This window comes from Metabacillus flavus, assembly GCF_018283675.1.
GTDB classification, from domain to species: Bacteria; Bacillota; Bacilli; order Bacillales; family Bacillaceae; genus Metabacillus_B; species Metabacillus_B flavus.
On sequence record NZ_JAGVRK010000001.1, the window covers coordinates 1545586 to 1660928 of the forward strand.

The 115343-nt window shown below is 43.0% G+C and carries 117 protein-coding genes, 1 pseudogene and 2 riboswitches (2 of these 120 only partly in view); of the genes and pseudogenes, 89 read left to right on the forward strand and 29 right to left on the reverse strand.

Annotation, left to right across the window (positions count from 1 at the left end; genetic code table 11):
- A protein-coding gene (gene gntK / locus J9317_RS07980) for a gluconokinase (protein ID WP_211557690.1) crosses the window boundary here: on the forward strand, window positions 1-192 show its end. Its footprint begins 1371 nt before the window's first position; only the last 192 of its 1563 coding nucleotides appear in the window; the start codon falls outside the window, past its left edge; its stop codon occupies window positions 190-192.
- 105 nt (window positions 193-297) lie between these two features.
- Here gntK and J9317_RS07985 read toward each other — a convergent pair whose 3' ends face one another.
- Window positions 298-840: a GNAT family N-acetyltransferase gene (locus J9317_RS07985; RefSeq protein WP_211557691.1), complete on the reverse strand. Its 543-nt coding sequence runs from the start codon at window positions 838-840 to the stop codon at window positions 298-300.
- Between the two features lie 114 nt (window positions 841-954).
- On the opposite strand from J9317_RS07985, the gene J9317_RS07990 reads away from it, so the two are divergent.
- Window positions 955-1824 carry a GNAT family N-acetyltransferase gene (locus J9317_RS07990; RefSeq protein ID WP_211557692.1) on the forward strand — a complete coding sequence of 290 codons (870 nt, stop codon included), beginning with the start codon at window positions 955-957 and terminating at the stop codon, window positions 1822-1824.
- 34 nt (window positions 1825-1858) lie between these two features.
- Here the strand turns inward: J9317_RS07990 and J9317_RS07995 are convergent, their stop codons facing one another.
- A complete protein-coding gene (locus J9317_RS07995) occupies window positions 1859-2410 on the reverse strand; it encodes a hypothetical protein (RefSeq protein WP_211557696.1) in 552 nt (183 codons plus the stop codon).
- An 85-nt stretch (window positions 2411-2495) separates the two neighbouring features.
- Between J9317_RS07995 and J9317_RS08000 the strand changes: the two genes are divergently transcribed.
- From J9317_RS08000 to J9317_RS08010, 3 genes are all read left to right on the forward strand, one after another.
- On the forward strand, window positions 2496-3089 hold the full coding sequence (locus J9317_RS08000) for a TetR/AcrR family transcriptional regulator (RefSeq protein WP_211557697.1): 594 nt from the start codon (window positions 2496-2498) through the stop codon (window positions 3087-3089).
- Window positions 3090-3354: 265 nt separating this feature from the next.
- Window positions 3355-5061, forward strand: a complete 1707-nt coding sequence (gene abc-f, locus J9317_RS08005; protein WP_211557698.1) for a ribosomal protection-like ABC-F family protein — start codon at window positions 3355-3357, stop codon at window positions 5059-5061.
- A gap of 71 nt (window positions 5062-5132) precedes the next feature.
- Entirely contained in the window at window positions 5133-6215 is a 1083-nt protein-coding gene (locus tag J9317_RS08010; RefSeq protein ID WP_211557701.1) for a DUF1349 domain-containing protein, read from the forward strand.
- A gap of 57 nt (window positions 6216-6272) precedes the next feature.
- On the opposite strand, the gene J9317_RS20585 is transcribed toward J9317_RS08010, so the two are convergent.
- Entirely contained in the window at window positions 6273-6404 is a 132-nt protein-coding gene (locus tag J9317_RS20585) for a protein YkpC (RefSeq protein WP_249292065.1), read from the reverse strand.
- A gap of 345 nt (window positions 6405-6749) precedes the next feature.
- On the opposite strand from J9317_RS20585, the gene J9317_RS08015 reads away from it, so the two are divergent.
- The 12 genes from J9317_RS08015 to J9317_RS08070 all read left to right on the forward strand — a co-directional run bounded on the left by J9317_RS08015 (window position 6750) and on the right by J9317_RS08070 (window position 16533).
- Complete coding sequence (locus J9317_RS08015) at window positions 6750-7367, forward strand: NUDIX hydrolase (protein WP_211557703.1); 618 nt, start codon at window positions 6750-6752, stop codon at window positions 7365-7367.
- A gap of 104 nt (window positions 7368-7471) precedes the next feature.
- Window positions 7472-7659, forward strand: a riboswitch (cobalamin riboswitch).
- 183 nt (window positions 7660-7842) lie between these two features.
- On the forward strand, window positions 7843-8814 hold the full coding sequence (locus J9317_RS08020) for an ABC transporter substrate-binding protein (RefSeq protein ID WP_211557705.1): 972 nt from the start codon (window positions 7843-7845) through the stop codon (window positions 8812-8814).
- The gene (locus J9317_RS08025) at window positions 8777-9805 is read left to right on the forward strand and encodes a FecCD family ABC transporter permease (RefSeq protein WP_211557707.1); all 1029 of its coding nucleotides are present in this window, start codon (window positions 8777-8779) and stop codon (window positions 9803-9805) included. The genes J9317_RS08020 and J9317_RS08025 overlap by 38 nt, the downstream gene beginning before the upstream one ends.
- 16 nt (window positions 9806-9821) lie before the next feature.
- Entirely contained in the window at window positions 9822-11285 is a 1464-nt protein-coding gene (locus J9317_RS08030) for an adenosylcobinamide amidohydrolase (protein ID WP_211557709.1), read from the forward strand.
- On the forward strand, window positions 11278-12225 hold the full coding sequence (gene cbiB, locus J9317_RS08035) for an adenosylcobinamide-phosphate synthase CbiB (RefSeq protein ID WP_211557710.1): 948 nt from the start codon (window positions 11278-11280) through the stop codon (window positions 12223-12225). Before J9317_RS08030 ends, cbiB begins: the two co-directional genes overlap by 8 nt.
- Entirely contained in the window at window positions 12200-13264 is a 1065-nt protein-coding gene (cobD, locus tag J9317_RS08040; RefSeq protein ID WP_211557711.1) for a threonine-phosphate decarboxylase CobD, read from the forward strand. Before cbiB ends, cobD begins: the two co-directional genes overlap by 26 nt.
- The gene (locus tag J9317_RS08045; protein ID WP_211557712.1) at window positions 13258-13797 is read left to right on the forward strand and encodes a bifunctional adenosylcobinamide kinase/adenosylcobinamide-phosphate guanylyltransferase; all 540 of its coding nucleotides are present in this window, start codon (window positions 13258-13260) and stop codon (window positions 13795-13797) included. Before cobD ends, J9317_RS08045 begins: the two co-directional genes overlap by 7 nt.
- Entirely contained in the window at window positions 13794-14060 is a 267-nt protein-coding gene (locus J9317_RS08050) for a hypothetical protein (RefSeq protein ID WP_211557713.1), read from the forward strand. Before J9317_RS08045 ends, J9317_RS08050 begins: the two co-directional genes overlap by 4 nt.
- Window positions 14057-14854, forward strand: a complete 798-nt coding sequence (gene cobS, locus J9317_RS08055; RefSeq protein WP_347880513.1) for an adenosylcobinamide-GDP ribazoletransferase — start codon at window positions 14057-14059, stop codon at window positions 14852-14854. Before J9317_RS08050 ends, cobS begins: the two co-directional genes overlap by 4 nt.
- A complete protein-coding gene (locus J9317_RS08060) occupies window positions 14806-15432 on the forward strand; it encodes a histidine phosphatase family protein (protein ID WP_211557714.1) in 627 nt (208 codons plus the stop codon). The genes cobS and J9317_RS08060 overlap by 49 nt, the downstream gene beginning before the upstream one ends.
- Complete coding sequence (locus J9317_RS08065; protein WP_211557718.1) at window positions 15384-15806, forward strand: bifunctional adenosylcobinamide kinase/adenosylcobinamide-phosphate guanylyltransferase; 423 nt, start codon at window positions 15384-15386, stop codon at window positions 15804-15806. Before J9317_RS08060 ends, J9317_RS08065 begins: the two co-directional genes overlap by 49 nt.
- Window positions 15807-15831: 25 nt before the next feature.
- A complete protein-coding gene (locus J9317_RS08070) occupies window positions 15832-16533 on the forward strand; it encodes a hypothetical protein (RefSeq protein ID WP_211557719.1) in 702 nt (233 codons plus the stop codon).
- Here J9317_RS08070 and J9317_RS20815 read toward each other — a convergent pair whose 3' ends face one another.
- A complete protein-coding gene (locus J9317_RS20815) occupies window positions 16534-16662 on the reverse strand; it encodes a hypothetical protein (RefSeq protein ID WP_284143266.1) in 129 nt (42 codons plus the stop codon).
- Window positions 16663-16883: 221 nt separating this feature from the next.
- Between J9317_RS20815 and J9317_RS08075 the strand changes: the two genes are divergently transcribed.
- From J9317_RS08075 to J9317_RS08095, 5 genes are all read left to right on the forward strand, one after another.
- Window positions 16884-17915, forward strand: a complete 1032-nt coding sequence (locus tag J9317_RS08075; RefSeq protein ID WP_211557721.1) for a LacI family DNA-binding transcriptional regulator — start codon at window positions 16884-16886, stop codon at window positions 17913-17915.
- A gap of 54 nt (window positions 17916-17969) precedes the next feature.
- Window positions 17970-18689, forward strand: coding sequence for a ThuA domain-containing protein (locus tag J9317_RS08080; protein ID WP_211557722.1), 720 nt, complete (start codon window positions 17970-17972; stop codon window positions 18687-18689).
- A 102-nt stretch (window positions 18690-18791) separates the two neighbouring features.
- Window positions 18792-19835 carry a Gfo/Idh/MocA family protein gene (locus J9317_RS08085; RefSeq protein ID WP_211557723.1) on the forward strand — a complete coding sequence of 348 codons (1044 nt, stop codon included), beginning with the start codon at window positions 18792-18794 and terminating at the stop codon, window positions 19833-19835.
- Entirely contained in the window at window positions 19832-20863 is a 1032-nt protein-coding gene (locus J9317_RS08090) for a Gfo/Idh/MocA family protein (protein WP_211557724.1), read from the forward strand. Before J9317_RS08085 ends, J9317_RS08090 begins: the two co-directional genes overlap by 4 nt.
- A gap of 21 nt (window positions 20864-20884) precedes the next feature.
- On the forward strand, window positions 20885-21853 hold the full coding sequence (locus tag J9317_RS08095; RefSeq protein ID WP_211557726.1) for a sugar phosphate isomerase/epimerase family protein: 969 nt from the start codon (window positions 20885-20887) through the stop codon (window positions 21851-21853).
- A gap of 132 nt (window positions 21854-21985) precedes the next feature.
- On the opposite strand, the gene J9317_RS08100 is transcribed toward J9317_RS08095, so the two are convergent.
- Complete coding sequence (locus J9317_RS08100) at window positions 21986-22798, reverse strand: type II toxin-antitoxin system SpoIISA family toxin (RefSeq protein WP_211557728.1); 813 nt, start codon at window positions 22796-22798, stop codon at window positions 21986-21988.
- Between the two features lie 71 nt (window positions 22799-22869).
- On the opposite strand from J9317_RS08100, the gene J9317_RS08105 reads away from it, so the two are divergent.
- The 5 genes from J9317_RS08105 (at window position 22870) to J9317_RS08125 (ending at window position 30599) form a co-directional block, all read left to right on the forward strand.
- On the forward strand, window positions 22870-23631 hold the full coding sequence (locus J9317_RS08105; protein WP_211557734.1) for a DeoR/GlpR family DNA-binding transcription regulator: 762 nt from the start codon (window positions 22870-22872) through the stop codon (window positions 23629-23631).
- A gap of 250 nt (window positions 23632-23881) precedes the next feature.
- Complete coding sequence (kduD, locus tag J9317_RS08110; RefSeq protein ID WP_284143267.1) at window positions 23882-24634, forward strand: 2-dehydro-3-deoxy-D-gluconate 5-dehydrogenase KduD; 753 nt, start codon at window positions 23882-23884, stop codon at window positions 24632-24634.
- Window positions 24635-24653: 19 nt separating this feature from the next.
- Window positions 24654-25481, forward strand: coding sequence for a 5-dehydro-4-deoxy-D-glucuronate isomerase (kduI, locus tag J9317_RS08115; protein ID WP_211557737.1), 828 nt, complete (start codon window positions 24654-24656; stop codon window positions 25479-25481).
- Between the two features lie 14 nt (window positions 25482-25495).
- The gene (locus tag J9317_RS08120) at window positions 25496-26704 is read left to right on the forward strand and encodes a glycoside hydrolase family 88 protein (RefSeq protein ID WP_211557739.1); all 1209 of its coding nucleotides are present in this window, start codon (window positions 25496-25498) and stop codon (window positions 26702-26704) included.
- A 355-nt stretch (window positions 26705-27059) separates the two neighbouring features.
- Window positions 27060-30599, forward strand: coding sequence for a heparinase II/III domain-containing protein (locus J9317_RS08125; protein WP_211557747.1), 3540 nt, complete (start codon window positions 27060-27062; stop codon window positions 30597-30599).
- A 37-nt stretch (window positions 30600-30636) separates the two neighbouring features.
- Here the strand turns inward: J9317_RS08125 and ytvA (J9317_RS08130) are convergent, their stop codons facing one another.
- Both ytvA (J9317_RS08130) and mreBH read right to left on the reverse strand, forming a co-directional pair.
- Window positions 30637-31380, reverse strand: a complete 744-nt coding sequence (gene ytvA / locus J9317_RS08130) for a YtvA family blue-light photoreceptor (protein ID WP_211562217.1) — start codon at window positions 31378-31380, stop codon at window positions 30637-30639.
- A 367-nt stretch (window positions 31381-31747) separates the two neighbouring features.
- Window positions 31748-32755, reverse strand: a complete 1008-nt coding sequence (mreBH, locus tag J9317_RS08135; RefSeq protein WP_211557749.1) for a rod-share determining protein MreBH — start codon at window positions 32753-32755, stop codon at window positions 31748-31750.
- Window positions 32756-33002: 247 nt separating this feature from the next.
- On the opposite strand from mreBH, the gene J9317_RS08140 reads away from it, so the two are divergent.
- Window positions 33003-33503, forward strand: coding sequence for a VanZ family protein (locus J9317_RS08140; RefSeq protein ID WP_211557751.1), 501 nt, complete (start codon window positions 33003-33005; stop codon window positions 33501-33503).
- Between the two features lie 14 nt (window positions 33504-33517).
- On the opposite strand, the gene J9317_RS08145 is transcribed toward J9317_RS08140, so the two are convergent.
- Window positions 33518-34651: a zinc-dependent alcohol dehydrogenase gene (locus J9317_RS08145; RefSeq protein ID WP_211557753.1), complete on the reverse strand. Its 1134-nt coding sequence runs from the start codon at window positions 34649-34651 to the stop codon at window positions 33518-33520.
- Window positions 34652-34827: 176 nt separating this feature from the next.
- Between J9317_RS08145 and J9317_RS20820 the strand changes: the two genes are divergently transcribed.
- From J9317_RS20820 to egtD, 4 genes are all read left to right on the forward strand, one after another.
- Complete coding sequence (locus J9317_RS20820) at window positions 34828-35271, forward strand: aldose epimerase family protein (protein ID WP_347880514.1); 444 nt, start codon at window positions 34828-34830, stop codon at window positions 35269-35271.
- Window positions 35187-35870, forward strand: coding sequence for an aldose epimerase family protein (locus J9317_RS08150; RefSeq protein ID WP_347880552.1), 684 nt, complete (start codon window positions 35187-35189; stop codon window positions 35868-35870). Before J9317_RS20820 ends, J9317_RS08150 begins: the two co-directional genes overlap by 85 nt.
- 222 nt (window positions 35871-36092) lie before the next feature.
- Window positions 36093-37358, forward strand: coding sequence for an ergothioneine biosynthesis protein EgtB (egtB, locus tag J9317_RS08155; protein ID WP_211557757.1), 1266 nt, complete (start codon window positions 36093-36095; stop codon window positions 37356-37358).
- Window positions 37355-38320 carry an L-histidine N(alpha)-methyltransferase gene (gene egtD, locus J9317_RS08160; RefSeq protein WP_211557758.1) on the forward strand — a complete coding sequence of 322 codons (966 nt, stop codon included), beginning with the start codon at window positions 37355-37357 and terminating at the stop codon, window positions 38318-38320. Before egtB ends, egtD begins: the two co-directional genes overlap by 4 nt.
- 36 nt (window positions 38321-38356) lie before the next feature.
- On the opposite strand, the gene J9317_RS08165 is transcribed toward egtD, so the two are convergent.
- Entirely contained in the window at window positions 38357-38578 is a 222-nt protein-coding gene (locus J9317_RS08165; protein ID WP_211557759.1) for a hypothetical protein, read from the reverse strand.
- 161 nt (window positions 38579-38739) lie between these two features.
- Here J9317_RS08165 and J9317_RS08170 point away from each other — a divergent pair, with 161 nt between their 5' ends.
- Window positions 38740-39513 carry a DeoR/GlpR family DNA-binding transcription regulator gene (locus tag J9317_RS08170; RefSeq protein ID WP_211557762.1) on the forward strand — a complete coding sequence of 258 codons (774 nt, stop codon included), beginning with the start codon at window positions 38740-38742 and terminating at the stop codon, window positions 39511-39513.
- Window positions 39513-40357 (forward strand): annotated as a pseudogene (locus J9317_RS08175) (Cof-type HAD-IIB family hydrolase). Before J9317_RS08170 ends, J9317_RS08175 begins: the two are co-directional and overlap by 1 nt.
- Window positions 40358-40432: 75 nt before the next feature.
- Here J9317_RS08175 and J9317_RS08180 read toward each other — a convergent pair.
- Window positions 40433-40948, reverse strand: coding sequence for a hypothetical protein (locus tag J9317_RS08180; protein WP_211557764.1), 516 nt, complete (start codon window positions 40946-40948; stop codon window positions 40433-40435).
- A gap of 123 nt (window positions 40949-41071) precedes the next feature.
- Here J9317_RS08180 and J9317_RS08185 point away from each other — a divergent pair, with 123 nt between their 5' ends.
- On the forward strand, window positions 41072-43162 hold the full coding sequence (locus tag J9317_RS08185) for a HelD family protein (protein ID WP_211557766.1): 2091 nt from the start codon (window positions 41072-41074) through the stop codon (window positions 43160-43162).
- A 30-nt stretch (window positions 43163-43192) separates the two neighbouring features.
- Here J9317_RS08185 and J9317_RS08190 read toward each other — a convergent pair whose 3' ends face one another.
- Window positions 43193-44011, reverse strand: a complete 819-nt coding sequence (locus tag J9317_RS08190) for a lipid II flippase Amj family protein (protein ID WP_211557769.1) — start codon at window positions 44009-44011, stop codon at window positions 43193-43195.
- A gap of 162 nt (window positions 44012-44173) precedes the next feature.
- Here J9317_RS08190 and J9317_RS08195 point away from each other — a divergent pair, with 162 nt between their 5' ends.
- From J9317_RS08195 to ytvA (J9317_RS08260), 14 genes are all read left to right on the forward strand, one after another.
- Window positions 44174-44557: a DoxX family protein gene (locus tag J9317_RS08195; RefSeq protein ID WP_211562218.1), complete on the forward strand. Its 384-nt coding sequence runs from the start codon at window positions 44174-44176 to the stop codon at window positions 44555-44557.
- Between the two features lie 416 nt (window positions 44558-44973).
- Window positions 44974-45579: a hypothetical protein gene (locus J9317_RS08200; RefSeq protein ID WP_211557771.1), complete on the forward strand. Its 606-nt coding sequence runs from the start codon at window positions 44974-44976 to the stop codon at window positions 45577-45579.
- Window positions 45576-46154: a membrane lipoprotein lipid attachment site-containing protein gene (locus tag J9317_RS08205; protein WP_211557772.1), complete on the forward strand. Its 579-nt coding sequence runs from the start codon at window positions 45576-45578 to the stop codon at window positions 46152-46154. Before J9317_RS08200 ends, J9317_RS08205 begins: the two co-directional genes overlap by 4 nt.
- A 493-nt stretch (window positions 46155-46647) precedes the next feature.
- Complete coding sequence (locus J9317_RS08210; protein ID WP_211557778.1) at window positions 46648-47856, forward strand: MFS transporter; 1209 nt, start codon at window positions 46648-46650, stop codon at window positions 47854-47856.
- 15 nt (window positions 47857-47871) lie between these two features.
- Window positions 47872-48840, forward strand: a complete 969-nt coding sequence (locus tag J9317_RS08215) for an LLM class oxidoreductase (protein WP_211557779.1) — start codon at window positions 47872-47874, stop codon at window positions 48838-48840.
- 185 nt (window positions 48841-49025) lie between these two features.
- Window positions 49026-49796, forward strand: coding sequence for an SDR family NAD(P)-dependent oxidoreductase (locus tag J9317_RS08220; RefSeq protein ID WP_211557781.1), 771 nt, complete (start codon window positions 49026-49028; stop codon window positions 49794-49796).
- Between the two features lie 67 nt (window positions 49797-49863).
- Entirely contained in the window at window positions 49864-50091 is a 228-nt protein-coding gene (locus J9317_RS08225; RefSeq protein WP_211557785.1) for a hypothetical protein, read from the forward strand.
- A 147-nt stretch (window positions 50092-50238) separates the two neighbouring features.
- Complete coding sequence (locus J9317_RS08230) at window positions 50239-51450, forward strand: DUF2628 domain-containing protein (RefSeq protein ID WP_211557787.1); 1212 nt, start codon at window positions 50239-50241, stop codon at window positions 51448-51450.
- A gap of 224 nt (window positions 51451-51674) precedes the next feature.
- Window positions 51675-52259, forward strand: a complete 585-nt coding sequence (locus tag J9317_RS08235; protein WP_211557789.1) for a YdcF family protein — start codon at window positions 51675-51677, stop codon at window positions 52257-52259.
- A 197-nt stretch (window positions 52260-52456) separates the two neighbouring features.
- Window positions 52457-54019, forward strand: coding sequence for a zinc ribbon domain-containing protein (locus tag J9317_RS08240; RefSeq protein WP_211557791.1), 1563 nt, complete (start codon window positions 52457-52459; stop codon window positions 54017-54019).
- 8 nt (window positions 54020-54027) lie between these two features.
- Window positions 54028-54777: a S1C family serine protease gene (locus tag J9317_RS08245; RefSeq protein ID WP_347880515.1), complete on the forward strand. Its 750-nt coding sequence runs from the start codon at window positions 54028-54030 to the stop codon at window positions 54775-54777.
- A gap of 329 nt (window positions 54778-55106) precedes the next feature.
- Entirely contained in the window at window positions 55107-55268 is a 162-nt protein-coding gene (locus J9317_RS08250; protein ID WP_211557793.1) for a hypothetical protein, read from the forward strand.
- Window positions 55269-55412: 144 nt separating this feature from the next.
- On the forward strand, window positions 55413-56204 hold the full coding sequence (locus J9317_RS08255; RefSeq protein ID WP_211557795.1) for a DUF4240 domain-containing protein: 792 nt from the start codon (window positions 55413-55415) through the stop codon (window positions 56202-56204).
- Window positions 56205-56642: 438 nt separating this feature from the next.
- Window positions 56643-57470 (forward strand): YtvA family blue-light photoreceptor, encoded by an 828-nt coding sequence (gene ytvA / locus J9317_RS08260; protein WP_211557796.1) that lies wholly within the window; start codon window positions 56643-56645, stop codon window positions 57468-57470.
- 76 nt (window positions 57471-57546) lie between these two features.
- On the opposite strand, the gene J9317_RS08265 is transcribed toward ytvA (J9317_RS08260), so the two are convergent.
- Genes J9317_RS08265 through J9317_RS08275 form a run of 3 tightly spaced genes read right to left on the reverse strand, consistent with a single transcriptional unit; the run spans window position 57547 to window position 60391 of the window.
- On the reverse strand, window positions 57547-59025 hold the full coding sequence (locus J9317_RS08265) for a sodium:solute symporter family protein (protein ID WP_211557797.1): 1479 nt from the start codon (window positions 59023-59025) through the stop codon (window positions 57547-57549).
- A complete protein-coding gene (locus J9317_RS08270; RefSeq protein WP_211557800.1) occupies window positions 59025-59219 on the reverse strand; it encodes a DUF3311 domain-containing protein in 195 nt (64 codons plus the stop codon). Before J9317_RS08270 ends, J9317_RS08265 begins: the two co-directional genes overlap by 1 nt.
- Window positions 59219-60391 carry a M20 family metallopeptidase gene (locus tag J9317_RS08275; RefSeq protein ID WP_249292071.1) on the reverse strand — a complete coding sequence of 391 codons (1173 nt, stop codon included), beginning with the start codon at window positions 60389-60391 and terminating at the stop codon, window positions 59219-59221. Before J9317_RS08275 ends, J9317_RS08270 begins: the two co-directional genes overlap by 1 nt.
- 340 nt (window positions 60392-60731) lie before the next feature.
- Here J9317_RS08275 and J9317_RS20915 point away from each other — a divergent pair, with 340 nt between their 5' ends.
- Both J9317_RS20915 and J9317_RS08285 read left to right on the forward strand, forming a co-directional pair.
- Window positions 60732-61529, forward strand: a complete 798-nt coding sequence (locus J9317_RS20915) for an STAS domain-containing protein (RefSeq protein ID WP_211557803.1) — start codon at window positions 60732-60734, stop codon at window positions 61527-61529.
- 217 nt (window positions 61530-61746) lie between these two features.
- Entirely contained in the window at window positions 61747-61956 is a 210-nt protein-coding gene (locus J9317_RS08285; RefSeq protein WP_211557804.1) for a hypothetical protein, read from the forward strand.
- A 393-nt stretch (window positions 61957-62349) separates the two neighbouring features.
- On the opposite strand, the gene J9317_RS08290 is transcribed toward J9317_RS08285, so the two are convergent.
- Together J9317_RS08290 and J9317_RS08295 are read right to left on the reverse strand one after the other, a co-directional pair.
- The gene (locus J9317_RS08290) at window positions 62350-62517 is read right to left on the reverse strand and encodes a hypothetical protein (protein WP_211557805.1); all 168 of its coding nucleotides are present in this window, start codon (window positions 62515-62517) and stop codon (window positions 62350-62352) included.
- 26 nt (window positions 62518-62543) lie between these two features.
- Window positions 62544-63266, reverse strand: a complete 723-nt coding sequence (locus J9317_RS08295) for a type II toxin-antitoxin system SpoIISA family toxin (protein ID WP_284143268.1) — start codon at window positions 63264-63266, stop codon at window positions 62544-62546.
- A gap of 470 nt (window positions 63267-63736) precedes the next feature.
- On the opposite strand from J9317_RS08295, the gene J9317_RS08300 reads away from it, so the two are divergent.
- The 4 genes from J9317_RS08300 to J9317_RS08315 are packed head-to-tail and all read left to right on the forward strand — an operon-like array spanning window position 63737 to window position 67394.
- Complete coding sequence (locus J9317_RS08300; protein WP_211557812.1) at window positions 63737-65182, forward strand: GntP family permease; 1446 nt, start codon at window positions 63737-63739, stop codon at window positions 65180-65182.
- A gap of 28 nt (window positions 65183-65210) precedes the next feature.
- Window positions 65211-65915: a CoA transferase subunit A gene (locus tag J9317_RS08305; RefSeq protein ID WP_211557814.1), complete on the forward strand. Its 705-nt coding sequence runs from the start codon at window positions 65211-65213 to the stop codon at window positions 65913-65915.
- Window positions 65916-65930: 15 nt separating this feature from the next.
- Entirely contained in the window at window positions 65931-66584 is a 654-nt protein-coding gene (locus tag J9317_RS08310) for a 3-oxoacid CoA-transferase subunit B (RefSeq protein WP_211557816.1), read from the forward strand.
- A 24-nt stretch (window positions 66585-66608) separates the two neighbouring features.
- The gene (locus tag J9317_RS08315; protein ID WP_211557818.1) at window positions 66609-67394 is read left to right on the forward strand and encodes a 3-hydroxybutyrate dehydrogenase; all 786 of its coding nucleotides are present in this window, start codon (window positions 66609-66611) and stop codon (window positions 67392-67394) included.
- A 55-nt stretch (window positions 67395-67449) separates the two neighbouring features.
- Here the strand turns inward: J9317_RS08315 and J9317_RS08320 are convergent, their stop codons facing one another.
- The gene (locus J9317_RS08320; protein ID WP_211557820.1) at window positions 67450-69354 is read right to left on the reverse strand and encodes a hypothetical protein; all 1905 of its coding nucleotides are present in this window, start codon (window positions 69352-69354) and stop codon (window positions 67450-67452) included.
- 208 nt (window positions 69355-69562) lie between these two features.
- Between J9317_RS08320 and J9317_RS08325 the strand changes: the two genes are divergently transcribed.
- From J9317_RS08325 to J9317_RS08365, 10 genes are all read left to right on the forward strand, one after another.
- Window positions 69563-70972, forward strand: coding sequence for a sigma-54 interaction domain-containing protein (locus J9317_RS08325; RefSeq protein ID WP_211557822.1), 1410 nt, complete (start codon window positions 69563-69565; stop codon window positions 70970-70972).
- Window positions 70973-71327: 355 nt separating this feature from the next.
- Window positions 71328-73649, forward strand: coding sequence for a DUF8508 domain-containing protein (locus J9317_RS08330; RefSeq protein ID WP_249292074.1), 2322 nt, complete (start codon window positions 71328-71330; stop codon window positions 73647-73649).
- 116 nt (window positions 73650-73765) lie between these two features.
- Window positions 73766-74350 carry an endonuclease/exonuclease/phosphatase family protein gene (locus J9317_RS20595; RefSeq protein ID WP_249292076.1) on the forward strand — a complete coding sequence of 195 codons (585 nt, stop codon included), beginning with the start codon at window positions 73766-73768 and terminating at the stop codon, window positions 74348-74350.
- Window positions 74351-75040: 690 nt separating this feature from the next.
- Window positions 75041-75310 (forward strand): hypothetical protein, encoded by a 270-nt coding sequence (locus J9317_RS08335; RefSeq protein WP_211557824.1) that lies wholly within the window; start codon window positions 75041-75043, stop codon window positions 75308-75310.
- Window positions 75307-75555: a hypothetical protein gene (locus J9317_RS08340; protein ID WP_211557825.1), complete on the forward strand. Its 249-nt coding sequence runs from the start codon at window positions 75307-75309 to the stop codon at window positions 75553-75555. Before J9317_RS08335 ends, J9317_RS08340 begins: the two co-directional genes overlap by 4 nt.
- Window positions 75556-75701: 146 nt before the next feature.
- Window positions 75702-76718 carry an NAD-dependent epimerase/dehydratase family protein gene (locus J9317_RS08345; RefSeq protein ID WP_211557826.1) on the forward strand — a complete coding sequence of 339 codons (1017 nt, stop codon included), beginning with the start codon at window positions 75702-75704 and terminating at the stop codon, window positions 76716-76718.
- Window positions 76719-77768: a dihydrodipicolinate synthase family protein gene (locus J9317_RS08350; protein WP_211557827.1), complete on the forward strand. Its 1050-nt coding sequence runs from the start codon at window positions 76719-76721 to the stop codon at window positions 77766-77768. It abuts the gene before it with no gap.
- A 12-nt stretch (window positions 77769-77780) separates the two neighbouring features.
- Window positions 77781-79076 carry a hypothetical protein gene (locus J9317_RS08355; RefSeq protein WP_211557828.1) on the forward strand — a complete coding sequence of 432 codons (1296 nt, stop codon included), beginning with the start codon at window positions 77781-77783 and terminating at the stop codon, window positions 79074-79076.
- A gap of 543 nt (window positions 79077-79619) precedes the next feature.
- Entirely contained in the window at window positions 79620-80015 is a 396-nt protein-coding gene (locus J9317_RS08360) for a (deoxy)nucleoside triphosphate pyrophosphohydrolase (RefSeq protein ID WP_211557830.1), read from the forward strand.
- A 175-nt stretch (window positions 80016-80190) separates the two neighbouring features.
- Window positions 80191-80970, forward strand: coding sequence for a SurA N-terminal domain-containing protein (locus tag J9317_RS08365; protein WP_211557832.1), 780 nt, complete (start codon window positions 80191-80193; stop codon window positions 80968-80970).
- A gap of 379 nt (window positions 80971-81349) precedes the next feature.
- On the opposite strand, the gene J9317_RS08370 is transcribed toward J9317_RS08365, so the two are convergent.
- Window positions 81350-81973, reverse strand: a complete 624-nt coding sequence (locus J9317_RS08370) for a DUF6944 family repetitive protein (protein ID WP_211557837.1) — start codon at window positions 81971-81973, stop codon at window positions 81350-81352.
- A 710-nt stretch (window positions 81974-82683) separates the two neighbouring features.
- Between J9317_RS08370 and J9317_RS08375 the strand changes: the two genes are divergently transcribed.
- The 3 genes from J9317_RS08375 to J9317_RS08385 all read left to right on the forward strand — a co-directional run bounded on the left by J9317_RS08375 (window position 82684) and on the right by J9317_RS08385 (window position 83943).
- Window positions 82684-83004 (forward strand): hypothetical protein, encoded by a 321-nt coding sequence (locus J9317_RS08375; protein WP_211557838.1) that lies wholly within the window; start codon window positions 82684-82686, stop codon window positions 83002-83004.
- A gap of 292 nt (window positions 83005-83296) precedes the next feature.
- Entirely contained in the window at window positions 83297-83635 is a 339-nt protein-coding gene (locus tag J9317_RS08380; RefSeq protein WP_211557839.1) for a WXG100 family type VII secretion target, read from the forward strand.
- Entirely contained in the window at window positions 83632-83943 is a 312-nt protein-coding gene (locus J9317_RS08385; protein ID WP_211557840.1) for a hypothetical protein, read from the forward strand. Before J9317_RS08380 ends, J9317_RS08385 begins: the two co-directional genes overlap by 4 nt.
- A gap of 36 nt (window positions 83944-83979) precedes the next feature.
- Here the strand turns inward: J9317_RS08385 and J9317_RS08390 are convergent, their stop codons facing one another.
- Window positions 83980-84150, reverse strand: coding sequence for a hypothetical protein (locus J9317_RS08390; protein ID WP_211557842.1), 171 nt, complete (start codon window positions 84148-84150; stop codon window positions 83980-83982).
- 118 nt (window positions 84151-84268) lie between these two features.
- Between J9317_RS08390 and J9317_RS08395 the strand changes: the two genes are divergently transcribed.
- From J9317_RS08395 to tatC, 5 genes are all read left to right on the forward strand, one after another.
- Complete coding sequence (locus J9317_RS08395) at window positions 84269-85681, forward strand: NAD-dependent succinate-semialdehyde dehydrogenase (protein ID WP_211562220.1); 1413 nt, start codon at window positions 84269-84271, stop codon at window positions 85679-85681.
- Window positions 85682-85811: 130 nt separating this feature from the next.
- Window positions 85812-86348 carry a YtxH domain-containing protein gene (locus J9317_RS08400; protein WP_211557844.1) on the forward strand — a complete coding sequence of 179 codons (537 nt, stop codon included), beginning with the start codon at window positions 85812-85814 and terminating at the stop codon, window positions 86346-86348.
- A 186-nt stretch (window positions 86349-86534) separates the two neighbouring features.
- Window positions 86535-88421, forward strand: coding sequence for an alkaline phosphatase D family protein (locus J9317_RS08405; RefSeq protein WP_211557846.1), 1887 nt, complete (start codon window positions 86535-86537; stop codon window positions 88419-88421).
- A gap of 15 nt (window positions 88422-88436) precedes the next feature.
- Window positions 88437-88619 (forward strand): twin-arginine translocase TatA/TatE family subunit, encoded by a 183-nt coding sequence (gene tatA / locus J9317_RS08410; protein WP_211557848.1) that lies wholly within the window; start codon window positions 88437-88439, stop codon window positions 88617-88619.
- A gap of 59 nt (window positions 88620-88678) precedes the next feature.
- A complete protein-coding gene (gene tatC / locus J9317_RS08415) occupies window positions 88679-89416 on the forward strand; it encodes a twin-arginine translocase subunit TatC (protein ID WP_211557850.1) in 738 nt (245 codons plus the stop codon).
- A gap of 58 nt (window positions 89417-89474) precedes the next feature.
- On the opposite strand, the gene J9317_RS08420 is transcribed toward tatC, so the two are convergent.
- Entirely contained in the window at window positions 89475-91373 is a 1899-nt protein-coding gene (locus J9317_RS08420) for a PAS domain-containing protein (RefSeq protein ID WP_211557852.1), read from the reverse strand.
- A complete protein-coding gene (locus J9317_RS08425; RefSeq protein WP_211557855.1) occupies window positions 91370-92053 on the reverse strand; it encodes a PAS domain-containing protein in 684 nt (227 codons plus the stop codon). The genes J9317_RS08420 and J9317_RS08425 overlap by 4 nt, the downstream gene beginning before the upstream one ends.
- 128 nt (window positions 92054-92181) lie before the next feature.
- Between J9317_RS08425 and J9317_RS08430 the strand changes: the two genes are divergently transcribed.
- From J9317_RS08430 to J9317_RS08450, 5 genes are all read left to right on the forward strand, one after another.
- Window positions 92182-94065, forward strand: coding sequence for a terpene cyclase/mutase family protein (locus J9317_RS08430; RefSeq protein WP_211557857.1), 1884 nt, complete (start codon window positions 92182-92184; stop codon window positions 94063-94065).
- A 39-nt stretch (window positions 94066-94104) separates the two neighbouring features.
- Window positions 94105-94518 carry an Hsp20/alpha crystallin family protein gene (locus J9317_RS08435; RefSeq protein WP_211557858.1) on the forward strand — a complete coding sequence of 138 codons (414 nt, stop codon included), beginning with the start codon at window positions 94105-94107 and terminating at the stop codon, window positions 94516-94518.
- Between the two features lie 531 nt (window positions 94519-95049).
- Complete coding sequence (locus tag J9317_RS08440) at window positions 95050-95589, forward strand: hypothetical protein (protein ID WP_211557859.1); 540 nt, start codon at window positions 95050-95052, stop codon at window positions 95587-95589.
- Between the two features lie 78 nt (window positions 95590-95667).
- A complete protein-coding gene (locus tag J9317_RS08445) occupies window positions 95668-96183 on the forward strand; it encodes an acyl-CoA thioesterase (protein WP_035413126.1) in 516 nt (171 codons plus the stop codon).
- A gap of 119 nt (window positions 96184-96302) precedes the next feature.
- Window positions 96303-96728 (forward strand): hypothetical protein, encoded by a 426-nt coding sequence (locus J9317_RS08450; RefSeq protein ID WP_211557860.1) that lies wholly within the window; start codon window positions 96303-96305, stop codon window positions 96726-96728.
- A 242-nt stretch (window positions 96729-96970) separates the two neighbouring features.
- Here J9317_RS08450 and J9317_RS08455 read toward each other — a convergent pair whose 3' ends face one another.
- Entirely contained in the window at window positions 96971-97498 is a 528-nt protein-coding gene (locus J9317_RS08455) for an AbrB family transcriptional regulator (RefSeq protein WP_211557861.1), read from the reverse strand.
- Window positions 97474-97875, reverse strand: coding sequence for an AbrB family transcriptional regulator (locus J9317_RS08460; protein ID WP_211557863.1), 402 nt, complete (start codon window positions 97873-97875; stop codon window positions 97474-97476). The genes J9317_RS08455 and J9317_RS08460 overlap by 25 nt, the downstream gene beginning before the upstream one ends.
- A gap of 54 nt (window positions 97876-97929) precedes the next feature.
- Here J9317_RS08460 and J9317_RS08465 point away from each other — a divergent pair, with 54 nt between their 5' ends.
- The 4 genes from J9317_RS08465 (at window position 97930) to ade (ending at window position 102730) form a co-directional block, all read left to right on the forward strand.
- On the forward strand, window positions 97930-99381 hold the full coding sequence (locus tag J9317_RS08465; protein ID WP_211557864.1) for an NAD(P)H-hydrate dehydratase: 1452 nt from the start codon (window positions 97930-97932) through the stop codon (window positions 99379-99381).
- A 5-nt stretch (window positions 99382-99386) separates the two neighbouring features.
- The gene (locus tag J9317_RS08470) at window positions 99387-99836 is read left to right on the forward strand and encodes a DUF6884 domain-containing protein (protein WP_211557865.1); all 450 of its coding nucleotides are present in this window, start codon (window positions 99387-99389) and stop codon (window positions 99834-99836) included.
- Between the two features lie 260 nt (window positions 99837-100096).
- Window positions 100097-100759: a potassium channel family protein gene (locus J9317_RS08475; protein WP_211557866.1), complete on the forward strand. Its 663-nt coding sequence runs from the start codon at window positions 100097-100099 to the stop codon at window positions 100757-100759.
- 90 nt (window positions 100760-100849) lie between these two features.
- A riboswitch (purine riboswitch) is annotated at window positions 100850-100951 on the forward strand.
- Window positions 100952-100996: 45 nt separating this feature from the next.
- A complete protein-coding gene (gene ade / locus J9317_RS08480; protein WP_249292080.1) occupies window positions 100997-102730 on the forward strand; it encodes an adenine deaminase in 1734 nt (577 codons plus the stop codon).
- A gap of 22 nt (window positions 102731-102752) precedes the next feature.
- On the opposite strand, the gene J9317_RS08485 is transcribed toward ade, so the two are convergent.
- Together J9317_RS08485 and J9317_RS08490 are read right to left on the reverse strand one after the other, a co-directional pair.
- Window positions 102753-103634 (reverse strand): TetR/AcrR family transcriptional regulator, encoded by an 882-nt coding sequence (locus J9317_RS08485; RefSeq protein WP_211557867.1) that lies wholly within the window; start codon window positions 103632-103634, stop codon window positions 102753-102755.
- On the reverse strand, window positions 103621-103851 hold the full coding sequence (locus tag J9317_RS08490) for a hypothetical protein (protein ID WP_211557868.1): 231 nt from the start codon (window positions 103849-103851) through the stop codon (window positions 103621-103623). Before J9317_RS08490 ends, J9317_RS08485 begins: the two co-directional genes overlap by 14 nt.
- Before the next feature lie 189 nt (window positions 103852-104040).
- Between J9317_RS08490 and J9317_RS08495 the strand changes: the two genes are divergently transcribed.
- Both J9317_RS08495 and J9317_RS08500 read left to right on the forward strand, forming a co-directional pair.
- A complete protein-coding gene (locus J9317_RS08495; RefSeq protein WP_211557870.1) occupies window positions 104041-104682 on the forward strand; it encodes a GTP pyrophosphokinase in 642 nt (213 codons plus the stop codon).
- 11 nt (window positions 104683-104693) lie between these two features.
- Window positions 104694-106241 (forward strand): MDR family MFS transporter, encoded by a 1548-nt coding sequence (locus tag J9317_RS08500; RefSeq protein ID WP_211557872.1) that lies wholly within the window; start codon window positions 104694-104696, stop codon window positions 106239-106241.
- 39 nt (window positions 106242-106280) lie between these two features.
- Here J9317_RS08500 and rnjA read toward each other — a convergent pair whose 3' ends face one another.
- Together rnjA and J9317_RS08510 are read right to left on the reverse strand one after the other, a co-directional pair.
- Window positions 106281-107948, reverse strand: a complete 1668-nt coding sequence (rnjA, locus tag J9317_RS08505) for a ribonuclease J1 (RefSeq protein ID WP_211557874.1) — start codon at window positions 107946-107948, stop codon at window positions 106281-106283.
- 3 nt (window positions 107949-107951) lie between these two features.
- Entirely contained in the window at window positions 107952-108161 is a 210-nt protein-coding gene (locus J9317_RS08510) for a DNA-dependent RNA polymerase subunit epsilon (RefSeq protein ID WP_211557877.1), read from the reverse strand.
- Between the two features lie 405 nt (window positions 108162-108566).
- On the opposite strand from J9317_RS08510, the gene J9317_RS08515 reads away from it, so the two are divergent.
- Window positions 108567-109358, forward strand: a complete 792-nt coding sequence (locus J9317_RS08515; RefSeq protein WP_211562222.1) for a Cof-type HAD-IIB family hydrolase — start codon at window positions 108567-108569, stop codon at window positions 109356-109358.
- 34 nt (window positions 109359-109392) lie between these two features.
- On the opposite strand, the gene def is transcribed toward J9317_RS08515, so the two are convergent.
- Complete coding sequence (gene def, locus J9317_RS08520) at window positions 109393-109944, reverse strand: peptide deformylase (RefSeq protein WP_211557879.1); 552 nt, start codon at window positions 109942-109944, stop codon at window positions 109393-109395.
- An 818-nt stretch (window positions 109945-110762) separates the two neighbouring features.
- Window positions 110763-110894, reverse strand: a complete 132-nt coding sequence (locus J9317_RS08525; RefSeq protein ID WP_211557881.1) for a YjcZ family sporulation protein — start codon at window positions 110892-110894, stop codon at window positions 110763-110765.
- Window positions 110895-111140: 246 nt separating this feature from the next.
- Here J9317_RS08525 and J9317_RS08530 point away from each other — a divergent pair, with 246 nt between their 5' ends.
- The 4 genes from J9317_RS08530 to J9317_RS08545 all read left to right on the forward strand — a co-directional run.
- Window positions 111141-111803, forward strand: a complete 663-nt coding sequence (locus J9317_RS08530; RefSeq protein ID WP_347880516.1) for a YkyA family protein — start codon at window positions 111141-111143, stop codon at window positions 111801-111803.
- 565 nt (window positions 111804-112368) lie between these two features.
- The gene (gene pdhA, locus J9317_RS08535; RefSeq protein WP_211557883.1) at window positions 112369-113484 is read left to right on the forward strand and encodes a pyruvate dehydrogenase (acetyl-transferring) E1 component subunit alpha; all 1116 of its coding nucleotides are present in this window, start codon (window positions 112369-112371) and stop codon (window positions 113482-113484) included.
- A gap of 3 nt (window positions 113485-113487) precedes the next feature.
- Window positions 113488-114465 carry an alpha-ketoacid dehydrogenase subunit beta gene (locus J9317_RS08540; RefSeq protein WP_211557885.1) on the forward strand — a complete coding sequence of 326 codons (978 nt, stop codon included), beginning with the start codon at window positions 113488-113490 and terminating at the stop codon, window positions 114463-114465.
- Between the two features lie 94 nt (window positions 114466-114559).
- On the forward strand, window positions 114560-115343 hold the 5' portion of the coding sequence (locus J9317_RS08545; RefSeq protein WP_211557887.1) for a dihydrolipoamide acetyltransferase family protein. Its footprint extends 584 nt past the window's final position; the window shows 784 of its 1368 coding nt (coding positions 1-784); its start codon is at window positions 114560-114562; the stop codon falls past the right edge of the window.

Genomic DNA, 115343 nt, shown 5'->3' on the forward strand with positions numbered 1-115343 from the left:
AGTTTAACGGATGCAAAACGGTTCGTCAGCTCCAACATCCGACTGCTTCCAAATAAGGAAACATCGGAAGTGTACCAGGAAATCATCCCGATCTACATTCGTTTAGCCCGCTTGTACGAAACAGAATTTGAAGAAATTTCGGCCTTCCAAACGAAATATGGAAAGAAGGAATTGCCGGAAAGCGCGAAGTAAGGAAAGCCGGTCTGCAGGTGAAAATGCAGGCCGGCTTTTTCATTTGTTGAATTTTATCTATATAACGCCAATGCATGAATAGCGAGTTGATTTTAAAAGCCGCCGTTATTTAATTAATCTGCTTTCACCGCTGATGGAACGAACTTCTTCCCACTCGTGCCTTAATATCGCCATTTCATATATACTCCAGAATGTATCTTTCATTTTGCGGGAGTCTTTGAAATGGCCTTCAATTGAAAAACCTGCTTTTTTATAGCAAGCAATTGCTTCATTGTTAAAATCAAATACGCCAAGAGTAACCCGGTGAACATTCAACTCAAGAAAAGCAAAATTCAGCGCTTGCTGAACAAGAGCAAAACCATAGCCTTTTCCTCTCAAGTCCGGATTAATCAGGACGCGGCTGATGCGGCAGGATTCATTTTTCAAATCGATCTTTGATAGACAGATATGACCAGCTGCAGCACCTGACTTTTCCTCTACGGCTTTAAACACCCTCTGATCAGTTCCATGCACATATCCTTCAATCTGTTCAAACGTGAGGGGAAATAAAAATTCCGGCCCGCCCCACTGCATCAGGAATTCTGCAGATGGAATCCATTCAATCAGTTCAGCGGCATCCCCCATAGTAAACGGTTCTAAACGAATCATATAGAATCCTCCTTTCACAATAAGGAAGTTATTCGTCTTTTTAAGCAGATTTCCTTTATTTTTGAAGGAAATCCAATATTCGTATAGAATCAATAAGGAATCGAGGTGACCATGATGATTGATATTCAAGCATACTATGATATTGATTTTTTCAAAAAAGCAGCATTACCCTTCCTGGAAACACAGGAGATTGAAAACAACGTTGCTCTGGGCATCCTGCTGGACAAACAATCCTCCAGCCTGCAGCCAATTCATATGAGCATGATCCGCAAAGACGGGGAACCAATTGTGGTCCTTCTTCAAACTCATCCAAAACAAGTGCTCGTCGCGGCAAAATCGAATTTAGAGGAAGAAGACATTTTGCTTGCCGGGAAGAGAATTGCCCAGGTATACCGATCTGTTCCAGGGCTCCTTGGAGAAAAACGGATAACCGAAATTCTGGCTAAAAGAATTGCCGGCCTAACCGGAAAATCAGCCCGGCTTTTCATGAATCAGCGTTTACATAAGCTTGACCGTGTTGAAAAACCGGCCGCGGCAAGCACCGGTAGGATGATGCTTCTGACCGCCGAACACCGCCCGTTAATCAGCCAGTGGGTTTTTGACTTTTGTGAAGAAGTAGGGGAGCATGCTTCCATGTTTGAAGCCGATGAAAAAGCAGACGAATTGATCCGAAAGAAAAGTTTATACGGCTGGGTTACGGAAGGCAGCATTGTATCGATGGCTAATTGGTCCCGCCCGACGAAAACAAATGTAAACATTAACTATGTATACACACCTCCCGTCCATCGGAAGAAGGGGTATGCAACAGACTGTGTGACGGTCCTTACCGAACAAATGCTCAATAGCGGATATGAGACAACCAGTCTTTTTACGGATTTAACGAATTCAACATCCAACAAGATCTACAGGGAAATTGGCTATAAGCCGGTTCAGGATGTAGTGAAAATCTTATTTGAGCAAAGACCGAAAAAACCAGCAGAGTGAGCTCTGCTGGTTTTTTGCAAATTCATATATTGTGCTAGCTGGAATACTCTGATTCCTTTCCTTTTCTTGGCCGCAGCGTATAACTGAAGCTGTAAACAAAATCTGCTGCTAAAATTAGAGACCAGTAGCGAATGGCGTTTAAAAGTTCAGCCGTTCTGGAACCATCCCCAATCATTTCAATCATTCCAATCAGCAGACAGCAGCCAATCGTCCATGCTAACAGGTGACGGTACCACCCTTTGCGTTCATTTTTAGCATGCTCTTTGCCAAGCTTCGCAGGTTTCACCGGTGTCGGACCGCCGGCATAACGGTGAGCGAAGCGGACGTCCGCCCATTGAATCATTTTATGTCCGAAAGCAATTGTAGAGCCAATATAAATGGCTGCAATTGCGTGTACAAATTCAGCTTCTTTGCCAGAGCTTAAATCAATAACAGCCGCAGCAATTAAAATCAGATCGATGATAGGTGTACATAGGAGCAATACTGCGCCTGTTTTTTTCATTCGAAGCACGTACCGTGCACCCAATCCCGCAAGTACAAAAACCCAAAATCCAATTTCACAGCCTACAATCAGCCAGCCAATCATGAACCATTCTCCTTTTTAGTACAACTGTGTTAAAAACAAATTAACACAATTGTATTAAAAAAGCAATATGTGATAGACTTGAACTATGCCTAAATTTGTAGATCATGAAAAACAAAAAGAAAAAATAGCCGAAGCAGTATGGAGAATTGTTGCAAGAGATGGAATGGAGCAGGTTTCAGTCCGGAATGTGGCAGAAGAAGCCGGTTTTTCACCAGGGTCGATGCGGCATTATTTTTCCACTCAATCAGAATTGATCGTGTTTACGATGAAATTTATATCGGATAAAATCCGGAAAAGAGCAGAAGGAGCTGTATTCACAGGTGACCATATGGAAGATATGGCGATGCTGCTGGAAGAAGCCCTTCCGCTGAACGATGAAAGAAGAATGGAAACGGAGGTGTGGTTTGCGTTTATCGCAAAAGCTTTTACTGACCGGGAGCTGGCTCCGCTTAGCGCTGAATTATATGATGAATTAAAAAGAGGAGTTACAATGATCATTACAGGGCTAATTAATTTAGGAATGGCAAAAGAAAACCTGGATCCAGAAATAGAAATTGAGCGTCTATTTGCTTTAATTGACGGATTAGCCATTCATGGTGTTATCAGACCGTATGAGAGCAGTCCTGAAAAAATGAGCAGAGTCGTGCGCCATCATCTGCAATCTCTCTGTAAATGTTGATTGACAGTTAACGCAAGATTTGAATATACTAAATGTACTATTTGCAGAAGGGAATGAATTTGGGCCAATGAAGCTGTAATCTTATTTTCTGACGTTTCTTTAATAAAAAGGAACCAAAAGAGAGTAGGATTCGTGCGCCCATTTTTCATTCTAAAGCCGTCAAAAGCAATTTTGGCATAGGCTTTTTTTGAATACGGCATTCGTCATCCTCTTCAGGTTCCTGAGAGGTTTTTTTGTATTCAAAAAAGAGTGGGATGTGAAGCGTATGCTATTGATGAAAATAAGAAATGTGAAAAAAAGCTTTGGTGACCGGGATATATTAACAGGGATAAATTTAGATATTGCTTTGGGCGACAGAATTGGTCTTGCCGGATACAACGGTACGGGAAAAACAACTTTTGCAAAACTTCTTGCGGGTATCCTCTCTATGGATGAAGGCTATATAGATGTGTTCGGGAAAAAAGTGAAAATCGGTTATCTGCAGCAATCTGTCGATTATACGGATGATAGCTTAAAAGTTCAGCATCATTCTAAGGAATGGCTGAAATCCGCTAAAATGCTGGGGATTGGCTCACTGGAAGATCATCGTGAAAGAAGGCATTTAAGCGGCGGTGAAAAATTAAAGGTCGCATTGACCAATGTGCTTCAAGGGAATCCGGATTTGCTTATCCTGGATGAACCGACGAATCATATGGATCTGCGTGGAATCAAATGGCTCACGTCAGAACTGCAGCGATTTAGCGGGACGGTACTGATCATTTCTCATGATCGTTATTTTCTTGATCAAACTGTAACGAGAATTGAAGAGCTCCACGATGGAAAACTCATTTCCTATGAAGGAAACTACTCTGATTACAGGAAAGAGAAGCAGCGCAGGTTCGAGATCCAGGAAAGGGATTATGAAAAGCAGCAGCGGTATAAGAAACGGATTGAAGGCCAGATGGAGAACTTAAAGAGCTGGTCCGAGAAAGCTCACAGGGATTCCACCAAGAGCAAGACGAATGAGAAGCTTCCTATGGGCTATAAAGAAACTCAAAGAGTGAAAGCAAAGAAAATGGACATCCAAATTCGTTCTAAAATGAAACGGCTGAATGCCGAAATGGAAAAAAATAAAGTGGAAAAGCCTAAAGAAGATACGAGCGTTTATTTTGACTTTAACGCCTCTCAAAAAAGGGGAAAACGGATTCTTGAAGCCACCAATGCGGCCAAAGCATTTGGCTCGAGAACGTTGTTTCACCAAAGTCACTTTTATATGAAACATGGAGAAAAAGCAGCACTGCTTGGACCGAATGGAAGCGGGAAAACGACTTTTTTAAACATTTTATTAGGAAAAGAGGAGCTCTCCGAAGGCGAAATATGGTTCAGCCATTCTCTTAAAATCGGCTATCTGAGCCAGGAGGTAGAGGACTTAAATGTAAATTTGACTCCAATCCAAGCGCTCGGTTTAACTGATCGGGATACAAAAAGCAGAGCGATGGACATTAGTGCCCATCTGGGATTATCAGAAATGATGGACCGCAAAATTGAAGAGCTTAGCCTTGGACAAAGAACAAGGGTGAAATTAATCGGGCTGCTTTTGCAGGAGCTCGATATGCTCATTTTAGACGAACCTACTAATCACCTGGATCTTCCATCAAGAGAGCAGCTGGAGGAAACCCTTAGTCTGTTTTCAGGGACATTGCTCATTGTCTCCCACGATTACTACTTTTTGGAGAAGCTGGCTGATAGTATGCTGGTCATAGAAGAAGATCAGGTAATTCGCAAATATGGAATGACTTTAAAAGAATGGGAGAAAAAAGATTCTGTAACCGAACCTAAGGATGATAAGGAAAAGCTTCTTATTCTTGAGACCGAACTTTCTGCCGTACTGGGGAAGTTAAGCCTGCTGCAGCCCGGAGATCCGGAGTATACAGAGCTCGATAATAGCTTTAAGCAGCTTATGAGCAGAAAAAAAGAACTAAACAATGGGTAAAGTAAGACATTGATTGAGCCTAATGGTACAATCGATTCAATAAGCATGTCCGAAAATAGTGGGGGCTGAATATGGAAACAATTGTCGAACGGGTGATGGGAATTTTGCCGAATCAAAAACCGGTGATCATAGGGGTCAGCGGAACGAACGGATCAGGATTTGAGACACAAGCCCGGGCACTTCAAGGGGAACTGGTTAAACAGGGGATTCTCGTCCATTTAGAGGAATTAATGGAGGAGCCAGTGGATATTGATCCTGAAAATCCGGCCAAAAGCTGGTACGAACAATCCATGCCGGATCATAAAGCAAATATGGCTATTGAGAACGCAAAGCTTCACCGGGAGCTGGATATCGTCATTGTAAGCGGTGCATTTTTGCTAAAAAATACACTTGATCATTTATATGATACGTCTATCTGGATTGACTGCACAAAGCAAACAGCGAGGGAACGGGAGTACGCAGACGGACAGGTGAACATCGAATGGAAATTCGGTGCCCAGCGAATTCACGAAATCATTGATGAGCCAAAACAAAAAGCCAATCTTATCATCCAGAATGATCCTCGGCTTGAACAGGGTCCCAGAGTTATTCAAGAGGGATTCCATGGAGGGAAATGGCTGAATGAGCCTTCTTCCTGGATGGAAAGGAGCGGATCGCTGACAGTGGAGACGGACCGCCTGACAGACTTTTGGCAAAGAACACATTACGGTTTCAGCAATGATAATGGACATTTTTATTATTTTCAAACCGATCTCGATTTCATGATGACGGTTACTGTAAAAGGAGAACCAATCCATCAATTTGATCAAGCGGGCTTAATGATTCGTGTGGATGAAGACAATTGGCTGAAAACGTCTCTTGAACATGAAGTGAATCAGCATCCAAAGCTTGGAGCAGTGGCAACAAATTTCGGATACAGCGACTGGTCCACTCAGGAAACGGATGAAGCTATTCAAGAACTCACCTACAGAGTAACCAGGACTGGGAATGATTATAAAATCGATGTGCTGCTTAAAGGAAATTGGCAGCAGCTTAGAGTAACAAGACTGCATCATGATGAAAAAAAAGTAATGTGCGGGATCTATTGCTGCAGTCCGATTGAAAAAGGCTTTCATGCAGAATTCAGCAGCTTCAGGCTTGTTGAGTTATTTTAAAGGAAAAGGGCAGTTCGGGAACAGCTTCCCGGCTGCTCTTTTTATTTGAGAACCGATCTACGGGCGGACGATTAAATTTTCTTCCCGCTGATCTCCGTCCGGCAAATTGGCAAACGATACACTCATTCCGCCCAGGATAATCCCTGCCAGCACCAGACTAATCACAATTCTTCTGCCCATATCTCTCATCTCTGCAACCCTCCGCTCATTAAATAAAAAATCCTTCCCCACTATAAAGCGGGGACAAGCTGTTTGGAAAGGGATAAATCTCTTCTTTTTGAAAAATGGGGAAATATACCTGTACCGAGCTGAAATTATGTCCCATAAGAAGGCGGTAAATCGATCTTCTAAAAATTACCTATCGAGAGAAATGGTTAGAGGGGAACGGTTTTTTGGTTCATATAACCGTCGTGGCCATTGGTAATGCATTCTTTTAAAGGTATTCCGCTAAGCCCTTCATCAAAAGCCGTGTCTATGCATGTCATCCTTTCATAGGATACAATGCAAATAGAGCATAGGGATAGGAGGAGAATCATGGAGCCTAAGTGGGTAACGTGGGCGAAGGAGATTCAGTCTCTGTCACAGGCAGGTCTTGCTTATTCAAAGGATCAATTTGATATTGAGCGGTTTGAGCGTCTGCGGGAGCTGAGTCAGGAAATAATGGCTGAATATACAGAAGTGCCGATGGAAAAGCTTCCAGAATTGTTCGCAAACGAAACAGGGTATCAGACGCCTAAAGTGGATGTTAGAGCGGTTGTTTTCAGAGACAACAAGATACTGCTCGTTCGGGAGATGATGGATGGACGCTGGTCGCTGCCTGGAGGATGGGCGGATATCGGGGTAAGTCCGTCGGAAAATGCAGTTAAGGAGGCATTTGAGGAGTCTGGGTTAGAAGTTAAGCCAGTAAGGCTGATTGCGGTGATGGACAAGAAGTGCCATCCTCATCCGCCTGGAGCCTATCATATCTATAAGCTTTTCTTTTTGTGTGAAGAAATAGGGGGCAAGCTCGCAACTGGTTTTGAGACACTGGATGCAGGTTTTTTCGGACTGGATGAACTTCCTGAGCTTTCTGTTGGCAGAATTACAGAAAGCCAGATTAGGATTTTGTTTGAATATGGCTGGGATGCAGGAAAACAGGTGTACTTTGATTAACGACTGTGAAAAGCAGCTGCCTGCTGCTTTTTCTCATTTACAAGCAAAAGAAAGCGACTGACATTAGGCTGAAGGTTGTGTATAATACTTCGTGTACGAAACATTCATATCGATAAGGTGTAGGTGCTGATTTCTTTTTCGTCAGCTTAAAAGGGAAGCCGGTTAAACTCCGGCGCGGTCCCGCCACTGTAAATGGGAGTGACCTGCTTAATCCACTGTGCGGCTTTGCATGGGAAGGAGCGGGGAGCGATGATCATGAGCCAGGAGACCTGCCTCACACCTCGTCACCGCATACCTACGAGGATAGGATGGTGTTACCGTTGACAGGAAAGTCTCTTATTGGCTTATGCAGTCTACATAACATGAACCGTCATCTCCTTTTGCCAGGGAGGTGTTTTTTGTTTTTCGGGAAATTCAGCCAGGCTTGAGCTGGTGATGGCAATGAAATTGAAGAATGATTACGGGGGATAAAAAAATGAATAAGTTCTTATCAGCTTTAACAGCCCTGCTTTTGACAGCGGGTGTCTTAGGGGGCTGTGCATCTGATTCTGCAGCGCCTGAGAAAACAAAGGGACAGCAGGCATCACAGGAAGAAAAGGCAGAGTTTCCAGTTAAAATAAAAGATGCTTCCAATTCAGAAGTGACAATTGAAGAGAAGCCAAAAGAAATTGTTTCTCTAATTCCAAGCAACACGGAAATCGTTTTTTCTATGGGTTTAGGAGATAAAGTTGTTGGCGTAACCGATAACGATAATTACCCGGAAGAAGCTCTTAAGAAAGAAAAAGTTGGAGGAATGGATATTAATGTTGAGAAAATTATTGGCCTCCAGCCTGATTTGGTGCTGGCGCATGAATCAGGGGCGCATAATTCCGCTGATGGACTGAAACAGCTGAAGGATGCAGGAATTGATGTAGTGGTGGTCAATGAGGCACAAAGTTTCGAAGAGGTCTATGAGTCTATGGAAATGATTGGGAAGGCAACTGGAGAAGTTGAGAAGTCTGAGAAAATGATTGATGGAATGAAAAAGGATCTTGCCAATATCGAAGAAAAAGCAGCGAGCATCCCGGATGATCGAAGAAAAAGTGTATTCGTAGAGGTTTCTCCTTCACCGGAGATTTATACAGCAGGCAAAGACACATTCCTTAATGACATATTAACCACGGTCGGAGCTAAAAATGCGGCGGCAGCACTAAGCGGATGGCCAAAAATGACGGAAGAAGCAATTGTTAAATTGAATCCAGATGCCATTGTGACGACCTATGGCTATTATAGTCCGGATCCCATTAAACAGGTGATGAGCCGGAAAGGCTGGGAGAGTGTTGCCGCTATTAAAAATAAAGCAGTTTTTGACGTGCATTCGGATAAAGTTACAAGACCGGGTCCGCGTTTAATTGAAGGAGTAGAGGAACTTGCACACTCAATCTATCCGGACGTTTTTACAAAATAACCGTACCTTTCAATATGCTTTGGCGATCCTTTTTTTAGCGGTCGCCTTTTTAGCTGCCGTTTCTATTGGAACGGCAGCTATTTCTCCAGCTGAAATTGTTTCTGTTCTATTAGGCGGAAATGCGGTTTCTGAGGCAAATGAAAATATATTAATGTCGATTCGTATTCCGCGTGTTCTCCTCGCAGGCCTTGTAGGCGCGGCACTTGCTTTATCCGGCGCCGCCTTCCAGGGGCTGCTGAGAAATCCGTTAGCAGACCCATATACACTAGGCGTTTCTTCAGGTGCATCTCTCGGAGCTGTTAGTGTGATTTATTTTGGATTCCAGGCGTTCGGCAGCTTTTCACTCCCTATCGTCAGCATTGCTTCCGGATTCCTGACAATGTTTGGGGTTCTGGGATTTGCTTATCTTGCTCAGAGAAGAACGTCGATGGAGACGATGATCTTAGCAGGAATTATTTTCAACTCCTTTTTAGGTTCTTTTATCTCCCTGATCATCGCTTTAAGCGGAGAGGAGCTCAGGCAGGTAATGAACTGGCTTCTTGGAAGTGTGTCTATGAGAGGCTGGCCTTACATTTATATGATTCTGCCGTTTACAGCCGCAGGTGCATTCCTGCTCTTTATGCACAGCAGAGAATTAAATGCATTTGCCTTCGGAGAGGAACGGGCACGCCATATTGGAGTAAATGTGAGACGCAAACAGCTTATTATCATCATTTCAGCTTCGATGCTGACTGGCTCTGCGGTTGCGGTATCCGGAACAATCGGTTTTGTCGGACTAGTTATTCCTCATATGACGAGGCTCCTGTGCGGAAGTGATCATCGCCATCTGCTTCCTTTATCGATGATATTCGGAGCTGGATTTCTGATTTTGGCTGATTTGCTGGCAAGGACGGTGATTTCACCGGTAGAGCTACCTATTGGCATCATTACCGCTATTATCGGAGCCCCTGTTTTTGCCGTTATTCTGGCAGCCAAGAAAAGAAGGACATAGGAAAGGAGGCTGGATTATGATTGCAGTTCAGGATCTTGCTGGCGGATATCATCAAGAAAACGTATTGAATAACCTCTCTTTCACTGTAAAGGAAGGGGAGTTCTTCGGTATTCTCGGACCTAATGGCAGCGGGAAAACGACATTGATGAAGATGCTCTCTGGCATTCTGCCGGTGACCAAAGGTTCAATCAAGATAAAAAATAAAAACGTGAAGGCATACTCCAGTAAAGAACTGGCGAAGGTGATGGCTGTTTTGCCCCAGCTTACCCAGACAGCATTTGACATGACGGTAAAGGAAGCGGTCAGTATCGGACGGTACCCGCATCAGGCAAGAATTCTTCCAAGATGGACGGTTGAGGATGAAGAACTCGTGGAGCTCGCGATGAAGGATACAGGAGTCGCCGGGTTTGCCGGGCGTTCAATCCAGAGCTTAAGCGGTGGAGAACAGCAGCGCGTCTTTTTGGCTCAGGCACTTGCACAGGATCCGGATATTTTGCTTTTGGATGAACCGACGAATCATTTAGATCTTGCTTTCCAGCAGAGTCTTCTTTCACGTCTGAAAAGCTGGACAAAGAAAAGGAACTTGACGATCATTTCTATTTTTCATGATTTGAATATGGCCAGCCTGTATTGCGACAGAGTGATGCTTTTGAGCGATGGAGTCATTTCGGACATCGGAACACCGTATGAAGCGCTGCAGGAGCCAACATTAAAAAAGGTGTACAGCGCAGATATTAAACGGCATTATCATCCTTCTCATCAAAGCCCGCAGGTTATTCTGGATTCCCCGGGAGGCCCGGAAAGGCCAGTCAAAATTACAGCGGATTGGCTGTCCATTCACCCTGAGTACATCGCTTTAAAATCACCGGTTCCATTAAAGACACTGTCTTCCGCTGTAGTTCATGCGGGTATAGGCTGGTATACGACCTTTTTAAACAGACATGTCGATGTAAACTACAGCACCGATGATGTAAAGGTGGATTTAATCCGTTTCATCCAGTCAAAAGGCTTTGATCCGAATGAAACGGCCGGGATGATGACGGCGGTTCAGCTAGAGGATGTCAGTGTGAAAATGACGGAGCTTGCTGACTTCTCCATCCTGACAGTTGTGACAGCGGGAACGGGAAATGCAGCAGATGCTTCACTCGGAAAGGATAGACTGAGTGCTTCACAAGGGACGATCAACACTTGGGTATTTGTTAATGGCATCTGCTCTGAGGAAGCATTTATTCAAGCGCTGATTACAGCAACTGAGTCGAAAACGAAGGCTTTGGCAGACCGGTTTATTCAAGATCCTGTAACGAAAACCCTGGCTACTGGAACTACAACGGACAGTGTTCTGATAGCCGCGACACAGCAGGGACAGGAATTGCCTTACGGCGGTCCTGCAACAGAGCTTGGAATGGCTATTGGAAAAAGCGTGTATCATTGCACCATTGATTCAATCGACCGATATTTGGAGAAAAAAAGGCATGCTTGATCATCTGGTGGCTTTAAGTATTGCCGTTATTCTTGACCGGCTAATTGGAGATCCGCCCAAAATGCCTCATCCTGTCAGGTGGTTCGGTAAAATGATTACCATAATGGAAAAGAGGCTGAACAAGGGAAAATACAGGAAGATAAAAGGGATCGTGATGGTGCTGGTTCTCTCCGCAGCAGTCGTCACTGCGGTGGTTGTATTACAGGATTTGTGCTACGCTCTCCATCCTGCAGCCGGAGTACTTTTCCAAGCAGCGGTTATATTTACTGCGATCGCCGGGCGAAGTCTGAAGGAAGCCGCGATGGAAGTGGAAAAACCTTTAAGGTCCGGCTTACTGGAAGAAGCCCGGCTGAAACTTTCCTATATTGTAGGCAGAGATACAGAAGAGCTTCACGAAAGCGAAATTGTGAGAGGAACGGTCGAAACGGTCGCGGAAAATACAAGTGATGGAGTGACGGCACCGTTATTCTGGGCGGCAGCAGGCGGCGCTCCCCTTGCTGTTTTCTACCGTCTTATTAATACCTTGGATTCAATGGTTGGATACAAAAATGAAAGGTATGAAGAATTTGGCTGGGCTTCAGCAAAGCTTGATGATGGACTGAATTGGATACCCGCCAGAATAACGGCTTTTCTGATGCTGCTGGTTCACGGGAAGCTTGGGTTATGGAATCAAGTCTCCATGGATGCAAAGAAACATCCGAGCCCAAACAGCGGCTGGGGGGAAGCTGCTGTTGCATTTATGCTTCATATCGAGCTTGGGGGAGTCAACTTTTATCAGGGTATACGATCAGACAGAGCAAAAATGGGAAAGCCGGAACGGAAGCTGAAAAGGGTCCACATCATTCAATCTGTTGAAATGATGGAAAGAACGGTATTTGCGTTTATTGTTTTCTTATGGATTGGAGGAATGCTTGTTGAATTTGCCCCATCATGGTTCTAACCCGCAGCACGTTTATCATCGCGCTCATATGATTCCCCCTGATAAAATCATAGATTTCAGCGTAAACACGAATCCACTTGGTCCTCCGTCATTTATAAAAGAAAACTGGCTGGATTATTTGCAGTATATTAACGATTATCCTGATCCTGAAGCAGCTGCTCTTGTACAGGCCCTTTCTGAAAAAGAGCAGCTGCCGGCAGAGTGCATTCTGCCAGGGAACGGTGCTGCAGAACTTATTTTTATTCTGGCTCAGCTGTTAAAGGATGAACAGGTGCTGATTGCAGAACCAGCTTTTTCGGAATACCGCCAGGCATTGGAGGTACAAGGTGCAGTCATCGACTCACTTGTTTTGAAAGAGGAGAATGGCTGGGACCTTGATGAACGGATTTTTCAGAAGATGCAAGGGAAAAAGGCTGTGTTTATCTGCAATCCAAGTAACCCGACTGGGAGAGTTTACAGCCGGGCTCTGCTCCTTGACGTAATCGAACAGGCAAAAAAAACAGGAACCCTTATTATCTGTGATGAGGCATTTTACGATTTCACAGCGGAGAGTCATTCACTCTCAGGGGACCTTAGCCGTTATCCGAATTTGGTTATTTTACGATCCGTTACCAAAATGTATGCTCTCGCTGGAATCAGGCTCGGATATGTGATGGCATCCGCTTATATGATTGAGAAGCTAAAGAGAAGACAGCCGCATTGGAGTGTGAATGCACTGGCGCAGAGGATGGGGATTGCCTGTGCAAAGGATACAGATCATGCTGAGAAGACGAGAGGATGGATCGCATCTGAACGGGAAAGAGTGAAGCACGAGCTCGCTTCCATAGGAATGACGGTTTACCCGAGCTCCACCAACTATTATTTGATTGCAGCGCCCAAGGAAAAAGAACTTTTCCCCTATTTGCTGAAAAAAGGCATCGTCACGAGGCATACAGAAAATTTTGCCGGATTGGACGGAAACTTTCTCCGGATTGCCGTGAAGCTTCCTGATGAAAATCATGCACTTATTGAGGCACTTCGGGAGTGGAAGGGATGCTGATTTTTATATCAGGAGGGGTAAGGAGCGGCAAGTCATCATTTGCTGAACGCTTTGCAGAGGAAGCTGCAGCAGGCACTGGGAAATTAAATTATATTGCGGCTGGACGGGCTTCAGACAAGGAGATGGAACATCGGATTGCCATGCATCAATTGAAGCGCAATGACTCTCAGAAATCATGGCAGACGTTTGAGAAGCAGCGGAATCTTCATGAGCTTGCTCCTCACTTCAGCCGTAATGATATCCTTGTCCTGGATTGCCTCACTACTTGGCTGAATAATGAAATGTTTGCCCCCGATCCGCCTGAAGATCCTGTAATTCATATGATGATGGGCATTCGAATGCTCCGTCAATCGTGCGGTATGCTGATTACCGTTTCAAATGAGCTGTCATATGATGCACATCTATATGAAGAGTCTGTTTTGGATTACATAAAAGGCTTGGGAAGACTTCATCAGGCTGCTGTAAAGGAAGCTGATGCGGCATACTTGGTGGAGAATGGATTGGCCATTCTGAAAAAGGGGGGTCAACAGTGAAAGGACTAATGCTCCAAGATACCTCCTCCAGTAAAAGAAAAAGCCCTTTTTTATCCGCCATTTGCAATAAGCGTCCCCTGTTTTACAATGGCAGCACCGGATGGCTTTACAAGCTAAGCATAGCAAAAGGGCTGAATCCAGCTCCAGAATTAAATTTGGAAGCAGTCAAGCATATTCGCTGCAAACTGCCTGCAGATCAAGTTAAAAAGCACTTGGACGTGAAAAAATTGATGCGCACAGCTGAAGGCGGGTGTAAGGAGTGATAAAGAGAATAGAAGGCATACTGATAGCCATTCAATTTTTTACGGCTGTTCCAGTAAAAAAATCCTTTGAGCTGGATGAAAAAAGAGTGCTTTTTGCTGTTCAATGGCTTCCGTTCGTAGGTCTGTTAATCGGTGCTGTCCTGTCTGGAATGCTTTGGCTTGTCCTGATGTTCACTCCATTTTCAATGCCCGCTGCCGCATTCATCATTTGGCTGGCAGCCATTTTACTGACCGGAGGATTGCATCTTGACGGCTGGATGGACTCAAGTGATGCTTATTTTTCATACAGAGACAGGGAGAAGCGGCTTGAAATTATGAAGGACCCGCGGACAGGAGCCTTCGGAGTTTTATCTGTTATCATTTTACTGGCAGCACGATTTCTTTTCATTTATGAGGTGATTGAAGGACTGCAGTGGAGAGACTATTTCCTGATATTAGCTATCCCAATGCTATCCCGAACAGGAATGGGTGCACTCCTCGCGGCCGTTCCCTCCGTAAAGTCAGAGGGGTTAGCCTATTTCTTTCAAAAGGATTTGAAAAGAAATAAGGTATTGCGGTCGTACTTCACGGTTTTTCTGGCGGCGGCCGCAGTTTTTTATATGGTCGAGCCTTTATTATCTCTGTACCTTGCTATACTTGCCGCCCTGCTTGTAGGATTCACCTTTGCAGCAAAAGCCTTTATTAAAAAAGAATTCGGCGGTGTGACCGGAGATTTGCTCGGGGCAGCAGCTGAAGGAGGAGAAACATGTTTATGGATGGGTTTGTGGCTGTTACATTACTACGTCATGGCCTGACTGAAAAAAATAGCCGGCATGCCTACATCGGCTGGACAGACGATTCTTTATCCGAGGAAGGAAAATCCTCCTTGGCTGCAGTTAGCCTGCCTAAACCTGACGCATTGTTTACAAGTGGAATGCTGCGGACCAATGAGACGGCGCACCTGCTTTTTCCAGGACTAAAGAAAACGGAGATTCTGGATTTAAAGGAATATCACTTCGGCAGCTGGGAAGGTCGAACATATGCTGAATTAAAGGATGATCGTGAGTATCAGCATTGGCTTGAAAACATGGAAAATCATGCTCCTCCGGGAGGTGAAAGCTTGCAGGTATTTAAGAAAAGGGTGATGAATGGGTGGGGAAAAGTCCGTAATTCCCTGCTCAATGACGAAGCAGATACAGCGGCAATCGTCAGTCATGGCGGCCCGCTTAGACAGCTGTTAACTCTACTGTCCGGAGATGGACGGGCTTTCTGGGAATGGACTGTAAGCCCAGGAACAGGATATGAATTGATTTGGACAAAGGATTCATTCAGGAGGGGAGAACCATGCGCTTCGTTACGGGCGGTGCCTTCAACGGCAAGGCTCAATGGGTAAGAGAGCAAACCTGGTGGAGGGAAGAAGAAGGTTTATGGCTCAGTGCTTATAAAAAAGACCCTTTAATTCAAGACTTCAGACAGGTTACGGTCATTGAAGGACTTGAACAATATATTCGGGAAGACGTCCTTCAAAAGGGAGAAGAGGCTTCCAGTCAATGGCGGGCTGCAATCAGCAGGTGGCTGGAATGGGAAGGAAATGCTCACGGCAGAAGGCTTGTCCTGATTGGTTCGGATATTTCAAAGGGAATTGTCCCGATTGAAGCGGAAAACAGGATTTGGAGAGATGTAACGGGGTGGATCTACCAGGAAATCATGAGGAAGTCGGTTCAGGCGGATCTGATCTGGTACGGTATTCGAACAACTTTGAAATAAAAGTAATGGCGGAAGGATGTAGAGTATGCGGGATATCGAAACATTCCAGCTCTCTAAAGGTGAGTGGCTGGTTGCAGCATCAGATAATGCGGGGGCTATCGGCGAAAAGGCTGAGGATCAGGTCAATGCCCCGCTGGAAATAGTGGCAAAGCATACATTGAGAGTAGCACTGATGGAATGCATGTCCGCAGGGGCGTATCCTTTTTCCATAATGCTGCACAACTTTAACGGGGAGGAAGCATGGGAACGAATTGAAGGGTCATGCAGAGAATTGCTGGATGAAGCCGGAATAGGCAAAGTGTCCATCTCAGGCAGTACGGAAAGCAATATGAAGATGATTCAGTCAGCGCTTGGAATAACGGTCCTTGGAAAAGCATCCATAGTAAGAACTGGCCACACTCCAAACGGGGCAGGATTTGCAGTGATTGGACAGCCGCTTGTAGGTTCTGAAGTGCTTGATAAAAAAGATCGAATGATTCCCATGTCCCTTTTTCTCAAGCTGCTGGCTCATCCAGCAGTATATGAATTGATACCAGCTGGATCAAAAGGGATTGCACATGAGATAAAAAGCCTGTGTCCTCATGCAAGGTTCATAGAATGCGAGCTTGATATGCATAAATCGGCCGGGCCCGCATCCTGTGTCATTATGTCTTACGACAAAGCGTTTAATATAGAATTAATAAAACTTTCCGGAGGTCTGTTTCATTCTGTTTCCCTGACAGGATGATCAGGCTTTTTTTAAGTTTTTCAGCATCTTCAAAAGCTTTTGATTTTCCTCTGATACCTTATATCCCAGGTCAGCTGTAGTGAATTTTTTCGCTTTTTTAAAGCTGTTTTTTTTATTTTTATGCTCCATAGCCGAACCTCTCCCTTGCAGTTCATCATGATATATTTATATGTCATTCACCGTGAAAAATATCCGGTTTTCTGCCTATTTAAGAATAGATAAATAAGGGTAAGTGTTTAATAGAATGGAAGCGGTCTCTAAAACTTAAATATTTAGAAAAATAAAGATTGTTTTTCGAAAAAAAATCGTTTAGTATGTAAGTGGAGTTAACCGGTTAACTAGGAGGAATTATGAAAAAGAAGGTCACGATTAAGGATGTTGCCAAGCATGCCGGCGTTTCCAGCGCAGCTGTTTCTTATGTCCTGAACGGGAAAAATAAGGTCTCGGGAGAAACGAAGGAAAAGATCCGCAGATCTATTGAGGAACTTCACTATCTTCCCGATTTAACAGCCATTAGCCTTTCTAAAAAGCAATCCAAGCTGATCGGCTTGCTTAAAATTTTAAATCAGGACTCCTTATTGCCGGTATTCCAGACAAATCTTTATTATAATGAATTTATCAGCGGAGTCGAAAGTGTAGCCCGGGGTTACGGGTATGATATTCTCCTGGCAGGAATCGGTGTGGCAGATGAATGCAGCCAATGGGTTCAGAGAAGGAATCTGGATGGACTGATTGTCATGAATGCATCAGGCTCCATCGCAGAGGAGCTGGCCCGCCATATAGCTATTCCGATCGTTCTGGTAGATACATATGATGTACCGGAAGGCAGCTATCACACGATGAATATCGATGACGAGGAAGGCGGCTATCAGGCTACCGCACATTTGCTTTCACTGGGTCACACATCCATTGCCATGGTTGTTGCAGAAGCAAAAAACAGTCCGGTTGATGAACAGCGGCTAAAAGGCTACAAGAGGGCACTGAAGGAATTTGGCATTCCGTTTAAACAAGAACTGATTTTTGAGAGCGGTAACAGTACGCTTGAAGCTTCACTGGATGCCGGACAAAGCATCCTGGACAGTTCAGAGCCTATTACGGCGGTATTCGCTACTTCTGATATTGTATGTTTAGGAATTATGAGAAGATTTGCTTCAATGGGAAAAAAAATTCCTCAGGACTTTTCAATAGTCGGATTTGATGATTTAAATGTTAGTCAGTATCTATCTCCAAGTCTGACCACAGTAAGGCAGGATATTTTAGCAAAAGGAATTCAGTCATCTGAAATGATTTTCTCGGCTCTTTTTCAAAAGGAGCAGGGGCTCACTAAAAAGGTCCTTCCGGTTGAGCTCGCAGTCAGAGAATCAACTATGCAGATTACGTAAACGATTAACCCAACCGGTTAATTTATAGAAAAATACATAAGGATGGTGCAGAAAATGAATGTAACAGTATGGAATGAGAATCGTCATGAACAGAAAAATCCGGAAGTACGCTCCATTTATCCAGACGGAATTCACGGAACCATAGCGGGATTTCTTGAAGAAATGGGCCACCGCGTTCAAACCGCTACTTTGGATGAGCCTGAACACGGCTTGACTGATGATGTTCTTCGCAATACAGAAGTGATGATCTGGTGGGGCCATCTTGCGCATGAAGAAGTAGACAGTGTAATTGTAGAAAAAGTGAAAAATAGGGTATTAGACGGAATGGGACTGATTGTTCTTCACTCCGGCCATTTTTCTAAAATCTTTAAGTCCCTAATGGGGACAGGCTGTGACCTGAAATGGAGAGAGGCTGACGAAAAAGAACGGCTATGGGTAGTAGAGCCAAGCCACCCAATCGTAGATGGAATCGCCGAGTACATCGAACTTGAAAAAGAGGAAATGTACGGCGAACACTTTGACATTCCAGCACCTGACGAGCTTGTTTTCATGAGCTGGTTTGAAGGCGGAGAAGTATTCAGAAGCGGCTGTACGTACAAACGCGGCAGCGGCAAAGTGTTTTATTTCCGCCCTGGCCATGAAACGTATCCTACCTATCACAATAAAGACATTCAAAAAGTAATAGGAAATGCAGTACTATGGGCAGCACCTGCCGATCGTGAAAAACCGGTATACGGAAATGCACAGCCGCTTGAAAAGATCACAGTAAAATAAGAGATCAAAAGACGGCTGTTTAGAATCATGAAGCAGAAATATTTTTCAAGCCGGCGAATAAAGCCAGAATGAACATTATCCATTTTGAGGAGGAACCATCACATGACAAAAATTAGAATTGGTGTGGTTGGATGCGGAAGCATTGCCATCCACCGCCACCTGCCTGAATATGCAGTACTTGATACTGCAGAAATCACAGCCGTATGCGACATCGTTGAGGAACGCGCAAATGAAATGGCATCTATTTACGGAGCAGCTGCCTATACAGATTATCAGGACTTAATTGCCAGCGGCAAGGTAGATGCAATCAGTGTCTGCACACCGAACTACCTTCATGCCCCAGTATCAATAGCAGCGCTTAAAGCGGGATTGCACGTTCTATGCGAAAAGCCGATGGCCACATCAAAAGAAGACGCTGAAGCAATGATTGCTGCCGAAAAGGAATCAGGCAAAAAGCTTATGATCGCACACAATCAGCGTTTTACTGCTGCACATCAAAAGGCGCGCAAGCTGATTGAATCAGGCGAAATGGGAAGAATCTACAGCTTCCGTACGGCATTTGGCCATCCCGGACCTGAAGCATGGAGCATCGATGGAAAAGACAGCTGGTTCTTCAAAAAAGAAGAAGCATTTATTGGGGCAATGGGAGACTTGGGAGTTCATAAAACAGACTTAATGCGCTACCTGCTTGGAGAAGAGTTTACGGAAGTTGGCGCATTCGTTCAAACGAGTGCAAAAACATTCGGAGATGTTGACGATAATGCGGTGTGTGTTTTGAAAACAGGATCAGGGATACTTGGTACATTAACCGCGAGCTGGTCTTATACAGGAAAGGAAGACAATTCCACCATTATTTATTGTGAAAATGGAATTATCCGCCTGGAGGATGATCCTGTTCACAGCCTGGTAATTCAATATTCAAATGGTGAAATTGCAAAATTTGAGCTTGGAAAAATTCAGTCAAATGAAGAAGGCGGTCAAGTCATTTCGAAAGTTGTGAATCACTTCGTCGAATGCATCTTGGAGGATAAGCAGCCGCTGGTTACAGGGGAAGAAGGAAAAAAATCGCTTGAAGTGATTTTAGCTGCTATGGAATCCAGTGAAACAAAGCAAATTGTGTCAATCAGCCAGGGCGTTATTGCATGAAAAAACTAAGGATTGGCATCATTGGAGCAGGAGGCATTGCTACCGGACGCCACATTCCATCCTTTCAGCACTTTTCAGACCAGGCAGAAATTACAGCTGTGAGCGATATTAATGTGCATCGTGCAGAAGATGTAGCGAAAGAATTCGGGATTCCCCGGTTTTTTGGGGACTATACCGAGATGCTTCCTGAAGTAGATGCGGTTGTCGTATGTACACCAAATAAATTTCATGCAGAAATCTCCATTGCCGCGCTTCAGGCAGGCGTTCATGTTTTATGCGAGAAGCCGATGGCATTGTCCGCAGCAGAATGCAAAGTAATGATTGAAACGGCTAAAGAATGCCAGAGAAAGCTTGCTATCGCCTATCATTACCGCTATATGAAGGAAGCGCAGGCAGCCAAAAAAGTGATGATTACAGAGGAAATCGGCACACCTTTAGTCGTCCGCATAAAAGCCTTGCGGCGCAGAAAAGTTCCAGGCTGGGGGGTCTTTACAAACAAGGAGCTGCAAGGAGGAGGCAGCTTAATTGATTACGGCTGTCACCTGCTTGATCTGGCCCTTTGGCTGATTGGCAACCCGAAAATTATCGACGTAACAGGCAGCACCTACAATGCGTTAAGCAAAGTACCGAATCAGGTAAACCTGTGGGGCCATTATGATCATCAAAGATTTAATGTTGATGATCATGTGACGGCATATATTCGATTTGAAAATGGAACGTCAATGCTTTTTGAAACGTCATGGGCAACAAACATACGTGATGATGAGGAACATCTCAGCATCTCTGGCGTAAATGGCGGGATCAGTGTTTTTCCAATGGAATTGTACACAACTAAATACAACATGCTGTTCAATAGCCAGCCTGCCTGGATTCCTGGAGAAGAGGATCCAGGAATTCTTCAGGCGAAGAATTTTATTGCTGCCTGCTTCAACGAAGAAGAGCTCATTGTTCAGCCTGAGGAAGCGATGCAGGTTTCTGAAGTAATCGATGCGATTTACGAAAGCGGAAAGATTACCATTAAAGAATAGAGAATAAAAGGAGTGGGAGACATGAAACTAGGCGTATTCACTGTTTTATTTTCCGATATGGAATTCGAGCAAATGCTTGATACCGTTCAAGCAGCTGGTCTGCATGCGGTCGAAATCGGTACTGGCTGCTATCCGGGAAATGCTCACTGCAATTTGGATGAGCTTTTGTCCAGCGAAGAAGCAAGAAAGCAGTATAAAGAAAAAGTAGATAGCCGCGGACTGAGCATCAGTGCTTTCAGCTGCCACGGCAATCCGATTTCTCCTGACCGTGCTTTCGCAGCAGAATCGGATGAAACCCTTCGAAAAACAATCAAGCTTGCTTCTCTTCTCGAGGTCCCGGTTGTGAACTGCTTTTCCGGAACTGCAGGTGAATCCGAAGACGCAAAATACCCGAACTGGCCCGTTACTCCATGGCCAAATGAATATGGAGATGTTTTGACTTGGCAGTGGGAAAATAAGCTTGTTCCTTATTGGAAAGAGGTTGGGGAACTGGCTAAAGAGCATAATGTGAAAATTGGTCTTGAGCTTCATGGCGGCTTCCTGGTTCATACACCTTACACACTGCTCAAGCTTCGTGAAAAAACATGTGATGCGATTGGCGCAAACCTGGATCCAAGCCATCTGTGGTGGCAGGGAATTGATCCTGTAGCAGCGATTAAAATTCTTGCTAAAGAGAACGCCATTCACCATTTCCATGCAAAAGACACTCATATTGACCCGGAAAATGTCAACATGTACGGCTTAACTGACATGCAGCCTTACGGTGAAGTCCGTTCAAGAGCCTGGTCATTCCGTTCTGTCGGGTGCGGCCATAGCAATGATGAATGGGGCCGCATGATCAGCACACTGGTCACATACGGATATGATTACGTTGTCAGCATCGAACACGAAGACCCGATCATGAGTATCCAAGAAGGCTTCAAACGTGCCGTAACCAATCTCCAATCTGTACTAATTGAAGAAAAACCTGCTGATATGTGGTGGGTATAATAACAGAAAGGACAGCCCTGCCAATGGGAGCTGTCCTTTTTTACAGGCGGAAATGTCATCTGGGTGTTCAAAATTAAAAATTTAAGCTGGATGTTTCTCAGCATAACCTGAAATACCTTATCAAAATAAAGCTTACTCCGCCATTTGACTTCCAGGTTCACTCTTCTTCGATTGCGTCCGCCACTCCAGTATCTTCACTAAATTGATGACATGCAGGGTGTCTATTTCCATGATTGAATTTTCTCTGGCTGAGAGGATAAGCAGATACGAGTAGTGTCCGTATATGGGGATGACGGCCACCGTTTCTTCATTAAATGAATGGACCCGGGCCTGTTTCAGCTGATCTGAAACGTGCTGTTTATCGTTGATGGAAATATTAAAAATGGTTTCCAGACGTCCCAGCACCTGGTGAATGCTTTGGGTAAAATGATAATCATCATCCCCGCCCAGATAATAAAGTTTTACATGAAAATCAAACTGATCCGTGTAAATTTCCACGTATGCGGTTACGGATTTCTCATATTCTTCAAAGCTTTGCAGTGAAGATTCCTTTGGCATCAAGTCCTCTTCCTCCTGTATAATGAGCGAAAACGCAGTTGATTTTTTCCTCATATATTCCAGAGTCCGCTCGTTATGCTGGATGGTCTGTTCAATCCATTCACTATGCTTGAACTCAGCCGAACCGATCTTTTGGATATTGGGAGTTTGAAAAATGCTAAGATCAATAAAGACAGCAGCGGCTGCCAGCTGAAGAATAAGAGGCCAATCCTGAAATGAAAGAACATTATAAAAAAAACACCCTGAAAGAAACACCAAAAATAATGCGTACAGCCATTTTCTTAAAGCCTGCAGCAGGGAAGAGTAGACAGTTTTGTTTATCATATAAAGTACGATGGCGGCGGCAGAATAGATGACCATAATTAGAAACAGCCACTGTACGTACATACACATACCCCCTTCTAACCATATTTATTGGACGAAGGGCAGAAAGATGATAGAGAAAGGGCGAAAAGGCCATGCATTTTGTAGAACGTCATGAAAAAATCATTCAAACCCTTGAAAAAGAGAAAATAGTGAAGGTAACAGAACTGAGCATCAGCCTGAACGTAACGGAAAAAACCGTCCGGCAGGATCTCATTGTGCTTGAGAATAAAGGATTGCTCAAACGTATTTACGGGGGAGCTATTTTACCTGAAAGTACAGGGATGCTGCCTGTCGAGAAAAGGCAGGCTAGCTTCCTGCATGAAAAAAAGCAGGCAGCTAAAGCAGCAGCTGAAAGGATAGAAGAAGAGGATACTGTTTTTTTGGATGGGGGGAGCACGATGCTTGAGCTTGCCAAGCTCCTTATTCACCGCAAAATAACGGTCATAACAAACGATATTAAAATTGCGCACACTCTATTAGGAGCAGAAAAAGTTCAGCTGATCATGCCGGGGGGAGGAAGAATTCCGGCTTCATCCGGCTTATACGGTCCCATTGCTCAGGAAGCACTTCAAAAAATGAAAGTGAAAAAACTCTTTCTTGGAACGACAGCGGCAGATTTTGTGAACGGTCTCACTGTGTTCAGCCACTTTCAGGCTGAATATAAAAAAACCATCATCTCCATGGCAGATCACGTGACGCTCGTAACGGATCATACAAAATTTGGACAAACGGCTCTTATTCAATATGCCGGTTTTCAGGACATTGATGAAGTGGTAACGAATGCAGATTTAACAGAGCGCTGGAAAAAGGAATTGGAAAAACGGGGAATATCGGTCACTTATGCTGTTGGCTAAGCTAGAGGAATCCCGGGAAATCAGGGATTCAATTAAAAGCAGGATTAATACAATCAACAGCACCCTTAATGGAACCGAAATCTCCGGTAATTCAATAATTCTCTCAAATTCGCTTGCTCGATTTATAATTTTATCTAAAATCTCAAAAACTTCCAAAACCTACTATCCCTATTTTTCCCAGTGTGCTAAACTAATGAAAACGAACATAAAGATACAAATATGAACACGAATGGGAAGTGGAGGGATTTTTTTGTCACAATTTTCGCTTCATGGAAAGGTGGCTCTTGTGACAGGGGCAAGCCGCGGTCTTGGCAGGGGAATGGCTCTTGGATTGGCGGAAGCAGGTGCCGATATAATCGGCGCAGGGATCAGCGATATGTCCAATGTGCAAGAAGAGATTGAGAGTTTGGGAAGATCATTTTTGGGAATTAAAGCGGATTTTTCAGAAGAAAATCAGCGAACCAATTTGATTAAGGATGCTATTCGGGAAAACGGGAGAATTGACATTCTTGTCAATAATTCCGGCATAATCCGGCGTGCCCCTGCAGTTGATTACTCAATGGAGGACTGGAGAGCGGTCATCAATTTGAACATGGATGCGGTGTTTCAGCTGTGCTCAGAAGCAGGGCGGCATATGCTGGAGCGGGGTTCAGGGAAAATCATTAATATTGCCTCTATGCTTTCCTTTCAGGGCGGGATCCGTGTACCTGCTTATACAGCAAGCAAGCATGCGGTAGCAGGGTTGACCAAAGCACTCTCAAACGAGTGGGCAGGAAAGGGAATCTGCGTAAATGCGATTGCCCCGGGTTATATGGAAACAGACAATACAGAAGCACTTAGGCAGGATGAGGAGCGCAGCGCTTTTATCCAATCAAGAATTCCGGCAGGAAGATGGGGTTTGCCTGAAGATTTAAAGGGGCCGGCTGTTTTTCTGGCATCGGATGCATCCAATTATGTAAGCGGTCACATACTTGCGGTTGACGGTGGATGGCTTAACTTTTAAAAAGCAGGGAGAGGAAAAAATGGAAACGAGACATTGTGCAAGCAAGGAAGAAACGATAAGGTATACGACGGAAGAGCTAAGAAATGCTTTTTTAATTGAGTCGCTGTTTGAAAACGATCAGCTGAAGCTCACATATACCCATGAAGACAGGATGCTGATTGGCGGAGCTGTGCCTGTGAGGGAGCCTTTGACTCTGATTGAGCCTGATATTAAGACAAAGGCATTTTTTGAAAGAAGAGAGGCCGGAATCATTAACATCGGCGGACCGGGTTCCATTAAAGTGGATGGAGAAGAATATCATCTAGATCAAAAAGACTGTCTTTATGTGGGGCTCGGAAAAAATGAAGTGGTGCTCTCAAGTGAAGATCAGAAGAATCCTGCCCGTTTTTATATTTTATCTGCCCTGGCGCATCAAGAATATCCGACGGTTAAAATTGGGATCAATGAAGCAGCTCCTGTCCATTTGGGTGATGAAAAAAACTCCAATAAACGGACGATCTACAAGTATATTCATGCGGAAGGCGTGCAAAGCTCGCAGCTGATGATGGGAATGACGCTCCTTGCACCGAATTGCATGTGGAATACAATGCCTGCACATATCCACGATCGCCGCTCCGAAGTATATTTATATTTTGATATGGAACCGGACACCCGCGTTTTTCACTTTATGGGCGAGCCATCTGAAACAAGACATTTAGTAGTGAAAAATGAGCAGTCTGTTATTTCTCCAAGCTGGTCAATTCATTCAGGAATCGGCACGAGCAATTACACATTTATTTGGGCAATGGCTGGTGAAAATTATACATTTGATGACATGGAACAGGTCAAGATGAGTGATTTGCGATAGGGGGGAACTAATTCGTGAGTGTGGTCAATGAAGGAATAAAAATAAACCGGTACAAAGCTTTAGATGTTTCACCTGATTTCGTTGATAAGGCTTTGGAACATGCTTTAGAAAAAATCAGTGCTAACCTTGAGCCGTTTACTTATATTTTCCCTGATGACACGACAATCGAGGGCCTGTATTACGCACGCAAGCCTGAAAAAACCGGCCAGACTAGAGGAGGGAACCATGGCTGGACTACGAGCTTCTGGACAGGGATGATCTGGCTTGCCTATGAAATAACCGGGGATAAGAAGTACCGGAAAGCAGCTGAAGTTCATGTTGAAAGTTTTTATGACCGAATCGTTAATAAATCTGACTGCGGCCATCATGACCTGGGGTTTCTGTATACTCTTTCCTGTGTAAGCGGGTATAAGCTAACTGGAAATGAAACGGCGAAGAAGGCCGCTCTATTGGCCGCCGACCACTTAATGACGCGTTATTTTGAAAATGCAGGTATTATCCAGGCATGGGGAGACTTGAATGATCCAAAACAAAGGGGCCGGATTATTATTGATTGTCTCATGAATCTGCCCTTGCTTTATTGGGCGGCAGAGGTTACGGGAGAGGCTCGTTACAAAGCGGCTGCGGAAAAGCATGCACAGAATGCTTATAAGTGGATTGTAAGGGAAGATGCATCTACGTACCACACCTATTTCTTTGATCCTGAGACAGGAGAAGCGAAATACGGAAAAACACATCAGGGGTACCGGGATGATTCCTGCTGGGCCCGGGGGCAGGCTTGGGGAATTTATGGGTTTCCGTTAAGCTTTATCTATACAAAAAATCCTGAATTCCTGGAAATGACCGAAAAGCTTGCCCACTATTTTTTGAACCGGACACCGGCTGACGGTATTGTATATTGGGACCTTGCCTTTACAGATGGAAGCGGTGAGGAAAAGGACAGCTCATCAACGGCCATCGCTGCCTGCGGACTGGATGAACTTGCGAAGCATACAGGGAATCAGGAACTGAGAAGCTATTATAGTCAGGCTGCTTCCGTGATGCTGAGAGATTTATATGCAGGCTATTCAACGAAGAACCATCCGGAGTCAAATGCACTCTTATTGCATGGAGTATATGCAAAACCTGAGCATCTTGGAGTGGATGAAGGCAACTTGTGGGGCGACTATTATTATATGGAAGGCCTCGTCCGCCTGAAAAAAAACTGGAACTTGTATTGGTAAGAGCAGCTGCCTGACAGCTGCTTCTTTTAAAATAGGCTGTGTTAAAGCATTATGTTGATTTATTAACACCTGTTGATTGGAGCGGAAGGCGTGAGACTGCGGGAGCAGCGGGACAGGTGAGACCCCGCAGTGGCGAAGCCAGGAGGAGGCTCACCGCCCGCCCAAGGATAAGCGAATGCCTGCATCGGAAATCAACAGCTAAGTTTAACAGAGCATTAAAAAAAGAGAAATGGAAGCGCTTAAAAATACGGTTTGGCTCATTTTCATGGAAATGGTTTCACTTGCTTCCTGCCAGTATAAGAGCATGTGAGCGGGCTTTAACCGGGGGAAATGGATGGTAATCAAGAGGGGAATAATGATTTTACTGTCTTTGATGCTATTGATGCTGAGTTGTCCTTACTATGCAAAAGCTGATGATCCGCCTGCTGAAGAAAATAGAGAAGAAGAGCAGCTTGTCATTCAGGACTTTGAGGCTATAACCGAATGGAAGGGGCTGGTGGAGGAAACGGAAACCATTCATGAAGGCAGTTATGCCGGAAAATGGATGATCACGGATAGAAACAGCGGAAATATGACAAAAGCCATTGAGACAAATTCCATTCCTAATGACTGGTCCTCCTATAATTCTTTAAATCTTTGGATCCACTCCGAAAAAGCAACAAACGATCGAATCTACGTAGTACTCTACTCAGATAATTCTGCTACCGCACAGCTTGACTACTATATCACCTCTATTCAAATTACATGGCAGGGATGGCAGAAAGTCAGGCTGCCCTACTATTCCTTCCGGGCAGGATATACGCCAGCCGGTTTTAATAAAATTGATCAGCTTAGACTCCATGCTTCCTGGTACGGGGAAACCCCTAATCCAGACACCCGTTTAATCCTGGATCAAATGACACTGGACTATACAAAAGAATCTGATATTCTGCCAATAGACGGTTTTGAAGATTCGAAGAAATGGACATCGATTACTGAGAACAGCAAATACGTGAAAGAGGGACTTTTCAGCGGTAAATGGGATCAGATGCCCTCAAAAAAAGCGGTTCAGTCTACAGCCATCCCAAAGGACTGGTCGCGCTATGACAAGCTTGATTTTTGGATGTATTCTGAAAAAGCAACCGGCACCATGATTTATCCAATATTGGACTCGGATGATCCGGCTACAGAAGGATTTGATTATTTTCTTACAGGCCTGAAAATTGACTGGACAGGATGGAAGCTGGTTTCCATCAATTTAAAAGACTTTACTCCATCCAGACAGCCGCTTGGGCTTCATACAGTGAAAAAACTGACATTTCACTCCTACTGGTACAGCGATCAGACGCCGGATCCGGAGACAGTTGTATATTTTGATGATATGAAGCTTGTAAGAGAATCGTTTCAGGTTTCTCCTAAAATCATCGCAAAAGAAGGGGTTCCCGGAACAGAACAAACGTATTTCGTGACACTATTAAATAAAGCTGATGAGACGGACCATTTTGATGTCAGTATACCTGAAGAGTTTTCTAATGATGTTACTGTAAGTGAGAAATCCGGGGAGCTGCAGCCGGGAAAATCCAAAATTCTGGCCGTTCAATGGAAATGGCCTAAGGAAACACAGGCAGGAGAGGAACAGACCATGACAATATCGATATTGTCCCGGTTAAAGCTTGGGGCAAGCTTTCAAGTAAAGCTGAAATGGAAGCCGGTTCAGTGGAAGGCAGTCAGCCATTCAAGGCCGAAATCTTTTATAAATGCTAATGAGCTATCAGAAGCGAAGAGAAGGACGGCCGAAGAACCGTGGGCCGCAGATTACTATAAAAAATTGATCAAGTCCGCCGATCAGCTTCTCCTATCGAACCTGGATGTTCTGGACCAGGCAGGAGGCCATGGAATGTGGTTCCTGTGTGATGACAGCTCGCCCCTTCAATATGACCCGGCGAGTCCCAATAAACACTACTGTCCTTCAGAAGATAAATATTATACAGGGGATTCTTATGATGCAGGCTGGCGTTATTACCGCCACAATGAAGTCATCAAAGCAGCCCGCACGCTGGCGTCAGCGTACAAACTGAGCAGTGATATGAGGTATGGCAGAAAAGCCGCAGATCTGCTAATCAATTACGCAAACTATTATCCGAATTATGCAAAGCAGGCAAGGGGAGGAAGGCTTTTTTGGCAAACTCTTGATGAATCGGTAAGCATGGTCGACCTCGCTTACACGTATGATCTGCTTTATGACAGCGGATTATTTTCAGATCGGGATAAAGCGAATATCGAGTTGAATATGCTCCGTCCATCAGCTGTTGCCATCAGTGAATATGATATGGGACGATCCAACTGGCAGGCGTGGCATAATGCTGCTGTAGGCATGGTCGGATTTGTTCTTGGAGACCGGGAGTACATGGAATTTGCCATCAACGGGGAACATGGATTTCATTATTTGATGAAGGAGAGTGTTCTTTCGGACGGATTTTGGTGGGAAGGGTCCATGGCCTATCATTTGTATGCATTGAGGGCCCTGCAGCATCTGGCAGATGGGGCTAAAAACTGGGGATATGATTTATATAGCAGTCCTGAACTTAAAAAAATGTATGAAGTTCCTTTAGATTATGCGTACCCGAATTTTGGCCTCCCTTTTAATAATGATGGCGGAATATATGGAAGCTCGCTGATGGATCCGGTCACAAAAAAAGGGAATTTTGATTATGAACCGGCATATTCAGCATACAAGACTCCTAGTTTTGCCTGGCTGCTGGATACGAAATACAAGCAAATCCCTCGTGAAGGAGAATATGCGCTTTTTAAAGGCCTCCCAGTCATTCCGGACAATGGTTCTTATGAATGGAAGAGCAGGAATTTCGAAGGGGCAGGCCAAAGCTTACTGCGGACCGGCAGCGTGTATGCCCTCATGGACTATGGTCCTTATGGAGGGTCACACGGGCACCCTGATAAGCTCCATATTGATTTGTTTGCAGAAGGAGAAGCATTTGCGCCTGATTTTGGAACCCCAAGCTATGGCCATGTCCTTTATACAGGCTGGTATAAGCAAACAGTCAGCCATAATACACTGACTGTGGATGGAACCTCACAGAGAGCAGCAGAGGGGAAGCTTGAACATTTTGCATTAGGCAAGAGTTTGCAGGTGATGAAGGCTGAAGGCGGTGAAGCATACCCTGGTGTGGAAGTGAAAAGAACGGTATTGATGTGGGACCGCTATGCAGTGGACTGGATGGAAGCGTCAAGTCCTGGTGCAATCAGGCAATATGATTGGGTGTTCCACGGTCTTGGTGATTTCTCATCCAATCTGAATCTCTCGGAACGTCATTCCCCTCTCGGAGCACAGAATGGATATCAATTTCTTAAGAATCCAAAAAGCGCTTTCGTGCAGGATTCCTTTCAAACAAAATGGAAGCTTGGCAATAAAACGCTGGGAATGATTTCGCTTGGAACAGGATTGAAGGAAGTCGCATCGGCAATGGGTCCAGGACCTTCTTCAGAGCCTGAAAAAACCTATCCCGTTCTCTTTCAGCGCCAAAAAGGCGAGAAAGCACACTTTGTTAATGTTTTTGGTGCAGGAGAGATGGAATTCAGCGCAAAATGGGCTGACGATCATGTTATACAAATAGCGGATGAGGGCGGTGCAGCCTGTTTGTTTGCTAACCCGGAGACAGATGAGGGCGGTCTTTTCGCAGGAAGGATTGCACTAGATAAAGGTAAGGTGAAAAGCTGCCAGGAGCTGCCTGTAAAGGTACTGGCTGCAGGAGAAAAACTGACGATCGTCCTTCCATCTAAAACAATCATGCGAAGTGCGACCTTAATGATTAAGGGAACCGGCTATAAAGTAATTACCGTAAATGGAAAGGAAACTTCCGGCAACGAGATGAACGGATTGACTGTTATTGAACAATAGGAAGAACAGCCCCCGCTTGATTCAGCAGGGGGCTGTTTTAATTAAGGGCATTAATTGCCTGTTTCACATTCATATACGTTCGAATACTGGATAGCTGCCCGATTAAATCAGTGCTAGTCTCCATAATGAGCAAAGGAGTTACACCTGTCAAAATCAATTCCGTTCCCATCATATTTAGTACATTATAAAGCTTGAGCAGGCTTGCAACCTCATCTTTCTCTACTTTTACCAGTCCTGACAGATCCACAATGATTGCATGATCCTCAGCCTCGGAGGCATAAGAAGAAACGGCGTTCAATACTTCTTCGGATCTTTTGTTGCTAAGCTCTCCGATCAATGGAAGGACGGAGAGCTTATCACTAATGGGAACAATTGGAGTAGAAAGCTCAGTAATTCTTTCAAGGTATTCCTTTTGCTTTGTTACGTTCTTTTGAATACCAATAAAATATGTTTTTTGCTCACTTTCTACAAAGGCAGGCTCGATATGTAATTCATTCCAAAAGGCGGATCCGTCTTTCCTATAATTAACGATTTCAATAAGGATGGGCTTATGGTCTTTCAGTGCTTTTTTAATCATACCAACTGTTTCAAAGCTTGTATTCTTCCCTTGAAGAAAGCGGCAGTTTTTTCCCAGGACATCCTGATGGGAATACCCTGTCATTTCTACAAATCCCTGATTTACATAAACGAGGGGATTATCCGGAAGGGAAGGATCGGTTACGGATATTCCAACATGGGTAGAATCCAGCGTTTTTTTAAATAGCTCATCACTCATCATCATTTTTGCCAAAAATAGTTCCTCCAGGTCGTTTTCTTATTTGATTTAATCCCTTTTTCGAAACCTCTAAACAACCTCTCTCAAACTTGGAATCCTAAAGAAAATCAAGAAATTAATAATTTTTGAAAAAGCCGGTTTGGGAAACTTTCCTTTCATATGATAGTTTCGGCGGCATTTCCACTAAAGGGATTGTAAAGCTTTACTTAGGTATATGGTTAGTCTCCTGAGCGCTGAGCGTCTGGTGTTCTCAACTGTCCAGCTGCTCCAGCAGTCGCTTCAATTAATGATCAGAACCTATTTGTAAATAACTGTTTTTTAAAATGAGCCTAAAAAAAGCCTGGAGCTCCAGGCTTTTTCAGAAACAAGTTTGTTATTTAGCTGCTTTTTGAAGCTTGTGAATGACACCGAGAGAGCGTCCGGTCCCGATTGCGACTGATTCAAGCGGATTTGGTGCCAGATGGACAGGCACAACAATCTCTTGGCTCAGCCAGTCCTGCATGCCGTTCAGCAGCGCTCCTCCGCCTGTAAGAATCACTCCGCGGTCTACAATATCCCCGCTGAGTTCCGGCGGGCAATCTTCTAATGTCGCACGGATGGCTTCTAGAATATGAGACAGGGACTCTTTCATCGCCTGCTGAATTTCATTGGAACGAAGCTGGATGGTTTTAGGCAGTCCGGTTACTAAATCCCGTCCGCGCACATCCATTGTTAATTCTTCGTGATCAACAAGTGCGTATCCAATTTCTATTTTAATTTGTTCAGCTGTCCGTTCCCCAACAAGAAGGTTATATTTTTTCCGGACATATGTAACAATATCCTCGTCAAGCTGGTCTCCGCCGATACGAATGGAGTGGCAGGAAACAACGCCTCCAAAGGAAATGATGGCAACTTCCGTCGTCCCGCCGCCGATGTCCACCACTACGTTCGCTACCGGTTCTGCTACAGGCAGGTCGGCTCCGATGGCTGCGGCTACAGGTTCCTCAATCAAATGCACATGCTTCGCACCGCAGTTTTTAACAGCATCATGGATAGCGCGGCGTTCAACTGATGTAGATCCTGAAGGTGTACATACGACGACACTCGGTTTTCTGATGGAAAACCCAAGCTGCTTACTGGCTTTTTTCATAATTTGTTTTAGCATCTCAGTGGTTACATCATAGTCAGCAATAACCCCATCTTTAAGCGGGCGGATCGCAACAATTTTACCTGGTGTTTTTCCAATCATGCTTTTCGCTTCAGCACCGACAGCGAGCACGGTTTTTGTTTCCGTATCAATTGCTACTACGGACGGTTCGTTTAATATAATCCCTTTGTTTTTTGTGTAAACCAATATATTGGCAGTTCCAAGATCAATCCCGATTTCAGTGTTAGAAAACATGTTTTCACCCATTCTTTATAGAATTCTAGACTTATATATGGCTTCTATTAATTATGTCGATTTATGGGGGTGGTTTTCAATGGAATGTTGTGGAAGCTGATTTTTCTCTGTTCCAAATAGGTTGTTCCGCCCGGTAACGGGTATCATTTTACATAAGAATTTGATACAGTTAGTCTGGAAATCAAAAATAGGGTTATTAGAAGAAGGAATAAGGGAAGTAATGTAGTCATGAAGAAAAGTTTTGTCAATGAAAGATGGAATGATGATAATGGTGAAAAAACAGCTAAAAACAGTTGCAGCAGGAACATTGATTATATATCTCGCATTTTTGCTCAAACTGGTATTATTCAAACACGTCACACTGTATGAGTCTCCGGAACATTTTGCAGCTTTGAGCGGAGATTTGATAAAACAGAATTTTGCTTACAGTAATATGATGCCTTTTGCGACCGTAAAGAGGTATATGTTGGTGGCGCATAGCAGACCTGGATTAAGCATTCCCAATCTTTTAGGTAATCTGGCCGGATTCATTCCGTTTGGTTTGCTCATGCCGGTTATGGTGAAAAAATTAAGAAATATTTGGTTTATGCTTTTGCTTTCTTTTTTATTCAGTCTCGCTTTGGAAATCATTCAGCTATCATTAGCCCTCGGTGTATTTGATGTGGATGACCTGCTTCTTAATACAGCAGGTGGAGTTTTTGGCTATCTGCTTTTCAGTCTTCTAATAAAAACAGGGCGATCCAGATGAGGATCGCCCTGTTTTTATGGTTTTAATACAACCTTTACACACTCATCCTCATGATCATTGAAAATATTATATGCATGAGAAGCCTCGTCCAGCGAGATCTTGTGGGAGACAATTTCGGAAGGAACAATCTGATTGGACTGAATCATGTCAAACAGCCTTGGCATATAGTGAATAACTGGTGCCTGTCCTGTTTTAACTGTAATATTTCTGGAGAAAATATCTCCAAGCGGAAAATCGTTATAGGATGAACCGTATACCCCAGTCAGCTGAATGGTACCGAACTTACGGACTGCTTCTGAAGCAATCCGGATCGGACCAAGGCTCCCGCCATGCAGCTTCAGTTTCTGTCCGACTTTTTCCATAGCTGTCATTCTTCCGTCCATTCCTACACAGTCGATTACAACATCCGCTCCGCCTTTGGTAAACTCGTGCAGATAGGAACCGGCATCTTCCGTGCTCGTAAAATCAAATGTTTCAACTGAATTCATCTTCTTCGCTTTATTTAAACGGTAATCAAGCTGATCAACCGCAATTACCCGCTCCGCTCCAGCCATCGCTGCAAATTTTTGTGCCATAAGTCCGACGGGACCGCAGCCGAGAACAATTACTGTGTCTCCGGCTTTAACGCCTGCATTTTCTACACTCCAGTATGCTGTGGGAAGAACATCAGACATAAAAAGAAGATCTTCATCTTCACGTTCGCAAGACTCCGGCACTACAAAGGATGTGAAATCTGCATAAGGTACACGCAGATATTCGGCCTGTCCTCCAGGATGACCTCCAAACATTTCAGTGAATCCGAATAGTCCTCCCTGATCACCAAGAGGATTGGAGTTGTCGCATTGGCTTTCCATCTGGTTGCTGCAGTAGAAGCAAGTTCCGCAGCCGATATTAAAGGGGATCACTACCCGGTCGCCTTTTTTGACCTTCGTAACCTCGGAACCTACCTCTTCAACGATTCCCATCGGTTCATGGCCAATAACGTAATCCTTATTTATGGGCATATTTCCTTGATAGAGGTGAAGATCTGATCCGCAAATTGCCGTAGAAGTAATCTTAACAATCATATCGCTGTTTTCTTGAATCCTTGGATCCTCCACCTGTTTTACTTCTATCTTCTCACTGCCTTGATAAGTAACTGCTCTCATTCTTCACACTCCTGTTTATATGTTATTTGACTCTTGTCCTTTTCCCTTTTATTCATCTTGTAATCCTGATCAGCTGAAAAAATATGCCAAAAGCTTCCTGCAGTGAAGCTTTACAACTTTCAGCAATAGGATTATGCTCAATTTGAAGAGTAGAGAAAGGCTGAAAGGAGTAGAGTATGAAGGTAGAAAAAAAGGTATTTGGACAATTGGCCGGACAGGATGTTTATGGCTACATAATGAGAAACAATAATGGAGTCGAGGTTGAATGCATAGAATATGGCTGCGCGATAACGAGAATTGTAACTCCTGACAGGGATGGAACACTTGATAATATCGTACTCGGATGCCGCAGGCTTGAAGATTACATAAATAGAGTTCCTTACTTTGGAGCGGTCGTTGGCCGTGTCGGAGGAAGAATCGGAAAAGGGCATTTGCCTTTAAATAAAAACACTTATCAGGTAACTGCGAACCAGGAAGGCAATCACCTTCATGGGGGGAAAAAGGATTCAGTCACAGGATTTGGTCTTCAAATGCAATTGAATATGAGCAAGATGCTGCAGTTGCATTTACTTACTTCAGTCCGGATGGTGAGGAAGGGTTTCCAGGGAATCTGGAGGTGAAAGTAACATACAGGCTAACAGATAAGAACGAATTAATCTTGAAGTACGAGGGAAAAGCGGATCGGGATACTGTACTGAACATGACGAATCACACCTATTTCAATTTGAGCGGTTCCGTCAAAGATTCGATAGCAGAACATTTGCTGACACTTCCAAGCAGCCGCTACCTGGAGCTCGATGACGAATCATTGCCTACAGGGAGAGAGCTTGAAGCAGGAGGAACGGTCTTTGATTTCCGGCAAGGCAGGAAACTGAAAGATGGTATATTCTCCGATCACGAACAAATAAAAATTGCTGGCGGAGGCTATGATCATCCGTTCTTGCTTGATGAAGGGAAGCAGATGGTCCTTTATGAAGAAAAGAGCGGCCGACTTCTAAAAGCGGAAACGGATCAGCCGGCTGTCATCATATATACAAGCAATTCCATGGGAGATGACATTGTCCTTCAAGAAGGGAAAACTGCACAAAAGCATATGGCTGTCTGTCTTGAAACGCAAGTTCCGCCGGATGCCGTACACCACGATTCATTTCCGCCCATTATTCTTAAAAAAGGCGATAAATACCATGCTGAAACGAAATGGACATTCTCAGTTAAATAGAAAGACAGCGTGCGCGCTGTCTTTTTTTGTTAACTTTCCATTGTTAAGAATTAACAAAATATTTACTTTTCTTCATTCAGGCTTAGTCTATACTAAAAATAATACCTGAAAAGCATCACGTGGTTTTGTCTTCTTTATTCCGGGTAAAAGTCAGATTATGAGTATAGCTATTGATTTTATATTTGAACGGAATTGGTCCGTCCATATTCGGGGAGGAAAATCATGCTTCTTCAAAATGATCAAAAACAATTGCTAAAGCGTTTTAAGGAAGTGCGGTACTTATCGGAACAATTAACAGAGCCGCTTGAAATCGAAGACTTTGTTGTTCAGGGTATGGCGGATGCGAGCCCTCCGAAATGGCATCTTGCCCATACTACCTGGTTCTTTGAGCGCTTTATTCTTAAAGATCATTTGGCAGGGTATGAGGAGCTGAATCCTCAGTTTGATTATTTGTTTAATTCCTATTATGAGACGATCGGACCGTTCCACCCCCGTAACCAGAGGGGTTTACTGACAAGGCCCACAGCGAAAGAGGTCTTTTCTTACCGGAATTACGTGAACGCACATATAGAGAAGCTTTTTAACGATCTGCCTGAAAGCAAAGCAGAGCTTGTTCTGGATTTGCTGGAAATCGGTCTGCAGCACGAACAGCAGCATCAGGAGCTGCTGCTGACGGATATTAAATACAATTTTGCCCAAAACCCGCTGCTCCCTGTCTACTCCGAGGCTTCTGAACCTTCCGGCATAAATAGCCGTGAATTTGCAATGATTCCAATAGATGGCGGGCTGGCTGAAATCGGGCACAGCGGAAGAGATTTTTGTTTTGATAATGAATCTCCAAGACATAAGGTCTATCTAGAACCATTTTCCCTTGCCTCCCATCCGGTTACCAATGGCGAGTATGTGAAATTCATAGAGGGGGGTGGCTATGAAAAGCCTGAATATTGGCTCTCCGACGGCTGGACTCACATAAAAAAAGAGGGCTGGAACGCTCCAATGTATTGGTTTAAGGCAGAGGACGGATGGAATACATTCACACTTAGCGGACAGAAAAAAATCGGACTCGACGAGCCGGTATGCCATGTGAGTTTCTATGAGGCGGATGCTTATGCCAGGTGGGCAGGAAAGCGCCTTCCAACAGAAGCGGAATGGGAACATGCTTTGGAAAGCACTGTGTGTGAAGGGAATTTTGTTGAAAGCCGCAACTTTCATCCGCGTCCTGCTAATAGCAGGAACGGCAAATTCTATCAGGCGTATGGAGATGTATGGGAGTGGACAGCAAGTGCCTATACGCCTTATCCGGGAAGCAAACCGCTCGAGGGGGCACTGGGGGAATACAACGCCAAATTCATGTGCAACCAGATGGTCCTGCGCGGAGGCTCTTGCGCAACCTCTTCCTCGCATATCCGTTCATCTTACCGGAATTTCTTTCAGCCTGAGAAACGATGGCAGTTCAGCGGTTTCCGTCTTGCAGAGGATGCGGAATGACAACAGTGAGACATGCTATTCAATTTACGGACCATGGAGCTGTACAATCCAGTTTTTTAACAGAGGTATTAAAGGGGTTAAAGCGAGAGCCGAAAACCTTGCCGGCGAAATTTCTTTACGATGAAAGAGGCTCTGAGTTATTTGAGGAGATTACGAATCTGACTGAATACTACCCTACCAGAACGGAAATTGCCATTTTGGAAAGAGTGAAGCATGAATTAGCTTTACTGATTGGGCCGGAAGCTGCACTCATAGAGTTCGGTAGCGGCAGCAGCCGTAAAATTCAAATTCTGCTGCAGGCACTTAAAGATTTAACTGTCTATGTGCCGATAGATATCTCAAAGGAATTCCTTTATGCATCGAGTTTGAAGCTGGGACACGATTATCCGTCCCTTCACATTCATGCAGTCGCAGGGGATTATACGGCTCCCATGACTTTGCCTGAACTGAATTGCCGGAAAAAAGCCGCCTTTTTCCCTGGATCGACAATCGGAAATTTTGAACCGCACGAGGCAGGCGCTTTTTTCGATACGGTGGCAGCCATGCTTGAAAAAGGGGACGGCTTTCTAATAGGGGTAGATTTGAAAAAAGACATACGTATATTAAATGCGGCCTATAATGATGCCAGAGGTATTACAGCGGAGTTTAATCTGAATATACTGAAAAGAATGAACCGTGAGCTTAGTGCTGATTTCGATTTGGAAGCATACCGCCATCACGCTTTTTACAATGAAGCAAAAGGCAGAATGGAAATGCATATTATTAGCCAGAAAGATCAGAAAGTGACCATTCAATCTGAAGAAATTGCAATTCAAAAAGGAGAAACGATCCATACTGAAAACTCATATAAGTATGAAGTGGAGGATTTTCATAACCTTGCATCAAAGAGCGGTTTTACGGCGCAGAAATTCTGGACAGATGAAAAACGGCTGTTCAGTCTCCACTATCTTGAATTGAGGTAACAAAAAAGCTCGGCCGGGTTCGAACCGGCCGAGCTTTTACGCGTTTTGGATTTCTTCTGATTGCATACCGTGCTCACTCAAAGCCTTCATAATCAATTCTGGAGCTATTTGCATTTCATTGTACGAAATCCAAATGCTTCCCGAGACAATATCCACTAATGCCCTCTCAATCCCTTCGGTTTGAGCCAAACGTGATTCAATCATTTGAATTCTCTCTTCATTCAGCGGCTCTTTAACCTGGATCGTTGTCTCTCTCATTTGTCAGCTCTCCTCGCAATATTTTCCTTCTTGCAAATCAATACCCTTAAATGAGAAAAAATATGTAAAGCGAAAAAGTTTTTTGTATGGTTGCATCAAATAAGTTTATTGCTTATAATAACTTATGTATTACTTATTATTACTTACAAAGGCGGATATTGATGTATCAAGAAGAGCGCCTTGAGGCGATCATAAATTATTTGAAAATAGAAAAAAGGATTTCTGTTGAGCAAATCTGTTCTATATTTCATGTATCAAGGGATACCGCCAGAAGAGACTTAGTTAAGCTCGAAGAAATTAAGGCGGTAATTCGGACTCGCGGTGGAGCTATTCTGCCATCAGCTCACCACAAAATTAAAGACTACACCAATCGTTTAAATCATGTATCGGCTGAAAAAAAGCGGATCGGTGAAAAAGCAGCTTCACTCATTTTGCCTGGAGACCGGGTCATACTTGATTCTTCAACTACTGTTCAGGCCTGTGCGGAATCTCTGTCTGAGGAGGATTGCACCGTCATTACAAACTCGATTCACCAGGCAGGAATCCTTGCTGGAAAAAGAGGAATTCAAATCCATCTTCTTGGAGGAGAACTGCAAAAGGAACACGGGTTTTTATACGGATCTGCTGTGCTGGATAAATTGGCGAACTATCACGTGGAAAAGGCATTTATAGGTCTTGTAGGAATCTCCGCACATGGCTTGACTATCGCACATGAAGAGGATGGAATGGTTAAAAGAAGAATGCTGAAGCAGGCAGAACAGGTAATCATTTTAGCGGACCACTCTAAAATGGAAATCACAGACTTTTTTAAGTTCGCCGATCTGTCAGAAATTGATATTGTTATCACGGATAGAGAACTTTCTGAGAACATGATGGCCGTTTTAGAAAAAAACCATGTAGAATTATTAATAGCAGATACGGAGGAAACAGGATGATTAAGCTCGCAGCCATTGATTTGGATGGAACCCTCTTGAACAGCAGAAACCGAATCAGTGAGGAAAACTTATCTGCTATTAAAAAGGCGGAAGAGAGAGGCATTCAGGTCGTAATTGCTACTGGGAGGGCGCATTTTGATGTGCAAAAATTTTTAACGGAACCGGTCTTAATCCTTGGATAATAGCAGCTAACGGTGCTACCATTCACGATCCTGATGGAACCCTGTTTCATTCTGTTCCAATAGATAGGGAAGAGGCCGATGGAATACTGGCTTGGCTTGAGGAAAATGATTTTTATTTTGAAGTTTTCAGCAGCCATTTCATCTATACACCTCAAAGAGGGCGTGAGCTGCTTCAAATCGAAATGGACCGGATCAGCAGTTCAAATCCCGAAGTATCCATTCAGGATTTGCAGCAAGCTGCATCCAAGCAATACAGCCAATCCGGATTCTCATTTATTGAATCCTTTAAGGACATTCCTGGAGGGGCGGAAATCTATAACATACTTGCCTTTTCTTTTGATGAAGAAAAAAGAAAAACAGGCTGGAACGAATTCAAAGATAGAGAAGCATTGACGATTGTAACGTCAGCCAATCATAATTTCGAGCTTGAACATGAAAAAGCATCAAAAGGAATTGCTATGGCAAAGCTTGCTGAAAGAATGGCAATCCCGCTCGCCGAAACAGCAGCAATAGGAGACAGCATGAACGATGAATCAATGATAAGAGCGGCTGGAATAGGCTTTGCAATGGGTAATGCAAGAATCGAAATTAAGAACATATGTGACACCATTTGCGGTACAAATGATGAACACGGTGTAGCGCAAATGTTAGATAGCCTCTAACAAACCTGCTGCCGGCGTAACCTGATTTTTCGGGGCGTGACGGAGCAGGTTATATTTTTTTCTAAAGAAAACGTATCACTCCCCAATTCCATGCAAAGAATCCCCGGGCATGAGCAGCTGGGGAATTTGTTTTAATTTCCCTGTGTGGCCATCTATCTCCCATAGCACATCATAACGGTCTTCGGGCCATTTTTCAGGAACGAGTTTTGCATTCAATTCTCTGGCCAATTCGGGCAATTTTTTATGCGACCAGCAAACTATCACAACCTTTTTATGGTAAAGGCCGTTTGTAAGAATTTTATTCGCCGTGGGCTTCGTTTCAAAAGATAAGCGGACCGTATTAATAGCTGTTCCGCCATTGCCTTCATTGAGCTGATACTTGATAAGAGGAATGATGGTTTGGATTTTTCTTTTGCTTTGATCATCAGGTCCTATTCCGGCAGCATATACGCCCGCTATATGCTGATACAGGAATATAAGTAATGGGCAAAGCAGTTTGGCCCGAATCCAACCCTCAGGGGACAGGTTATGATGATTGGGCTCATTCGGTTCTTCCGCATGACGCAGCAGAACAATTTTTGAGGGGTGCATAGTCATCAGCCTCTCTTGAATATTAGTTCATTATATGACTGGTATTGCCTGGTTCATTATGGTAAAATCATTCTCTATCTGAATATTCAGGCGTGCAATCTCATAGGAGGAGGTAACTGACTCATGGAAAAAAATGTTCAAAGTGCCTTTCAGTTCGAGTCGCAGCAGCTCAAAAAATTTGCTGCCGAGATCGATCGCCAGCTTATCCGTTTACATTCTGTTCCGAGGTACAGAGGTGATGATTTAACGGAGCAGGCACTGGAGGATTCGAGGGAACGGAATCGTGAAAATTTAGCCATCGCAGAAAAAGAACCTTATTTTGGCCGGCTGGATTTTAAAGAAGCGGGACAGGAAGAAGCAGCTCCGCTTTACATCGGCAAGGCCGGTGTTTCAGAAGGGGAGAGCGGAGAGGCGATGATTATTGACTGGCGGGCCCCTGTCGCGAGTCTATTTTATTCATTTACCGGCGGGGAAGATGAGGTCTGGTATATGGCCCCTGAAGGAATGATTGAAGGAGATATCTTCCTAAAGAGAAACCTCGTCATACGTGATAGGAATCTTCAACGGGTCGTCGATACATATGAACAGGGGAAAGAAAATGCTGGTGCTGCTGATGAATTTCTCCTTTACAGACTGGGGGATCGAAAGGATAACAGGTTGAGGGACATCGTTTCAACCATTCAGGCTGAGCAGAATGATATGATCCGGGCATCACGAGATACCGCCCTTATTATTCAAGGAGTCGCCGGGAGCGGGAAAACGACGGTGGCCCTTCATCGCCTCGCCTTTCTTTTATATGAGTACAGGGAAAAGATGCTGGCAGAGCAAATGATTATTTTCGCTCCCAACGCAATGTTTTTGGATTATATATCAAACGTTCTGCCAGAACTGGGAGTCGGAGATATTCAGCAAACCACCTTTTCAAAATGGGCTCTTCTTAAACTAGGGGGACGTTTAAAGGAGAAACCGGCTGATTGGCAGCAGTGGTTTGAACCGGGATTAAAAAGAACGGAGAGCGGAAGCGCAGAGCCTGGAAGGGTGAAGGGGTCACTGGATTATATGAATGCCATTGATGAAGCCCTTCAGCTTTTTATAAGAAACGGCATGCCCCAAAAGGACTTTGAGCCTTGGAATGGCATGGTCCTGAAACAGAAAGTGATTCAAAAATGGTATATAGAAGATTTCCGGGAATATCCTGCCGTAAAAATAAGGGAACTGATCTCCGCTAAAATCAAACAGTGGATAAGCAAAGAACTGGATAAAATTTGGGAGAAAAAAGTTCAGAAAGAAATGAAGACGAAGGCAGGGCAGAGATTTCGCGCTTACATGAAAACCTGGCCCGAGCTCGATGTTCTTGCAGTTTATAGGCAGCTTCTATCTGCCGAGTCTGTACGTGAACGGTTATCAGATGAGATCGTGCAGCAAACCTTCAAGAATCTAAAGAAAAAAGAAGCTGCCCATGAGGACTTAGCTCCGCTTATGCATATTCATTTGACGCTGAATGGCCTTGAAAAAGGAGAGCGCTATCACCACATCGTCATTGACGAAGCGCAGGATTTTTCTCCTTACCAGATTGCCGTGCTTCAAAAGCTATCACTAAAAAATTCTTTTACGATTCTCGGTGACCTTTCACAGGGCATTCACAGCAACGTTGGTATCAATGCATGGGAGGAAATCATGCCGGTATTTTCAAATGGAAAGCTCGCATGCAGAGAATTGGAAAGAAGCTACAGAACCACAATGGAAATCATAGAGTTTGCCAATCGAGTACTCTCAGCTGCCTATAAGCCTGCTGTACTGGCAAAACCGGTCTTTAGGACCGGTGAAGGGGTGACTGTGACACAGGAAGATGACCCAATCGCTTTTATAAAGAATTGGATTGCTGAGCGAAAAGCAGCTAGTGCAAGCAGTCTTGCCATTGTTTGCCGAACGGCTAGAGATGGAGAAGAATTCTTTACTAAATTGCACGAGAATGGAGTGGATGTTCATCTTGTCCGTGAAGGCCAGGAAGGATATCAAGGCGGAATTTCCATCATTCCAGTCTATTTAACGAAAGGACTGGAGTTTGATGCTGTGCTGATTGTGGATGCAGATGCTGAAAATTATCAGCAGACCGCTTCCGATGCGAAGCTTTTATATGTAGGCTGCACACGGGCGCTCCATTCTTTGACCCTCATTTATTCCAAACACGCCTCCCCGCTGATCACTGCATAAAGAACCCGCCAACTTTGGCGGGTTCTTTGCTTAAATCCACTTAGCAAACCATGCGACATACCATGCTGCAGGCAAAAGAAATGCCTGTGCAGCAACCGTACCGATTAGCTTTGAACTGACCATGGTTAGGGAATAACTTTTTAAATAAATATAGCCTTCCTGTTTCTTCGAGACACGATCTGCAAGGACTGAAGCCTTAGGGTCAATAAAAAGAGTGAGAAGGATGGTTGCCACACCGTTGATAATTCCTGATGACATAAGGGCTGCCTGTGAATATTTTTCAGGAACCAGCTCGGAAGCATAAATGGAAGATAAAACTCCGACTGTGAATACCGCTGAAATAAGTACGTTCATTACAAAAATACGTTTTGGTATGGTCTTTAATGTAATGCCTTTTAAATAAGACCATCTCGGAAAATGAAAGCAGCTAATCATTTTTCTGAATACGTTTCGATTAAAGTTCTTCGCCAATAGAGAAACGATAGAACCGCGTTCCTTGGATAACTGGATAATCGCTCTTGAAAAGAGAGCAATAAAGGTAGGAAACAAAAAGATTCCCAGAAGAACTCCAACCGTTGTTACGGCAATTAAAATTCTGTACTGTTCTTCAATAATCTGCATGTTGTTCTCAAAGCGTGCAGCATCTGTAATCAGCTTTGCTGTCATAGGCTGCTGGATCATGACAGAAAACCGTGAGACGAGGACCATCGTGCTAAATAATGAAAGTGCTGTCGCAATCAATTTCACTCGGGCGCCTGAAATCCTTGCAGAATATGCAAGTGTTTCAACCATAGTTATAATCAGCAGGAAAACAGAAATGATCAGAACTCTCTCTGTAATGAGGTGCATGGAATATCTCCTTACTATGTGGACTAACTGCATTATATATGAGAAAAGAATATATTGGAAAATATAAAAATATCTCGAATTAAAAATAAATGATTGACTCACTGTTGAGAATGTATTATCTTTAATTCAAGATACTTTATTTCAAACTAATTAGGAGGAATCATTATGGATTATGCACTGCTTATTTTACGTCTTGTAATCGGAGTTACCTTTATGGCTTATGGAAGCCAAAAGCTTTTTGGATGGTTCGGAGGGTATGGACTAAATGGAACGGCTCAATGGATGGAGTCGTTAGGCATGAAGCCGGGAAAACTTACGGCATTTGGAGCGGGGGCATCTGAACTGCTTGGAGGATTGCTGCTCGTACTTGGATTATGGACCGGAATTGGGGCAGCATTGATTATTTTAACGATGATCGTCGCGATTGCAACGGTCCACGGAAAAAACGGGTATTGGAATGGAAAAGGCGGATTTGAATACAATCTGCTGATTATTGCGGCTGCATTGGTTCTTGCATTCGCTGGACCTGGATCCATCTCTTTATAATCAACCGTGGAAAAAACAGGACTTCATCACATTGGCAATTCCCGAAGCTAAACAGAAAAGAAGCAGAAGGAAAAATCCAGCAGCTAAAATTACTGCAGGGGGAGTGCTCTCATCATAAGAGCACTCCTTTTTTGATGGAAGCGAAAACCTGCAGGCTGGAATTTATTAGAATAAGAACGGCATAATGGGAACGGCTAAATAGAATAGCAGAACGGACGGATAGCGTGCTCCATCGGACAAATAGAAGGCAACGGATTCTCAATCGGCAAAAACATGCTCCTCTGACACCTAACCAGTGAAAAGCGGATGCTGTGGCGGAAATCAACAGCCAAGCTTAACAGTGCTAAATTTTTCTAAAATTGAGGCAATTTAATGGTAAAATAATCCTTAATGTTAAATGAAAGCGGGAGATAAAGATGCTGTTTCACTACCACTACTGGACACCTTATTTAGAAGAGACAGAAAGGTTTTATACAAAACTTGGGTTTACTGTTCATCAGCGGATTGGCAGGCTTAACGGGTCATTTCAATCCTTTAATCCGCCGCTTGCATGGGAAGACTTCCGTGAAAACACGCCGCTGTTCCGGATTATCGAAATGAAGAAGGGGAAAATCAACGTTACGGTTGGATATGGAAAAAAGGTGATATTTGATCACATTGGTTTCTTTGTTTCAAAAGAGGAACATAGAATGGTTTGCGGAAAGGCAAGGAATCTCGGATGGAAGGTAGAGGAGGATGAACGAAGAACCTTTCTTTCAACTCCATATGGTTTCCGCATTGAGCTTCAAACTCATCTGGATGTACTAGCTTCGGGAGATGCAGCCATAGAAGAAATGGTTATTTGCGTGTCTAAAGAAGGATTAGAAAAAGATATAAATCATTTATTTAATAAGGATGTTCCGGTTTTCTCTGTTATGGATGAGGAATCAAAATTGCATCAAGTAGTACTAAACGGGATAGGGAATGGAATGGATCCGAACGGAGTGCGCTTGAGTGACACGAAAAAGGAATCTGTTAATTGAGGCGGGCTGTCTTCCTGGCATTTATTCTGTTTTTCTTAGCAGGCTGCCAGAATACACAATCTAAAGAAGTAATCAAAAAAGCGCCAAAAGCTCCGGAATCTACGATGGCTGTAAAGGACTTGAGCACTGGCAATGAGGAACTGGTCCGTTATACAGCTTCGGAACACTCATTCAACAGCAACGTAAATAACATTGATTTTTCCATTGAATCCCTTTATAACAGCAACAATAAAAAATATATATACATAATGAAACTGAGCAACAAAGACCCGATTGAAATCCAGGGGAAAAACAGACCGAACCGATATAAAATTTTAAGGATCAGTGCAGGTGTAAATGAAGATAGAAGCAAAGGGCAATTTATGATTTCAGCTTCTTCTCCTTTATACAGAAATGGTTCAGATTATAAGCTCGAAGGAACCTATCAGTTATTTTCTGCTAAACAGAAGTTTGCCGGCGAACAGTTCTTAGTAGAGGCAATTTTGACAAATGATGAACGAATTGGTGACAGCGAACCTGGTGTTCAAACGTTTCGAGCTTATTTTGAGAACGAAAAAACAATCCTTTATGATTAACTAAAGGCTCCTTTTAATGTGATTAAAGCGGAAGATGCGAGGCTTCTATAGAAACAGCGGGCCAGGAAAGACCTTACATGCGCTGTGCACTGAGGAGGCCGCCCGTTCGCTCCATGCAATTCAATATCCTGTGTGGAAATCAACCTAATGTAATTTCATAGCATCAAAGATTGAGATAATACGCTAACTAAAAGACCAATTTCATCAGGTCTTTTTTTTTATGCACTCCATTAGGCACTTCCAGGTACCTATCGTACATAAAAGTGCGTACTTTCCCCAACGACAGAAATATCCCATAATGACTAACAGCTCCCTTGTACTGTTTTTAACGAAGCGGATAGGAACTTCTAAGTACCTACAGCACTTCAAAGTGCGTACTTCTATTAAATAACAGTATGGGTCATAATAGCTTCAGAAGGTTCCAGGAATGCCGGGCCCGCATTTCTGCAGCAGCAATTATTTATGTGTATTTACATGAAAAGGAGGAGTTCGAATGAGCTCAACTGCAATCAATCAAAGGGAGAAAAAAGGCGGATCACTCGCCCTTCTTGCTTTGGCCATTAGTGCTTTTGGAATTGGAACGACTGAATTTGTACCAGTTGGTTTGCTTTCATCTTTAGCGAATGATTTAAATATATCAATTACACTTGCTGGACTCTTAATTTCCGGCTATGCCATGGGAGTAGCAATCGGAGCTCCTGTTTTAACTGCACTCACAAATAAAATGAACAGAAAAACACTGCTTATGCTGCTCATGGTTGTATTTATAGCAGGAAACTCAGTTGCTGCAATGTCAGGAAGCTTTACCTTGCTCCTCATTGCACGCTTTATTACAGCTTTCTCCCATGGAGTATTTTTCTCCATCGGTTCAACGATTGCGGCAGATTTAGTTCCTGAAAACAAACGTGCCAGTGCGATTGCCTTTATGTTTACAGGTTTAACCGTCGCAACAGTTACAGGAGTGCCGCTTGGGACATTCATTGGCCAGGCATTCGGTTGGAGAGCAACGTTCTGGGCAGTGGCGGCATTAGGAGTTATAGCCATTATTGCAAGTGCAATTTTAGTACCTGGCAACTTGAAAAAAGCACCTGAATCTAAAATAAGCGATAACTTTAAAATTCTTGGAAACGGTCCGCTCATGCTTTCCTTTGCCATCACTGCATTGGGCTACGGCGGAACATTTGTAGCGTTCACTTATTTAGCTCCAATACTTGAAGATATTACAGGATTTGCTGCAGGTTCAGTCAGCGTTCTGCTGCTTGTTTATGGAGTAGCCGTTGCTATTGGTAATGCAGTAGGAGGAAAAGCAGCGAATAAAAATCCGCTAAAAGCTTTGTTCTGGATGTTTTTGGTCCAAGCCATCGTGCTAGTAGTGCTCACTTTTACCGCTCCATTTAAAGCGGCAGGTTTAATTACCATTTTCTTAATGGGATTGCTCGCTTTTATGAATGTGCCGGGGCTGCAGGTATTTGTGGTGCAGCTCGCTGAGCGCCATGTGCCTTCTGCTGTAAACGTTGCTTCTGCCCTTAATATAGCAGCATTTAACGTAGGTATTGCAATCGGTGCGTTCGTTGGAGGTTTGATTGTGGACTCTATCGGATTGATTCACACACCTTGGATCGGCGGTGTGATGGTATTTAGTGCAGTTCTTCTAACAGCCTGGAGTTCTGCGATTGAGAAAAAACACACACGTTCCGCTTAAAGGAGGAATGCTCGGATGACACTGTTTAATGGACACCGTTCATACAATCGGATGTATAAAGAGGGAGAGCTGACTCTCGGTCTGCATATCCCGCTTGAAAATTACCGCTTTGAAACACCGACCATGGAAAAACAGGTGGAGCTTTCACAAAAGGCAGAAAAGTATGGTTTTACCAGTCTTTGGTTCAGAGATGTTCTGCTGCAGGATCCTCAGTTTGGGGATCCTGCCACAGGGCAGATTTATGACATGATGATTTATCTGACCTATTTGGCAAGTAAAACGAAAGAAATAGCTTTAGGTACTTCGGCTGCCGTTCTCTCGCTGAGACATCCATTAAGGGTGGCAAAAGAAGCGGCTACTTTAGATGCACTTTTTCCAGAAAGGCTGATTCTGGGGGTTTCTTCCGGAGACCGGCGGGCAGATTTCCAAGCTCTGGGTGTGACTCATGCCACCAGAGGGGAGCGCTTTGCTGAGGCATTCCACTATATGAATAAAGTTTTGTATGAAGACTATCCTGTACTTTCAGGAACGATGGGATCAATCAATGGAGCAGATCTTGCTCCGAAACCTTATAGGAAAATTCCAACCATGATTACAGGATACAGTCAGCAGGATATGAAATGGTTTGCGAAATATGGAGACGGATGGATGTATTATCCCCGCAGTCCGCATCTTCAGGCCGAATCAATCAGGCAGTGGAGGGAGCTTTCAGCCAAATTCCATCCTGATGTGTTTAAACCGTTCAGCCAGCCAATGCATCTGGATCTTGCAGAAGATCCGAATGAAAGTCCCGTTCCTATACGTCTTGGCTTCAGAGCAGGCAGGAACACATTGAAAGAACTGCTGGAACAGTATAAAGAAATTGGAGTAAATCACTTGTTTTTCGCTTTATTCGACGGAGAACGGCCGGCAGATGAAGTGATTCAGGAACTAGGAGAAGAAGTACTGCCTCATTTTCCTGCACATGCTGTACCCAGGGTATAAATATATCGACCAAAATAAAGTTAAATCGACCAAAAATAAAATATATAGGTTTTACGACAAAATCTGCTAAACCCGGTTTGATATAATACCGGGTTTTTTTTCATGTGATAAGCCTGCTCAGTTTACATACCAACCCTTTTTGCTTACAGTTAAAAGGGATTCTACATATGGAGGGGGAAAAGGGTATGTTTTTGCCGTCTTTTAGTCTTGAAGGGAAAACAGCTATTGTAACCGGTGCTGGAAAAGGAATTGGCAGGGCGATTGCAATAGGATTTGCAGAGGCTGGGGCCGATGTCGCACTCATCGCAAGGACGCAGCTTGATTTAGATGAAGTGAAGAATGTGATTGAAAAGGACCATGGGAAAAAAGCATATGCCATTAAAGGGGATGTAACGGTAAGGGAAGATCTTGCATCAGCATTTAAACAGGTTCATGAAAAAGCAGGAAAGCTCGACATTCTCGTCAACAATGCCGGTATGAATATTCGAACACCTGCATTAGAGGTTACAGATGAAGAATGGAATGAAATTGTGAATACGAATTTAAAATCTGCTTTTATGGCCTCCCAGGAAGCTGCAAAGGTGATGAAAAACACTGGAGGAAAAATTATCAACATCGCTTCGGTAGCGGGGCATACTGCTCTGCCGACTGGCGTGGTATATGGATCAACAAAAGCAGCCCTTATTCAAATGACAAAAATACTTGCTTATGAGTGGGGGAAACATAATATCCATGTAAATGCATTGGGCCCCTGGTATTTTGAAACACCTCTTACAGAGAAACTGCTGCAGGATGAAAAATACGTCAATCAGCTTCTATCCGTTACGCCGCTAAACAGGATTGGCCAGCTCCCGGAACTGGTAGGCCCTGCAGTCTTTCTGGCATCCGAAGCGGGGAATTATGTAACCGGCCAAACGTTATTTGTAGATGGCGGAATGACGATTCATGGATTTTGAAAAAAGTTTCAGTGAAGTCTGCTGGGGGAATAAGTACCTATAATCTGCCAGTTCAGGAGGGGTTAAATTGCCAGCATTCACTGCAAACGACATCTATATTACACTCAATGAAGAAAAATATGTTCCGCAGCAGCTGCATCCATATCAGCTGCAGGCTCTGAAACATGATTACCGTGCCATGCTTGAAGAAAACAGGAATGATCCTGTAAAATTAGAGGCTTCCCAGAAGGCTTTCAGAAGAGTATTACACAGTATCGGCTATCAAATGGAAATAAAGAGCGGTCCCTCAACATGATTTGAAGAATAATCCTCCCGGGTGGAGGGTTTTTTTTACTGGAAAAGGAAGGTTTTTGTAATATTTGGAAGGGGTATATGACATATGTCCATTTTTTTACCAAAGTCTTAAGTTACATAAAATCCATGTCAGGGAGGAGCCTCCATTATGTTCTGTACAAAATGCGGAATGAAACTTCTAGCAGAAGACAAATTCTGTGCAAGATGCGGGAATGCCATTAGCAGCGGGGAGAGAGCTTATGACCCTGCTCACATCGAGCAGGCCGCGGCTGTTCAAGGAATACAGGAAACGACAGCACCCGTTTCGATGCCGCGTGAAAAAATTTGGAATATAAGCACGAATGAGCCATTAATAAATATCAGCGGAAATGAGAGTTTTTCAATGGAGGAGGAAGACATTGAAAAAAAAGAACCCGCACATTCCAGGATGAAGGAAACGGCGGTTCTCCATCATGAAGCACAAAAAAGAAATCCAAATTCTCCTGCGAATATTCCCGAATCACCGGAATTGGCCTATGCTGGATTGTTTTCAGGAGAAAACTCATTGGATTCGGTCTCTAAAAGTAATCTTTCTTATGAGGAGCAAGTCATAAGAGCTGATGAACCGCAAATGACTTATCCCGGAAAAATTGAGAAAAGCCAGAATGCAAGTACAGCATCTTTTCATGAAACGGCTCCAAAAAAATCTAAAAATCGCTACCCTGATTCTAATAAAAAGAGGCTTTCATCTGCAAATGGAAAACCGGTCGATATTGACCGGGAAAATAAACCAAATCCTATTAATGTTAAACAATCAAGGCTGCACCCTGTTCAGTCTGCTGTTTCTATCAGCACAAGTGCCATTGAACACTCCATGCAGCAGCCGACGGATCAAATTCACTCTCCTGTCTCCCAGCATCCTGCCCGCTTAAATCCTCAGGAGGAGGAGCTATTGGGGATTTTTGCAGGACCGAAAAGCGATTATTATCTGTCCAGCTGGAAAAAGCAATATAGCATGAACTGGGCAGCGTTCTTTCTAACTATTTTTTGGATGGGCTATCGAAAGATGTTTGCCCCAATGGTCATTACAGCAGGGGCTTTTATACTTGCAGGCTTGGTTATCGCTGTCACAGGAATGTATTGGATAGCGGCAATAGCGGTTCCTTTCCTATTAGCAGTGATCGGAATCTTAGCGAACCGGATTTACCTCAGTCATGCAAGAGAGGAATTGGATCGGGTTCATGCTTCGCAAGGTTCATGGGCAGCTAAAAACCAGCTGGTTGCTTCGAGAGGCGGAACGGCTCCAGCCGGCATCTATATTACTTTTGGGGTGATAATAGGGTATTTGCTTATTTCTGTGCTTCTCTTTACCATCCTTTAAAGAACCGGCCGATGCCGGTTTTGTCATGTTCAGACATATTTACGCTATGATGCCTCTGTTATATAATGGAAGGATCGCTGAGAATGCGGCTTTGAAGCTGCTTTCTATGGGGATGTTAATATGCTGATTTGGAAAGCAGCTTAAGAAAGACTCTGCAGACACAAATACATTACGGACAGCCTTATTAAAGTGTTTATTGGAGAAGTTAAAAAGTGAGGGAGAATATGAAAAAAAAGAAATGGTCTTTATGGCTGCTCGCAGGACTGCTTGTTTCGGGATTTGTTTATTTCATTTTTTTAAATGTGAAAATACATCAGTATGCCCAATCCAAACCGCCTGCAAACGCCGATTACTTAATTGTCCTTGGAGCCAAGGTGAATGGGAATGTCCCATCTTTAGCCTTGAAATACCGGATTGAAGCAGCGGCTAAATATATGAGTGAAAATAGAAGCACAGTGGCAATCGTCTCCGGAGGAATGGGACCAGGGGAAAACCGCACAGAAGCGGATGCAATGAAGGAAGGCTTGCTAAATCTGGGGATTGATTCTGGGCGAATCATCAGTGAGGATCAATCAACAAGCACTAATGAAAATATCAGGAATTCAAAGCAGCTCCTTCCGAAAAATGCGAAAGCAGGAATCATTGTTACAAATGATTTTCATCTATACCGTTCCATTATGATTGCAAAAGACCATGGACTTGCAGTTTCAGGACTGGCAGCTAAAACTCCTGCTGTAATTAAATTGAAATCTTACATAAGAGAATACCTGGCCTTATCGAATTTTTATGTCCAGAGAAATTTGCAGTAAACGAATAAAATATATTAATCATATAGGCGCAGGGGGAGTCCCTGGGTCTCTTTTTTATGGTTTTTGTGACCATTTACCCTGATGAACAGTATTTTTTCCAATATATGTTTCGGAATGTGTAAAAATGGTTAAAGATTACTGTTACTTATGACTATGGTAATCGAGCTGCTTAAACTTTTAATAAGGAGGTCATTTGCTTGTATTGCAGGGAATGCGGGAAGAAATTGAACGGAAGTGAAGGTTTTTGTCCGATGTGCGGGACAAAAGTCATAAAGGATCCTGATTCAGTTCATTATGACCATCAGGAGGAGTATTTACATACTAAAAGTGCTGGTCAATTTGAACAGCAGGAAAAGCATTATGAAAAAGATCATGAAACAGCAGAATCCATTCATTTTATGGGACATGATGAGCGGAATGATGATTCATATCAAGAGAAAGAAAACAATATTTATGGAGAAGATCACGCTGAAAAAGATGTGCCTGCTCTAAATGAGAATGAACACTTACAGCAATCTCATGAATCTAAAGAAGATTCTCATAATGAGGATGGAAGTTCTCATTCAGCTGGGGATGCTCTGTACCCTGAAGAGCCTCAATATGATCCATATGCCCAGGATAGGCATGATCAAATCGATATAGGCAATCAAACGGAGTTCGCATCAGCTTCAGAGACTAATCAGAGTAACGTTCAACATAAAAGAAAAGCGACGAAAAAAGAATGGTTATTAACCATCGGCATTCCTGCAGCAAGTCTTCTTCTTTTTACTGGCACAGCGTTTGCAGTCCAATCCAATGAAAAGAATGCGAATCAAAAGGCTGAAGCCCTTCATTATGAAGGAGAAGACTATGCGCTTGACGGCAGCTATGAACAAGCAGTTAAAAAATTAGCAGAAGCTTCGAAGATTAGACCGGAGAACTCCGTCATTAAACGGGTAAAAGTAGAAGTAGAGTCTGCATTAAAGGTAGAAAAGACTTTATCATCTATTGAACAGAAGATTGACAGCAAAGAATTCGGTGAGGCAAAGGATGCTCTGAACAACGTCCGCAATGATATTCAAGCAAGAAAAAGTCCAATCTTTGCTCCCCTTGAGACGAAAACATCTGATCAGGAAACTGAGTTAATTGTCGAAATGGTCAAAACTGAAACGGCAGAAATGGATTCAGTGGATGAAATCGGGGAGCAGCTTAAAAAAATAATCAGTCTGAAAACAGCTGAGGCAGAGGAAGTAAAAGGACAGCTTGTTAAAAAGATTGTTGCGATTTCCCAGAAGACTTCCGAAGAATATATGAGGAAGAAAAATTTTGATGCAGCCATAAAGGCATTGAGATCCGGGCTTAAATATACGAATTATGAGAATGCGGAGCTGACAAGCCGGCTCAGTGAAATTGAGGATCAAAAATTAAGCTATTCCGGTTCTCTTCCGGTTTTCTTAGAAAGACATTGGTCTGTAATCAATTCAAAAGCGATGCGTTCAAAAAAACCGCCACTAAAGATTGGTAAAGTGACGTTCGAAGAGGACCAATTTACCTATGTTGTAACGGGAAAGCTGAAAAGCATGACGAGATCCACTTTGAATAACCCAACACTTTATTTGAAAATTTACGATAAAAAAGGAAAGTTTCTGTTCAATGAGGATGTATCGTCAAAAGAAGTAGCTATAAAAAGCGGCCAGGAGGCAGAATTTTTCTTTTTTCTTGATAAAGAATATGGAAAAGAAATCAAAATTGTACTTGATCAGGCAGTTTACAGAAAATAGAGGAGCGGGTGAAAAAGGTGAAAAAGTGGATTGGGAGCGGCATCATTACGGTTCTTATTTGGGCAGCTGGAGTTACAAGCATTTTTATATTCCACAACAGCATTCCTAAGGAGCTTAAGCTCTCCTCTCAAATTATTGAGCTTGATACAGCAAAGGCTGCAAGCACGGACAGCGCGGATGCAGTGAAAAAAATTATTGAAGATTCACAAAAACATGTTGTAACGATTCAGCTTGATGATGGATCCCTTGGCTCTGGATTTCAGTACAATGAAAAAGGGGATGTAATCACCAATGCCCACGTTGTAGCAAATGCAAAAGAGGTAATGGTTTTAACCAAGGATTCACGCGAGATGGGCGGACAAGTCATTGGTGTAAACCCTTCGAGGGATATCGCTCTTGTCCGAGTCAAGGATCTAAAAGGGAATGAACCGCTTCCGGTTGAGCGAAAGAAGAAATCTGCTATTGGAGATGAAGTGCTGGCATTGGGCAGCCCGCTTGGCCTGCAAAATACGGTTACAGATGGTATTATCAGCGGTGTGGACAGGGAAGTGAACATTGAGCAAACCTACTACAAGGATGCCTATCAAATTTCTGCTCCAATTGCACCGGGTAACAGCGGAGGGCCTCTAGTAGATAAGAAAACTGGAAAAGTAATAGGTATAAATTCCGCAGCGACAGATCAGGGAACAATCGGCTTTAGCATACCGATTATAGCTGTACTGGATGAAATAGATTCCTGGGCAAACCAGGCTGAATGAAGGGGACATGCAGCTGAATAATAAGGCTGCCTGTTTCATTGAAGGACTATGGTAACCAGCCTTATCAGCCCTCCTGTCAATCTTGCCGCATAAAGAAGCATTTCCGGAAAAGAAATTAGGAACTCCATACAATAAGCAAACAATCTCTTCTTCTTCACTTTTTGATTCCATTTACCATGACCATCTCTCCTGTTCTTAACAATCAATATGTACCACGAAGTATAAGGTTTCATAAATCTGTCACCCGTTTTAAATGGCTCTTCATTGTTCAGGTGATTTGATAAGGGTATAATGGCTACTATACTAATGGTTGCTGAAGGAGTTTTGTAATGGGATCCGGAAATTTACTGTTTATGATTTTGGTTGCTGGTCTGGCCCTCGTTTTAGCGGCTATCTTTGTAATGATGGGAGTCGTTATCGTTAAATCGGTTAAAAACGCTAAAAATAAAGCGGAAGTAGAAAAAACGAATGAAAATGATGACCGCCTATAGCATCCGGTATGACCGGATGCTTTTTTTCGTTCTAACAATTATCCACATTGAAATAATTTTGCATGACAAGTTGCCATTCCCCATAAAATGTTACAAAATAGGACTAACCGAAAAGAAAGAAAAACTGGCCGCGAGGAGATTAGTGTGGAGACATTATTACATTATCAGGATGATTCATCAAATAAATTTTGGAAAATAAAAGTAAGCGGAACTGCATTTATCGTTACCTTTGGTAAAGCGGGAACAACCGGGACGGTTCGTTCCAAGAAGTTTGAAAGTGCTGGCGAATGCCACCAAGAGGCTGAGCGGCTAATTCGATCAAAACTAAAAAAAGGATACAGGCCAGGTACGTCATCTATGCAGATGTTAAAGAAAAGCGGGATGACAGAGGATGCATTCTGGTCAATTTTCGAGCAAGCCAAAACGAAGGGAGATGAGCAGGAGGAACAGCTGGAATGGCTCGTTGAACATTTAGCGAAAAAACCGGTTCAGGACATTATTAAATTTGATGAAATCTTTTCACGCTATTTTGTGAAATCCTACACCTCACACCTTTGGGCCGCGGCTTTTATTATTATGGGCGGCTGTTCTGATGATGGATTTGACTATTTCAGAGCATGGCTTCTCTATCAGGGCAAAGAAGTTTATGAGTCTGCCATTATGGATCCGGAAAGCTTAATTCCTTATTTGAATAATCTAGAAGAAAAGGAAGAGATTCCTCAATTCGAAGATTTAACATATATTGGAGCCCTCGCGTTTGAGGAAAAGACTGGACAGGATGATAACAGCTTTTATGAGTTATATGATCAAATTGTGCTGGAACCGGTAATGGAGCCCGATATTGTACTTGATTGGGATGAAGAAGATGAAGAAGGTTTAATGCTGCGTTTCCCTAAGCTATGGGAACGTTATGGAGAAAATCCGCTCGAATGCTAGAAAGAGAGGGGCTGGCTAAAAAGTCCTGCTGAGAAGAGATATATTGAAATTGAAACCCCCGGGACGCTGTATGCATTCCAGGGGTTATTTTTTTATATTGTTATTTGAACAATTATAGTAAGGCTGATTGGAGCGGAAGATGCGCGACTCCTGCCTAGAGCAGCAGGAGAGGTGGACCCCGGAGGCACTTGCGCCCCGGAGCCTCACCGCCCGCCCTGCTGGTCGCTGACAATCTGCAGCGGAAATTAGCCCAAACCAAACTAGTTTAAACAGAGGAAGCAACTATAAACCTGCTTTCATTTTATTATTGCAGCAATCATAGAACATTCTTGGCACATCCAAATTTGTCCGCAATTATCAGGATTGCTATAGTAGGGAAAGAAAAGTTAGATTATGGAAATAAATTGGCGAATGTCTAAGGAAGGGGGAAGGGAGAAAATGATTTTGGAAAAGAATCTGGATCATCCACAGCTGAAACTGCTATTCAAAGCCCTGGATTCTTCTCAAACAGGAATCATTATCACGGATCCATCCGTAAAAGAAAATCCCATCTTATATATGTCCAGAGGATTTACAGAAGTAACGGGCTATAGGGAGGAAGAGGTTCTTGGCAAAAACTGCAGGTTTCTGCAAGGAGAAAAAACAGATCAAAAAGAAGTTGATAAAATCAGAGAAGCCGTTCATGAAAAGAAGTCTGTTTCTGTAACATTGCTAAACTATCGAAAGGATGGAACCCCTTTTTATAATCAGCTGAATATCGACCCATTCTATATAGAGGAAGAAAATCGCTATTATTTTATAGGAGTCCAAAAAGATGTAACAATGGAAAAACATTATCAGTCCTTGATGGAACAAGCTATGATGGAGGCGGATAAAAGATCAACCCCTATCATTTCCATTGAAGATCAGGTTTCTGTTCTTCCGCTGATCGGGTCTTTTCCAAGCGAGAGGCTTACCATTTTAATGAGAAATATTATGGAGCATAAAGATAAAACGAGGGACAAATATTTAATCCTTGATATTTCAGGTCTGTCCGTTTTCGACCGTGCGCTTTCGAATTATATGGTGAACTTAAATGGATGGCTAAAGCTTCTTGGTACCCAGCTCATGATTACAGGGATATACCCGCGCATGGCCGTTACAGAACTTGAGGATTACGAAGAATTAAACACTATTAAAGTGTTCCCCGCTGTAAAGCATGCATTGGAATACGTAAAAAAAGAAAGCAGCCAAAGCCCTGATGTGTTCTTCAAAAACCGTATTTAATTAAATCAAATAAAAACCCGGTACCTAAAATAACTGGTCCGGGTTTTCATTTGCCATACACCCTGATTTTTCAATATTAGGCAGTCTTCTCTTCATCTGCAGCTTTATTAACATGACTGGAACGAGTAAGGGCACTCACACCTAACATGAAAATCACGTTAAAAAATAAGGCGGCAATCCCGATATTTAAATCCTTGACCGGCTGAGGAAGTGCTGGAAATAACCCTCCAATTGTAGTTCCTGCAAGAGTCGTATAGGCGACGATGGAAACTCCTGCTATAATTCCGGCCATTGCCCCCTGCTTTGTAACGAATCTGCTGCGGAACAGACTGAACAGTAAAGCTGGGAATAATTGTGTAACAAGGCTGTAGCCCATCAAAAGAAGCGTGACAATCGTATTTCCGCCGTTAAAGGTAAAGAAAGCGGCAATCAAAGCGATGACCGGGACGAGATATTTTGCGAGCTTGGCTACCTGCTGATCGGTAGCGGAAGGAACCGCTGCCTTGTACACATTTTTTGCAAACAAAGTTGCGGCTGCCATCAGCATCATCGAACCGGGCACCAGGGCAGTCAGCAGGCCTGCTGCACCAATCAAGCCGATCATCCATGGATCAAATGTCTGCATGGAAAGTCTGAATAGGGAGAGGTCGCCATCCGCACCTTTGAGACCGGGTACTTTCAAAATAGCTGCAAATCCAACAAATAGTACAAATATCAACACAACCGAATATAGAGGCATTAAAAAGGCGTTTTTCTTAAAAACTTTTGCATTTTGAGCCGTATAGGCTGACGCAAAAGTATGCGGCCACATGTAATACCCAAAAACCGTCAGAATAATGGTTGAAATAAACCAGCTAATGCTCATCCCCGAATCAGGAAGGGTAAGGAATCCCGGTTTAGCTGCTTCAATGGATTCAAACATCGGCTGAAACCCGCCATAATAATGAATGGGCAAGTAAATGCCGAGAAATACGACTATGACCAGAATTAATAGATCCTTCACAACGGCAGTCCAGGCAGAGCCATGAATACCTGACAGCATGACATAGACCGTTACGGTAATTAAGCCAATCCAAACTGAGATGACGGGTGAAATGGCACCGTAGGAAGCTTCTGAGACAATAATTCCAAGACCCTTCAGCTGCAGAACGAGATATGGAATGAGCGCAGCAATTCCTACCAGCGAGACAAGAACACCAAGCATCGGACTCTTATATTTACTGACGAAAAAGTCGGATTGAGACATCAGATTTTTCTCCTTGGCATATGTCCAAATTGGCGGAAGGAGCCAATAGGATAAAACATAGGCGAGTGTGCCATAGACAAGAATATAGAGAGCAGGTCCGCCTTTACCATATGCCCAGCCGCTGCCTCCGAGGAAAGTGAACGTAGTATAAATTTCACCAGCCATCAGCAAGAATACAAACATCGTTCCAAATCCCCGGCCCCCGACAGTCCACTGCTCCAAATCCATATCTTTACCGCGTTTTGCCTTGAGTCCCAAAAAGAGGGAAAAAATTAAAAATGCACCTACAATCAGCAGTGAAACAGCCATTACAACTCCTCCTTATTAGCAGGATCAAAGCGGTAGATGACAGCCATAATGACCGAAGTCAGCGCCACCCAAAGAATAATCCAGAAAAATAAAAAAGGAAGTCCTAATACGTATGGTTCCACACGGTTTGCAAATGAGAGCCCTCCAAAGAATCCTATGACGGGGAAAATTGCCAGCAAATAGAGGGGCTTCATTATTCGTCCCCCTTACCGGAAAGCATGACCCTGGCTGCTTCTGCAAACATGCTCACACCTATCTCCAAAGCATCTTCATCAATTGTGAATTTTGCATGATGGTGAGGATAGGTGATTCCCTTTCCTTTATTTCCTGCCCCTGTAAAGAAAAAGCATCCAGGCGCTTTTTGCAGATATGCAGAAAAATCTTCACCCACCATACTTGGTTTCATGATCTCAACTGCTTCTTGTCCATACAGATGTTCTGCTGCTGCATGAAGTAGTTTTGTTGTGTGCTTTTCATTAATTACTGGACGATAGCCCGTTACATAGTTAAATTCGTAAGAAGCTTGATGTGCATCTGTAATCCCTTTAATTATCCGTTCAATTTGCTCGGGAATCCGGTTTCGTAATTTTTCATTGAAACTTCTGACAGTTCCTCCAAATTCAACAAAACCGGGAATGACGTTATCTGCAGAACCGCCTGAAATTTGAGTAACCGAAAGGACAAGCTGCTCGGAAGCATCAGTCGTCCTTGAGACAATCTGCTGCAGACTGGAAATGATTTGGGCGGATACCGCAATGCTGTCAACTGTTTCATGAGGCACTCCTGCATGTCCGCCTTTTCCAATCACCCGAACCTTAAATGTATCTGGGGCGGCCATCATCGGACCATAAACGATGCCAATTTTTCCCGTTTCCAGGGGAGACCATAAATGGGTTCCAATCACAAAATCAACGCCATCCATAACCCCGGCATTGACAAGTTCTTCTGCCCCTCCCGGAGGGTGTTCTTCAGCATGCTGAAAGATGAACCGAACCTCTCCACTAAGCTTTTCCTTATGTTCAGATAATATTTTTGCCGCTCCCAAAAGCATCGCCGTATGTCCGTCGTGTCCGCAGGCGTGCATAACTCCCGGGGTTCGAGAGGTGAACTCAAAGTCATTTTCTTCTTCAATTGGCAGTGCATCCATATCCGCTCTGATTGCAAGGATTTTTCCTGGTTTCCCCATATTGAGCCTTGCTAATACAGAAGTAGGTGTTGGCTTGGATAACACTAAACCATCAAGCTTTTGAAGTTCGTTATAGACAAATTGGGACGTTTTTGTTTCCTGATAAGAAAGCTCTGGATGCATGTGGAGATGTCTTCTCCATCCAATCACTTTTTCACGGTCTTTTTTCTGTACGATCATCCATACATCCTCCATCCTTTTTTAAGTATAGTTGCAATTATATAAAAATTGAGACAATTAAGAAAGTATTTAATGCTGAAGAATTAAAAAAGGAAGGGAAAGGGGAGGAAGAAGGAATAGGAAATAGAAATATACTGGGAAGAAATGACTCAGGGGGGATCAGTTATTAGATTTGTATTTGGATTGCCTTAGTCAAATCAGATTGATCTTGAGCTGCCCGCCGCTGGAAGACCGACTCTGGGGAATAATGGAACATTGGCTGTATGGGTTGGTTCTTTTCAGATTTTGCGGTAGAATAGTAGAAGCTTTTTACTTGTATAACCGGCAAGGAGGAAAACAAGTGGCAACTTCAGCGAATATTAACTTAATTAAGTTTAAGGATCTAGTCCTTCAGAAGGCATACAGAAATCAAAGCTTTAGTTCGTTTAAAGGAAATAAACAGGATTTAACGGACTGGAGGAAAAAATTAATTGAAATTTATGCAAACTCATTAACCCTGTCTTCAGAACAATCAGCTGGCGAAGTTAAGAAATGGGGAAAGGATTTTGCGAACAAGCTGGTAGAGCTAGGCTTGCCTCTGGATGCAGCAATTGCTGAGATGAGGACCGCCAAGCAGAACATTGGAGAACTCCTTAAAGAAGAAGCCAGCAAGCAAGAATTGACGATCAATGAATACTATTCGATCTATTCCATCTTTGACAGAGTAGTAGACCAATCTGTTGAGCTTGTTTCGATTTGTTATATGAAGGCACATGATGAAAAGATTTCTTCTGCCCAGCATGCAGTAGATGAGCTTTCCATTCCTGTAGTGAAAATTGAAGAAGGAATCGGCATCCTGCCAGTCATTGGAGACATTGATACAAGAAGAGCCCAGCTATTAATGGTAACAGCTCTGGAAAAGAGTGCAGAATTTAAACTGGAGTATTTGATTCTTGACCTTTCAGGAGTTCCGGTGATTGATACGATGGTGGCTCAGCAAATATTCCAAGTACTTGAAGCGCTTAGAATTTCAGGCGTAACCAGCAAAATCAGCGGCATCCGTCCTGAGCTTGCGATTACGATGACTCAGCTCGGTGTAAACTTTGAAGTGCAATCCTTCTCAAGTCTGCATCAAGCAATTGCAAGTATTAAAGAGTAGTAAAATGAAGGCTCCCGAATCCGGGAGCCTTTTTCTGGTTCTTTTCACTTATTTAGCCTGAAAAGTGCCTGGACTTAAGTTCTGCAAAGGATACATTTACCAACTTAATTTGTGCTTTTGACCTTTGAAAAATCAGTGAATTAGGTCTATAGAAATTTTTTTGAATAAAACCGATATTTAAAATACATCAATTAAATTTTATATCGGAGGAAACAAGATGCTAGCCCTGCATACAGAAATCCTGGCCTATAATTACAATGATATGCTTACTATTTGGGTGAAAGTTACAAGAAAAAGCAAATCTTATACAGCCGTAGCGCAGCATCCCATTAAACGGAACAAATATGCCAGAGCCACTCACCCTGTGAAGGAAAAAGCAATTGAAGAGGCTGTGAGAAAAGTGACGATGAAGAAAAATAATGATTAGGGAACAGGATTTTTGCATGCTGCCCGTGCATTTATGAATACTTGTAAGTGGATGAAACAGGTTGGATTACTCTCCAAGCAGGTATTTGTTCTTTAGTCCGTTAAAAAATCTTATTGCTTCTTTATTTTTTTGGAGCAGATCTTTTGTTTTAGGGGACTCAGTGACCCAAGGGGATTTAATTGAGGAAGCAACTGTCCGCTTTTGCATATGATCACCGCTTTATTATAGTTTAGGTAAACACTTGATTCTTTAACCTGCCGGAGCTTCGTCCAACTCCAGTGTCTGGGCCTCAAATATAAAGCTCAGGGCATTCCGGAAACGTGCAACCTTTCTGATTACTATATGCTTTGTGCAGAAAAAAAGACGCTAAGGAGACAATCCCAGCGCCTATTATTATGAAGAAAATCGTGTTTTTTTATACTCGGAGAGCAATTTGCTGTTCGCTTCAAGCAGGCGTTTTGTCTGGGGTGACATCGTAACAGAAGGGGCTTTGATGCTTGATTTCTTGACGCGTTTCATCCTGTTGTCCCCGAAATCGTGCTCAATGGTTTTTGAACTCATTTTGAACCACCGCCTTTAAGGTTCTTTTAATAAATTATATCATACATATGAATTAAGGAAAGAAAAAGGAGACAATCCGATTCATTGACTTCATCGGCTGCAGCTTTAATCTTTAATACAAATGTGACTCCCTGAATTTCAATCGGAATCAGAGCTGTCTTTTCTTCGGGCCGATAGACAATTTCATTTCGTTCAAGCGCGGAACGAATGCCTCCTTTTCTTTCAATCACCCCTAGAAGCTGTTCCTTTTCCTGATCTGTGTCAAACGAATGGAAGGAAGCAGCCATATCGTTTTTTTCTGCAAATGATTGAATCAGCTCATCCAGCCCTTGCATGTATTCAGTAAGGCCGCCTTGATACAGATTAATGGAAACATGCTGAAGGAGATTCGCGAATGTTTTAAGGCGATGATTATTCTCCTGGACAAGTCGGGCATTCTCTTCTAAAACCTCCGTATGCCTTTCCAGTTCGTTAACCCCAAGTTTTTTAATATACATACCCAGAAACAGAAAAGCATCGACTAGAACAAAAACCCCAAAGACAATCAGGTAGTTTTTCCAATCAGAGAATAGAGAAGCAGGGTATGCTGTCCAGAATACAGCAGCTCCCAGCAAAAATAGCAGATACCACGTTTTGCGGATTGATTCAGATGCCTTCTTTACCCGATCCTCCCAAATCCAATGAGAAATACCGTAAAATGCCAGCAATAAAAGCACAAACCAAACCAGCCATTGATAAAAAAGAATCATAAACGATTTAGTGAGGAAGCGCTCAGTTTTAAATCCATTAAGTGATTCAACCTCCTTTTCCTGTCTGCTTATTCGACAAAAAGGGAGAAATACCCTGCATGTTTAAACGTATTAATTTAACCTAAAACATTATCTTAGGCCAAATGTCCTTTACAGGCTTGATTTGACCGCGGTGGCTAATTTCATCTTCCATTTTATATAAGGGTGAATAGATGAGATGGAATTCCGGAAAAACGGAAATTTCCGATTTTCCGGAAGTTTAAACGTGTCTTTTCCGGGAAACCGGAAATTTTCTAAGGTCTTGTTCTTTCATGAAAATTTTCAATATGTGTCCTATCAATGTTCTGTGAACTTTTTCTGAACATTCAATCCTTTCTGTATCGTTGGCACGCTTCTTGCTTAATAGTTTAGTAAGTTGGTTGGAAGCGCTTCCTTTTTGACCGGCTTCACAGAAGAAAAGGGGGATATATGTGGAAATCATTATTATTTTATTGTCTTTAAGCTTGCTGATGTTTGTAGCGTACAGAGGATTCTCAGTCATTTTGTTTGCTCCGATTTGTGCACTCTTTGCTGTACTTCTTACGGATCCAAGCTTCGTGCTGCCATTTTTCTCAAATATATTTATGGAAAAAATGGTTGGTTTCATCAAGCTGTATTTCCCGGTCTTTTTACTTGGGGCCATCTTTGGAAAAGTCGTGGAAATGTCCGGCTTAGCCGAAACGATTGCAAAGACAATCGTGAAGCTGGTGGGAGCGAAGAGGGCGATTCTTGCTATCGTCCTTATGGGAGCAATCCTTACTTACAGCGGTGTCAGCCTGTTTGTCGTTGTGTTCGCCGTATATCCGTTTGCTAAAAACCTGTTTATGGAAGCAGACATTCCGAAACGGCTTATTCCCGGAACGATTGCGCTTGGGGCATTTACCTTTACGATGGATGCTCTGCCGGGAACTCCTCAGATTCAGAACGTCATTCCTACGACTTTCTTTAAAACTGATATTTATGCTGCACCCGTTTTAGGGATTGTCGGAGCGATTTTTGTATTGACACTCGGTATGCTTTATTTGGAATCCCGCCGCAAGAAAGCAGAAAAAGCAGGAGAGGGCTATGCAGGTTTTGCATCCGAGCTCGCTGCAGCATCCGAGGGTTCAGATCTTGTGCTTGAAAAAGAAGCTGCTTCCGTATCGGCAAATACAGATCCCTCAACAGCAAGGCAAATCCTTGCATTTGTCCCGCTTATTCTTGTTGGGGTGATGAATAAATTTTTCACAGTATCCTTCCCTCAGTGGTATCCGGATGGTTTTGATTTCACTGCCATAGGGCTTGAGGCATTCGGTAAAATTGAGCTTTCTTCCGTTGTCGCAATCTGGTCGGTGGAGCTTGCATTGCTCATCGGTATTATTGCAACCTTTGCATTTAACTGGAAAGCTGTTACCTCAAACATTCAGGAAGGGCTGAATGCTGGGATTGGAGGAGCGCTGCTTGCCGCAATGAATACGGGTGCTGAGTATGGATTTGGAGGAGTAATCTCAGCTTTGCCAGGATTCAAAACCGTTAGTTCTGGTATTTCCAGCACATTTACGGATCCGCTTGTTAACGGTGCGGTTACAACCACAACCTTAGCCGGAATTACGGGATCTGCATCCGGCGGTATGGGTATTGCGTTGAGTGCAATGTCTGAAACGTACCTGCAGGCAATTGAAAAGTACAATATTCCACCAGAAGTTATGCACAGGGTCATTTCAATGGCTTCCGGCGGTATGGATACGCTGCCGCACAATGGAGCGGTTATCACCTTGCTTGCCGTAACAGGATTAACACATCGTCAGTCCTATCGCGATATCTTTGCGATCACGATTATTAAGACCATTGCCGTATTTGTCATCATTGGTCTTTACAGTTTAACTGGTTTAGTCTAACAAACAAGCATCAGGAAAGGGGAAACTCATGGGTAAAGGAAAAATTCTTAAATCTTTTGAAGAAGCAATTGAACCGATACAGGATGGCGCAACATTGATTGTTGGAGGATTCGGGCTATGCGGTATTCCTGAAAAAAGCATTCTTGCCTTGCAGGAAAAAGGAGTTAAAAACCTAACTGTCGTCAGCAACAATTGCGGGGTGGATGACTGGGGACTTGGATTGCTCCTGGCTAATAATCAAATAAAAAAGATGATGTCTTCCTATGTAGGAGAAAACAAGATTTTCGAACGCCAGTTTTTAAGCGGAGAGCTGGAGGTCGAACTTATTCCTCAAGGAACACTGGCGGAAAGAATGCGTGCTGGGGGAGCCGGGATTCCCGGCTTCTACACGGCTACAGGTGTTGGAACAAAAGTAGCGGAAGGGAAAGAGCATAAGGAGTTTGACGGGAAAACGTATATTCTGGAACGCGGAATCATCGGAGATTTTGCTCTTGTTAAAGCATGGAAGGCAGATTCTCTCGGAAATCTCGTGTTTAGAAAAACATCGAGGAACTTTAATCCTGTTGCCGCTATGGCTGGGAAGATTACCATTGCAGAGGTTGAAGAGATTGTAGAAGCTGGCGAGCTTGACCCGGATGAAATCCATACACCGGGAATTTACGTCCAGCACGTACTCCTTGGGGAAAATTACGAAAAACGCATCGAGCGGCGAACCGTACTACAGGCACAGTAAAGGAGGCAAAATGCAATGATGGAAAATCGCCAAAAAATGGTCAAGAGAGCTGTAAAAGAAATAAAAGACGGCATGAACGTAAACCTGGGGATTGGGATGCCGACACTTGTAGCCAATGAAATACCTGCTCATTACAATGTTTTGCTTCAGTCAGAAAATGGACTTCTCGGAATTGGGCCATATCCGGTTGAAGGAACAGAAGATCCTGACTTGATTAATGCTGGCAAAGAAACGGTAACGGCCGTTCCTGGTTCCTCTTATTTTGACAGTGCAGAATCCTTCGCGATGATACGCGGCGGCCATATTGATCTGGCCATTCTTGGAGGCATGGAGGTTTCCGAAGAAGGGGACCTGGCTAACTGGATGATTCCGGGGAAAATGATTAAAGGAATGGGCGGCGCCATGGATTTGGTGAATGGTGCTAAAAGAATTATCGTAATTATGGAGCATGTAAATAAACATGGGGAGTCCAAAGTGAAATCAGCATGTACACTGCCTTTAACAGGAAAGCAAGTGGTACATCGCCTCATTACAGATCTGGCTGTTTTTGATTTTCATTCAGGCAGAATGGAGCTGGTTGAACTGCAGGAAGGTGTTTCGATCGAAGAGGTGAAGGAAAAAACAGAAGCCTCTTTTACCATCAGCCAAAATTTATTGACGGCCCATTAAAATCACATGGAAAAGGAGCCTGACATGGAACGCTTACTAGAAAAAAAAGTGGCCCTGATCACAGGTGCAGCGAGCGGGATCGGATTTGAAATTGCGAAAGAATTCGCTTCTCAAGGTGCAGTGGTAATCGTATCTGATTTAAAAGCAGAGTCAGCAGAAAAGGCAGCTGGTCAATTAAGAGAGGCAGGCGGAGTAGCAATTTCTGCTGTGTGTGATGTAACGAAAGAAGAGCATATTGCTGAAGCCATTGAAACGGTCATGGAAAAGTACGGCCGTCTTGATATCCTTATTAATAACGCGGGGCTGCAGCATGTTTCACCAATTGAAGAATTTCCGACAGACCGGTTTGAATTTTTGATAAAGGTGATGCTGACAGCTCCTTTTATAGCCACAAAGCATGCATTTCCAATTATGAAAAAACAGAAGTTTGGCCGGATCATCAATATGGCATCCATAAATGGTTTAATTGGTTTTGCAGGGAAAGCTGCTTACAATAGTGCGAAGCATGGAGTAATTGGTCTTACAAAAGTATCTGCTCTTGAAGGGGCGGAGCATGGAATTACGGTAAATGCCGTTTGCCCTGGATATGTGGATACCCCTCTTGTCCGCAATCAGCTCTCTGATCTGGCTAAAACGAGAAACGTCGAACTGGAAAAGGTACTTGAAGAAGTAATTTATCCGCTTGTTCCGCAAAAAAGGCTCCTTGATGTACAGGAAATTGCAGACTATGCCGTATTTCTTTCAAGTGATAAGGCACGAGGCGTAACCGGCCAGGCTGTAGTATTGGATGGCGGTTATACGGTACAATGAAAAAAGGAACTCCGACGGCGGAGTTCCTTTTTTTATTGAGCAGAAGGTTACAATATTAATTAGTTACCTTTTCATAAAACCGGTGATTTCTGTCAAATAGCATAACGTCCAAGTTCACTGAATTGTCTGCGGGCAGGACAATTTCTTTACTGGCTTGTGAAATGCTTCCATTTGCTTCGTGCACGTCAAAATTGACCCTATACTTACCGGCTTTTAATGGAATCTCTCTTTTCAAATCCTCTTTTTCTGAATAGCTGAACGGAACAGATGAATCGTCAGTGCGAACGACGGTAATTTTAACATCTGTTATCTCTTCTGCTATAATTCTAGCGGAAACGGTTCGATCCGCTGCTTCCGTGTAAAGTTTAGGAGGCAGCTGGTTTTTTCGCGTGATGTTCTTATCTAAATAATCTCTTGGAACTGATTGGGAGATGTACCATCTCTCCAATAGGTACAATTTTTCATTCGGAAAACGCGTTTCGGAAAATTGAATCCATGCTTGTACTTTTTCATAGGGTATTCCTGCTGCGTAAAACGGCTGAACACGGCTGATCAGATTAAAGCTGCCAATCCGGTCTATAGCATAATTAGGGGCGTCAGCCGGGGTGTTCCATGGGTGATCCATGGTGTACTCGTTAAAAAGCCACTTTCCGATTTCCACATCAGCTTTCATCCATTTTTTATTGCCCCAAACCTGTGCAAGCTGGTACAGCATATTACCTGAATATCCTCCGTAATTCGTATCTTCCACAAGAGGAAGATTTTGAGTCAAAGGAAGAGACCCGTTTTTCTTTTGCAAAGCAAGAACAGCTCCCACTTCATTTAATACAATGTCCTTTGCAAGCGGACTATGATAAAATCTGGATTTTGGCTCCCAGTATAATTCAGAAAACAGGGAAGCCACCTGTAAATTTTGATTCGGATTAATTTCCAGCGGGCCTGTTTCACCTTTATCTGATATTCCATATGGAAATACCGTAAATCCAAGGTTTCTGCCGCGTGGAACTTGCTGTATCCATTTCTCTGCCTGGCTGTCCACGAATCTTAATACTTCAGGCAGCTGCGTATACTGATAGGCTTCCAGCAAACCGCGGCCATCCCTCGCAAACTGATCGCGGTACCACCAGCCTGTGTTTTGATATTCAGGAGATTGAAACCTGCCCTTTTTAAAATAGTACCTTTCAAATAAAGGCAGCATATCCTGAACCATTTTTTTATAATCCTGCTCACCTGTTAGATGATAGAGAAATCCTAAATGTTTAGGGAGATAGCCTAAGTATTTTGTATTCCCTGCAAGAGTCCAGGGATCCTTGCGGATGAATTCTTTCTTTTCTGCTTCACTTAAAACAGCCCAGTTTGTTTTAAGTTCGGTGAGTTTCGGAAAAAGGAATGCTGGATCATTGGCATTGAAGGTTCTTTTCAGCTTTGAGTAGTCATTTTCTAGCTGGATTCGCTTCTCAATTAAAGTTTGAGTGATTTTAACACTTAAAAGCTGATAGTTTCCTGCGGCTTTAATTGCCCTGCTCCGCTCTTCGAGACGGGACAATTTTGCAAGATCAGGACCGGCATTTTCAAGGCTGGCCTGCGTGAAGCGGCCCTCAATCATTTTCATCAGCCGGAATTGAGATATTTCATAAATCGTTCGTTCCTTCGCAATTTTAGCCGGTCGTATATATTGTCCATTCAGATTTGAGCGATTTACTTTCCCCGGGACGCGCCCTATCGCTGTTTCTGTCTGTTTAAGCTGCTTCGTAAATGAATCATAGCTGGCGTTTATTAAATTCACATCACCTGCAGCGATTAGTGAATTAAAATGCTCTGTTGCTTTTTTGAGCTTTTCACCTTGAGCAGATGCGCTGCTGTATTGGGTAATAGCTGATGCTAAAGGAGTCGTGCTGAGTAATGAGAGAGCGGCGATTAGAAGAGTGGCAGCGAGAAAATACTGGATGATTTTTTTCAATAGTGAAAATCCTTCCTTTCAAAATGAGAAACTAGTAACATATGCTTTTTGTTACTGAAATAGTATAGCACCATTTTAATTCAGCAACAGAAAAAATTTGAAACAAAATGATATAAGATTAAAGCGGCTCTTTCTCTTGATTTCACTGAACTTCTATAAGTATGATAGATTCAACTAATTGAAAGCGTTAACAAGGGGAGAAGGGAATATGAAGGGACTCATCGAACTGATTCCATCGGAATGGCTTGAAGAAGTGATTAATCTCGCTGCGGAATGCACGGTTGTCGTGGATCATAACGGAATCATTCTTTATATGAACCACGCATACTGCGAATTTCTTCAAGTGTCAGCCGAAGAAGCGATCGGAAAGCCAGTACAGGATATTATTGAAAATTCCAGGATGCAAATTGTTGCAAAAACCGGAAAGGCAGAGGTAGCATCGATCCACCCAATTAATGGAAGCGAAATGGTGGCTAACCGATATCCGCTTTTTGTCGGAGGGGAGCTTGTGGGAGCAGTGGGGACAGTGATGTTCCGGAATCCCAAGGAGTGGCTTGATTACTCAAGGAAGCTGCAGCCGTTAATGGAAGAGCTGAACTATTATAAAAATCGTTTTGAAAAAGAACTTCACAGTAAATATCATTTTGGGGATCTAATCGGAGAGAGCCGAAAATTTAAAGAAGCAAAGATTCTTGCAGAGCGTGTTTCGGACAGTCATTCAGCTGTTCTTCTCCTCGGTGAATCGGGAACAGGCAAAGAACTATTTGCCCATGCTATCCATCATACAAGCGGGAGAAGATACGCACCGTTTATGAGACTGAACTGCGCATCAATACCAGAGCACTTATTTGAATCTGAAATATTCGGATATGAAGAAGGTTCCTTTACAGGAGCAAAAAAAGGCGGGAAGAAAGGGAAATTTGAGCTAGCCAATAAAGGAACGATATTTCTTGATGAAATCGGGGATCTTCCCCTGCAAATGCAAAGCAAATTATTAAGAGTGCTGCAGGAGAAAGAAATTGAAAGAATAGGAGGAAGAGCACCCGTCAGGATTGACGTGCGCATTATTGCTGCAACTCACCGGAACCTTGAAGAAATGGTCGAGAGAGGTTTATTCCGCCAGGACCTCTACTACCGTCTTAATGTCATTAAAATCGATATCCCCTCATTAAGGGAAAGACGAGAGGACATAGGGCCTGTCAGTGCCGTGCTGCTTAAAAAACTGGAAGGAAAGTTTCACCGCCGAGGTCTCGTACTTTCCGAAGCTGCTACCCTCTGTCTCGAACAGCATAATTGGCCGGGAAACATCCGTGAACTTGAAAATGTTCTGGAGCGTGCAGTGAATGTGCTGGATGGACAAATCATTATGCCGGAGCATTTGCCGCTTTATTTAAGAGGAGAAGAAAGATCGGTGTCCTCTGCCCATCTTGATTCTTCATTTTTTCAAGAACAGACCTTTCAAATAATTCCTTTAAGAGAGACTGTTTTGCAGGCGGAGAAATCAGCCATTATAAATGCTTTAAAAAAGGCGGAGGGAAATAAAGCGGAAGCTGCAAAGCTATTAGAAATTGGAAAGACGAGTTTATATGATAAATGCAAGCAGTATTCAATAAAATGAATGTAAATTTATCAGATGAAAAGAACGTTACTTTAGAACTGATTCTCAAGATCTATGTAAAAAGGACTTATGCATTCTATTATTTGCAGAGATTATCTTAGAAATATAGAAGTAGTCATCTCTTATCAGGATTTGTCGAATTTTGAAATTTAAGATAAATTGCTGAGGAAAGTCGAATCTGATTTAGAAGAAAATGTCTCAAAAGGCCTAATTTTGTATGGATATGCATAGGCGTGATTAATCAAATCGTCATTTTATTTACACTGAAGTGTGAAAAATTTACAAGAATCACATAGAAATACCAGGAACATTGATATATATTTTTTACGAGGATTTTACCAAAGGAGGATAAAAAATGAACAAAAGGAATTCGAAGTGGTTCGTTCAATTAGCTATCGTATTTGCAATGATTTTAAGTTTGCTTGCACCGGGATCTATAAGTGTCTCAAAAGCAGCAGACACCCTAACCGTAGCAGATGCCATCGCAAACAACAATGGCCAGACAGCAGCTGTTGAGGGTTATATCACAGCTCACACAACAGGTTCAAAATCAGTAAAATATGACCCGCCTTTTGGTAACGATTACAATGTTGCGATTGCAGACAGCAGCACAGAAAAAGATGTAAACAAAATGGTCTCGGTCCAGCTGCCAGCAAGCTTCCGGGCAAAGTTTGGTCTTCAAACCAATCCAGCAAACATTGGTAAAAAGATTAAAGTAACCGGCGAACTTCTTGCTTATAATGGAATGCCAGGAATAAAAAATGCCAGCAGCATGGTATTTTCTGATGACACCAGTGTACCTCCCGGAGCTGGAGAAAAGACCATTGCCAGCGCACGTATTCTGCCTAAAGGAACATCTGCATCCGTTATTGGAACGGTAACCGCTATATTTACAGCAGGTGGCAAAAACAATGTTTTCATTCAAGATGCAACTGCCGGACTTATTGTAAGAGCTGCAAGTTTGGACTCGAAAGTCAAGATCGGAGATAAAATTAGAGCGGCTGGGCCAGTCAATGATTATTTTGGAATGCCGCAGCTTGAACCGGCTAATCTTGAATCAATAGAGATTGTACAGGAAAATGCTGGCGTTCCAGCTCCGCAAATTATTTCTTCTCAGGATTTGAATGAAGAAACAGAGGGAGAAATTGTTACAGTAAAGAATATATCTGCCGGTACAAAAGATAGCAATGGAAACTTTGCTGCCTCAGACTCTAAAGGTAAATTCGTTATTAAGCCTGCTGACAGTTCGCTGTTAGAATCGGGGAAGACTTATGATTCGATCACTGGAGTAATTGATTATAATTTTAACGAATACAAGCTTGTTCCAAGAAGTGCAGAGGATATTACAGAGGATGCTTCAGCTGTGCGTCCTGTCACTGCGAACCCTGCATCCGGGTTTGTGAAAAAAGACACCGAAGTAACTCTTTCATCAGAAACACAGGGAGCAGCTATCCATTACACCCTTGATGGCAGCCAGCCGACTGCTCAATCAGCAAAATACACTGGACCAATAAAGATTGAAAAAGATACGGTTGTTAAAGCAATCGCTATAAAAACAGGATTGAATTCTAGTGAAGCTGCAGAATTTGAATATAAAATTCAAAAAGATGCGGTAAGAATTCATGATTTACAGAGTGAGAGCCATACATCTCCTTTTAACGGACAAACTGTAGCCGATGTTGAAGGGATTGTCACACACGTTGCAGACAGCAGCAATTTTTATATGCAGGATTTAAAGCCAGATGATAATAAAAATACGTCAGAGGGAATTCTTGTTTACAAAAAGTCCCATGGCTTAAAAGCCGGAGACGTAGTTAAAGCAAGCGGACAGGTAAAAGAGTGGGTATTGGAAGGCTACAGCGAAAAGCTTCAAACGGACTTAGCTATGACAGAAATCAATGCCTCCGCAATCACAAAAGTTTCCTCAGGAACAGCTTTGCCAGAACCGGTTGTAATCGGTAAAGACCGCGTCGCTCCTGCAGAAGTCATTGACAACGATCAATTTGCAGCCTTCGATCCGGATGAAGACGGTATCGATTTTTACGAAAGCCTTGAAGGAATGAGAGTGGCCGTTGAAAATCCTAAAGTGGTAGCTCCTCAAAACTATGGTGAACTTGTAGTGGTGCCGGGAAATGTGAAAACAAATACCAAAAGCGGCGGACTGCGGGCTGAAAAAACAGATTTTAATCCAGAACGCCTTCATATTGACATCAATGATGAATCTTTTCTTGCTAAAACAGGAGATTATTTTGAAGGAACGATAAATGGGGTGATGAGCTACGGCTTCAGCAATTTCAAAATTTTAAGCCCAAGCAGTGACCTTCCTAAATTCATATCTGGTAATACGGAAAGAGAAACTACTTCTATTAAAAGCAAAAAAGATGAACTTACTGTTGCTTCTTATAATGTAGAAAACTTCTCTCCAGCAGACAGTGATGAAAAAGTGACAAAGTTAGCACAAGCTATTGTCAAAAACCTAAAGAATCCTGATATTATTGGGTTAACTGAAATTCAGGATAATGATGGACCAGCTGATACGGGAACGACAGCAGCTGACCAAAGCTTCAAAAAGCTAATTGATAAAATAAAAGCACTTGGCGGTCCGGAATACGCCTTTACAGATATTGCTCCGGAAGATAAAAAGACGGCGGACAGCCGGGAGGAAACATTCGTGTAGGTTTTCTCTATAACAAAAAACGGGTAACACTAGCACCTGGAACAAAGGGTACAGCTACCCAGGCTGTTGGTTATGAAAAAGGCAAACTTACATTAAATCCAGGACGCATTGATCCCATGAACAAAGCGTTCGAATCAAGCAGAAAACCGCTTGCTGCACAGTTTAAGTTCGAAGGAGAAAATGTCATTGTCATTGCCAATCATTTTAACTCTAAAGGCGGAGATGAGCCGCTTTTCGGCAAAAATCAGCCTCCTCTGCTAAAGAGCGAAATTCAGCGCCATCAAATTGCCGGAATTGTAAACTCTTTCGTAAAGGATATTAAAAACAAGGATCCTCAAGCCAGCATAATTGCCCTGGGAGACTTTAATGATTTTGAGTTCTCAAAAACGTTCGAGATCCTAAAAGGGTCTGAACTTAGCAACATGGTAGATAAAATCAAACCTGAAGAAAGATACTCTTATACTTATCAAGGAAACTCTCAGGTACTTGATCATATCCTAGTCTCTAAGCACCTTGCTCAAACGACTAAAGCGGATATTGTTCACATTAACTCCTCTTTCATGGAACAGCAAGGCCGCGCGAGCGACCATGATCCACTAATGATACAAGTAGATTTCAGCTCAAAGAAGAGAATATGCAGTATTCTGGAACAGCTTCCAGACTCCTATAAAGACCAGTATGATAAGTTGTGCTTTCGTTAAAACTTACGAAGACCTGCTGATAGCAAGCAGGTCTTTTTTGAGGCTACAATCCTGCAAGACCTTATTTCTGTCACCTGATTTCGGTGTAAAATTAATATAAATACTATTAACTCGATATTGAACTAATCAGCGGAGAAATAACTCTCCGCTGATTTTTTATTTAAAAATTTGTTGCCTTAATGATATATTTCATTAACATCTAATAGATTGGACTGCTGGCTCTTTTTGCTGAAGGGGTTTCTCTTGGATTTTTAAGCAGCACTGCAGCCGCTGCCGCAGCGGTGATTTTATTCATCATGCTGGGATTTTTTTCAGGCATCGGGAACACTTGCTTTGACTTCATGTTTATGAAGGAATGTCCGAGCAAGCATCAGGGGAAGATTTTCGGCTTGCATTCAACATTATCAAACACCATTTTAGGGATGTCCATGTTTGGAGCGGGCCTTCTTTTAGAGCGGATACCTAGTCGGATCCTGGGATTGATAGGGGCCGCAGGTTTTATTGCAGCAGGTGTGATGTTGTCCGCCGTTTACAAAAAAATATCAAACAAAACTGAAAATAGCTTAAAAAAGCCTGTTTGACCTATTGATCATACAGGGTATCTTATATACAAATACTCATTTAGCACTTTTCAGCAATTATGATCAGCAGATTACGATCGTCACAGGCCGTAACGGAGGAGGGGCAGATATGATTGGTGAAACGTATAATCAAAGCAGACCTATGACGGGAGAAGTTGCTGTACTTCTTTATAAAACAGACAAGGTTGGAGAATTTCTAAACAAGTTTCCGGAAACAAGTTTACTTTTTCAAAAAGCCGACATTGATGATACGCGTTTTTCCTTACAATTCAAAGAGGCAGCTTTAGACCTTCAGCATGCAGAGAGAGAACTAAAAAAAATAGGCCTTGAGCTCAGGCAGGAAATGAATAAATCTCTCAAGTTTATGGTGAAAACATGATGGAAAAAAGGGGCAAAGAGCTTTCCAGACTGAAGCTTGAAGTGGAAAAAGCTGAAGAGTCTGCTACTGAAGCTACGAGGATTCTTAACGCGATGTTTGATTCTGACTATCCTGACAATCATTTAACTTCGACCGATTCCATTGAACATTTAAAAGAACAAATGGATGCAAAAATAATTCAATACCGGACGAAATTGAATCAAATGAAAAAACTGCTCTCAGAAGCAAGCGCCCAAAATAATTGAGGAATGGCTGGCTCTTAATGAGGCAGTTTTTTTTCCGTATTTATCATTATTATATTTTCGAATTAAAGACCTATTATAGACATGTCTCTAAATAGTAAACTATAAATAATTCAGAAAATTATGTTAAATGAAAAGGGGGAAATCAATTGAAGACGATACAGCAGCTTGAGGAAAGGATGACGCATCCATCCAATGCTCTTGTGCAGGATATGAAAAACCTGAATGGTGACGTGATATTACTCGGTGCAGGCGGAAAAATGGGGCCAACATTAGCAAAACTGGCAAAAAACGCAATCAAAGAAGGAGGAGGCAAGCAGCGGGTCATCGCTGTATCCCGTTTTTCCGGAAATGAAGTCAGAGCAGATCTTGAAAAGAACGGGGTGGAAACAATTGCCGCTGACCTTTTGAAGGATGAGCAGCTAAAAGGATTGCCTGCCTCAGAGAACGTAATATATATGGCGGGAAATAAATTTGGAACGAAAGGCAATGAGCATTTTACATGGGCTATGAACACTTATTTGCCTGGCAGGGTAGCGGAGCATTATAGGCATTCAAGAATCGTCTCCTTTTCAACAGGAAATGTCTATCCTCTTACAGAAATTTTTAAAGGCGGGGCAACTGAGGAACATGATCCGGGCCCTGTTGGTGAATATGCGCAATCAAGTCTTGGAAGGGAACGGGTTTTTACTTATTTTTCACATCAATATGGGATTCCAATGGTGCATTTCCGCTTAAATTATGCGATTGATATGCGTTATGGGGTCTTACTCGAAGTAGCAAAAGCAGTGAAATCAGGGAAAGCCATCGATGTGACAATGGGGCAGGTTAACGTGATATGGCAGGGAGATGCCAACGAGATGGCGATACGCTCATTATCTATCTGTCAATCACCGCCGATTATTCTTAATGTGACCGGTCCTGAAACAGTAAGCATTCGCTGGCTCGCAGCGGAGTTTGGGAAACGTTTTAATGAAAAGCCGAATTTTACAGGGGAAGAACAAAATACTGCTTTGATTAGCAATGCTTCTAAGTCACATCAGCTATTTGGCTACCCCAATGTGACACTCCTTGAGATGATTGATTGGACGGCTGAATGGGTTATGTCAGATGGTGAAACAATCAATAAACCGACTCATTTTCAGGAACGACAGGGGGCGTATTGATTGGATAAAGAAAAATGGGCTTTATTAAGGGAAGGAACCGTTATTCCGGCTCATCCTCTTGCATTAACAGCTGACCGGCAGCTTGATGAAGAGCATCAGCGTGCGCTTACCCGCTACTATATGGCAAGCGGAGCAGGGGGTATCGCAGCAGGAGTTCATACAACCCAATTTGAAATCCGTGAACCTGGTATCAATATGCTTGAGCCAGTTCTTCGCATGGCAGCTGAAGAAGCAGAAACAATGAGCCGGCCCTTTTTAAAAATTGCAGGTGTCTGCGGGCCTTTAGAGCAGGCTTTGGAAGAAGCGGAGCTTGCTAAAAGCTTGGGCTATGATCTTGCCCTGGTGAGCAGCGGGGGACTGATTAATCAATCAGAAGTCCAATTGCTTGAGCGTACAAGGCAAATCAGCGAAATTCTTCCGGTATTCGGATTCTATCTTCAGCCTTCGGTTGGGGGACGTTTATTTACGTACGAATTCTGGAGGGAAATGGCTGAGATTCCCGGAGTTGCTGCAATAAAGATGGCTCCGTTTAACCGATATCAAACCCTTGATGTGGCCCGTGCTGTGTGTCATTCAAGCAGGCGTGAGGACATTGCCCTTTATACCGGGAATGATGATAATATTGTGGCAGACCTGCTTACAGTATTCCGATTCAATGTTAATGGACAAATCGTGGAGAAGGAGGTTGCGGGGGGCTTGCTTGGCCACTGGGCAGTGTGGACGAAACCGGCAGTCTTGCTCCTTGAAAGGATCAAGAAAGCAAGACAGACTGGTGAGGGATATAAAGATTTATTGGCGCTCGGAACACAAATTACGGATGCGAATGCAGCATTCTTTGATCCCGCCCACCAATTCAAAGGCTGCATCGCTGGGATTAATGAAGTTTTGAAAAGACAGGGATTACTAAAGGGGAACTGGTGCCTGAATGATTCTGACCAGCTAAGTCCGGGACAATCAGAAGAAATCAGCCGGGTCTATAAAAACTATCCGCATTTGCACGACGATGCTTTCGTTCGTTCTCAGCTAAACGAATGGACTGTCGCAAGGTAGGAGGAAAGAGATTTGAAACAGCCAATCATCATTGGCATTATCGGCCCTCATGAAATCGGTGAGAATATTAGAACGGCAATAAAAGACTTTCCTTCCCTGAAGCCTGTTTTCAGGCTCTCTGACCGGATTGAGGATGCTTCTCTTTTTGCAGCGGAACTAATAGAGAAAACGGACATTCTTTTATTCTCTGGAAAAAAACCGTACCAGCAGGCATTCAAGGAAAATAAATTTAAAATACCAGTCCACTATATTCCTTTAAAAGGCTCAGGGTTATATCGATCACTGCACAGATTGAAAAATAAAACGGGAGATCTGTCAGGGTTATCGATTGATACGCTATCCCTTCAGCAGGTACAATCTGCGCTGCAGGAACTGGATGAAAAGCCGAAATTTATTAAAGCGATGGATGTTCCCAATGTAGAAATGCACATGAATCATATGGCTATAGAAAAATGCACAGGGGTTTTAACGGGAAATAAGGCTGTTGCCGCAGAGCTTGAAATGGCAGGAATCTCTGCAGAATGGGTTACGCCAACAAAGGGGGACATTGTGGTAGCGCTGGAGCGTGCCTTGCTCTCTACGGAAAAAAGAAAAAGCCTGGAAGCTCAAATTGTGATTGGAACGATACGAATCGGGGATTACGGCCGTTTCATGGAGAGTGCAGCATCAGAGCACGATTTTCAGCGTGAAAAGCTTAAGCTTCACGCGAAAATTTTGGATTATGCAGAAAGTCTTGAGGGGCATCTAACCGATTTAGGCGGAGAGCATTATGTTTTTGCCACAACAAGAGGTGCATTTGAACGTGTTACTGAGGGCTATAAACATATTCCGCTTCTTGAAGAAGCTAAACAAATTAACCAGAGAATGCTCTCGATGGGGATTGGCTTTGGGTATACGGCAAGCGAGGCGGGGGAACATTCAAGAATTGCTTTAAGACAAGCATCCGAATATGGAATCAATCAATGTTTTATTGTCCGGGAGGATAAAAGTGCAGTCGGACCAATTGAGATGGCAAGTCCCATGGTGTACCGGCTTTCCTCATCAGACGCAAAGGTTATGGACAGAGCGAAAAGAGCGGGGATGTCAGCAATCCATTTGGAGCGGATGCTGGCTAAATTGAATCGGACAGAGAAAGAATTTTATACGGCTCATGAGATGGCTTCTCTTTTGAATGTAACAATCCGAACCGCTCATCGGATTTTGCATCAATGGACAGAAGCCGGGATTGCAGCAGCGGCTGGGGAAGAAAAGCTGAAATCAAAAGGCAGACCGCGGCAGCTCTACCGGATTTTTATGGAAGATAAGTAGGCAGGATACTGTCTGAAAAGCCCTGCTAAAACCCAAGATTGCTCGATGTATGAGTAATGATCTTGGGTTATTATTTTGGGCTCAAAAATGTTTTTAGCCATGTGTTTTGATCAATAAAGACTTAGGCTGATTGGGGGGGAAGGATCCAGACTCCAGCGGGAGCTGCGGGACAGGTGAGACCCCGCAGACGATCTCAAAAAGCAGGGTTCTAAAATACTAACTAAAGCCCCTATTCAGAGCAGTATCCCGGCTGATCAGCTTATTATAGAAAAAGTATGATAAAATGGGAACAGATCAGAACAGCAGGATTTCGGTACCGGAATATTTTGTTTTCTGCTCATCCAATAATTTGAGCTGGTTGAAGCGGAAGATGAAAGACTTCCAAAAGCAGCGGGACAGAAGAGACTCGGCAGCACCGCTGGCCGAGAGGAATGCGGGCATCCCCAAGCTGAAAAAAATTTTATTCATAGCTTTTAAGGGCCAAAAGCCTGGAGCTCTCATTACAATGAAAATTAATATTTATAATGAAGGTGGTACTTCCAAATGAAAAAAACCGTTAAAGTCGTCGGAGCTGTTATACATAATGATCAAAAACAAATTCTATGCGCTCTCCGTTCTCCTCAAATGTCACTGCCCGACTTTTGGGAGTTTCCTGGCGGGAAAATTGAAGAAGGAGAAAGCCCAGAAGAGAGTCTTGTTCGTGAGATTAAAGAAGAGCTTGGATGCAGAATTCAAGTGAACGAAAAAATTGAGGATGTTTTACACGAATATGACAAGGTTATAGTGAATTTATTAACCTATCATGCGTCCATCGTTTCAGGGGACCCATTAGCAAAGGAGCATGCAGAATTAAGATGGGCCGCTGTGGATGAGCTTAATGATTTGGATTGGGCGCCAGCAGATATTCCTACTGTTATATACCTGAATAATCGAAACTGAAGGCTAAGCCGGGAATATGTATTCCGGCTGTTATTTTGTAAAGTAAACTGTTACAAGATTACAGAACGTTTCAAAGAGATAACATTTGGACGTAAATGGTTTCTTTTTCATTGCCTGTTCGATACAATGCGAACTGTAGCTATTTTCAAATATAATCGCAGCAGGAGGAGAAAAGATGAAGAAAATAATGTATCCTCTCACCATAGGATTAATGAGTATGGTTCTGGCAGCATGCGGAGCCCAAGATCAAGCGAAAAAGGAAGAAGAACCAAAGAAAACAGAAGAACAGGCTAAAGCAGATCAGCCTAGCCAAAAAGAACAGCAAAAGCAAATGGAAGAGATGCAGAAAAAAATGGAAGCTCAAAAAGTAGATGATAAGAAAACGGTCGCTACGGTGAATGGACAGGCTATTACAGGAAGCGACTACAACAGCGTTCTGTCTTCCACTCAAATGCAAATGCAGCAAATGGGTCAGGACCCCACTTCGAAAGAAGCAGAAAAGCAAGTGAAAGATCAGACCGTTAATACACTGGTCGGTCAGAATATCCTGATGCAGGAAGCTGATAAAAAGGGATACAATGCATCTGCTGATGAAGTGAAGAAGCAGATCGATGAAATTAAAAAGCAATACAACAATGACGATAAAAAGTTTCAGGAAGCACTCAAGATGCAGGGAATGGATGAAAAGCAGCTGAATGAGCAAGTTGCTGAAAGCATTAAAATGAACCAGTATGTATCCAAAGAAATTCCTGCACCTGAGGTAACGGACAAAGAGATCGAAGAGTATTACAATCAGTTTGCACAGCAGGGCGGACAAGGCGGACAAAAACCGCCGAAGCTTGAGGAAGTAAAACCGCAAATCAAGCAGCAGCTGACCCAGCAAAAACAAAACGAATCACTAGGCAAGAAAGTAGAAGAGCTTAAGAAAACGGCTAAGATAGAAATTAAGATATAAGAATAAATAGCTTTAGCTTTAAAAAAAGGCCCATGCACTTGCACATGGGCCTTTTTTTCTATTTTAACCTGAAATAGGAGGAACGTGGATTCTTAAATCGGGTTCATTATGGATAAATGTGATTCTTATCAATCCGGTTATTTCGAGCGGAAGCGAAAATTAATCGTTCTTATTTCTAAGGAGGAGATAGCTCAGAAGATAGTTTTTCTATTTTATCGAATTGAACATTTTCTATTAAACTCGTAAATTTCTCTGGCTGCATGCAGCACAAGAACTTCTATGTATTCTTTTAGAGAAAGTCTCTGATTTAAGCAGCATTATATAGAAGAAGGAATATCTGGGAAAGGGAGGGATATGTCGTGTTGACTCTGTACACTGCTTATATATAGCTGCAGGGGTATACGTATAAATCTCCTTCTGTAATATAACCATCTCTACAAATAACCCCTTTTGTCAACGCACCAGCAACAGTTGTCACACCAGCAAATTGAAGGTAGCTTCCAAAAGCCTGAATTGCATCCCCGTGTTTCTTTTTCCCTTTTAGAATATAGTATGCGCCAATCGCCTCAAGTGCAGCTCCAAGAGAGACAAGATATTCACCTGTAATGATAGCGCCTGCCAATGGAAGGCTTCCATCAACGAAGTTTGCTTCAAAAGCTGCTCCGGCTGATTGGACCGAGTCACCTAGAATATCGAGCTTCAATCCAGCTTTCTCGTCTCCATAAAGAATGACAATCCCCGCCACAGCATTTGTTGTATTTCCGGCAGCCTGCAGCCATGATCCCAGACTTGAGAAGGTGCGCGTTACATTGGACGAGAGAGCTATGGCTTGAAGGGAATTTCCTGTTGCTTCAATCCCGTTTCCGATAACTACTAATCTTTCTCCTGTAACATACCCCGCTTCCTCTCCTGCTACCATTGTTTCCCCAATGGCAGCAATAGCGGTTCCAGCCGATTGTATCCACGCACCGGTTATTTCCAATAGTACTTCATATGCTGCCATTTTTTCACCTCTTTTTGCGTCATCTTGTATTATATTCAGGGACGAACCGAAATGATTTAAGCTCCATCTCATGAACGGTTTAAAAAGGAAAGGCTGCTTTCGGAAACTTTGCTGCTCTAAATAAGTCTTAAAGTTAATTTCCGGTCCAAGAAGCTAAATGGCATAAACACGATTTGGAGGAAAAGACTGTAAGAACTGTCTACTCTCTTTCTATTAATCTAAGATTTATGGTAAAAAAAATTGCTGGTGGGTGGATTCTCTTATGTTGATTGTTTCTTATCAGGACTGATGCTTGCTGGTGAGATCCTATTTGGTATTAAAGCATTGGAGCAGGGAAAGAGATTAGCCTTTAATTGTTCGTTTGACTCTTTTATAATAAACTGCTCCAGCTGCGGTATGAAAAATAAACGCCATCGGCAGGAGCAGATTTGCCGAAAATACTTTAAGCCGTTTTAAATGGCTGTGCAGGCTTTTTTAGGGAAAGGCCGGCAACATGAATCAGTGCATATAAAAGCAGGGAAGAGGATCATTCTAAGGACCCCGAAATAAATTCACCCATTTCGTCCCACTGAAAAACAATCTAAATCATAGTACGATAGGATTTAAATTGCAGGGAGGGATATTCAAAAATGAAATGTTTGTCAGCTTATCTATTACTTTTTTTCATAATAATGTCCGGATGCAGCCAAAATGTAAAAGAAAGTCATTCGTTGAAAAAGAACATCCTTTCAGAGATGGACAAGCATAAATCAGAGTTCAGACTGAGTGATGCAGCAGACTTTTCGTGGGATCAAGCCTATATTTTCAGACCATATACGACAGAAGAAGAAATGGAACAACAGCTTGGGATGCCTTTCGAGCCTGATAATAATCTGGAAGAAAGAGATGACTTGAATGTAATTGTTTTTGTTAAAGAGGACCGTGTCGCGGGGTATGCGGAAATTCCCAGGTCTTACGGTGATTTTTTAGTTCAGGAGGAGCCGCTTACGCCTAAAAAGGATCGAATTCAATTTGAAGAAATCAAAACATAAAATCCATTATATGTAAAATAATTGTGAGTAAAGGCATGATTATTAAGCCGGCAACATACGTCAAAACCGGCAAACTTACACATGAATTTCCTTCATTAAACAAAATAGGACATAGGTCTCTGTAAAAACATAAGGTAAGATACACATATATTGATAAGCAGACCTATATATTCGACTATATTCGACAAAAATTTCTTTGTAGACCCAAAAGATAATAATCCAAATTTCCGTTGTGCAAACTTGAAAATTTCTCCTATACTTGAAGAAAGAAGAAGATGGAAGGTGAATGGTATTGAATGAGATGGATCGCTTCAACCAGCTGATGCGGAGTGTCATGAATACAGAAGGTGATTGCTACGCGGTACAGCAGCTCAGGGGAGAATTAGTTCAGATTATGGATCAGTTCACAGGTATCATTCACCAGACGACGAACCACGTATCCGAAGCTGCCCATGACTGGAAAGGTAAGAGTGCAGAAAGTTTCAATCGGGTCATGGAAGAAGCATCAGACGCTTTTACGGCGATATATGATCATATGAATCAAATGATCTCCGGACTTCAGCATGAGGAAGTCCGTTTAACTGAGCTTGCCGCTCAACTAGAAGAGAAAGCGAGAGAATCACTTCAATGAACACTTCAAAGCTACCTTTGGAAATTAGCATTCATGTAAATGAACTGCTCTCATTAAGCAGCCGCCTGAAGGAAAGAGAGCGGGAGCTGCTGGAAGTACAGGAAGGCTTCAGCCATTCATACTATAAAGCGTCTTCACATTATCCAGATATCGAACAGCTGGATATTTCCTACCACGCAGCCTCTATAAAACTCCAAATTGAAAAACTAATCGAAACCATGGCCCAGCTTGCAGAAATCACCCGATTGACGCCAGACCAGCTAAGCACTGCCGATCAGCATTCAGCAGAGCAAATGACTCAAATATAAACAGCTTTACTCCTTTCATTGGGAACACATCGATTCTCAACTATCTCGATTTGAATCGTCTTCTTCATCCTCCGTTTTTAACTCTGCATTCCTTTCAGATAAGCTGGATTTTTCCAGCTCTTTTTTGAATCTTCTAAATTCATTCCATGCAAGCAATCCCATCAAGCCTACAGCGCCAGCTGCTTTCCATAATTTATTTTGATTCATGATTCTCTGCCTCCAGCTCCGTTCTAACCAGCATTTATGTTTAATATAATACAGGTTAGTGGAAAAAAGATAGAAAGTCCAATATTATACGGGAGGGTTTAATTTGAAAAATTGGCAGATATACATAAACGGAGAATGGATTCAAACAGATGAAACGATAGAAGTCGAAAATCCTGCAACGAAGGACATTATTGCCTCTGTTCCAAAAGGCGGTGCCAAGGAAGCAAAATCCGCAGTTGATGCAGCACATGATGCACTTAAAGATTGGTCTTCCCTGACTGCTTATGACAGAGCTGAATACCTGGAAAAGTGGCATGCATTAATCAAAGTGCACCAGGACGAGATTGGTGAACTCATGACGAAGGAGCAAGGCAAACCGCTTAAAGAAGCAATTGGAGAAGTAGGCTATGCCAATAGTTTCATCAAATGGTACGCAGAAGAAGGAAAGCGTATTTACGGTGAAACCATTCCTGCATCTGCTGCTAATAAGCGTCTGTTTGTTATTAAACAGCCAGTAGGTGTCGTTGCGGCTATCACGCCATGGAATTTCCCTGCTGCGATGATAACAAGAAAGGTAGGACCTGCATTAGCGGCAGGCTGTACAGCCGTTGTCAAGCCTGCTTCTTCTACCCCTCTTACAGCGTTAAGATTGGCTGAACTGGCAGAAGAAGCAGGGATCCCAAAAGGGGTGCTGAACGTAATAACCGGTTCATCCCAAGAAATTTCTGAAGCCTGGATGGCAGATGAAAGAGTGAAGAAATTATCTTTTACCGGTTCAACCGAAGTAGGGAAAACGCTGATGAAAGGTTCAGCTGATACGATGAAAAAAATCTCACTGGAGCTTGGCGGGCACGCGCCGTTTATCGTGATGGACGATGCGGATCTGGATGGCGCAGCTAAGGCAATGGTTGCTTCTAAATTCCGTAATTCAGGGCAGACGTGTATTTGTACGAACCGGGCATACGTCCATGACGCTGTTTATGATAAGTTTTTAGAAAAGTTTAAACAGGCTGTGTTTAATTTGAAAGTCGGGAACGGGCTGGATGAAGGTGTGGCAATCGGGCCCCTCATTGATGATGATGGGGTTAATAAAGTTAGAGAGCATTTAAATGATGCTGAAAAAAAGGGAGGAACCCTTTTAAAAAGTCCACAAAGCGCACCTGATTCAAAAGGGTACTATATGGAACCGGTTATTATCAGCGAGGCATCGGATGATATGCTCTGTATGAATGAGGAAACATTTGGTCCCGTTGCACCTGTTACCCGTGTGAAGGATATGGATGAAGCGATTAAAAGAGCTAATAATTCTCCATTCGGCCTAGCCGCCTATGTATTTACCGAAAATATATCCAAAGGCATCCGGATAGTTGAAGCTCTTCATTACGGCATTGTTGGCTTAAACGATGGACTGCCTTCCACTGCACAAGCCCCGTTTGGCGGCATGAAGGAAAGCGGTCTTGGGCGAGAGGGCGGCCGGCATGGAATTGAAGAATATTTAGAAGTGAAATACGTATCTCTTGGACTGCAGTGATAAACGGCTGTTTGTTAAAGGCGGCCCCCTTTTGCTGCTGCTTTTTATAATTTGTAGGATTTTTACTGTTTATCGCTTAGCAGGCTGGGGTACTTAATAGACAAATCGATTTAGAGGAGGAGTTCAAGCAATGACACAAGTTACAATTCAGGATAGCAAAAGACAAAAGGATAAAAACAGCAAGCTTGTAAGAGGAATGATTTTAGGTGCTATTATCGGCGGGGCTGTTTCCATGCTGGATTCTACTACTCGCAGTAAAGTAACGAAAGGTGCTGCCGGCATCAAAGATTCGACAGTAGGCATTGTCCAAAATGTCAAAGACAATCCTGGCGAAGTTAAAGATCAATTCGTTTCTCAATTTAACAATGCAAGAAGCACGCTGGAGTCCGCTATCCGTGATGCACAAAACATTTATGAAAGCTTGAACAATGGTGTCTTTAAAAAAATAACAGAAGTCGCAGCAACTTCACAGGAAGCACTTAATAATGTGAAGGAAGCAGCAGGCGATGTAAAAGACGTAGGTGTGAAAGTAGCCGATGCCGGTTCCGAGCTTACAGAGCCATTATCTCAAGAAAATGAAACGCGTTCATCGTCTACAAGCACAGCCAATTTCGAATCATCCATTCCAAGTCAATCTGGAAGGGCAGAAGATTCAGCTAAATTATAATAATGGTTTACATAGAACGGACAGCAGCCTGCTGTCCGTTTTTATTTTCCTCTTGTTCATTAATTTACCATAAAATTTACCTTCCTTAACAAGCTTTTAAAAGGTTTGTTATTTATCTGTAAACCCTCCTTCATGATTCCTATCCACAATAAAGAAGTATTGAAAAATGCTATGGGAGGCACGATGATGCAGGACAAGTTTGAAGACTCCAATAAAGAATATGATCAGGACAGAAGAAAGTTTTTAAAATACTTTTTAGCCGGTTCGGCCGTAGTAGCCGTAGAGGCATCAGGTGCAGGCCGGTTGTCTGGTATCCTTTCCAGAGCCCATGCAGCGGAAACAGCGCCATACGCCCCTGTTTATAATGCAGGAGAAGGTTTTCCGCAGGCCGTATTATCTGGGGACCCTACTGATTCCGGGGCAATGATTTGGACTAGAGTAGACCCGGATAAAGAATCTGGCTATACGGACAATCAAATTGGCGAGAATGTAATTTATTGGATGGAAAGAGAGAATGCGGGAAATGAGCAGCTTTCTTCAGCCATCGAAGCGGGACATTTTGTCATGTTTGAAGTGAGCCGCCAAGAGGATTTCTCTAATTTGGATGCGAGAGGGTTTTCGCCTATTTGGAAGGAACATGATCAAGTCGTTAGGGTGGACTTAGACGGAGTTCTGGAGTCTTCGGAAACTTACTACTACCGCTTTATTACGAAGAAGGGTTACGTCAGCCAGACAGGACGTTTTCAAACACTGCCAAAAAACCAGGCGGATGTCCAGCGCTTAAAATTAGGCTACGTTTCCTGCCAGGATTATACAAACGGTTATTTTACCGCACTCGGCCACATGGCAGATGAAGACCTCGCCTTCTTCCTTCATGTTGGCGATTATATCTATGAATCTGTAGGGGATGCCGCCTATCAGGGAAATCTCGCATCTAGAAAAATCAAGTTGCCTAGCGGGCAGGCAAAAGCATCTTCACTGGAGGACTACAGAACGCTTTATAAAACATATCGTACGGATCCCAACCTCCAAAGACTGCACAGTCGGCATGCAATGATTGCCACATGGGATGACCATGAGTTTGCAAATGACACTTACTATCCTGCCGTCGCACCAGACGATGATCCCAATGCAAACCCGGAACGAAGACTTGTAGCCAACCAGGCATGGTACGAATATATGCCGGCAAGAGTTCCGTTTAATCCAGAAAAAAGTTTTGAAGAGTCGATCCGTATCTATCGTTCCTTTACATACGGAAACCTGGCAAAAATTATCATGACCGATCAGCGGTTATACAGAAGTTCCCATCCGTGCGGTGAGGAAACGCTGGACCGATATTTAACTAGAGGGTGCGAAAATGTATCTAGCTCAGCAAGAACGATGCTTGGAGCTTCGCAGCTGGACTGGTTTTTGAATGAACTGAAAAATTCAAATCAGCAATGGAAGCTGTGGGGAAACGAAGTGCAGCTTACCCAGTTAAAAATCCTTGGGAAACTCGCTAATCTGGATGCGTGGGATGGATATACGTTTGAACGTGATGTTATTGCCAAAACCATTACGGATAATGGAATCTCCAATTTAATTGCCCTAACGGGAGACTTCCATACATTTGAAGCTTCAGTAATGAGAGACAACTACGGTCTGTTTAAGGATGAGAAACAGATAGGGGTTGAACTAATGGTAGGCTCAGTGACGTCCAGCAACTTGAGGGAGTCGATTCGAAATATCCTGAATAAAATTCCGGATCCATCAAGTCCGATGCCTGCTGACGCCATTAGCGAGCTAATCAGCCTTTTAAGAACAAAATTGAGCGATCTCAGCACAGTTACAGCAGAAGTGTTATTTAAGGAGCTCCAAAACATCGTCAAAGTCGAAAATCCTTGGATTAAACTTTTTGACAGCACAGCTCATGGATATGCAGTTTTGGAAGTAACGAAGGTGAAATCACTTTGGACAGCTTACAAAGTAGATAATATTGAAAAAGAAACATCTAAGAAGGAATTGCTCTGGCAATGTGAAGTGCCTAATGAAAAGGCAGAGCTTGTCATTCTTGAAGATAATAGTATTTTCTAAGGAGGGAAATTGAACATGATTCAAAATATTGGAGTTCCAGGTTTGATTTTAATATTGGTTATTGCTCTTATTGTTTTTGGCCCTTCCAAGCTTCCAGAAATCGGCAGGTCCTTTGGTGCTGCTCTAAAAGAATTTAAGAACGGAACGAGAGAAGCAATAAAAGATGAAAGCCCTAAAAAAGCCGAAGAAATAAAATGATGAGAGGGAATCAGAGGGAGATCTAAAAAGATCTCCCTATCCTATCGGGGGAGGGATACATGATGTCTCAAATGGCCTTTTGGCAAAAGCATCTTGAGGAATTAAGAAAAAGGCTTTTCGTGACCGGTCTTGCCTATGCTGTCTTTTTGGGAATCGGATTCTTTTTAGCAGATGATCTTTATCGCTGGTTTTTAATCGATTCGGATATCAAGCTGACTGTATTGGGCCCTTCTGAAATTATGTGGGTTTACTTTACTATGGCGAACATTTTGGCTATTGCTGCTGTTTTTCCGGTGGCAGCCCACCAGCTTTGGGCATTCGTTGGACCGGCTTTAACGATTGAAGAAAAAAAAGCTGTCTATGTGTTTGTTCCGGCAATTGGAATCTTATTTACCGGGGGCATATGCTTTGGATATTTAGTTGTATTTCCTTCAGCATTAGGGTTTCTGCTAAACATGACGGATGGTCTGTTTACTGCGTTTTTCACAACCGAAAAGTATTTTGGTTTTCTCTTTCAAATCGTTTTGCCGTTTGGGTTTTTATTCGAGCTGCCGGCAGCGGTTGTCTTTTTAACGAACCTTGGGATAATCACTCCAACGATGATGAGAAAATACCGTAAATATGTCTACCTGGTTCTAGTCATTTTGTCTGCGGTCATCACTCCGCCTGATTTCAGCTCGCAGTTATTTGTCCTGATTCCAATGGCACTTCTATTTGAGGCAAGTATTTTTCTGGCTGCTGCGGCCGTTAAAAGAAAACACAGCAAAGCGAATCCAGAGCCGCTTCATCCAATTTAAATGTCATCTTTTAAAAAAACAGGTCCGGACTTGAGCCGGGCCTGTTTTGCCATTACCATTATGCTGTTTCCGAATCCGATTGAGAGGATGCGGGAATGAAGATTGTTACCTTTGTGCCTTCGCCCGGGCTGCTCACTATGCTGAAACGGCCCAAGTGCTCTTCAAGGATTTTGCGGCAAACAAGAAGACCGAGTCCTGTACCTTTCTCTTTCAATGAATAAAAAGGTTCTCCAAGGAAAGGGAGGCGCTCTGAATCAATGCCGATACCTGTGTCTTCAATGGTAATGAGGACCTGTTCGCCAGAATGAGAAACGGTCAGGAGTATACTGCCTTCTTTCGAAATCGCATCCATCGCATTCGTTAGGAAGTTTAAAAATACTTGTTTAAGGGACTCTTGCTTACCTTCTACATAATACGGACCATCCTCCTCCTCAAAGAATTCAAATGTAATATTCCGGTCGTTCAGATCCTGCATCAATATATGAATCACTGGCACGAGGATATCATCCTTTAATTCAAGCTTGACTGTTTCAATACTCTCAGGTTTAGCCAATGATAAGAATTCATTTGTTACAAGCTTAATGCGCTCAAGATCTTTTTTCATGATTCGTAAATAGTCTTTATTCAATTCATCTGCTGTTTCCATTAATTGAAGAAATCCTAAAACAGAGGTGAGGGGGTTTCTCACTTCATGGGCTACAGCAGTAGCCAATCGTCCTGCTAAAGCAAGTTTTTCCTGGCTTTTTAACATGTTGTCCAATTCAATTTTTTCTGTAATATCCTGAAAAGTAGCTATAATGTATTCGATTTCCTGACTTTGATCCGCGTACAAAATCCGGGTATCAATCAGAATCCAGCGGTTTTCTTTTCTGATTGGATTGTAGACACCCATAACGAAATGTGAGACTTCCTTTTTCGTTAAGAGCGTGGTCATGGAAGGGTGCTCCTGTCCGGTTAAATTTTCTCCATTTTCGTCCTTTGCATTCCATTCGATATTCAACGAACTCATATTCAGTAATTCAGAGCTTTCATACCCCAATATTTCTGAAGCACATTGATTGGCGAACACGATCGTTCCATCCGAATTTTGCACGGTAATTCCACACGCAATTGCATCATAATAGCGGTTTTTTGCCGTCTCAAGGAGCACCCTGTCTGTTTGATCATAAAAAGTGATAACCTGGCCGCGCTCATTTTCCATTGGATTTGCAGACAGCTCGAAGTGCCTATTTTTTCGGCCTTCCCCAATCTTCACCTCGATGGTTCGGTTCTCTTCAAGGAGATAATCAATTGAAGCAGGATCCGTATACTTCAGAAGAAAGGGTTTGATTGACTGTCCTATAATATCGTCACGGTTTATATTCATCGCGCTTAACATTGCCTGATTAACAAAGATGACGTGCTGCTGTTCATCAATACCGAGCAATCCTTCAACCGAGGATGAAAGAATATCCTGCATTTGGTTAAAGGTGTGCTGAAATTCCCGTTCCGCTTTTTTGCGAGGCGAAATATCCCGCATAACTACGATGACGGATGTCTCGTTCTGATTCCAGTCAGAAATGCCTTTCGCTTCAATGGAGATGGAACTGCCGTCTCTTCTTGTTAGGTTGAGTTCAATAGGGCCGGCCACATCCTGCTCATGATTAATAAGGGAATGCAGAGCATCATGCGCTAAAATTTGTTCTGAGGGGCGGAGAAGATCCGATATAGAACCGCCTGCCTGCATACAATTCATCCCCAGAATTTTCTCAGCTTCCAGGTTCATATAGGTAAGTCTTGCATTTTGGTAAATGACAATTCCGTCTGGATTATGTTCTACAAGACGCTTGAATTTCTCGTTGCTTTCCTTCAATTTCTTTTCATAAAGCTTATTTTCTGTCAAATCAATACCCGTACATACAATATATTGAACCTGTCCGTTTTGGCCATAAATTTCTTTGTTAGACCAGCGGATCACCATTTTTTCACCAGTTTTTGCAAACCAATTATTTTCGTAATAGGCAGGGAAGGGGAAACAGAGCGGGAAAAGAACTCCTTTACATTCCTTCCTTCCTCTTCTTCAAGCATTACATCCCAAATATATTTTCCTGCAGCTTCCTCAAATGCATATCCTGTATGAAACGTGCAATGCCGGTTCCAATCTGCAATTCTTCCATCTGGTTCCAGGAGAACGACGAATGCCTGAATCGTATCCAAAATGGAATGGGAAAATTCCTTCTCAGAGAGCAGCTGATCAAATTCCTTTTTTCTTCTTGCATTTTTTTTTATGGAAGAGTAAATGAACGTTTTACTGTCCATCTCGATAAGGAAGCAATTTGCTTCAACGGGGATTTTGGTTTGGAGTTTAGTCAGCAGCTCCATTTCGAGCGTAATTTCCCGTTCGATGGCAAAGCGTTTTTGTAAAGAGCGGAAAATTTCTGAATCAATGTGCCCAAAGAACAAGGTAATTGGATCAAGCTGCTTCATTTCTTCTCTTGTGTATCCGAGAAGGCTGCATGATTTGTCATTAAAATCATAGAAATGGGCAGCGAGGGGAACCAATGATGTGAGTTCCGTAATAACGATCGCTTCATTTGTTTGATTGAAATAGTAGTGTAATAGGTTGTGCAAATTTTCGTCCATTAGTGAATCCTTCATTTTCCCGCCCCCTTTGGCTTGGTTATTTATATTTTATTAGATTTGTGAAAAAAATACTAATCCATTGTGAATAAATTTCATACGGGTTTTATATATATGTACATAGACTATTTGAAAGGCGTGTAGCCATGAAGCGGGAAGCGGAAACTGAACTGCTTTATCTCACGGAAAAACTTAAAAAAGAGCAGCTGCCAAACGGTTCCTGGTCCTATCTGTTTGAAACCGGAATTAAAACTGATTGTTTTATGATCGTTCTTATAAAGGCGCTCCGTCTAAATAAACCGGATCTTTTGAACTCTCTGTCTGAAAGAATAGCACGGAAACAAGAACGGGACGGTTCATGGAGACTGTTTCATGATCAGGAAGAAGGCGATTTATCAACAGCCCTTGAAGCCTATTACGCTCTCCTGCTTTCAGGACACTATGAAGAGACGGCTCCTCAGATGATCGCGGCAAAACGATTCATTATAGCCAAGGGAGGTATGAGAAAAGCGGGACTTTTTACGAGAATTATGCTTGCCCTCACCTCACAGGAAGAATGGCCGTCTCTTTTGACCATACCGATTGAAGCCATTCTTCTTCCAAAAAATTTCCCGGTGAATATTTATGACCTTTCTGTATATGGACGCGCTAATCTTATTCCTATTCTTACAGCTGCTGCGAATAAATTTAAGATTAAAATAGAGGGATCCCCAGATTTAACTGGTATGCAAGGTAACAGGGAGGAGCCGCTTGAGACCTACCGTTCAAGCGAGTGGAGGGGATTATTCGGTATGATAGGTTCCGGTGTTCAGCTAATGGCGGGCGGACCAGGATCCTTGCGGAAGGATGCTTTAAAAAAAGCGGAAACCTACATGCTTCACAGGCTGGAACAGGATGGAACCCTTTACAGCTATTTCAGCTGCACCTTTTTAATGATATTTGCCCTCATGTCACTCGGATATGATCGTGAGCACCCTGTAATTACGAAGGCAATACAAGGTTTGATTAATATGGCGGCCGTCACTCCAGAAGGGCTGCATATGCAATATACGACAGCCCACGTATGGAATACATCCCTTCTTTCCTATGCCCTTCAGGAAGCGGAAGTAAGGAGCCCCATGATTCATAAGGCAAACCGGTATTTGCTATCAAAACAGAACTTTCAGTATGGCGATTGGGTCATCCACAACCCGGATGCAGCACCAGGGGGATGGGGCTTTTCGGATATTAATACCATGAACCCTGATATTGATGATACGGCAGCTGCCTTGAGGGCAATCAAATCAGAGGCAGCGGAAAATTCGCAATGCCGGGAAGCATGGCATAAGGGATTGCAATGGCTGCTTTCCATGCAGAATGGAGATGGGGGATGGGCTTCTTTTGAACGAAATGCAGCCCCTCCTTACGTCCATTTTGTCCCCATTGAAAAAGCGGAATTCATCATTTCAGATGCTTCGTCAGCGGATTTAACAGGCCGGACCATTGAATTCCTTTGCAGGTACGCAAACCTCAATCCTGAAAATACGGCCGTAAAAAAAGGGATAAGATGGATTCTGGATCATCAGGAAACGGACGGATCCTGGAATTCAAGATGGGGAATCTGCTATATATATGGAACATGGGCTGCAGTGACAGGTCTTGCGGCAGCCGGGTATTCAGAGAATGATGCATCCATCCTGCGTGCGAAAAAATGGCTTCAGCAGCATCAGAATTCTGATGGCGGGTGGGGAGAATCCTGCAAAAGCGACATCATGAATCATTACGTGCCGCTTGGCACAAGCACCCTTACCCATACTGCCTGGGCAATCGATGCTCTCCTTAGCTGCAGCAAGGAGATAACGCCGTCTGTTGAAAGAGGGATTCGCTGCCTTATCAGCCATATGAGGAAAAAGGATTGGACATCTCAATATCCTAAAGGCCAGGGCTTTGCCGGGCAGTTTTATATTCACTATGAAAGCTATGATTTTGTATATCCGATTTTGGCACTCTCACGGTATATAAAAAGGGCAAATGAAGAGGAGAATGCATAGGCTATAGCAGAATCCAATCGGATAGGAGGTGCTAAAGTCATGCCGGAAGGAAAAAACAGACCGAATTTAGGACCTATGAGGATGATCAATGACTTCTTCGAAAACCGCCCATCAAAATCATTGCTTGATACAATCGATGACATCTTTACACGGAATCCCAACAAAATGTACTTTGGAGTGGACATGAGAGAAACGATGACCCACTATATAATTAAAGCGGAAATTCCCGGTGTATCAAAAGAGGAAATTGATTTGGAACTGGAGAATCAGCATCTGAACATACGGCTGTTCCCTGAACCCAAAAATAAAGACGGGGCCAAATGGGCAGGAGCAAGCCGGACCATTGAGCTTCCCGGCAACGCGATTTTGCAGGACATGAAAGCTCAATACAGAAGCGGAATTCTCAGCGTTCGCTTTCCTAAAAAACAAGGAAAAAAAATTACCGTCGAATAAAAATCGGGCTTAACCTCATATGGTTAAGCCCGATTTTTGTACTAAATAAGGAAAAACAACACAATGCCTATCAACGCAAACATAATCATAAACAATAGCCAAAAAAGCTGTTTATTACGAGGAGTAAACCATCTGAGAACAGAACCTGCAGCCGCGATAATCAAAAACGCACCTGCCCATTCAGAAAGCACCGTAAACGGCTTTACAGTAAACCTTCCAATCTGCATGATGGATAAAATCACAGTAAATAAATCACTACATTTTAAAAAAACAGGAAAATCATTCTTTTCATAATATATCCTCAACTTTCAATCCATTTATATATGTTAGCCAATTTGCATAATATATTTCAAATTTCGATAAAAATTGAGGATAATGGCCTGCGTTTATTTAGTGTTTTATAGGAAGGTGCAGTTGAAATGTGAAATGCACGGGTAATAGTGCTAAGAAGGGAGAATACCTGGCAATGGGGTGCAGAGGGGAGAATGCGCGGCAAGAATGCCTGGCAATGGGGTGCAGAGGGGAGAATGCGTGGCAAGAATGCCTGGCAATGGGGTGCAGAGGGGAGAATGCGTGGCAAGAATGCCTGGCAATGGGGCGCAGAGGGGAGAATGCGCGGCAAGAATGCCTGGCAATGGGGTGCAGAGGGGAGAATGCGTGGCAAGAATGCCTGGCAATGGGGTGCAGAGGGGAGAATGCGTGGCAAGAATGCCTGGCAATGGGGTGCAGAGAGGAGAATGCGTGGCAAGAATGCCTGGCAATGGGGTGCAGAGGGGAGAATGCGTGGCAAGAATGCCTGGCAATGGGGTGCAGAGGGGAGAATGCGCGGCAAGAATGCCTGGCAATGGGGTGCAGAGGGGAGAATGCGTGGCAAGAATGCCTGGCAATGGGATGAAGATGGGAAAATGCCTGGCATTGGGGTGCAGAGGGCGGAATGCCTGGCATTGCGGTGCCATATCGCTGAATATCTGCAACGATAAGAGGGGCTGGCCCTATAAGATCCAGTTCAATATAGCTTTGTTAAAAATAATGGAAATTGGTTATTTGACGAAGCTTCATAATGCTGAATAATACGTCAATTCGTATGATTTGCTTTTAGAGTGATATAATAAAATTTAGGTAAATTTTTTAAAAAAAGGGGAATGAACGATGAATACTCCAACTAAAACCTGCAAAGAATCCTTTGTTGTTAAAACATCCATGGTGCTGCCTCCGGATACAAATAATCATGGTACTCTTTTTGGAGGAAGGCTGATGGCCTATATCGATGATGTGGCTGCAATCGCTGCGACCAGGCATTCAAGAACGCTCGTGGTGACGGCCTCCACGGATTCTGTTGATTTTCTGCACCCTATAATGGTTGGACATTCCGTTTGTCTGGAAGCATTTGTAACCTATACTGGAAGAACGTCCATGGAGATCTTTGTGAAAGTGGTTGCCGAGGATATGCTCTCAGGTGACCGCAATGTCTGTGCGTTAAGCTTCCTGACTTTCGTAGCTGTCGATGCAAATAATAAACCAACGCCAGTACCGCAGGTTATACCTCAAACGGAGATGGAAAAACAGCTGAATGAAACTGCGAAAGCACGGGCCCAGGCTAGAAGAAACAGAAAACAGGAATTTGAAAAAATGGCGGAAATGTTCGGTACGGATATGCCTTGGTAAGGAGAACCATAATTTATTCCATAAACTGGACCGGTTTTTTCGTCAGTCTGACTTCTTTTTAGTCCTTAATTGTGATTTAATGAGGGTATAAAAGCATTATGGTTCGGGGAGGATCCGTTATGAAAATTAACTTTACGAAACAGCAGTATCATACTCTTTTGAAAATGCTTTACCTCTCAACTTGGGTAGGGGCAAGGGAAGAGCACGAGGAGCAGGCGGATGAATTTTTTGATTTGGAAAATTATGTCCTGTCCTTTGCCAAATCATACGGGGTGGAGCATTTAGTAGATTATGATTCTCTGGAGGATGAATACTATGCTTCCCGCCAGCTGGATGAGGAGCTGGAAGACATTATTGCCGATTATGAGGAAGAGGTCTTCTGGGATAAGCTTTGCGCATTGCTTGCCCGCCGTGATTTAATGAAAGAAGAAACGGTTATGAATACATACAGCCCTGAACAGCGTTTTGAACGGCTCATGGAAATAGAAGACAAGTATCATCAATATTTTGAAGAATTCGGTCTTGAAAAGGTTAAAATAGATTAGATTCGCTTTCTGGTTCCCTGATGGGGACCAGTTTTTATATAGGGGACCAAAAAAATTAATTAATAGGCTAAAAAAACGGATCGGTCTTGTGAGAGCGGTCCGTTTCTGTATGGAATGTTTTTCTATTAAAATACCATTTAAGCAATGTAGGCACAGCAAGTACAATAACAAAAAACGAATAAACTGCAATGAGCTCACGATTGCTGCATCTCCGCCGATGCTTTCCGCTGGTCAGCACCATTTCAACAAGGCCCGAGACAAAGCAGACCAGTTTCGAGGGACAAACTGGTTATTATTGAGAATGGGATTCCAAGTCCCAGCGAAAGCACGATAAGTAAGACGGTGTAGATGAAAAAAGGTAAGCCTGCTCGGCCGGCTTTTTTTAAATCCTGAACGGACATTTTTGAACCGATGCTTGTTCCAATCATAAGCTGTGAAGCCGTTACAAGCCAATGGGGCAAGTGAGGGATGGGAAAGCCAATAATATTCATATGGGCTGCATTTATCATTGAACCGACAACATAGAAGGCAGGAAGGATTTTTCTTAAGAAAAATCCGGTTAGGACATGAATAGCAAATAATAAAAACGCAGCTGGATGTACTTCATGAAATGAACGTCCGGCGGCAGCAGCTTGAAGCCCGGTATCACCTTGCCCTAAAACAAAGGTTACAACGAAGGGGATTAGGAATACGACAGAAAGGATCCGGATGGTTTGCAATACGGATACAATCCCCACATTGCCCTTTAATGAATCGCTTGCAGCCACCATTTCCGACAAGCCCCCTGGAATGGATGCAAATACACTTGTAATCGATCAAGTCCTTTCTTTTTGGCAAGAAAAAATCCAGCACGGATACTAAATGATAATAAAATAATGGTTAAAAGGGTATAAGGGAGAAAGAACGGCCCTGCTTGTGCGAATGTTTCTCTGGTAAAAGACGTTCCGAAGTAAATTCCCGTAATCGTAAATGCGGTATTTTTAAGGAGAAAGGGAGTATGAAATGCTCCCTGCCGCAATGATTTAAACAGCAGAAGAGAAGTCAATGGGCCTAGAATCCAGGGAAGCGGCAGATGAAGATAAAAATAGATCAATCCGCCAGCGATTGAGATGGCGAATGTTTTTATTACTATGAAAGCTGGCTTCATGCTCAGACACTCCAATCGTCTATCCATATTTTATCAAGAGGGGGATGCTCATACATGTTTATCTTCACAAAAGAGGATATACGTCACATAGACCGGCAGGCAGAAGAAAGAGGATTAAGTGAATTTACATTGATGGAAAACGCGGGTGCAGGGCTTTATAGAGAAATTTCCTCCCTGATTACCAAGCAGCAGAGGATTTGCATTGCAGCAGGAAAAGGGAATAATGGCGGTGACGGTATCGTTCTTGCCAGGTACCTGCTTCTAAATGGCTATCAGGCAAACCTGTTCTTTCCGTTTGGTCCCCCTGAAGAAGATGGGACAGCAGGCCGGCATTTCCGCTATTTGAAAGCCTGCGGTTTTTCCCCGGTTACGGATGACCTTAAGGGTGATGTGATTGTTGATGCACTGTTTGGTATTGGCTTTCAGCTGCCCTTAAGAGAAGAGGCAAAAGTATGGATAAGACAATTGAACGGGGAGCCGGCGCTTAAAATTTCTATAGACATTCCTTCAGGAGTGGAAGCTGACCATGGTTCTGTCAGTGAAGCGTTCCGGGCGGACTATACATTTTGTCTGCATGGATATAAGCCTTCAGCGTTTTTGGTTCCATCCGGAACATATTACGGCAAAACCGCAGCGGTACCTATCGGACTTCCTCAGGAAGGAAAGATAAGGGTCTGGACAGAGGAGGATGCAATTAACGCGTGGCCATCCTTCGCCGCTTCAGCACATAAAGGAATCTTTGGCACCGGGTATATCATTGCCGGAAGCGACCATATGCCGGGCAGTGCCCTGCTTGCAGCGAAAGGGGCGCTAAGAAGCGGTATTGGAAAGCTGATTATTGGGACAAGTCAATTTGCTTCAGCAATCCTGGCAGGTGAAGTCCCTGAAACCACATACGAATTTGACGGACTTGAAAAAACGGCAAACGGGTCCATACCTAAAAAACTGAAAGCAGCCGCAATTGGACCTGGTTTAGAGAATGAGGATTTAATTGAACAAGCTGTACAAACCTTGCTGGAAGGAGATTTCCCCGTCGTTTTGGACGCAGGTGCCCTTCAAAAACGGCGTTATATGAAAAGAGAGATCCCCCCAATTCTTACGCCCCATCCAGGTGAGTTCAGCAGAATGACAGGATTGACGGTAAAGGACATTCAGAGCAGCCGGATCCAGACTGCTCTTCAATATGCGGCAGAAAACGAAGTTATCCTTATTTTAAAAGGAGAACAAACGGTCATCGCCTTTCCGGATGGTGATGCCATTATTAACCTGACAGGTAATTCTGCGCTCGCAAAAGGGGGAAGCGGGGATACCCTTACCGGAATTCTTACAGCTTGTTTGTGTACCCATCGGACCATTAAAGAGGCAGCTGCAAATGCGGTTCTTATTCATGGAATGACAGCAGATTTGTGGGTAAGCAAATATGGAGTTAGAACCATGACAGCCAGTGATATTTCGGATATGATTCCTGAAGTAATGAAGAATCTAGAGAACAAAAAGGGGATCTGAGATGAATGAAGAGATTATGTATTATCCCATGCGGGAAACGGAAAATATGGGATAAACAGCCCGGTCTTGGACCAGTTCCGGCTCAGTCCGCTTACACTGGCATTTTTCACAAGCTCTGTCAAACATATGCCCGTACCTTTTTTACTTCCTGGGTTATCCTCTCAGCCAAGCATGGATTTTTAAAACCAGAGGAGCTGGTTCCTGGAAATTACGATCTTGCATTTCAAATGAAACATCCCGATATGATTAGCATTCGAGAACTGCAGAAACAGCTGGATGAAAAGGAATTGAATGATGCCGATCAGATTGTCATGCTGGGCGGAAAAAAATTTGATCAGATTCTATGCAAAGTTTTTGGGAGATCGGCGATATTTCCTTTGAAGGGTTCAAAGGGAATTGGTGATATGCAGAGAAAACTTAAAGTAGCGGTGGAAAATAAAACTGAAATCATTTGACGCCGATTCTATTGCAGAACCAATCACATTAATAATAGTATGGTATGAAAAGAACGCTTCAGGATGGCGTGTGCTTTCGGGGCAAAGATTTAACCAGCTAGGTTTGCCAGCGGATTTTGTGCGATAATGACGGTGAATAGGAAACAATATTAAAAAGCAGCTTTCCGCTTGTCAGCAGCGACCGATAAATGGGTTGGAATTTATCTGTTTTGAATGATAAACTTTTTTTACAAAGCCTACATGAGAAGGGGATTATACATATGAAAAAAGAATTTGCAGTAATCGGGCTTGGACGGTTTGGCGGCAGCATCTGCAGGGCATTAAGTGAAGAAGGCATGGAAGTGATGGCGATTGATAATGATGAGGACCGCGTTAATGAGTTCGCGAATATCGCGTCTCATGCGGTTGTCGGAGACACGACCGATGAAGCGGTTCTTAAAAGCCTGGGAATCCGTAATTTTGATCACGTGATTGTTGCGATAGGCGAAAATATTCAAGCAAGCATTCTTACTACATTAATTTTAAAAGACTTAGGTGTGAAAAATATTACGGTAAAAGCCCAAAACGATTACCACGAAAAAGTGCTGGCTAAAATCGGAGCAGACAAAATTGTTCATCCTGAGCGTGATATGGGAAGAAGGATTGCCCATAATATTATTTCAAACAACGTGCTGGACTATCTTGAGCTGTCTGATGAACATAGCATTGTGGAAATTGCTGCAGACAAGAAGCTTGCCGGCAATACCCTGATTAATCTTGATATTCGTGCTAACTATGGTATTAATATAGTGGCCATAAAAAGGAACAAAGATATTATTGTTTCACCTCAAGCAGAGGAAGCTATTGAGCTTAATGATATTCTGATTGTCATTGGGGCGGATTCCGATATCGACCGTTTTGAAAGGAAAGTACTGAACGTATAAGGAAATTAACAAACGCTCTCATTGTAAGGGCGTTTTTTAATGCAAAAATGATTGACTGATGTATGTGAATCCATTAACATATAACAAAATAATATTGATGATATGTATACTCGTATAATCTTGGAGATAAGGTCCATAAGTTTCTACCAAACTGCCGTAAAGAGTTTGACTACGAGAAGAATAGAGAAAATATTCTGCTCTTCTCCCGGTCACTTCATCTGTGAGAGGAGTTTTATTATGTCGATTAATAAAATGAAAGAAAGAAACGATGCTGCATCGGGCAAAGAAATGGCGGACCTGCTTATAACAAATGTGATTGTGGCAGATGTTTTCAACCACGAACTTGTAAAGATGGATATCGCGATTAAAAATGGAGAGTTTATCAGCTGCGGACGCAGGGCCGCTAAAAAAGTAATTGATGGAAAAGGAATGTACATGATTCCTTCGTTTATAGATTCACATGTGCACATTGAGTCTTCAATGGTCACACCCTCTGAATTTGCAAAGGCTGTTCTTCCGCATGGGGTAACGACGGTGATTGCCGACCCTCATGAGATCGCCAATGTTTCGGGAACAGATGGAATTCGATTCATGCTCGAACAATCAGAAAATCTGCCCCTTGACATAAGGATTATGCTGCCGTCTTGTGTTCCTGCAGCAAGCTTTGAAGAGAGCGGAGCCATTCTGAATATGTCCGATTTAGTCCCGTTTGCAAATCACCCTAGGGTACTCGGTCTTGCGGAAGTAATGGATTATCCATCATTAGTAAATGGTGAACAAGATATGCTGGACAAAATTTATATGGCTTCAAGCCGTTCAATGCCGATTGATGGCCATCTTGCCGGTTTGCCTTTAGAATTAATCGACCTTTACAGGACGGCAGGTGTGAAAACCGATCACGAAGTCGGTTCTGCAGAGGAAGCGGTAAACCGGATTCGGAGAGGAATGTATGTTCAAATCAGGCAGGGATCTGTGGCGCAGAATCTTTCTGCTGTCATTCAGGCAGTTACTCCTCTGAATTCAAGAAGGTTTATTTTTTGCACGGATGATAAGCATCTTGATGAGCTAAAAGAAGAAGGAAGCATTGACCATCTTGTAAGACTCTCTATTGAAAAAGGAATCGATCCGCTAACAGCTATTCAAATGGCATCAATCAATGCAGCCGAGTGCTACGGACTTCAGAAAAAAGGAGCGATTGCTCCAGGGTTTGAGGCTGATTTCATTTTAACCGATGACTTAACAAGCCTGACTATAAGAAAAGTATTCAGACTGGGGAAAGAATGGGCTGTAAATGGTAATCTCATCTCCCGAGACTGGCCGGTCTCTGAGCCGGTTCAAGATACGCTGTTAAATACGGTCCATATCGGTCCCTTTAAACAGGAACAACTCGCTTTGCCTATACAAAAAGAACAGGAAGTCCCTATTATTGAAATCCTGGCCAATCAGCTCATCACAAAAAAAAGGATGGAGAAAACATCTGAATCAGAGGGTGTTTTTAATGCAAACGTTGAACTAGATCATTTAAAGCTGGTGTGTGTGGAGCGTCACCGGTCATCAGGAAAAGCCGGAGTAGGCATAGTGAAAGGACTTAAACTGAAAATGGGATCCATCGCAGTGTCCATTTCACATGATTCACATCATATTATGGCGGCAGGAACGAATGATAAAACCCTTTTTGCAGCGATCAGCCGCTTGGAGGAACTTCAAGGCGGGATGGTTGTCGCAGATGAAAAGGGAAGTATTTTAGCCGAATTGTCTCTTCCCATTGGCGGACTGATGTCTGACAGGCCATATGAGGAAGTCATCCAAAGAATGAAAGGCATTCATCATGCCTTGAAAAAGACGGGCTTTAACGAACCATTTAACCCATTCGTTATGCTTTCCTTCCTTGCATTGCCGGTCATTCCAGAGATTAAACTGACAGTAAACGGATTGTTTGATGTGACTAAATTCGAACATATCCATCTATAATGACAAAAAACGAACTGACCAGTCAGTTCGTTTTTTTGTATAACCTGTACCATTTATCCAGTTCATTTTTAAATGATAGATAGGCTTTGTTTTCCGTCTGGTGGATGTACATACAAAGACTTTCAACAATGATTTCATTTATCGGGCTTTTATTTAATTCATCTTTTAAGGAGATAAGAGCAGACTTAAGCTTTTCCTCACCTTCCTTAATCTCATCAATCCATAACGAGAGCAAGTGGCCGATGCGCTGTTTTGGCTTGTTTTCCGCAATTTTGAGCTCTGACAAGATGATTTTTGCTTCTTCCTCCTGTATAAGCGGATGATCCCCAGTTTCCATAAAGCTCTTAATTAAGTAATCCATTCTTTTCATAAGATAGGGCCCCATCTCTGGAATTGGAAATGCTTGCTTTCCTTTAATCATCAGGGCTAAAAATTCCTTTACCATACCCTCAAGCAAGACTACCAGATCATATAAAAATGGCTTAGCCTTTGCACCGTAAACATCCTCAAGCCTTTCAGAGTACCAGGCAAACAGACGAAGTCTGACTGTTTTTAAGTAATGGAACAGCTCGCTGTTTTCTTTCATAATTTGTTCTCTGATTTGCATATGAAGAAACTCATTGTGGGTGGAATAGATGAAAAAAATACTTGATAGCTGCTTTTCAAAGCTTTCTCTAAGATTCCCGTCAGCTTCATGCAGCTCATCCATTTTCTCAAAGAGGGTTTCAAAATGATGCTCAAAAATTGAAAACAGAAGATCTTCCTTTGAGCCGAAATAATTGTAAATCGAGCCTTTTGCAACTCCGGCGGCATCTGCAATTTCCTGAATAGAGGTTTGATGATAACCTTTTTGAGAAAAGCATTTAATTGCGCTGTTTATGATAACTTTTTCACGATCCTTCAATGACATTTACACCTTTCTCAAGTGGACTCAGGCTTTTAAATGGAGAGGGAGCAGGCAGCTTTCTGCTGTTTTTGGAGATATGAACAAGCTCTGCCTTCACTCCATATGACTGTAGTGTTTTTACTAGTCTTTTTAATCGATCAATTGACTGCTCCATAACCGGCTCCTTTTTTGTTTTAACAATGCTTGCTTCGATGATGATTCCCGCTTCTTGCACTAGCCTGCCGCATATAATTGCAGGGTGTCAAGATCAGAATTTACCTTTAGCATACTTAATATTTTAAATGAATTTTATCTATTTGTAATTGACGGAAACTCATACGTCATATAAAATATGACTGGATGGTCAGTATAGTTGAATTATAGACTTTCTGTCCAAAACATTCAATAGCCGGGAGAGAGATTAATGAATTCAGAAATGGCTCAGTGGCGGGATTTTCTCATGCCATATAAATTCGCTCTTGATGAATGCAAATTAAAAATAAACATGATTAAAGAAGAGGCTTTCCTCTCAGGCAGCTATCATCCCATTGAGCATGTAAAAGCAAGAATCAAACAGCCGGATAGCATTTTAGGAAAGCTGAAAAGAAAAGGGATTGACCCGTCCCTAAAGAATGCAGCGGACCATTTGCAGGATGTTGCAGGAATCCGGATTGTCTGTTCCTTCGTTAAAGACATATACTTAGTGGCGGAACAAATTGAAGAAAGAACAGATCTTGCGATTCTTGAAAAAAAAGACTATATCCAAACTCCAAAGCCAAATGGATACCAAAGCATGCACTTCATTGCAGAGGTGCCTGTTACATTGAGATCGGGTGTGAAAAAAGTAAAGGTTGAAATCCAGCTCAGGACCTTAGCAATGGATTTTTGGGCGAGTCTGGAGCATAAAATTTTTTATAAATTCGAAAGGGAGATTCCTGATTATTTAAAGCAGGATTTGTATGAAGCTGCCATGGCGGTTCAAGTTTTGGACCAAAAGATGGAGCATATTAGAGATGAAATTGGAACAATTGAAGATTCGCGGGAACAAATTCTTATGCCATTATAGGAGGAACATAAATGGAGCAAGACATTAATAGAAAATTAGTTTTAACGGGGTTAATTATCGGGATGTTTTTCAGTGCGCTGGAACAAACGATTGTCGGGACGGCGATGCCTACAATTATTGGGGAACTAAATGGATTTTCGATCTTTGCATGGGTTACCACAGCTTACTTAATTACATCCACAACAGTTATTCCGATAACAGGAAAACTCTCGGACATATTTGGAAGAAGAAAGCTTTATTTAATCGGTACAATTCTTTTTATCATTGCTTCGGCCCTCTGTGCGACGGCGGAAACAATGGAACAGCTGATTATATACCGGGGGCTGCAGGGTATTGGCGGCGGAATGATCATGCCGCTTTCTCAAACCATTATCGGCGATATTTTCACAGCAGAACAAAGAGCAAAGTGGCAGGGAGTATTTGGTGCAATATTCGGGTTAAGCTCAGTTATTGGACCTTTCATTGGAGGACTGCTTGTTGATACGATCAGCTGGCATTGGATTTTCCTGATTAACGTACCGTTCGGATTGCTGTCGGCTATCCTCATTTTTGCAGGAATGAAGCACGAAGTAATAAGGGGAAAAGGCAAGGCGAAAATAGACTTTCTGGGAATTGCGACTCTCATTCCAGCTCTTGTCTGTTTATTGCTTGAGCTTTCTCTCGGCGGGGATAAGTTTGAATGGCTATCTGCACCAAGCATTGCGTTTATTGCCGGAGCCATTCTCTTTACAGGATTATTCATTGCGGCAGAGAAGAGGGCAGAAGAGCCGATTCTGGAACTTTCACTCTTTAAAAACCGTGTTTTCTTTACTACGAACATGATCGGATTTTTACTTGGATTGGGCATGTTTGGTGCGATCATGTTTGTTCCGATGTTCATGCAGGGAATCATGGGGGTTTCTCCTACAGTAGCAGGCTCTACGATGACGCCGATGATGATTGCATTGATCGCAGCAAGCGTTATCGGAGGAAGGCTATTGCTAAAATGGACATTCAGGACCGTATTAACTGCTGGTATGGCCATTACAACCATTGGATTTTTCCTGATGAGTACAATGGGAACAGGTACCCCTCAGTGGCTTGCCTATACATTTATGGTGGTGCTTGGACTGGGGATGGGACTCGTGATGCCGACCATTATGATAGCTGTACAAAATGAGTTTCCAAAGCATCAGCTTGGTACGGTAACATCTGCTTCTACATTCTTCCGTTCAATTGGCGGAACCATTGGTGTAACGGTACTAAATGCCGTGATGAATCATTCTCTGCAGCAGTCTATTGCGGAGCAGAAATTTTCAATCGGCGCGGGACCTGCACCTGATGCGAATGCGTTATTCGGAATTTTGATTAACCCTGAATTATTGCAGATTCCAGAGGCTCAAAAAAATGCGCTTATCGGAGCGATTAAAGATATGTGGGTTTCTTCGTTTTCCATAACGTTTTTAACAGGATTGGTCTTCGTCCTGGCCGGCATCCTGTTTGCACTCTCAGCAGGGAAGGGAAGAGTCAAAAGAGATTCAGAAAAACTCACCGAAGACATTCCTTCTGCTGCAAACTAATGAAAAGCGGCCGCTCTGATGAGCGGCCGCTTTTATTCTTTATACCTCCATGATGATCGGAAGGATCATTGGCCGGCGCTTTGTTTTTTCATAAAGGAACGGTGCAAGGGTATCTGTAATCTCATTTTTAATTTCAGACCATTGACTCGTTCTTCTGTCCATAATTTTCGTAATATGCTTGGTGATCAGATCCTGTGCATCATTAATCAAATCTCCGGATTCTCTCATGTAGACGAATCCTCTGGAAATTAAATCTGGACCTGCGGCAATTTTGAAATCCTTCATATTGATGCTCACTACTACAATGACAAGCCCCTCTTCGGAGAGGATACGGCGGTCCCGAAGCACAATGTTTCCGATATCGCCAATTCCGCTTCCATCAATGTACACGGAGCCTGAAGGGATTTTGCCTGTGACACCGGCTTCACTTCCGCCAAGAGCCAATACTTCACCATTGTCCATGATAAAGCAATTCTCAGCTGGTACACCGCAATCCATGGCATGCTTCATATGCATTTTCTGCATGCGGTGCTCCCCGTGTATCGGCATGAAATATTTAGGCTTCATAAGACGAAGCATTAATTTCTGTTCTTCCTGGCCGCCGTGTCCGGACGTGTGAATATCACTCAATGGTCCGTGAATAACTTCTGCTCCCGCACGGAACAGCTTATTGATAGTCCGGCTGACGCTCACTGTATTGCCCGGAATCGGGGAAGATGAGAAGACAACGGTATCTCCCTGGATAATCTGAATTTGACGGTGAGTGCCGTTCGCAATTCTGGAAAGGGCAGCCATTGGTTCTCCCTGGCTTCCTGTACAAAGAATTACAACCCGGTTAGCCGGCATCCGGTTAATCGCATTTGGTTCGATAAATGTATCTTTTGGGCATTGGATATAGCCGAGGTCCTGTCCAATTTGGATGGCAGCTTCCATGCTTCGTCCGAAAACAGCCACTTTTCGGTTGTTAATGACTGCAGCTTCTACCACCTGCTGAAGGCGGTGGATGTTCGATGCGAACGTAGCAAAAATAAGACGGCCATCAATTTTTCTGAAGATCTCATTGATGCTGTCGCCAACCTTGCGCTCCGACATCGTGAAATGAGGCACTTCACTGTTCGTACTGTCGGATAAGAGGCAAAGCACGCCATCCTTGCCGATTTCAGCCATTTTCGTTAAGTTGGCCGGTTCTCCTACTGGAGTAAAGTCAAACTTAAAATCTCCAGTATGTACAATGCTTCCAGGAGGAGTTTTTACAACTACTCCGTAAGAATCCGGTATACTGTGAGTCGTGCGGAAGAACGTGACGGACGTTTTTCTGAATTTAATCACGTCTTCTTCCTGTATTTCATGAAGCTTCGCAGTTCTGAGCAAACCATGCTCTTCTAATTTGTTGCGAATTAGGCCCAGCGCAAGCTTCCCGCCATAAATCGGAATGTTTAATTGTCTTAAAAGATAGGGGATTCCTCCGATATGGTCTTCATGTCCGTGCGTAATAAATAAGCCTTTAATTTTGTCTTCATTCTTTACTAGATATGTGTAGTCAGGAATAACATAGTCAATTCCGAGAAGCTCTTCTTCAGGGAATTTAATTCCTGCATCAATCAGAATGATTTCATCCTGAAACTGAACACCGTACGTGTTCTTTCCGATTTCACCCAAACCTCCGAGGGCAAAAACGGCAACTTGGTCGTTTTTTACGAATTTCATTGATCATAGCTCCAATACTTTATAATTTTCACTCTTCTCTTCATATTGAAGATAAGAATTGTCAACCAGCTGTACAAACTCGATATTATAATTCCGATCTTTTAACTTAAGTCGGATATCGCGCTCAGAATCACCTTGCACGTAGAGGGTTTGTGTTTTTTCCCGAACAGGCACCTCTAGTACAGATTCCTGAAAGTATACTTTGTAAATCATTTGCCAAATCTCTCCTTAGATACCGTTTGTTAGATTGCCTTCTAACATTATATTCGAAACGGGCGCGTAAGAAAAGGGGGCCGAACCCCTTTCAAGGTCTGACCCCTACGCGATTGTCCTTTTTCTTAACAAATGTTTCCATTGTCCTTTGAGCTTATTTCTAAGTCTTCTCAGCATTTTTATCACTCCTTTTCATCAAAACTTGTCCATCATCCATCTATCCGGTGCTTTTTCTCTATTACTTATATTATATGAGATAACCGGTTTTTTTTTCATGGGTATTCGTGGAAATTAAAAGATAAGTTATTTTTCACCGAAATTATTGTTTTGTCGCACAAACAAACTTTGTTATAGTATATCTGACATTTATTTAGCTTATTGCATCTGGAAAAGGAGAGTCTGATGATGAAAGAAAAAGTGATTTTTTTTGATATTGACGGGACGCTGCTTGACCATGATAAGAAAGTACCGGCATCAACCAGGCAGACCATTGATGATCTGCGCCATGCAGGACACCATGTAGCGATTGCTACAGGACGCGCTCCGTTTATGTTTAAAGATTTGCGGGAGGAACTTGGAATCGATTCCTTCGTTTCTTTTAATGGCCAATTTGTTGTGTTTGAAGGGGAAGTGATTTATAAAAATCCTCTAAAAACGGAAACTCTGGAAAAGGTTTTGGCTTATTCGTCCGAAACGAAGCATCCGCTCGTTTTCATGAATCATGAAACCATGATGGCAACAGAGGGGGACCATCCTTTTATTCGCGAGAGCATGGGTTCTTTGAAATTTGCTCATCCAGAAGTAAATCCGGATTTCTTTACAGAGTCTGAGATCTATCAGACATTGCTTTTCTGCAAAGCAGGCGAGGAAGATGCTTACAAGCAATATAAGGATTTAAATTTCATTCGCTGGCATGAACTGGCGACAGATATTCTTCCAATGGGCGGCTCTAAAGCAGAGGGCATCAAAAAATTAGTGGAGCGTCTTAAATTTGAAAGAGAAGATATATATGCATTCGGTGACGAATTAAACGATCTGGAAATGATAAAATATGCAGGAACGGGAGTAGCGATGGGGAATGCCAATCCGAGAGTGAAGGAAATCGCGGATTTCATTACTAAGCCCGTAGATGAAGACGGAATCCAATATGCCGTTCACGAACTCGGGCTTCTTTCTTCAAAGGTGGAAAAAATATAATCTCAATGAAAAGGGAGCCGCATAGGGCTCCCTTTTATCGTTCTATGGCTATGGCGCCTTCAGGAATAGAAAATGGCTCATTGCTGCTCATATGATCATAGAACATGATACCATTTAAATGATCAATTTCATGCTGAAAAACAATCGCAGCAAGTCCTTTTAAGCGCAAATCCAATTCACTTCCATCTAAAGCAGTGGCCTTTACTCTCACTTTCGCATATCGTGGCACATATCCCGGCACCGGTCTGTCAACGGAAAGGCAGCCTTCTCCTTCAGCAAGAAAACTCTGCTGAACCGAATGGCTGATGATTTTAGGATTAAATAGTCCGTAGCTGTATTGTATGTCTCCATCCACAAAATGGACGGCAATCATTCGCTTGCCAACATTTATCTGAGGGGCGGCAAGGCCGACTCCAGGCCGGAGATCATGTTTTTCTGCAATTACAGGATCCTGGCTGTTTTTTAAGTAATCAAGCATCTCCGCAAGTATTTGGCGGTCTTCCTGAGAAGCAGGCAGCGATACTTCCTTTGCCGATTCCCGCAAAGTCGGATGACCCTCCCTAATGATGTCTTTGCTTGTAAGCATTGCACGCACTTCCTTTCATCGTTTCAACACGTATCTTTTTCATTATATAGAAACCCCTTTTTGAATGAAAGATGATTCTATTGTATTTTCAGCACCGCCTTGTAAGAACATTAATCCAGGCTTTGAACGAATATAGGGTGCTGAAGGCGGGCTGATATTTTTTGCGGTTCTTTCATTTTTAATCTCAAGAAAAGGGTTTGTCCAGTAAACAGCAATAAAAAACTGACGGATGAAACACGGAAGCATTCGATTTTTAAGTCTCATTAATTTAACACAGTATTTTTTATGAAGTCTGTTTCAGGAAATTTGCTGAATGAAATAAGGATTAAGCAAGGTTGATTTGAGCTGCAGCATACTTCCTTTCAGCAGGGGGACTCTTAAGCTTCCTTAGCTCAATGGCGCCTGCGGGGTTTAATCTTTCATTTTGCACCCGCATCTTCCGCTTCAAACAGCCTAATCAGTGATTGTCCAAACTACACGCGTTGAGATATCCAAAATCTCGTTCATATAGGATTATTCTTCATAGTGCGCCGGCATTTCTGCAGGCTGGCGCTCAGAAGTATACAGATTATTTGGCTGCACATATGTAAAAAAGAGCACCCCTTAATAGGAGTGCCTTGTACTCAGGATTTGTGTCCAAGCTCCGGGCGTTAGCCCTTCGGCCGCTTCGCTCTCTCGGTTGGAGGCCCGCAGGATGCGGGTCAGTTCTGCGTTGCGGCAGGACGCCGCGCTATTAGCAAAACAACCTCACTTGAGCGCCCCTCGGTCGAGAGCTCCACCGTCTTTCAGGGCTGTTCAAGCGCCCTCCGCTTTTCTTGTTAGCAGCTTCCGCCAAGGTATGCTGCACCGACGATGATTAATAGGATGAACAATACAACGATTAGAGCAAATGTGCGTCCGTAGCCGTAGCCACCGCAGCCGTATGCAGGATAAGCAGGATAACAATACATATGAACGACCTCCTTTAAAATAGCGCTCTTGCTTGAGCGTCTGATATAACATATGCTTACGGGGTAAATGTGTATAGTCATTAGCCCAGTTCTTTTTTCTTTTTAGGTTTCGTCCCAATGAGTGATGGAAAGTGCCGGTCGAAATACCTATTTTTGCCGGCGTTCGCCAATTACTTTGCCTGGATGTATTGTGTTCCTTGCGCAGAGATTTTATAGTTAGTAGTTGTAGAGTAAGGGGGATTAATTGTGCGGAAACAGAACAAATGGCTAATGATCGGCATAAGTGCTGCCTTATCAGGTTCCATTCTCACAGGCTGTATGGGGCCATCGCCATCAGAGCAGGCATATGAAGCGCTGGAAAATGTAGTCTCTAAAGAGAGTCCGTTTAAGAAGGAGCAAAAGCCTCTTCTTGAACTTGAACAGAAGGAGAACAAGATTTACAACGAAATTATTGCTCTTGGAATGAAAGATTTTAATCAAATCAAATCACTTTCAGGGGATGCGCTGAAATTAGTGGCGGATCGGAAAGAACGGGTCGAGGCGGAGCAGAAAGCAATAGCAGATTCTGAAAAAGCATTTAAAGATGCAGAGGAAGCTCTTGGGAAAATCGAGGATGAGAAAGCTAAGAAAGAAGCGGCCGAGTTAAAAAAACTAATGCATGACCGCTATAATTCATATAACGAGCTTGCGCAATCTTATAAATCGGCCATTGCCCTTGATGAAGAATTGTACAAAATGTTCCAGAATAAAGACCTCAAGCTTGAAGAACTGGAAGCGCACATCAGTAAAATCAACGCATCCTATAAAGAAGTAATGGAGTTAAACAAAAAGTTCAATGATTATACAGAACAGTATAATACAGCCAAAAAGGAATTTTATCAGGCAGCTGAATTAAAAGTGGAACAGTAAACAGACTGATGCGAATGGAATGGACATCCGTGCTGGCAAGAGCCGCCGGCTTCCATGCTTTTCGTACAGTCTTTGTTTTTGCCTGCTTTTTAATGAATGTTTTTTGCGGGTATTTGGGCAAAAAGATGTGAAGGGTGTTTCATACCGTAAAGATTGATAAAACAGCATTCTTTTTTGGATAAAATGAAAACGCTACTATTGTAGTACAGTTTTTTTATTTGTACTAATACAGTTTGTCTAAATGTCATTTATTTGCATTTTCCGCGTTGGAAAATTTCCTTGTATAAACCTTATGTAAACAGATTGACTTCGGTTTTTATGAGGTGTAAACTATGTTTGTATTATTAGTATTGTATTATTTTTGCTTGTAAAAAAATTAATACAGTTCCCGTAACTTGATTCTTTACATATAAGGAAGTTTTAAGTTGCTCTATTGTGGTAAATGGTAGTGGAATGTATTTGAAAAAAATGTGTCTGTGTTTTAATTTAGGGTATCCTAAATCTGTATATGACTGGAATCATTCTGCTATCAAAATTGTCTAAATGAAAGGAAGAGGTGACTTAGATGGCTGCTAAAACTAAATCTGCACTTGTAGACGGCAAAAAGCAATTTGATGCGATTGCCGAGCAGTTCGAAACGTTACAAATTTTAAATGAAAAAGGCGAAGTCGTGAATGAAGCGGCAATGCCGGATCTGTCTGATGATCAATTGAAAGAGCTTATGCGCCGTATGGTTTATACGCGTATTCTTGATCAGCGTTCTATCTCCCTTAACCGTCAAGGACGTTTAGGTTTCTATGCGCCGACTGCCGGACAGGAAGCTTCTCAAATTGCTTCCCATTTTGCATTGGAAAAAGACGACTTTATTCTTCCTGGATACCGTGATGTGCCTCAAATTATCTGGCATGGTCTTCCGCTTTATCAAGCGTTCCTATTCTCCCGCGGACATTTCCACGGCAACCAAATGCCTGAAGATGTATATGCATTGTCTCCTCAAATCATCATTGGAGCTCAATACATCCAGACTGCCGGCGTAGCGCTTGGAATGAAAAAGCGTGGAAAAGAAGCAGTTGCCATCACTTATACAGGGGACGGCGGAGCTTCACAAGGTGATTTCTATGAAGGAATTAACTTTGCCGGAGCATTCAAGGCTCCAGCGATTTTCGTTGTTCAAAACAACCGCTATGCAATTTCAACTCCTGTAGAGAAGCAATCTGCTGCCCGTACAATTGCTCAAAAAGCAGTTGCTGCCGGTATTGTAGGAATTCAAGTTGATGGTATGGATCCTCTTGCTGTTTATGCTGCTACAGCTGAAGCTCGCAAACGCGCAATCAGCGGAGATGGCCCGACATTAATTGAAACCCTGACGTTCCGTTATGGTCCTCATACAATGGCTGGGGATGACCCAACGCGCTATCGTACAAAAGATATTGAAAATGAGTGGGAAGAGAAAGATCCTCTTGTCCGTTACCGCAAATTCCTTGAAGGCAAAAAGCTTTGGAGCGAGGAAGAAGAGAACAAAGTAATCGAACAGGCGAAAGAAGAAATAAAAGAAGCGATTAAAAAAGCCGACGATTATCCAAAACAAAAAGTAACTGACCTTATGGGTATTATGTATGAAGAAATGCCTAATAACCTCAAGGAGCAGTTTGAAATTTATAAAGCGAAGGAGTCGAAGTAAGCCATGGCGCAATTGACAATGATTCAGGCAATCACTGATGCGTTACGCACAGAACTTAAAAATGACGAAAACGTTCTTGTATTCGGAGAAGACGTTGGCGTAAACGGCGGGGTTTTCCGCGCGACTGAAGGATTGCAGAAGGAATTTGGCGAAGACCGTGTATTCGATACTCCGCTTGCAGAATCTGGAATCGGCGGTCTTGCACTTGGACTTGGTCTTCAAGGCTACCGTCCAGTTCCTGAAATTCAATTCTTTGGTTTTGTATATGAGGTAATGGATTCCATTTCCGGCCAAATGGCACGTATGCGCTACCGTTCTGGCGGAAGATGGACTTCACCTGTAACGATCCGTTCTCCATTCGGCGGAGGAGTACATACTCCTGAAATGCATGCGGACAGCCTGGAAGGTCTTATGGCACAGCAGCCTGGCCTAAAAGTAGTTATCCCATCCACTCCGTACGATGCGAAAGGATTGCTCATTTCTGCAATTCGCGATAACGATCCGGTAATCTTCCTTGAGCACATGAAGCTTTACCGTTCTTTCCGTCAGGAAGTTCCTGAAGAAGAGTACACAATCGAACTAGGGAAAGCGGAAGTGAAGCGTGAAGGTACAGACCTTTCCATCATCACTTACGGTGCAATGGTTCATGAATCCCTTAAAGCTGCTGAAGAGCTTGAAAAAGAAGGCAAATCAGTAGAGGTTATTGACCTTCGTACTGTTCAGCCGCTGGATATCGATACAATCATTGCTTCTGTTGAGAAAACAGGCCGTGCAATTGTTGTTCAAGAAGCTCAAAAGCAAGCTGGAGTTGGTGCAAACGTTGTTGCTGAAATTAATGACCGCGCTATCCTAAGCCTTGAAGCTCCTGTTCTGCGTGTTACAGCTTCTGATACAGTATTCCCTTTCTCTCAAGCAGAGGGTGTATGGCTGCCTAACCACAAAGACGTAATTGAAACAGCTAAAAAAGTTTTGGAATTTTAATCAAACAGGACGAAACAGCAATCGAAAAGAAATCAGTTGATCTGGTTTCTTTTCGTTCATAGCAAATCACACAAAACTGGGAGGTTGAAAAACCGTGTCATTCGAATTTAAAATGCCGGATATCGGTGAAGGAATCCATGAAGGCGAGATCGTAAAATGGTTTGTTAAGCCAGGTGACGAAATTGAAGAGGACGACGTACTTGCAGAGGTTCAAAACGATAAAGCAGTCGTTGAAATTCCTTCTCCTGTAAAAGGAAAAGTATTAGAACTTAAAGTTGATGAGGGAACAGTTGCAACAGTTGGACAAACTCTAATCACTTTTGACGCTCCAGGCTACGAGAACCTTAAATTCAAGGGTGACGATCATGGAAGCGATGAGAAAAAAGAAGAAAAAACTGAGGCTCAGGTTCAATCAACAGGCGAAGCGGGTCAAGATGTGAAAAAAGAAGAAGCTCCAAAGCAAGAACCTGCTGCTGAAACAGGTGCAGGAAGCCAGGATCAGGTTGAAGCTGACCCTAATAAACGCATTGTAGCTATGCCATCTGTGCGTAAATATGCACGCGAGCAAGGAATTGATATCCGTCAAGTAAACGGATCCGGCAAAAACGGACGCGTATCTAAAGAAGATATCGATGCATTCGGCAAAGGCGGAGCTGCGCAACCAACAGAAGCTCCAGTAGCAGAAGAAAGCAAACAAGAATCTAAACAAGATTCTAAACAAGATTCAAAACCTGCTGCACAAGCAATTCCGGAAGGCGATCTTCCTGAAACACGTGAAAAAATGTCCGGCATGAGAAGAGCGATTGCTAAAGCAATGGTAAACTCCAAGCATACGGCTCCTCACGTTACGCTTATGGATGAAATTGATGTTACTGAGC

What these genes read in the sequence shown, in the direction of transcription:
- J9317_RS08325 (WP_211557822.1), top strand. Translation starts at nt 69,563, where the DNA reads ATGAAGGGACTCATCGAACTGATTCCATCGGAATGGCTTGAAGAAGTG.
- J9317_RS08095 (WP_211557726.1), top strand. Translation starts at nt 20,885, where the DNA reads ATGAAACTAGGCGTATTCACTGTTTTATTTTCCGATATGGAATTCGAG.
- J9317_RS08275 (WP_249292071.1), bottom strand. Translation starts at nt 60,391, where the DNA reads ATGATCGTACAGAAAAAAGACCGTGAAAAAGTGATTGGATGGAGAAGA.
- J9317_RS08230 (WP_211557787.1), top strand. Translation starts at nt 50,239, where the DNA reads ATGTTCTGTACAAAATGCGGAATGAAACTTCTAGCAGAAGACAAATTC.
- tatC (WP_211557850.1), top strand. Translation starts at nt 88,679, where the DNA reads ATGATGTCTCAAATGGCCTTTTGGCAAAAGCATCTTGAGGAATTAAGA.
- J9317_RS08365 (WP_211557832.1), top strand. Translation starts at nt 80,191, where the DNA reads ATGAAGAAAATAATGTATCCTCTCACCATAGGATTAATGAGTATGGTT.
- J9317_RS08385 (WP_211557840.1), top strand. Translation starts at nt 83,632, where the DNA reads ATGAACACTTCAAAGCTACCTTTGGAAATTAGCATTCATGTAAATGAA.
- J9317_RS08165 (WP_211557759.1), bottom strand. Translation starts at nt 38,578, where the DNA reads ATGAGAGAGACAACGATCCAGGTTAAAGAGCCGCTGAATGAAGAGAGA.
- J9317_RS08000 (WP_211557697.1), top strand. Translation starts at nt 2,496, where the DNA reads ATGCCTAAATTTGTAGATCATGAAAAACAAAAAGAAAAAATAGCCGAA.
- J9317_RS08470 (WP_211557865.1), top strand. Translation starts at nt 99,387, where the DNA reads ATGAAGAGATTATGTATTATCCCATGCGGGAAACGGAAAATATGGGAT.
- J9317_RS08310 (WP_211557816.1), top strand. Translation starts at nt 65,931, where the DNA reads ATGATGGAAAATCGCCAAAAAATGGTCAAGAGAGCTGTAAAAGAAATA.
- mreBH (WP_211557749.1), bottom strand. Translation starts at nt 32,755, where the DNA reads ATGTTTTCTAACACTGAAATCGGGATTGATCTTGGAACTGCCAATATA.
- J9317_RS08390 (WP_211557842.1), bottom strand. Translation starts at nt 84,150, where the DNA reads ATGAATCAAAATAAATTATGGAAAGCAGCTGGCGCTGTAGGCTTGATG.
- ade (WP_249292080.1), top strand. Translation starts at nt 100,997, where the DNA reads ATGTCGATTAATAAAATGAAAGAAAGAAACGATGCTGCATCGGGCAAA.
- J9317_RS08125 (WP_211557747.1), top strand. Translation starts at nt 27,060, where the DNA reads ATGATTTTACTGTCTTTGATGCTATTGATGCTGAGTTGTCCTTACTAT.
- egtB (WP_211557757.1), top strand. Translation starts at nt 36,093, where the DNA reads ATGCTTCTTCAAAATGATCAAAAACAATTGCTAAAGCGTTTTAAGGAA.
- tatA (WP_211557848.1), top strand. Translation starts at nt 88,437, where the DNA reads ATGATTCAAAATATTGGAGTTCCAGGTTTGATTTTAATATTGGTTATT.
- J9317_RS20815 (WP_284143266.1), bottom strand. Translation starts at nt 16,662, where the DNA reads ATGGAGCATAAAAATAAAAAAAACAGCTTTAAAAAAGCGAAAAAATTC.
- J9317_RS08340 (WP_211557825.1), top strand. Translation starts at nt 75,307, where the DNA reads ATGATGGAAAAAAGGGGCAAAGAGCTTTCCAGACTGAAGCTTGAAGTG.
- J9317_RS08515 (WP_211562222.1), top strand. Translation starts at nt 108,567, where the DNA reads ATGAAAGAAAAAGTGATTTTTTTTGATATTGACGGGACGCTGCTTGAC.
- J9317_RS08145 (WP_211557753.1), bottom strand. Translation starts at nt 34,651, where the DNA reads ATGAGAGCAGTTACTTATCAAGGCAGTGAGAAGATAGAAGTAAAACAG.
- pdhA (WP_211557883.1), top strand. Translation starts at nt 112,369, where the DNA reads ATGGCTGCTAAAACTAAATCTGCACTTGTAGACGGCAAAAAGCAATTT.
- J9317_RS08105 (WP_211557734.1), top strand. Translation starts at nt 22,870, where the DNA reads ATGCATTTTGTAGAACGTCATGAAAAAATCATTCAAACCCTTGAAAAA.
- J9317_RS08465 (WP_211557864.1), top strand. Translation starts at nt 97,930, where the DNA reads ATGTTTATCTTCACAAAAGAGGATATACGTCACATAGACCGGCAGGCA.
- J9317_RS08430 (WP_211557857.1), top strand. Translation starts at nt 92,182, where the DNA reads ATGAAGCGGGAAGCGGAAACTGAACTGCTTTATCTCACGGAAAAACTT.
- J9317_RS08265 (WP_211557797.1), bottom strand. Translation starts at nt 59,025, where the DNA reads ATGGCTGTTTCACTGCTGATTGTAGGTGCATTTTTAATTTTTTCCCTC.
- J9317_RS08540 (WP_211557885.1), top strand. Translation starts at nt 113,488, where the DNA reads ATGGCGCAATTGACAATGATTCAGGCAATCACTGATGCGTTACGCACA.
- J9317_RS08045 (WP_211557712.1), top strand. Translation starts at nt 13,258, where the DNA reads ATGCTGATTTTTATATCAGGAGGGGTAAGGAGCGGCAAGTCATCATTT.
- J9317_RS08065 (WP_211557718.1), top strand. Translation starts at nt 15,384, where the DNA reads ATGCGCTTCGTTACGGGCGGTGCCTTCAACGGCAAGGCTCAATGGGTA.
- J9317_RS08210 (WP_211557778.1), top strand. Translation starts at nt 46,648, where the DNA reads ATGAGCTCAACTGCAATCAATCAAAGGGAGAAAAAAGGCGGATCACTC.
- J9317_RS08370 (WP_211557837.1), bottom strand. Translation starts at nt 81,973, where the DNA reads ATGGCAGCATATGAAGTACTATTGGAAATAACCGGTGCGTGGATACAA.
- J9317_RS08335 (WP_211557824.1), top strand. Translation starts at nt 75,041, where the DNA reads ATGATTGGTGAAACGTATAATCAAAGCAGACCTATGACGGGAGAAGTT.
- J9317_RS07985 (WP_211557691.1), bottom strand. Translation starts at nt 840, where the DNA reads ATGATTCGTTTAGAACCGTTTACTATGGGGGATGCCGCTGAACTGATT.
- J9317_RS08500 (WP_211557872.1), top strand. Translation starts at nt 104,694, where the DNA reads ATGGAGCAAGACATTAATAGAAAATTAGTTTTAACGGGGTTAATTATC.
- egtD (WP_211557758.1), top strand. Translation starts at nt 37,355, where the DNA reads ATGACAACAGTGAGACATGCTATTCAATTTACGGACCATGGAGCTGTA.
- J9317_RS08185 (WP_211557766.1), top strand. Translation starts at nt 41,072, where the DNA reads ATGGAAAAAAATGTTCAAAGTGCCTTTCAGTTCGAGTCGCAGCAGCTC.
- cbiB (WP_211557710.1), top strand. Translation starts at nt 11,278, where the DNA reads ATGCTTGATCATCTGGTGGCTTTAAGTATTGCCGTTATTCTTGACCGG.
- J9317_RS08010 (WP_211557701.1), top strand. Translation starts at nt 5,133, where the DNA reads ATGGAAACAATTGTCGAACGGGTGATGGGAATTTTGCCGAATCAAAAA.
- J9317_RS08425 (WP_211557855.1), bottom strand. Translation starts at nt 92,053, where the DNA reads ATGAAGGATTCACTAATGGACGAAAATTTGCACAACCTATTACACTAC.
- J9317_RS08250 (WP_211557793.1), top strand. Translation starts at nt 55,107, where the DNA reads ATGGGATCCGGAAATTTACTGTTTATGATTTTGGTTGCTGGTCTGGCC.
- J9317_RS08445 (WP_035413126.1), top strand. Translation starts at nt 95,668, where the DNA reads ATGAATACTCCAACTAAAACCTGCAAAGAATCCTTTGTTGTTAAAACA.
- J9317_RS08455 (WP_211557861.1), bottom strand. Translation starts at nt 97,498, where the DNA reads ATGGTGGCTGCAAGCGATTCATTAAAGGGCAATGTGGGGATTGTATCC.
- J9317_RS08435 (WP_211557858.1), top strand. Translation starts at nt 94,105, where the DNA reads ATGCCGGAAGGAAAAAACAGACCGAATTTAGGACCTATGAGGATGATC.
- J9317_RS08460 (WP_211557863.1), bottom strand. Translation starts at nt 97,875, where the DNA reads ATGAAGCCAGCTTTCATAGTAATAAAAACATTCGCCATCTCAATCGCT.
- J9317_RS08170 (WP_211557762.1), top strand. Translation starts at nt 38,740, where the DNA reads ATGTATCAAGAAGAGCGCCTTGAGGCGATCATAAATTATTTGAAAATA.
- J9317_RS08090 (WP_211557724.1), top strand. Translation starts at nt 19,832, where the DNA reads ATGAAAAAACTAAGGATTGGCATCATTGGAGCAGGAGGCATTGCTACC.
- kduI (WP_211557737.1), top strand. Translation starts at nt 24,654, where the DNA reads ATGGAAACGAGACATTGTGCAAGCAAGGAAGAAACGATAAGGTATACG.
- J9317_RS07995 (WP_211557696.1), bottom strand. Translation starts at nt 2,410, where the DNA reads ATGATTGGCTGGCTGATTGTAGGCTGTGAAATTGGATTTTGGGTTTTT.
- J9317_RS08140 (WP_211557751.1), top strand. Translation starts at nt 33,003, where the DNA reads ATGAAAGATGGAATGATGATAATGGTGAAAAAACAGCTAAAAACAGTT.
- J9317_RS20820 (WP_347880514.1), top strand. Translation starts at nt 34,828, where the DNA reads ATGAAGGTAGAAAAAAAGGTATTTGGACAATTGGCCGGACAGGATGTT.
- J9317_RS08270 (WP_211557800.1), bottom strand. Translation starts at nt 59,219, where the DNA reads ATGAAGCCCCTCTATTTGCTGGCAATTTTCCCCGTCATAGGATTCTTT.
- abc-f (WP_211557698.1), top strand. Translation starts at nt 3,355, where the DNA reads ATGCTATTGATGAAAATAAGAAATGTGAAAAAAAGCTTTGGTGACCGG.
- J9317_RS08220 (WP_211557781.1), top strand. Translation starts at nt 49,026, where the DNA reads ATGTTTTTGCCGTCTTTTAGTCTTGAAGGGAAAACAGCTATTGTAACC.
- J9317_RS08200 (WP_211557771.1), top strand. Translation starts at nt 44,974, where the DNA reads ATGCTGTTTCACTACCACTACTGGACACCTTATTTAGAAGAGACAGAA.
- J9317_RS08475 (WP_211557866.1), top strand. Translation starts at nt 100,097, where the DNA reads ATGAAAAAAGAATTTGCAGTAATCGGGCTTGGACGGTTTGGCGGCAGC.
- J9317_RS07990 (WP_211557692.1), top strand. Translation starts at nt 955, where the DNA reads ATGATTGATATTCAAGCATACTATGATATTGATTTTTTCAAAAAAGCA.
- rnjA (WP_211557874.1), bottom strand. Translation starts at nt 107,948, where the DNA reads ATGAAATTCGTAAAAAACGACCAAGTTGCCGTTTTTGCCCTCGGAGGT.
- J9317_RS08070 (WP_211557719.1), top strand. Translation starts at nt 15,832, where the DNA reads ATGCGGGATATCGAAACATTCCAGCTCTCTAAAGGTGAGTGGCTGGTT.
- ytvA (WP_211562217.1), bottom strand. Translation starts at nt 31,380, where the DNA reads ATGATGATGAGTGATGAGCTATTTAAAAAAACGCTGGATTCTACCCAT.
- J9317_RS08080 (WP_211557722.1), top strand. Translation starts at nt 17,970, where the DNA reads ATGAATGTAACAGTATGGAATGAGAATCGTCATGAACAGAAAAATCCG.
- ytvA (WP_211557796.1), top strand. Translation starts at nt 56,643, where the DNA reads ATGATTTTGGAAAAGAATCTGGATCATCCACAGCTGAAACTGCTATTC.
- J9317_RS08290 (WP_211557805.1), bottom strand. Translation starts at nt 62,517, where the DNA reads ATGAGTTCAAAAACCATTGAGCACGATTTCGGGGACAACAGGATGAAA.
- J9317_RS08295 (WP_284143268.1), bottom strand. Translation starts at nt 63,266, where the DNA reads ATGATTCTTTTTTATCAATGGCTGGTTTGGTTTGTGCTTTTATTGCTG.
- J9317_RS08495 (WP_211557870.1), top strand. Translation starts at nt 104,041, where the DNA reads ATGAATTCAGAAATGGCTCAGTGGCGGGATTTTCTCATGCCATATAAA.
- J9317_RS08510 (WP_211557877.1), bottom strand. Translation starts at nt 108,161, where the DNA reads ATGATTTACAAAGTATACTTTCAGGAATCTGTACTAGAGGTGCCTGTT.
- J9317_RS08305 (WP_211557814.1), top strand. Translation starts at nt 65,211, where the DNA reads ATGGGTAAAGGAAAAATTCTTAAATCTTTTGAAGAAGCAATTGAACCG.
- J9317_RS08060 (WP_211557714.1), top strand. Translation starts at nt 14,806, where the DNA reads ATGTTTATGGATGGGTTTGTGGCTGTTACATTACTACGTCATGGCCTG.
- J9317_RS08235 (WP_211557789.1), top strand. Translation starts at nt 51,675, where the DNA reads ATGAAAAAAAAGAAATGGTCTTTATGGCTGCTCGCAGGACTGCTTGTT.
- J9317_RS20595 (WP_249292076.1), top strand. Translation starts at nt 73,766, where the DNA reads ATGAACAAAGCGTTCGAATCAAGCAGAAAACCGCTTGCTGCACAGTTT.
- J9317_RS08360 (WP_211557830.1), top strand. Translation starts at nt 79,620, where the DNA reads ATGAAAAAAACCGTTAAAGTCGTCGGAGCTGTTATACATAATGATCAA.
- J9317_RS08020 (WP_211557705.1), top strand. Translation starts at nt 7,843, where the DNA reads ATGAATAAGTTCTTATCAGCTTTAACAGCCCTGCTTTTGACAGCGGGT.
- J9317_RS20585 (WP_249292065.1), bottom strand. Translation starts at nt 6,404, where the DNA reads ATGAGAGATATGGGCAGAAGAATTGTGATTAGTCTGGTGCTGGCAGGG.
- J9317_RS08405 (WP_211557846.1), top strand. Translation starts at nt 86,535, where the DNA reads ATGCAGGACAAGTTTGAAGACTCCAATAAAGAATATGATCAGGACAGA.
- J9317_RS08015 (WP_211557703.1), top strand. Translation starts at nt 6,750, where the DNA reads ATGGAGCCTAAGTGGGTAACGTGGGCGAAGGAGATTCAGTCTCTGTCA.
- J9317_RS08330 (WP_249292074.1), top strand. Translation starts at nt 71,328, where the DNA reads ATGAACAAAAGGAATTCGAAGTGGTTCGTTCAATTAGCTATCGTATTT.
- J9317_RS08100 (WP_211557728.1), bottom strand. Translation starts at nt 22,798, where the DNA reads ATGTACGTACAGTGGCTGTTTCTAATTATGGTCATCTATTCTGCCGCC.
- J9317_RS08085 (WP_211557723.1), top strand. Translation starts at nt 18,792, where the DNA reads ATGACAAAAATTAGAATTGGTGTGGTTGGATGCGGAAGCATTGCCATC.
- J9317_RS08030 (WP_211557709.1), top strand. Translation starts at nt 9,822, where the DNA reads ATGATTGCAGTTCAGGATCTTGCTGGCGGATATCATCAAGAAAACGTA.
- J9317_RS08285 (WP_211557804.1), top strand. Translation starts at nt 61,747, where the DNA reads ATGCTAGCCCTGCATACAGAAATCCTGGCCTATAATTACAATGATATG.
- J9317_RS08215 (WP_211557779.1), top strand. Translation starts at nt 47,872, where the DNA reads ATGACACTGTTTAATGGACACCGTTCATACAATCGGATGTATAAAGAG.
- J9317_RS08315 (WP_211557818.1), top strand. Translation starts at nt 66,609, where the DNA reads ATGGAACGCTTACTAGAAAAAAAAGTGGCCCTGATCACAGGTGCAGCG.
- def (WP_211557879.1), bottom strand. Translation starts at nt 109,944, where the DNA reads ATGCTTACAAGCAAAGACATCATTAGGGAGGGTCATCCGACTTTGCGG.
- J9317_RS08180 (WP_211557764.1), bottom strand. Translation starts at nt 40,948, where the DNA reads ATGCACCCCTCAAAAATTGTTCTGCTGCGTCATGCGGAAGAACCGAAT.
- J9317_RS08190 (WP_211557769.1), bottom strand. Translation starts at nt 44,011, where the DNA reads ATGCACCTCATTACAGAGAGAGTTCTGATCATTTCTGTTTTCCTGCTG.
- J9317_RS08450 (WP_211557860.1), top strand. Translation starts at nt 96,303, where the DNA reads ATGAAAATTAACTTTACGAAACAGCAGTATCATACTCTTTTGAAAATG.
- J9317_RS08525 (WP_211557881.1), bottom strand. Translation starts at nt 110,894, where the DNA reads ATGTATTGTTATCCTGCTTATCCTGCATACGGCTGCGGTGGCTACGGC.
- J9317_RS08075 (WP_211557721.1), top strand. Translation starts at nt 16,884, where the DNA reads ATGAAAAAGAAGGTCACGATTAAGGATGTTGCCAAGCATGCCGGCGTT.
- J9317_RS08400 (WP_211557844.1), top strand. Translation starts at nt 85,812, where the DNA reads ATGACACAAGTTACAATTCAGGATAGCAAAAGACAAAAGGATAAAAAC.